At 63.1% G+C, this 111,347-nt stretch carries 114 protein-coding genes, 1 tRNA gene and 1 riboswitch (2 of these 116 cut by a window edge); of the genes, 55 read left to right on the forward strand and 60 right to left on the reverse strand.

Features of this window, described 5'->3' with window-relative positions; genetic code table 11:
* The 10 genes from coxB to BW975_RS05430 form a co-directional block, all read left to right on the forward strand.
* Positions 1-827, forward strand: partial view of a cytochrome c oxidase subunit II gene (coxB, locus tag BW975_RS05390; RefSeq protein ID WP_076531657.1) — the 3' portion only. 49 nt of this gene lie to the left of the window's left edge; the window shows 827 of its 876 coding nt (coding positions 50-876); the start codon falls outside the window, past its left edge; the stop codon is at positions 825-827.
* A gap of 112 nt (positions 828-939) precedes the next feature.
* Positions 940-1,929 (forward strand): heme o synthase, encoded by a 990-nt coding sequence (locus tag BW975_RS05395; protein ID WP_076531659.1) that lies wholly within the window; start codon positions 940-942, stop codon positions 1,927-1,929.
* Complete coding sequence (locus BW975_RS18030) at positions 1,929-2,105, forward strand: hypothetical protein (RefSeq protein WP_170846543.1); 177 nt, start codon at positions 1,929-1,931, stop codon at positions 2,103-2,105. The genes BW975_RS05395 and BW975_RS18030 overlap by 1 nt, the downstream gene beginning before the upstream one ends.
* Positions 2,106-2,163: 58 nt before the next feature.
* Positions 2,164-2,730 (forward strand): cytochrome c oxidase assembly protein, encoded by a 567-nt coding sequence (locus BW975_RS05400; protein ID WP_092746230.1) that lies wholly within the window; start codon positions 2,164-2,166, stop codon positions 2,728-2,730.
* 71 nt (positions 2,731-2,801) lie between these two features.
* Entirely contained in the window at positions 2,802-3,614 is an 813-nt protein-coding gene (locus tag BW975_RS05405; protein WP_076531661.1) for a cytochrome c oxidase subunit 3, read from the forward strand.
* Positions 3,615-3,734: 120 nt separating this feature from the next.
* Positions 3,735-4,424, forward strand: a complete 690-nt coding sequence (locus BW975_RS05410) for an SURF1 family protein (RefSeq protein ID WP_076531663.1) — start codon at positions 3,735-3,737, stop codon at positions 4,422-4,424.
* A gap of 3 nt (positions 4,425-4,427) precedes the next feature.
* Positions 4,428-5,816: a threonine synthase gene (gene thrC / locus BW975_RS05415; protein WP_076531665.1), complete on the forward strand. Its 1,389-nt coding sequence runs from the start codon at positions 4,428-4,430 to the stop codon at positions 5,814-5,816.
* On the forward strand, positions 5,813-7,075 hold the full coding sequence (locus BW975_RS05420) for a M16 family metallopeptidase (protein ID WP_076531666.1): 1,263 nt from the start codon (positions 5,813-5,815) through the stop codon (positions 7,073-7,075). The genes thrC and BW975_RS05420 overlap by 4 nt, the downstream gene beginning before the upstream one ends.
* Positions 7,075-7,662, forward strand: a complete 588-nt coding sequence (locus BW975_RS05425) for a GNAT family N-acetyltransferase (RefSeq protein ID WP_170846576.1) — start codon at positions 7,075-7,077, stop codon at positions 7,660-7,662. The genes BW975_RS05420 and BW975_RS05425 overlap by 1 nt, the downstream gene beginning before the upstream one ends.
* A gap of 48 nt (positions 7,663-7,710) precedes the next feature.
* On the forward strand, positions 7,711-9,120 hold the full coding sequence (locus BW975_RS05430) for an FAD-binding oxidoreductase (protein ID WP_076531669.1): 1,410 nt from the start codon (positions 7,711-7,713) through the stop codon (positions 9,118-9,120).
* A 63-nt stretch (positions 9,121-9,183) separates the two neighbouring features.
* Here the strand turns inward: BW975_RS05430 and BW975_RS05435 are convergent, their stop codons facing one another.
* Positions 9,184-10,206: an extracellular solute-binding protein gene (locus BW975_RS05435; RefSeq protein WP_076531671.1), complete on the reverse strand. Its 1,023-nt coding sequence runs from the start codon at positions 10,204-10,206 to the stop codon at positions 9,184-9,186.
* A gap of 161 nt (positions 10,207-10,367) precedes the next feature.
* Here BW975_RS05435 and BW975_RS05440 point away from each other — a divergent pair, with 161 nt between their 5' ends.
* Together BW975_RS05440 and BW975_RS05445 are read left to right on the forward strand one after the other, a co-directional pair.
* Complete coding sequence (locus tag BW975_RS05440) at positions 10,368-12,278, forward strand: acyl-CoA synthetase (protein ID WP_076533418.1); 1,911 nt, start codon at positions 10,368-10,370, stop codon at positions 12,276-12,278.
* Positions 12,275-12,628, forward strand: coding sequence for a cupin domain-containing protein (locus BW975_RS05445; protein ID WP_076531673.1), 354 nt, complete (start codon positions 12,275-12,277; stop codon positions 12,626-12,628). Before BW975_RS05440 ends, BW975_RS05445 begins: the two co-directional genes overlap by 4 nt.
* Before the next feature lie 64 nt (positions 12,629-12,692).
* Here the strand turns inward: BW975_RS05445 and BW975_RS05450 are convergent, their stop codons facing one another.
* On the reverse strand, positions 12,693-14,258 hold the full coding sequence (locus tag BW975_RS05450; protein WP_076531674.1) for a 2-isopropylmalate synthase: 1,566 nt from the start codon (positions 14,256-14,258) through the stop codon (positions 12,693-12,695).
* A 15-nt stretch (positions 14,259-14,273) separates the two neighbouring features.
* Complete coding sequence (locus BW975_RS05455) at positions 14,274-14,630, reverse strand: cupin domain-containing protein (RefSeq protein WP_076531676.1); 357 nt, start codon at positions 14,628-14,630, stop codon at positions 14,274-14,276.
* Positions 14,631-14,895: 265 nt separating this feature from the next.
* On the opposite strand from BW975_RS05455, the gene BW975_RS05460 reads away from it, so the two are divergent.
* Both BW975_RS05460 and BW975_RS05465 read left to right on the forward strand, forming a co-directional pair.
* Positions 14,896-15,564, forward strand: coding sequence for an SDR family oxidoreductase (locus BW975_RS05460; RefSeq protein ID WP_076533420.1), 669 nt, complete (start codon positions 14,896-14,898; stop codon positions 15,562-15,564).
* Positions 15,558-17,090, forward strand: coding sequence for a cryptochrome/photolyase family protein (locus BW975_RS05465; protein WP_076531677.1), 1,533 nt, complete (start codon positions 15,558-15,560; stop codon positions 17,088-17,090). The genes BW975_RS05460 and BW975_RS05465 overlap by 7 nt, the downstream gene beginning before the upstream one ends.
* Before the next feature lie 174 nt (positions 17,091-17,264).
* On the opposite strand, the gene BW975_RS05470 is transcribed toward BW975_RS05465, so the two are convergent.
* Positions 17,265-18,479: a TIGR03862 family flavoprotein gene (locus tag BW975_RS05470; protein ID WP_076531679.1), complete on the reverse strand. Its 1,215-nt coding sequence runs from the start codon at positions 18,477-18,479 to the stop codon at positions 17,265-17,267.
* A 20-nt stretch (positions 18,480-18,499) separates the two neighbouring features.
* Here BW975_RS05470 and BW975_RS05475 point away from each other — a divergent pair, with 20 nt between their 5' ends.
* A complete protein-coding gene (locus BW975_RS05475; RefSeq protein WP_335743490.1) occupies positions 18,500-18,844 on the forward strand; it encodes an HNH endonuclease family protein in 345 nt (114 codons plus the stop codon).
* Here BW975_RS05475 and hemE read toward each other — a convergent pair whose 3' ends face one another.
* Complete coding sequence (gene hemE, locus BW975_RS05480) at positions 18,845-19,900, reverse strand: uroporphyrinogen decarboxylase (RefSeq protein ID WP_076531682.1); 1,056 nt, start codon at positions 19,898-19,900, stop codon at positions 18,845-18,847.
* A gap of 99 nt (positions 19,901-19,999) precedes the next feature.
* Between hemE and hemC the strand changes: the two genes are divergently transcribed.
* The gene (gene hemC / locus BW975_RS05485; RefSeq protein ID WP_076531684.1) at positions 20,000-20,947 is read left to right on the forward strand and encodes a hydroxymethylbilane synthase; all 948 of its coding nucleotides are present in this window, start codon (positions 20,000-20,002) and stop codon (positions 20,945-20,947) included.
* Here the strand turns inward: hemC and BW975_RS05490 are convergent, their stop codons facing one another.
* The 4 genes from BW975_RS05490 to BW975_RS05505 form a co-directional block, all read right to left on the reverse strand.
* Complete coding sequence (locus tag BW975_RS05490; protein ID WP_076531686.1) at positions 20,948-21,574, reverse strand: LysE family translocator; 627 nt, start codon at positions 21,572-21,574, stop codon at positions 20,948-20,950.
* A gap of 19 nt (positions 21,575-21,593) precedes the next feature.
* Positions 21,594-21,932: a DUF2794 domain-containing protein gene (locus tag BW975_RS05495; protein WP_076531688.1), complete on the reverse strand. Its 339-nt coding sequence runs from the start codon at positions 21,930-21,932 to the stop codon at positions 21,594-21,596.
* Positions 21,933-21,981: 49 nt separating this feature from the next.
* Positions 21,982-23,652: a Y-family DNA polymerase gene (locus BW975_RS05500; protein WP_076531690.1), complete on the reverse strand. Its 1,671-nt coding sequence runs from the start codon at positions 23,650-23,652 to the stop codon at positions 21,982-21,984.
* Positions 23,653-23,772: 120 nt separating this feature from the next.
* Positions 23,773-24,081: an I78 family peptidase inhibitor gene (locus BW975_RS05505; protein WP_083686988.1), complete on the reverse strand. Its 309-nt coding sequence runs from the start codon at positions 24,079-24,081 to the stop codon at positions 23,773-23,775.
* Positions 24,082-24,217: 136 nt separating this feature from the next.
* Here BW975_RS05505 and BW975_RS05510 point away from each other — a divergent pair, with 136 nt between their 5' ends.
* A complete protein-coding gene (locus tag BW975_RS05510; protein ID WP_076531692.1) occupies positions 24,218-25,330 on the forward strand; it encodes an S-(hydroxymethyl)glutathione dehydrogenase/class III alcohol dehydrogenase in 1,113 nt (370 codons plus the stop codon).
* Positions 25,331-25,485: 155 nt separating this feature from the next.
* Here BW975_RS05510 and BW975_RS05515 read toward each other — a convergent pair whose 3' ends face one another.
* Together BW975_RS05515 and BW975_RS05520 are read right to left on the reverse strand one after the other, a co-directional pair.
* Positions 25,486-25,737, reverse strand: coding sequence for a DUF6552 family protein (locus BW975_RS05515; RefSeq protein ID WP_335743491.1), 252 nt, complete (start codon positions 25,735-25,737; stop codon positions 25,486-25,488).
* Positions 25,727-26,431, reverse strand: a complete 705-nt coding sequence (locus tag BW975_RS05520; protein WP_076531694.1) for an SDR family oxidoreductase — start codon at positions 26,429-26,431, stop codon at positions 25,727-25,729. The genes BW975_RS05515 and BW975_RS05520 overlap by 11 nt, the downstream gene beginning before the upstream one ends.
* Positions 26,432-26,529: 98 nt before the next feature.
* Here BW975_RS05520 and BW975_RS05525 point away from each other — a divergent pair, with 98 nt between their 5' ends.
* A complete protein-coding gene (locus BW975_RS05525; RefSeq protein WP_076531696.1) occupies positions 26,530-27,417 on the forward strand; it encodes a LysR substrate-binding domain-containing protein in 888 nt (295 codons plus the stop codon).
* 249 nt (positions 27,418-27,666) lie between these two features.
* Positions 27,667-28,539: a glutathione-dependent disulfide-bond oxidoreductase gene (gene yghU / locus BW975_RS05530; protein ID WP_076531698.1), complete on the forward strand. Its 873-nt coding sequence runs from the start codon at positions 27,667-27,669 to the stop codon at positions 28,537-28,539.
* Positions 28,540-28,542: 3 nt separating this feature from the next.
* Here the strand turns inward: yghU and BW975_RS05535 are convergent, their stop codons facing one another.
* A complete protein-coding gene (locus BW975_RS05535; RefSeq protein WP_076531700.1) occupies positions 28,543-29,118 on the reverse strand; it encodes a hypothetical protein in 576 nt (191 codons plus the stop codon).
* A 155-nt stretch (positions 29,119-29,273) separates the two neighbouring features.
* Here BW975_RS05535 and parA point away from each other — a divergent pair, with 155 nt between their 5' ends.
* The 3 genes from parA to gltX all read left to right on the forward strand — a co-directional run bounded on the left by parA (position 29,274) and on the right by gltX (position 32,114).
* Positions 29,274-29,909, forward strand: coding sequence for a ParA family partition ATPase (parA, locus tag BW975_RS05540; RefSeq protein ID WP_076531702.1), 636 nt, complete (start codon positions 29,274-29,276; stop codon positions 29,907-29,909).
* Between the two features lie 101 nt (positions 29,910-30,010).
* The gene (locus tag BW975_RS05545) at positions 30,011-30,709 is read left to right on the forward strand and encodes an NYN domain-containing protein (RefSeq protein ID WP_076531704.1); all 699 of its coding nucleotides are present in this window, start codon (positions 30,011-30,013) and stop codon (positions 30,707-30,709) included.
* A 79-nt stretch (positions 30,710-30,788) separates the two neighbouring features.
* A complete protein-coding gene (gene gltX, locus BW975_RS05550; protein WP_076531705.1) occupies positions 30,789-32,114 on the forward strand; it encodes a glutamate--tRNA ligase in 1,326 nt (441 codons plus the stop codon).
* 239 nt (positions 32,115-32,353) lie between these two features.
* Here the strand turns inward: gltX and BW975_RS05555 are convergent, their stop codons facing one another.
* The gene (locus BW975_RS05555) at positions 32,354-32,935 is read right to left on the reverse strand and encodes a gamma-glutamylcyclotransferase family protein (RefSeq protein WP_076531707.1); all 582 of its coding nucleotides are present in this window, start codon (positions 32,933-32,935) and stop codon (positions 32,354-32,356) included.
* Positions 32,936-33,042: 107 nt separating this feature from the next.
* A riboswitch (glycine riboswitch) is annotated at positions 33,043-33,129 on the forward strand.
* A 180-nt stretch (positions 33,130-33,309) separates the two neighbouring features.
* Between BW975_RS05555 and gcvT the strand changes: the two genes are divergently transcribed.
* The 3 genes from gcvT to gcvP all read left to right on the forward strand — a co-directional run bounded on the left by gcvT (position 33,310) and on the right by gcvP (position 37,776).
* Entirely contained in the window at positions 33,310-34,434 is a 1,125-nt protein-coding gene (gene gcvT / locus BW975_RS05560; protein WP_076531708.1) for a glycine cleavage system aminomethyltransferase GcvT, read from the forward strand.
* Between the two features lie 22 nt (positions 34,435-34,456).
* Positions 34,457-34,816: a glycine cleavage system protein GcvH gene (gene gcvH / locus BW975_RS05565; RefSeq protein WP_076531710.1), complete on the forward strand. Its 360-nt coding sequence runs from the start codon at positions 34,457-34,459 to the stop codon at positions 34,814-34,816.
* Between the two features lie 110 nt (positions 34,817-34,926).
* Complete coding sequence (gcvP, locus tag BW975_RS05570; RefSeq protein ID WP_076531712.1) at positions 34,927-37,776, forward strand: aminomethyl-transferring glycine dehydrogenase; 2,850 nt, start codon at positions 34,927-34,929, stop codon at positions 37,774-37,776.
* A gap of 60 nt (positions 37,777-37,836) precedes the next feature.
* On the opposite strand, the gene BW975_RS05575 is transcribed toward gcvP, so the two are convergent.
* Both BW975_RS05575 and BW975_RS05580 read right to left on the reverse strand, forming a co-directional pair.
* Positions 37,837-40,347, reverse strand: a complete 2,511-nt coding sequence (locus tag BW975_RS05575) for an ABC transporter permease (RefSeq protein WP_076531715.1) — start codon at positions 40,345-40,347, stop codon at positions 37,837-37,839.
* Positions 40,344-41,012 (reverse strand): ABC transporter ATP-binding protein, encoded by a 669-nt coding sequence (locus BW975_RS05580; protein WP_076531716.1) that lies wholly within the window; start codon positions 41,010-41,012, stop codon positions 40,344-40,346. The genes BW975_RS05575 and BW975_RS05580 overlap by 4 nt, the downstream gene beginning before the upstream one ends.
* Here BW975_RS05580 and BW975_RS05585 point away from each other — a divergent pair.
* A complete protein-coding gene (locus tag BW975_RS05585) occupies positions 41,011-41,760 on the forward strand; it encodes an arylesterase (RefSeq protein WP_244512511.1) in 750 nt (249 codons plus the stop codon). The two genes, BW975_RS05580 and BW975_RS05585, sit on opposite strands and share 2 nt — an antisense overlap.
* Positions 41,761-41,837: 77 nt before the next feature.
* Here the strand turns inward: BW975_RS05585 and BW975_RS05590 are convergent, their stop codons facing one another.
* The 4 genes from BW975_RS05590 to BW975_RS05605 all read right to left on the reverse strand — a co-directional run bounded on the left by BW975_RS05590 (position 41,838) and on the right by BW975_RS05605 (position 47,269).
* A complete protein-coding gene (locus tag BW975_RS05590) occupies positions 41,838-42,044 on the reverse strand; it encodes a cold-shock protein (RefSeq protein ID WP_076531718.1) in 207 nt (68 codons plus the stop codon).
* 121 nt (positions 42,045-42,165) lie between these two features.
* Positions 42,166-43,398 (reverse strand): geranylgeranyl reductase family protein, encoded by a 1,233-nt coding sequence (locus BW975_RS05595; protein ID WP_076531720.1) that lies wholly within the window; start codon positions 43,396-43,398, stop codon positions 42,166-42,168.
* A gap of 93 nt (positions 43,399-43,491) precedes the next feature.
* The gene (gene ettA, locus BW975_RS05600) at positions 43,492-45,141 is read right to left on the reverse strand and encodes an energy-dependent translational throttle protein EttA (RefSeq protein WP_076531721.1); all 1,650 of its coding nucleotides are present in this window, start codon (positions 45,139-45,141) and stop codon (positions 43,492-43,494) included.
* 163 nt (positions 45,142-45,304) lie between these two features.
* The gene (locus BW975_RS05605; RefSeq protein ID WP_170846542.1) at positions 45,305-47,269 is read right to left on the reverse strand and encodes a putative bifunctional diguanylate cyclase/phosphodiesterase; all 1,965 of its coding nucleotides are present in this window, start codon (positions 47,267-47,269) and stop codon (positions 45,305-45,307) included.
* Between the two features lie 116 nt (positions 47,270-47,385).
* Here BW975_RS05605 and BW975_RS05610 point away from each other — a divergent pair, with 116 nt between their 5' ends.
* From BW975_RS05610 to BW975_RS05620, 3 genes are all read left to right on the forward strand, one after another.
* Positions 47,386-47,997: a nicotinate-nucleotide adenylyltransferase gene (locus tag BW975_RS05610; RefSeq protein ID WP_076531725.1), complete on the forward strand. Its 612-nt coding sequence runs from the start codon at positions 47,386-47,388 to the stop codon at positions 47,995-47,997.
* 96 nt (positions 47,998-48,093) lie between these two features.
* The gene (gene dacB, locus BW975_RS05615; RefSeq protein WP_076533429.1) at positions 48,094-49,578 is read left to right on the forward strand and encodes a D-alanyl-D-alanine carboxypeptidase/D-alanyl-D-alanine endopeptidase; all 1,485 of its coding nucleotides are present in this window, start codon (positions 48,094-48,096) and stop codon (positions 49,576-49,578) included.
* A gap of 139 nt (positions 49,579-49,717) precedes the next feature.
* A tRNA-Cys gene (locus BW975_RS05620) sits at positions 49,718-49,791 on the forward strand.
* 68 nt (positions 49,792-49,859) lie between these two features.
* On the opposite strand, the gene BW975_RS05625 is transcribed toward BW975_RS05620, so the two are convergent.
* From BW975_RS05625 to BW975_RS05635, 3 genes are all read right to left on the reverse strand, one after another.
* The gene (locus BW975_RS05625) at positions 49,860-50,888 is read right to left on the reverse strand and encodes a site-specific integrase (protein ID WP_076531727.1); all 1,029 of its coding nucleotides are present in this window, start codon (positions 50,886-50,888) and stop codon (positions 49,860-49,862) included.
* Entirely contained in the window at positions 50,888-51,076 is a 189-nt protein-coding gene (locus BW975_RS05630) for a hypothetical protein (protein WP_076531728.1), read from the reverse strand. The genes BW975_RS05625 and BW975_RS05630 overlap by 1 nt, the downstream gene beginning before the upstream one ends.
* Before the next feature lie 104 nt (positions 51,077-51,180).
* Positions 51,181-51,396 (reverse strand): helix-turn-helix domain-containing protein, encoded by a 216-nt coding sequence (locus BW975_RS05635; RefSeq protein ID WP_212634883.1) that lies wholly within the window; start codon positions 51,394-51,396, stop codon positions 51,181-51,183.
* Between the two features lie 91 nt (positions 51,397-51,487).
* On the opposite strand from BW975_RS05635, the gene BW975_RS05640 reads away from it, so the two are divergent.
* The 6 genes from BW975_RS05640 to BW975_RS05665 all read left to right on the forward strand — a co-directional run bounded on the left by BW975_RS05640 (position 51,488) and on the right by BW975_RS05665 (position 58,245).
* Positions 51,488-51,913 carry a helix-turn-helix domain-containing protein gene (locus BW975_RS05640; RefSeq protein WP_076531730.1) on the forward strand — a complete coding sequence of 142 codons (426 nt, stop codon included), beginning with the start codon at positions 51,488-51,490 and terminating at the stop codon, positions 51,911-51,913.
* Positions 51,914-52,296: 383 nt separating this feature from the next.
* Entirely contained in the window at positions 52,297-53,460 is a 1,164-nt protein-coding gene (locus tag BW975_RS05645; RefSeq protein ID WP_170846541.1) for a DNA cytosine methyltransferase, read from the forward strand.
* Positions 53,457-54,407, forward strand: coding sequence for a phosphoribosyltransferase-like protein (locus tag BW975_RS05650; RefSeq protein ID WP_139194219.1), 951 nt, complete (start codon positions 53,457-53,459; stop codon positions 54,405-54,407). Before BW975_RS05645 ends, BW975_RS05650 begins: the two co-directional genes overlap by 4 nt.
* The gene (locus BW975_RS05655) at positions 54,407-56,395 is read left to right on the forward strand and encodes an ORC-CDC6 family AAA ATPase (protein WP_076531736.1); all 1,989 of its coding nucleotides are present in this window, start codon (positions 54,407-54,409) and stop codon (positions 56,393-56,395) included. Before BW975_RS05650 ends, BW975_RS05655 begins: the two co-directional genes overlap by 1 nt.
* A gap of 3 nt (positions 56,396-56,398) precedes the next feature.
* Positions 56,399-57,436: a hypothetical protein gene (locus BW975_RS05660; RefSeq protein WP_139194218.1), complete on the forward strand. Its 1,038-nt coding sequence runs from the start codon at positions 56,399-56,401 to the stop codon at positions 57,434-57,436.
* A gap of 620 nt (positions 57,437-58,056) precedes the next feature.
* Positions 58,057-58,245 (forward strand): hypothetical protein, encoded by a 189-nt coding sequence (locus tag BW975_RS05665; protein WP_076531740.1) that lies wholly within the window; start codon positions 58,057-58,059, stop codon positions 58,243-58,245.
* Between the two features lie 189 nt (positions 58,246-58,434).
* Here the strand turns inward: BW975_RS05665 and BW975_RS05670 are convergent, their stop codons facing one another.
* The 9 genes from BW975_RS05670 to BW975_RS05705 form a co-directional block, all read right to left on the reverse strand.
* Entirely contained in the window at positions 58,435-59,493 is a 1,059-nt protein-coding gene (locus BW975_RS05670; protein ID WP_076531742.1) for a TrbL/VirB6 family protein, read from the reverse strand.
* A complete protein-coding gene (locus tag BW975_RS05675; protein WP_076531744.1) occupies positions 59,493-59,903 on the reverse strand; it encodes a hypothetical protein in 411 nt (136 codons plus the stop codon). The genes BW975_RS05670 and BW975_RS05675 overlap by 1 nt, the downstream gene beginning before the upstream one ends.
* A 15-nt stretch (positions 59,904-59,918) precedes the next feature.
* Positions 59,919-60,233: a hypothetical protein gene (locus BW975_RS05680; RefSeq protein ID WP_076531747.1), complete on the reverse strand. Its 315-nt coding sequence runs from the start codon at positions 60,231-60,233 to the stop codon at positions 59,919-59,921.
* 21 nt (positions 60,234-60,254) lie between these two features.
* Entirely contained in the window at positions 60,255-60,521 is a 267-nt protein-coding gene (locus BW975_RS18210) for a hypothetical protein (RefSeq protein ID WP_244512573.1), read from the reverse strand.
* 3 nt (positions 60,522-60,524) lie between these two features.
* The gene (locus BW975_RS18215; RefSeq protein ID WP_244512572.1) at positions 60,525-60,986 is read right to left on the reverse strand and encodes a hypothetical protein; all 462 of its coding nucleotides are present in this window, start codon (positions 60,984-60,986) and stop codon (positions 60,525-60,527) included.
* 744 nt (positions 60,987-61,730) lie between these two features.
* A complete protein-coding gene (locus BW975_RS17795; RefSeq protein WP_335743492.1) occupies positions 61,731-62,219 on the reverse strand; it encodes a plasmid mobilization protein in 489 nt (162 codons plus the stop codon).
* On the reverse strand, positions 62,213-63,082 hold the full coding sequence (locus BW975_RS05695; protein ID WP_076531751.1) for a hypothetical protein: 870 nt from the start codon (positions 63,080-63,082) through the stop codon (positions 62,213-62,215). The genes BW975_RS17795 and BW975_RS05695 overlap by 7 nt, the downstream gene beginning before the upstream one ends.
* Before the next feature lie 293 nt (positions 63,083-63,375).
* Positions 63,376-64,344, reverse strand: a complete 969-nt coding sequence (locus BW975_RS05700) for a DNA topoisomerase IB (RefSeq protein ID WP_076531752.1) — start codon at positions 64,342-64,344, stop codon at positions 63,376-63,378.
* Between the two features lie 446 nt (positions 64,345-64,790).
* Entirely contained in the window at positions 64,791-66,002 is a 1,212-nt protein-coding gene (locus BW975_RS05705; protein WP_076531753.1) for a lytic murein transglycosylase, read from the reverse strand.
* A gap of 231 nt (positions 66,003-66,233) precedes the next feature.
* On the opposite strand from BW975_RS05705, the gene BW975_RS05710 reads away from it, so the two are divergent.
* The 3 genes from BW975_RS05710 to BW975_RS05720 all read left to right on the forward strand — a co-directional run bounded on the left by BW975_RS05710 (position 66,234) and on the right by BW975_RS05720 (position 69,616).
* Complete coding sequence (locus tag BW975_RS05710) at positions 66,234-66,887, forward strand: protein-L-isoaspartate O-methyltransferase family protein (protein WP_076531755.1); 654 nt, start codon at positions 66,234-66,236, stop codon at positions 66,885-66,887.
* A gap of 95 nt (positions 66,888-66,982) precedes the next feature.
* Positions 66,983-68,464: a TolC family outer membrane protein gene (locus tag BW975_RS05715; RefSeq protein ID WP_244512509.1), complete on the forward strand. Its 1,482-nt coding sequence runs from the start codon at positions 66,983-66,985 to the stop codon at positions 68,462-68,464.
* 78 nt (positions 68,465-68,542) lie between these two features.
* Positions 68,543-69,616: a hypothetical protein gene (locus tag BW975_RS05720; protein WP_139194217.1), complete on the forward strand. Its 1,074-nt coding sequence runs from the start codon at positions 68,543-68,545 to the stop codon at positions 69,614-69,616.
* Here BW975_RS05720 and BW975_RS05725 read toward each other — a convergent pair whose 3' ends face one another.
* Both BW975_RS05725 and BW975_RS05730 read right to left on the reverse strand, forming a co-directional pair.
* Complete coding sequence (locus BW975_RS05725) at positions 69,617-71,068, reverse strand: cobyric acid synthase (RefSeq protein WP_076531759.1); 1,452 nt, start codon at positions 71,066-71,068, stop codon at positions 69,617-69,619.
* 120 nt (positions 71,069-71,188) lie between these two features.
* Complete coding sequence (locus tag BW975_RS05730) at positions 71,189-71,512, reverse strand: DUF6280 family protein (protein ID WP_076531761.1); 324 nt, start codon at positions 71,510-71,512, stop codon at positions 71,189-71,191.
* 215 nt (positions 71,513-71,727) lie between these two features.
* Between BW975_RS05730 and efp the strand changes: the two genes are divergently transcribed.
* Entirely contained in the window at positions 71,728-72,291 is a 564-nt protein-coding gene (efp, locus tag BW975_RS05735; protein WP_076531763.1) for an elongation factor P, read from the forward strand.
* A gap of 86 nt (positions 72,292-72,377) precedes the next feature.
* Here the strand turns inward: efp and BW975_RS05740 are convergent, their stop codons facing one another.
* From BW975_RS05740 to BW975_RS05750, 3 genes are all read right to left on the reverse strand, one after another.
* Complete coding sequence (locus tag BW975_RS05740; protein WP_076531765.1) at positions 72,378-74,402, reverse strand: capsular polysaccharide biosynthesis protein; 2,025 nt, start codon at positions 74,400-74,402, stop codon at positions 72,378-72,380.
* Entirely contained in the window at positions 74,402-75,550 is a 1,149-nt protein-coding gene (locus tag BW975_RS05745) for a polysaccharide biosynthesis/export family protein (RefSeq protein WP_076531767.1), read from the reverse strand. The genes BW975_RS05740 and BW975_RS05745 overlap by 1 nt, the downstream gene beginning before the upstream one ends.
* A 122-nt stretch (positions 75,551-75,672) precedes the next feature.
* Positions 75,673-76,965: a capsule biosynthesis protein gene (locus BW975_RS05750; RefSeq protein ID WP_076531770.1), complete on the reverse strand. Its 1,293-nt coding sequence runs from the start codon at positions 76,963-76,965 to the stop codon at positions 75,673-75,675.
* 157 nt (positions 76,966-77,122) lie between these two features.
* Between BW975_RS05750 and BW975_RS05755 the strand changes: the two genes are divergently transcribed.
* A complete protein-coding gene (locus BW975_RS05755; protein ID WP_076531772.1) occupies positions 77,123-77,710 on the forward strand; it encodes a riboflavin synthase in 588 nt (195 codons plus the stop codon).
* Between the two features lie 90 nt (positions 77,711-77,800).
* Here the strand turns inward: BW975_RS05755 and BW975_RS05760 are convergent, their stop codons facing one another.
* The 6 genes from BW975_RS05760 to BW975_RS05785 all read right to left on the reverse strand — a co-directional run bounded on the left by BW975_RS05760 (position 77,801) and on the right by BW975_RS05785 (position 85,341).
* Positions 77,801-78,442 carry a DUF3726 domain-containing protein gene (locus BW975_RS05760; RefSeq protein WP_076531774.1) on the reverse strand — a complete coding sequence of 214 codons (642 nt, stop codon included), beginning with the start codon at positions 78,440-78,442 and terminating at the stop codon, positions 77,801-77,803.
* Positions 78,439-80,130: a hypothetical protein gene (locus BW975_RS05765; RefSeq protein WP_076531776.1), complete on the reverse strand. Its 1,692-nt coding sequence runs from the start codon at positions 80,128-80,130 to the stop codon at positions 78,439-78,441. Before BW975_RS05765 ends, BW975_RS05760 begins: the two co-directional genes overlap by 4 nt.
* Before the next feature lie 60 nt (positions 80,131-80,190).
* Positions 80,191-81,744, reverse strand: a complete 1,554-nt coding sequence (locus BW975_RS05770) for a BCCT family transporter (RefSeq protein WP_076531778.1) — start codon at positions 81,742-81,744, stop codon at positions 80,191-80,193.
* A gap of 56 nt (positions 81,745-81,800) precedes the next feature.
* Entirely contained in the window at positions 81,801-82,814 is a 1,014-nt protein-coding gene (locus BW975_RS05775) for a membrane dipeptidase (protein WP_076531780.1), read from the reverse strand.
* A 61-nt stretch (positions 82,815-82,875) separates the two neighbouring features.
* Complete coding sequence (locus BW975_RS05780) at positions 82,876-84,327, reverse strand: aldehyde dehydrogenase family protein (RefSeq protein WP_076531782.1); 1,452 nt, start codon at positions 84,325-84,327, stop codon at positions 82,876-82,878.
* A gap of 135 nt (positions 84,328-84,462) precedes the next feature.
* Entirely contained in the window at positions 84,463-85,341 is an 879-nt protein-coding gene (locus tag BW975_RS05785; protein WP_076533435.1) for a LysR family transcriptional regulator, read from the reverse strand.
* Positions 85,342-85,512: 171 nt separating this feature from the next.
* Here BW975_RS05785 and BW975_RS05790 point away from each other — a divergent pair, with 171 nt between their 5' ends.
* Both BW975_RS05790 and BW975_RS05795 read left to right on the forward strand, forming a co-directional pair.
* Positions 85,513-85,824 (forward strand): ETC complex I subunit, encoded by a 312-nt coding sequence (locus BW975_RS05790; RefSeq protein WP_076531784.1) that lies wholly within the window; start codon positions 85,513-85,515, stop codon positions 85,822-85,824.
* 112 nt (positions 85,825-85,936) lie between these two features.
* Complete coding sequence (locus BW975_RS05795; RefSeq protein WP_076531786.1) at positions 85,937-87,292, forward strand: MATE family efflux transporter; 1,356 nt, start codon at positions 85,937-85,939, stop codon at positions 87,290-87,292.
* Between the two features lie 2 nt (positions 87,293-87,294).
* Here the strand turns inward: BW975_RS05795 and BW975_RS05800 are convergent, their stop codons facing one another.
* The gene (locus tag BW975_RS05800) at positions 87,295-87,699 is read right to left on the reverse strand and encodes a hypothetical protein (RefSeq protein ID WP_076531787.1); all 405 of its coding nucleotides are present in this window, start codon (positions 87,697-87,699) and stop codon (positions 87,295-87,297) included.
* Between the two features lie 20 nt (positions 87,700-87,719).
* Positions 87,720-88,922 (reverse strand): pyridoxal phosphate-dependent aminotransferase, encoded by a 1,203-nt coding sequence (locus BW975_RS05805; protein ID WP_076531789.1) that lies wholly within the window; start codon positions 88,920-88,922, stop codon positions 87,720-87,722.
* Between the two features lie 96 nt (positions 88,923-89,018).
* Here BW975_RS05805 and BW975_RS05810 point away from each other — a divergent pair, with 96 nt between their 5' ends.
* The 3 genes from BW975_RS05810 (at position 89,019) to BW975_RS05820 (ending at position 90,335) form a co-directional block, all read left to right on the forward strand.
* Positions 89,019-89,420: a helix-turn-helix domain-containing protein gene (locus BW975_RS05810; RefSeq protein WP_076531790.1), complete on the forward strand. Its 402-nt coding sequence runs from the start codon at positions 89,019-89,021 to the stop codon at positions 89,418-89,420.
* On the forward strand, positions 89,413-89,700 hold the full coding sequence (locus tag BW975_RS05815) for a succinate dehydrogenase assembly factor 2 (RefSeq protein WP_076531792.1): 288 nt from the start codon (positions 89,413-89,415) through the stop codon (positions 89,698-89,700). The genes BW975_RS05810 and BW975_RS05815 overlap by 8 nt, the downstream gene beginning before the upstream one ends.
* Before the next feature lie 134 nt (positions 89,701-89,834).
* Complete coding sequence (locus BW975_RS05820; RefSeq protein ID WP_076531793.1) at positions 89,835-90,335, forward strand: MarR family winged helix-turn-helix transcriptional regulator; 501 nt, start codon at positions 89,835-89,837, stop codon at positions 90,333-90,335.
* Here the strand turns inward: BW975_RS05820 and BW975_RS05825 are convergent.
* Genes BW975_RS05825 through BW975_RS05835 form a run of 3 tightly spaced genes read right to left on the reverse strand, consistent with a single transcriptional unit; the run spans position 90,329 to position 92,182 of the window.
* Positions 90,329-91,078 carry a DUF1194 domain-containing protein gene (locus BW975_RS05825; RefSeq protein ID WP_244512507.1) on the reverse strand — a complete coding sequence of 250 codons (750 nt, stop codon included), beginning with the start codon at positions 91,076-91,078 and terminating at the stop codon, positions 90,329-90,331. The genes BW975_RS05820 and BW975_RS05825 overlap by 7 nt on opposite strands.
* Entirely contained in the window at positions 91,050-91,736 is a 687-nt protein-coding gene (locus BW975_RS05830; protein WP_076531795.1) for a DUF1194 domain-containing protein, read from the reverse strand. Before BW975_RS05830 ends, BW975_RS05825 begins: the two co-directional genes overlap by 29 nt.
* Positions 91,737-91,753: 17 nt before the next feature.
* A complete protein-coding gene (locus tag BW975_RS05835; protein WP_076531797.1) occupies positions 91,754-92,182 on the reverse strand; it encodes a VOC family protein in 429 nt (142 codons plus the stop codon).
* A 162-nt stretch (positions 92,183-92,344) separates the two neighbouring features.
* Here BW975_RS05835 and thyX point away from each other — a divergent pair, with 162 nt between their 5' ends.
* Together thyX and BW975_RS05845 are read left to right on the forward strand one after the other, a co-directional pair.
* A complete protein-coding gene (gene thyX, locus BW975_RS05840; protein ID WP_076531799.1) occupies positions 92,345-93,259 on the forward strand; it encodes an FAD-dependent thymidylate synthase in 915 nt (304 codons plus the stop codon).
* Positions 93,260-93,370: 111 nt separating this feature from the next.
* Positions 93,371-94,216, forward strand: a complete 846-nt coding sequence (locus BW975_RS05845; protein ID WP_170846540.1) for an alpha-1,2-fucosyltransferase — start codon at positions 93,371-93,373, stop codon at positions 94,214-94,216.
* Between the two features lie 97 nt (positions 94,217-94,313).
* Here BW975_RS05845 and BW975_RS17885 read toward each other — a convergent pair whose 3' ends face one another.
* Both BW975_RS17885 and BW975_RS05850 read right to left on the reverse strand, forming a co-directional pair.
* Entirely contained in the window at positions 94,314-94,880 is a 567-nt protein-coding gene (locus BW975_RS17885; RefSeq protein ID WP_139194216.1) for a thermonuclease family protein, read from the reverse strand.
* A gap of 63 nt (positions 94,881-94,943) precedes the next feature.
* Complete coding sequence (locus BW975_RS05850; RefSeq protein ID WP_076531803.1) at positions 94,944-95,705, reverse strand: alpha/beta fold hydrolase; 762 nt, start codon at positions 95,703-95,705, stop codon at positions 94,944-94,946.
* Between the two features lie 96 nt (positions 95,706-95,801).
* Here BW975_RS05850 and BW975_RS05855 point away from each other — a divergent pair, with 96 nt between their 5' ends.
* A complete protein-coding gene (locus BW975_RS05855; protein ID WP_076531805.1) occupies positions 95,802-96,176 on the forward strand; it encodes a hypothetical protein in 375 nt (124 codons plus the stop codon).
* 61 nt (positions 96,177-96,237) lie between these two features.
* Here BW975_RS05855 and glyA read toward each other — a convergent pair whose 3' ends face one another.
* Positions 96,238-97,521, reverse strand: coding sequence for a serine hydroxymethyltransferase (gene glyA, locus BW975_RS05860; RefSeq protein WP_076531807.1), 1,284 nt, complete (start codon positions 97,519-97,521; stop codon positions 96,238-96,240).
* A 187-nt stretch (positions 97,522-97,708) separates the two neighbouring features.
* Between glyA and BW975_RS05865 the strand changes: the two genes are divergently transcribed.
* The 4 genes from BW975_RS05865 (at position 97,709) to BW975_RS05880 (ending at position 100,360) form a co-directional block, all read left to right on the forward strand.
* Positions 97,709-98,470, forward strand: coding sequence for an NAD kinase (locus tag BW975_RS05865; protein WP_076533439.1), 762 nt, complete (start codon positions 97,709-97,711; stop codon positions 98,468-98,470).
* 105 nt (positions 98,471-98,575) lie between these two features.
* The gene (locus BW975_RS05870; protein WP_076531808.1) at positions 98,576-98,773 is read left to right on the forward strand and encodes a CsbD family protein; all 198 of its coding nucleotides are present in this window, start codon (positions 98,576-98,578) and stop codon (positions 98,771-98,773) included.
* A 137-nt stretch (positions 98,774-98,910) separates the two neighbouring features.
* Positions 98,911-99,573, forward strand: a complete 663-nt coding sequence (locus BW975_RS05875; protein WP_076531810.1) for a sulfotransferase family 2 domain-containing protein — start codon at positions 98,911-98,913, stop codon at positions 99,571-99,573.
* Positions 99,574-99,709: 136 nt separating this feature from the next.
* A complete protein-coding gene (locus tag BW975_RS05880) occupies positions 99,710-100,360 on the forward strand; it encodes a Hint domain-containing protein (RefSeq protein WP_076531811.1) in 651 nt (216 codons plus the stop codon).
* Here BW975_RS05880 and BW975_RS05885 read toward each other — a convergent pair.
* The 3 genes from BW975_RS05885 to BW975_RS05895 form a co-directional block, all read right to left on the reverse strand.
* On the reverse strand, positions 100,321-100,956 hold the full coding sequence (locus BW975_RS05885) for a glutathione S-transferase family protein (protein ID WP_076531812.1): 636 nt from the start codon (positions 100,954-100,956) through the stop codon (positions 100,321-100,323). The two genes, BW975_RS05880 and BW975_RS05885, sit on opposite strands and share 40 nt — an antisense overlap.
* Before the next feature lie 119 nt (positions 100,957-101,075).
* Entirely contained in the window at positions 101,076-101,288 is a 213-nt protein-coding gene (locus BW975_RS05890; RefSeq protein WP_076531814.1) for a hypothetical protein, read from the reverse strand.
* A gap of 124 nt (positions 101,289-101,412) precedes the next feature.
* On the reverse strand, positions 101,413-101,817 hold the full coding sequence (locus BW975_RS05895; protein WP_076531816.1) for a MerR family transcriptional regulator: 405 nt from the start codon (positions 101,815-101,817) through the stop codon (positions 101,413-101,415).
* A gap of 170 nt (positions 101,818-101,987) precedes the next feature.
* On the opposite strand from BW975_RS05895, the gene BW975_RS05900 reads away from it, so the two are divergent.
* Positions 101,988-103,307 carry an MATE family efflux transporter gene (locus tag BW975_RS05900; RefSeq protein WP_076531818.1) on the forward strand — a complete coding sequence of 440 codons (1,320 nt, stop codon included), beginning with the start codon at positions 101,988-101,990 and terminating at the stop codon, positions 103,305-103,307.
* Here the strand turns inward: BW975_RS05900 and BW975_RS05905 are convergent.
* Genes BW975_RS05905 through BW975_RS05920 form a run of 4 tightly spaced genes read right to left on the reverse strand, consistent with a single transcriptional unit; the run spans position 103,304 to position 106,662 of the window.
* Positions 103,304-104,923 (reverse strand): MFS transporter, encoded by a 1,620-nt coding sequence (locus BW975_RS05905; protein WP_076531820.1) that lies wholly within the window; start codon positions 104,921-104,923, stop codon positions 103,304-103,306. The two genes, BW975_RS05900 and BW975_RS05905, sit on opposite strands and share 4 nt — an antisense overlap.
* Positions 104,924-104,930: 7 nt before the next feature.
* Entirely contained in the window at positions 104,931-105,272 is a 342-nt protein-coding gene (locus tag BW975_RS05910) for an arsenate reductase family protein (protein WP_076531821.1), read from the reverse strand.
* A complete protein-coding gene (locus BW975_RS05915; protein WP_076531823.1) occupies positions 105,269-106,327 on the reverse strand; it encodes a quinone-dependent dihydroorotate dehydrogenase in 1,059 nt (352 codons plus the stop codon). Before BW975_RS05915 ends, BW975_RS05910 begins: the two co-directional genes overlap by 4 nt.
* The gene (locus BW975_RS05920; protein ID WP_076533441.1) at positions 106,324-106,662 is read right to left on the reverse strand and encodes a DUF952 domain-containing protein; all 339 of its coding nucleotides are present in this window, start codon (positions 106,660-106,662) and stop codon (positions 106,324-106,326) included. The genes BW975_RS05915 and BW975_RS05920 overlap by 4 nt, the downstream gene beginning before the upstream one ends.
* A gap of 165 nt (positions 106,663-106,827) precedes the next feature.
* On the opposite strand from BW975_RS05920, the gene BW975_RS05925 reads away from it, so the two are divergent.
* Positions 106,828-108,036, forward strand: a complete 1,209-nt coding sequence (locus BW975_RS05925; protein ID WP_076531824.1) for a class I SAM-dependent methyltransferase — start codon at positions 106,828-106,830, stop codon at positions 108,034-108,036.
* Positions 108,037-108,043: 7 nt separating this feature from the next.
* Here the strand turns inward: BW975_RS05925 and BW975_RS05930 are convergent, their stop codons facing one another.
* Genes BW975_RS05930 through BW975_RS05940 form a run of 3 tightly spaced genes read right to left on the reverse strand, consistent with a single transcriptional unit; the run spans position 108,044 to position 110,127 of the window.
* Positions 108,044-108,595: an adenine phosphoribosyltransferase gene (locus BW975_RS05930; RefSeq protein ID WP_076531826.1), complete on the reverse strand. Its 552-nt coding sequence runs from the start codon at positions 108,593-108,595 to the stop codon at positions 108,044-108,046.
* Positions 108,592-109,221, reverse strand: a complete 630-nt coding sequence (locus tag BW975_RS05935) for a LysE family translocator (RefSeq protein ID WP_076531828.1) — start codon at positions 109,219-109,221, stop codon at positions 108,592-108,594. The genes BW975_RS05930 and BW975_RS05935 overlap by 4 nt, the downstream gene beginning before the upstream one ends.
* A 21-nt stretch (positions 109,222-109,242) precedes the next feature.
* The gene (locus tag BW975_RS05940) at positions 109,243-110,127 is read right to left on the reverse strand and encodes an S-methyl-5'-thioadenosine phosphorylase (RefSeq protein WP_076531829.1); all 885 of its coding nucleotides are present in this window, start codon (positions 110,125-110,127) and stop codon (positions 109,243-109,245) included.
* A gap of 246 nt (positions 110,128-110,373) precedes the next feature.
* On the opposite strand from BW975_RS05940, the gene BW975_RS05945 reads away from it, so the two are divergent.
* Positions 110,374-111,347, forward strand: partial view of a SulP family inorganic anion transporter gene (locus tag BW975_RS05945; protein WP_076533442.1) — the 5' portion only. 649 nt of this gene lie beyond the right edge of the window; only the first 974 of its 1,623 coding nucleotides appear in the window; it begins with the start codon at positions 110,374-110,376; its stop codon lies off the right edge, out of view.

The following is a 111,347-nucleotide window of genomic DNA, read 5'->3' on the forward strand; positions in this document are numbered from 1 at the left end:
TTCCCGCGCTGGCGCAGGACAATCTCGAGATCGTGGGCAAGCCGACGCAGGGCGGTATCGGTTTTCAGCCCGCCGCAACCGAGCTGGCAAGCGATCTGCAGTGGCTGGACGGGATGGTCCTGGTCATCATCACGGCCATCACGGTCCTGGTGACCGGCCTGATGCTCTATGCGATCGTGCGTTTCAACCGCAAGGCCAACCCCAACCCGGCCAAGTTCACGCACAATTCGCCGGTCGAGGTCGCCTGGACCGTGGTCCCGATCATGATCCTGGTCTTCATCGGGGCCTTTTCGCTGCCCGTCCTGTTCAAGCAGCAGGAAATTCCCGAGGCGGATATCAACATCAAGGTGACCGGCTACCAGTGGTACTGGGGCTATGAGTACACCGATCACGATTTCGGCTTCCAAAGCTTCATGATCGGCAGCGGCAAGATCCTGAATGACGAAGTCATCGCAGAGCTGCAGGAGGCAGGCTACTCGAAGGATGAGTTCAAGCTGGCCACCGACACCGCCGTTGTCGTGCCCGTGGGCAAGACCGTGGTGATGCAGGTCACCGGCGCGGACGTGATCCACAGCTGGACCATTCCTGCCTTTGGGGTGAAGCAGGACGCCGTTCCCGGCCGCCTTGCGCAGCTTTGGTTCAAGGCCGAGCGCGAAGGCGTCTATTTCGGCCAGTGCAGCGAGCTGTGCGGCGCCGATCACGCCTATATGCCGATCACGGTCAAGGTCGTCAGCCAGGAGGCCTATGACCAGTGGCTTGAAGGCGCGATCGAAGAGTTCGCAGGCCTGCCCGTGCAGGAGAGCTACAAGGTCGCGTCGGCGCAATAATTGCCCTAGCGGCACCGCATTTCGCCCGTCCCGCGCAATCGGGGCGGGCGGATGTCATACGATCCCATCCTGAAGGGCCGCGCGGTTGCGCCGCCCGCGACCGGAGTTCGACATGAGCGACGCAAGCCTCAACGCAAGCCAATCGCAGACGGGCACCGCCCAGCCGCAGGATGCCGGATTTTCTGACTTCGTCGCGCTGCTGAAGCCGCGCGTGATGTCGCTGGTCGTCTTTACCGCATTGGTTGGCCTTCTGGCCGCGCCCGTGGGCGTGCATCCGGTGGTCGGGTTTACCGCGATCCTCTTTATCGCCATCGGCGGCGGGGCATCGGGCGCGCTGAATATGTGGTGGGACGCTGACATCGACCGCATCATGAAGCGCACGCGCAAGCGGCCCATCCCCTCGGGGCGCATCACCGAAGGCGAGGCGTTCGGCTTTGGCATCGCGCTGTCGGCGATTTCGGTCATCATGCTGGGCCTCGCGACCAACATGGTTGCGGCGGGCCTTTTGGCCTTCACCATCTTTTTCTACGTCGTGATCTATTCGATGTGGCTCAAGCGGTGGACACCGCAGAACATCGTCATCGGCGGTGCCGCAGGCGCCTTTCCCCCGATGATCGGCTGGGCCGCGGCAACTGGCGGTGTCAGCATCGAATCGGTCCTGATGTTCGCGCTGATCTTCATGTGGACGCCGCCGCATTTCTGGGCTCTCGCGCTCTTCATGAAGTCGGATTACGACGAGGCGGGCGTGCCCATGCTGACCTCGACCCATGGTCGCCGCGTTACACGCAACCATATCCTGGCCTATACGGTGCTACTGGTGCCGGTGTCCTTCGCGCTGCTGGCAACGTCTATCGGTGGTCCGGCCTATCTGATCGCGGCGGTAGCTCTGAATGCGCTCTTCCTGCGCGGGGCTTGGCGTATCTGGCGCCGGGACGAAACGGCGGCCGAGGCCGATCACTACCGCGTCGAAAAGAAGGTCTTCAAGCATTCGCTTTACTATCTCTTTGGCCTCTTCACCGCGATTCTCATTGACGCGTCCCTGCGCGGCATGGGCGTTATCGTCGACGGCGGCCTGATGCCGCTGGCAGGTTGGGGCATCTGATGGCATTTTTCCGCAAAAGCCACGAGATGCACAGCCGCAGGTTCAGTCGCAACCTCGGTCTTGGCGTTGTTCTGGCAGCATTTGTCGCATTGGTTTTCGGCCTGACCGTTGCCAAGGTAAGCCAAGATGAGTTCGTGATCCCCGATACCGCGAAGGGAGCTGGATATGGCGACTGACAACGAAAACGAAAAGGGCGCGGACATGCCCAGAACGCGCGGTGAGCGCCCCAAAAGCATGCGCAAGACCGTGTTGCAGCTGGTGGGCGTGGTCGTCACCATGGGCGCGCTGGCATGGGCCTCTGTGCCGTTCTACGACTGGTTCTGCCGCGTCACCGGCTTTGGCGGTGTGACTGGCGTCGCGCAGGGCGACTCGGATGTCATTCTGGACGAGACGATCAAGGTGCGCTTCGACGGCAGCCTGTCGCGCGACATGGCATGGTCGTTCAAGCCTATGCAGGTCGAGATGGAAGTCCGCATCGGCGAGACCGGGCTGGCCTTCTACGAGGCCTATAATCCGACGGACCGCCCGATCGCCGGTCAGGCGTCGTATAACGTGACGCCTTACGAGGCCGGCGGCTTTTTCGAAAAGATCGAGTGCTTTTGCTTTACCGAGCAGGTGTTGCAGCCAGGCGAACGGGTCGAGATGCCCGTAACCTTCTTTGTCGACCCCGAGATCGTCAATGACCGCGACGCAAAGTACACGCACACCATCACCCTGTCGTACACATTCTACGAGATCGACCTGCCCGAGCAGCAGGCGGCACTTGCGAATGACGCGGAAACCGGTAGAACCGTGAACTGACACGGCCCGCCCGGCGCCCGCACGGGGCAAGGCGCCGCCCAATGACAAGCCCGACCACGAGGGAGCCCGATATGGCACATGAAAAGAACCACGACTACCACATCCTGACTCCCTCTATATGGCCCTTTCTAGGCGCGGTCGCGGGCTTCATCATGCTGTTCGGCGCAGTGCTTTGGATGTCGCCTGCCGTCGAGAACAACCAGCCTTGGGTGTTCTTGATCGGCTTTGTCGGCGTTCTTTACGTCATGTATGGCTGGTGGGCTGAAACGGTGGCCGAAAACCAGGCTGGCGATCATACGCCGGTCGTGCGCATCGGCCTGCGGTATGGCTTCATCATGTTCATCATGTCCGAAGTCATGTTCTTCGCCGCGTGGTTCTGGAGCTTTTTCAAGCACGCCATGTATCCGATGGGCGAGCTGTCGCCCGGCATTGATGGCGTCTGGCCACCCGCTGGTATCGAGACGTTCGATCCTTGGCACCTGCCGCTGATCAACACGCTGATCCTCCTGTGCTCGGGTGCTGCCGCGACATGGGCGCACCACGCGCTGGTCCATGAGAACAACCGCGAGGACATGAAAAAGGGACTGCTTCTGGCCGTGGCCCTGGGCCTCATCTTCACCGGTTTCCAGGCTTATGAATACAGCCACGCCGCCTTTGGCTTCTCCGGCAATATCTACGGCGCCAACTTCTTCATGGCGACAGGCTTTCACGGCGCGCATGTCATCATCGGCACGATTTTCCTCTTCATCTGCTACCTGCGCACGGTCAAGGGTCACTTCACCCCCGAAAACCATGTCGGCTTCGAGGCGGCGGCCTGGTACTGGCACTTCGTCGACGTCGTCTGGCTCTTCCTCTTTGCCGCGGTTTACATCTGGGGACAGTAAAAGCAGGGCGATATGCGGATTTTTGAGTAAAAATCCGACGCCTTCGGCGAGAGTATTTTTGGAACAGTGAAAATGCGGGGGGATGGACCTCCCGCATTTTGCCTTTTGAAGCGGGGTGTCATGCGGCGGATTCTGGTGCCTTTGTTGATTGGTGTGGTCGGTGCCGGCATCCTGATCGGCCTCGGCGTCTGGCAGGTGCAGCGCCTGGCCTGGAAAGAAAATATTCTTGCGACGATCGACGCGCGCCTGTCGGCGGCGCCGGTCGATCTGCCCGAAACCCTTGATCCTGAAGATGACAAATATTTGCCAGTAAGGGTGTCCGGCACGTTGGAGCCGGACGCTCTGCACGTTCTAGTGGGGGCCAAAGATCTTGGCGCAGGCTATCGCCTGATCCAGCCACTGGTCCTGGACGGCGGACGCCGGATCATGGTGGACCGGGGTCTGATTCCGCTCGACGCCAAAGCGGCGGTGCGTGAAACCGGTGAGGTGGGTCTTGTCGGCAATCTGCACTGGCCGGACGAGATCGACGGGTACACGCCCGAGCCGGACATCGCGCGCGGCATATGGTTTGCCCGCGACGTGCCTGCCATGGCAAATGCGCTGGGGACCGAGCCGGTACTCGTAGTGGTGCGCCGGCAGGAGGCGGGACCGCAAAGCGACGAGATTACCGCATTGCCGGTGGACACCGCTGCAATTTCGAACAATCACCTGCAATATGCGATCACCTGGTTTTCCCTTGCCGCGATCTGGCTGACGATGACCGGGTATCTGATCTGGCGCGTGACGCGCCGGCAAGAGACGGAAGGCTGAGCGATGAAATACGTATCCACGCGGGGACAGGCCCCGATCCTGAGCTTCGAGGAAGCGATGCTGACGGGCCTCGCACGCGATGGCGGGCTGTATCTGCCCGAGAGCATTCCGCAGATGAGCCATGCGGATATCGCCGCGCTGGCGGGCCTCAGTTATGAGGAGGTCGCGTTTCGCGTGATGCGCCCCTTCATCGGCGATGCCTTCACCGATACCGAATTTCAGGACATCATCGCGCGCAGTTACGCGGGCTTTGCCCATGCGGCGCGCGCGCCGTTGGTGCAGCTGGCGCCGGGCCATCACCTGTTAGAGCTGTTCCACGGCCCCACGCTCGCGTTCAAGGATTTCGCGATGCAGCTGATCGGCCAGCTGTTCGAGGCGTCGCTTACGCGCAGCGGCAGCCGCGTTTGTATCGTTGGCGCGACAAGCGGCGATACGGGTTCGGCCGCGATCGACGCGTTTCGTGGGCTCGAGGCGGTCGACGTCTTTATCCTTTACCCGCATGGCCGCGTCAGCGAAGTGCAGCGCCGCCAGATGAGCACGCCCTCCGAGGCCAATGTGCATGCGCTGGCGATGGAGGGGCATTTCGACGATTGCCAAGCCCGCGTGAAGGACATGTTCAACGATTTCGAGTTCCGCGATGCGGTCGGTCTTGCGGGTGTCAACTCGATCAACTGGGCGCGGGTGCTGGCGCAAGTGGTTTATTACTTCACTTCCGCCGTTGCGCTCGGCGCGCCGCACCGCAAGGTCAGCTTCACCGTGCCGACTGGCAATTTCGGCGATATCTTTGCGGGATACATTGCCAAGCGGATGGGCCTGCCTATCGACAAGTTGGTGGTGGCGACGAACCAGAACGACATCCTGCATCGCTGCCTCAGTCAGGGTGACTACACCCCCGATGGCGTTATCCCCTCGATCAGCCCGTCGATGGATATTCAGGTATCCTCGAATTTCGAGCGCGCCCTCTTCGAGGCCTATGGCCGCGATGGCGCCGCCGTCGCGCAGTTGATGGACGAGCTGAAATCGGGCGGCTTTACCGTCAGCCAGGGCGCGCTCGAGGCGCTGCGCGAGAGCTTCTCGTCCGGCCGCTGCGACGAGGATCAGACCCGCGCCGCGATCAAGCGGACATGGGACGAAACAGGCGAGCTTCTCTGCCCGCACAGCGCCATCGGCGTGCATGTGGCCGAGGCGCATCTTGACCCCGACGTACCGATAATCACGCTGGCCACGGCGCATCCTGCCAAGTTCCCGGCGGCGGTCGAGGAGGCCAGCGGCCAGCACCCCCCCTTGCCGAGCCATATGGCGGACCTTTATGACCGCGAGGAACGCATTACCGAGGTGCCCAACGATCTGGGTGCCATCGAATCCCTGATCAAAGAACGGACCGCGCATTGAGCGTCAATCTCACCACACTTCCTAACGGCTTTCGCATCGTGACCGAGAACATGCCGGGGCTGCAATCGGCGGCCATCGGCGTCTGGGTTCTGGCCGGCGCGCGAAATGAGCTGCCGCAGCAGAACGGCATCGCCCATTTCCTCGAGCATATGGCCTTCAAGGGCACCGGGCGCCGTAACGCGCTGCAGATCGCCGAGGCGATCGAGGATGTGGGCGGCTATATCAACGCCTATACCAGCCGCGAAGTGACCGCCTATTACGCGCGGGTGCTGAAAGAGGACGTCCCGCTGGCGCTGGACGTCGTGGGGGATATCCTGCGCAATTCGGTCTTTGACGTGGCCGAGATCGAGACGGAGCGCGGCGTTATCCTGCAGGAGATCGGACAGGCGCTGGATACGCCGGACGACATCATCTTCGACTGGCTGCAGGAGAAAGCCTATCCCGATCACCCCCTTGGCCGCGCCATTTTGGGCCAGCACGAGGGTGTTGCGCGGTTCAGCCGTGATGATCTGACCGGCTTTGTCGATCAGCATTACAACCCTGGCCAGATGGTGCTGTCTGCGGCGGGCGCGGTGAATCACGACGCGCTGGTCAAGGCAGCCGAGGCGATGTTCGGCGACATGACCCCCAAGGAAGTGCAGGTCGCGCCCCGCGCGCAGTTCCGCGGCGGCGAGAGCCGGACCGTCAAGGTGCTGGAGCAGGCGCATATGGCGCTGGCCTTCGAATCGCCCGACTACGGCGATCCGGCCATTCACGCGGCGCAGATCTATTCCACCGCGCTGGGCGGCAGCATGTCCTCACGCCTTTTTCAGGAGATCCGCGAGAAGCGGGGCCTGTGCTACACCATCTACGCGCAGGCGGGCGCCTATGCCGATACGGGCATGATGACGATCTATGCGGGCACCTCGGGCGATTCGATGGCGGGCCTCGCCGAGATCACCATCGACGAGATGAAGCGCGCCGCAAGCGACATGCGCCCCGACGAGATCGAGCGCGCGCGCGCCCAGATGAAGGCGGGACTTCTGATGGGTCTGGAAAGCCCGTCGAACCGGGCCGAGCGTCTGGCGCGGATGATCCAGATATGGGGCCGCGTGCCCGGCGTCGAGGAGGTGGTCGAGAAGATTGACGCCGTGACGCTGGCCGACGTGCGCGCCATTGCCGAGCAGACGGCGTCCCGTGCGCCTGCTGCGCTGGCCCTTTATGGCCCGGTCGAGGATGCGCCGTCGCTGGAGACCCTGCAAACCCGGCGCGCCGCGTGATGCTGCTGACGCGGCGCAAAATCCGGATCGAGACCGAGCGGATGAGCCTGCGCCAGCCGGTGATGACCGACTTTCGCGACTGGTCGCATCTGCGCCGCAACAGTGCCGACTTCCTCACCCCGTGGGAGCCGACTTGGGCCGCCGACCATCTGTCGCGCAAGGGGTTTACCAATCGCGTCTACTGGGCGCAGCGCAGCATTGCCGGGGGCACCGCACTGCCGCTCTTTTTGATCCGCCGCGAGGATGAACGCCTGATCGGCGCGATCACGCTGGACAATATCCGGCGCGGGCCCAGCCAGTCAGGGACGCTGGGCTATTGGATCGGCGAGGATTACGCGCGCCAAGGCTATATGCGCGAGGCGATTCCGGCGGTTGTGCATTATGCTTTCGACCGGCTGGACCTCAGCCGGATCGAGGCGGCGTGCCTGCCCTCCAACACCGCCTCGCGCGGTCTTTTGGAAAAATCCGGCTTCAAATACGAGGGCGTCGCGCAAAGCTATCTGCAGATCGGCGGGCGCTGGCGCACCCATGTGCTTTATGCCGCGCTGCGTAGCGACAGGCGCGGGCGTAGCGACGCAGGTCTCTAAGCGGCTTTTGCCATTTCCGGCGCGCTCCCCCGGCGCTAGATTACCCGCATGACTGATCCTGACGAATTTCTCACCCGTCTTTCCGCCGCTTTGCCAGCGCCCGCGCTGCGCGAGGTGGCCCCGCATTACCTGGCTGAGCCGCGAGGCCGCTGGCAGGGGCGGGCGCTGGCCGTGGTGGTACCGGGTAGCGCCGAGGAAGCCGCAATTGCGGTCCGTCTGGCATCGGAGGCGAGCGTGCCGGTTATTCCCTATGGGGGCGGCACGGGTCTTGTCGGCGGGCAATTGGCCGAAGGCGGCGCCGCGCCGCTGCTGATCAGCCTCGAGCGGATGACGCGCATCCGCGAGGTCTATCCAGACGAAAACGTGATGATCGTCGAGGCGGGGGCAATCCTGTCGGATGTGCATGACGCGGCCGAGAAGGTTCAGCGCCTGTTTCCGCTCAGCATCGCGGCCAAAGGCAGCGCGCGGATCGGCGGGCTATTGGCCACCAATGCGGGCGGCGTCAACGTGCTGCGCTACGGCAACGCGCGCGATCTGTGCCTCGGGCTGGAGGCGGTGATGCCCTCGGGCGACATCTGGCACGGGCTGAAACGGTTGCGCAAGGACAACACGGGCTACGATCTGCGCAATCTTCTGATCGGGTCCGAAGGCACGCTGGGCCTGATCACCGCCGCCACGCTGAAGCTCGCCCCGAGGCCGGCGGGCGAGGGCACGGCGCTGATGGTGGTGCACGGGCCGGGGGCGGCGCTGCGCCTTTTGTCCATGGCGCGCGACCATATGGGCGAGGGCGTCAGCGCGTTCGAGTTGATGCACCGCGAGGGCCTTAATTTTCTGGTCGAGACGATGCCGCAGGTGCGTCAGCCCTGGCCCGAGCCGCCCGAGTGGTTCGTTCTGATCCACGTGGGGCTCGCCCGCGGCCTGGATCCGGCGGGCGCGCTGGAGGCTCTGTTCGAGGCGGCGCTGGACGAGGGGCTGGTCAGCGACGGCATGATCGCCCAATCCGAAGCGCAGCGCAGCGAGTTCTGGAACATTCGCGAGACAATTCCCGAGGCGAACCGCCATATCGGGGCCATCTGCTCGCATGACGTGTCGCTGCCCTTGGGCGCGGTGGCGGATTTCGTGGCGGCGGCGCCGGGCGCATTGGCGCGCATCGGCCAGTTCCGCATCAACTGCTTCGGCCATCTGGGCGATGGCAATCTGCATTACAACGTCTTCCCTATGCCGGGCGGGAATCGCGCCGATCATGCGGGCCAGCGAGAGGCGGTCACCGCCTGCGTCCATGATCTGGTCCACGCGATGGACGGCTCGGTCAGTGCCGAGCACGGGATCGGGCGGCTGAAGGTGGCCGATCTGGAGCGTTATGGCGATCCGGCCAAGCTGTCGGCGATGCGCGCCATCAAGGCAGCACTGGACCCGAAGGGCATCATGAATCCCGGTGCCGTCCTGCGGGCGGAGTAGGACGCGCATGAAAAAAGCGGGCCCGAAGGCCCGCCTTGATATCGTTTCGATCAGCGCGATCGCTTACTGCCAGTCGACCTCGTTGAAGATCGCCTGCGCCTCCTTGGCATTGGCCGAGAAGGCTGCCGTAGGCGTCGTGCTGTCGGCCTTGAATTCGCCCAGACGCTCGGTCACCTCATTGGCGGGCACGCCCTCGACCGCAGGGTATTCGTTGTTCTGGTTGGCGAAATGCGCCTGTGCGAAATCGCTGACCAGGAATTCCAGCAGCGCCTTGGCCTCTTCGGGGTTGGGCGCCGCTGCGGCCATCGCCGCGGCGGTCAGGTTGACATGCGTGCCGCGCCCGTCCTGATTGGGCCAGACCCAGCCGATGCTGTCGATGTCCGAGGACAGGCCTTCGACATCCTCCTGATAGGCGCGCAGGAAATAGTAATGGTTGGCGACCGCGATGTCGCACTCGCCCGAGACAAGGCCGCGCAGCTGATCGGTGTCGCCGCCCTGCGGCGCACGCGCCAGGTTGCCGACGACGCCCGCCGCCCATTCCTTGGCCGCCTCGGCGCCATCCGCCTCGATGATCGAGGCCAGCAGCGATTGGTTATAGACGTTTGAGGAGGAGCGGATGCAGATCTGCCCCTCATAGGCAGGATCGGCCAGCGCCTCGTAGGTCTGAGGCGGGTTTTCGACGCGCTCCTTGTCGTAGAAGATGATGCGCGCGCGCTGGCTGACGCCGAACCACAGATCGTCCGGGTGGCGCAGATACTCGGGCACCGCGCCGTTGATGGTGTCCGAGGCGTAAGGCTGCAGGATGCCGGTTTCTTCGGCGCGGGCCATGCGGCCTGCATCCACGGTGATGAACACATCCGCCGGGCTGTTGTTGCCCTCGGCCTCGAGGCGCGCGATCAGCTCGTCGGCCTTGCCCTCGATGCGGTTTACGGTGATGCCGGTCTCTTCGGTGAACTTGTCATAGAGCGCATCGTCGCTGTCATAGTGGCGCGAAGAATAGACATTGACCTCGGCCGCCATGGCGGTTCCGGCGATGGCGATCAACGATGTTGCGGCGGCAAGCCGCGCTGCGAATCTGGGTGTCATGGACGAGGGATCCTTTTATCCGACAAAAATGATAGGTTACCTTTGAATATCCCGACTAAATTAGTCAAGTGGTGATCTGGGGCTGCTTCGCCTTGCACGATCCGTCATTCGCGCCCATCCTGCCCGCGGTGCCGGGCTCGGCACGGGCGAGGGAGGCCAAGATGACATTTGCCGTGCGTCAGGACGCGCTTGATATCCAGGAGGAAATGCCGTGGTCGGCGCGGGACGTGCCAAAAACGATCCACGCCATGCTGGCTGCGACCGCGCGGGCGCATCCCGAACGGCCCGCCATCAGCTATCAGTTGACCGCAGGCGCGCGCGACCCGGCCAAGACACTTAGCTGGGCTGAATTCCATGCGGATGTCTGCCGTGCTGCGAATCTTTTTCGCAGTCTTGGCGTGCGTGAAAGCGACGCCGTGGCGCTGGTTTTGCCCAACAGCCTCGAGACGGCGTCGGCCACGCTGGGCGCCATGATCGCGGGCATCGTCGCGCCGATCAATCCGCTGCTCGAGCCCGAGCAGATCGCGGCCCTCCTGCGCGAGACAGGCGCGCGCGTGGTCGTGACGCTGAAGGCGTTTCCCAAGACCGATATCAGCGCCAAGACGGCCGAGGCGGTGCGACATGCGCCCAAGGTGGGCACGGTGCTGGAGATCGACCTCAATCGCTATCTGAGCTTTCCGAAAAGCTGGATCGTGCCGTTCATTCGCCCGCGCGACACGAGCACCCACCGCGCCGATGTGCTGGATTACGCGGCCGAGACGGCCCGCCAGCCCTCGGAGTTGAATTTCGAAGAGACGGCCGAGGACCGCGTCGCGGCCTATTTCCACACGGGCGGCACCACCGGCATGCCCAAAATGGCGCAGCACCGCTATTCAGGCATGGTCTATAACGGCTGGCTGGGCGCCACGCTGCTCTTCGATGAGACGGACGTGCTGATGTGTCCGCTACCGCTTTTCCATGTGTTCGCCTGTCATGTTGTGCTGATGTCCGCGCTGAAATCCGGCGCGCACGTGATCCTGCCCACCCCTGCCGGCTATCGCGGCGAGGGTGTGGTCGCCAATTTCTGGAAGCTGTGCGAGCGTTGGGGCGTGACCTTCGTCATCACTGTGCCCACCGCCGTCGCCGCGCTGATGCAGCGCAAGGTGGACGCGGATATCAGCCGGGTGAAAAACGCGTTCTCCGGCAGCGCGCCCATGCCGCTTGAGCTTTTCAAGCGGTTCGAGAGTGCGACGGGCATGAAGGTGATCGAGGGATATGGCCTGACCGAGGTGACGTGCCTCGTGTCCTGCAATCCGCCGGAAGGGGCCAAGAAAGTCGGCTCGGTCGGCATTCCCCTGCCTTACACGGATGTGCGCATCATCCACGCCACCGACGATGGCCCGATGACCTGCGGGCCGGACGAGGTGGGCGAGATCTGCATCAGCAATCCGGGCGTGGCGGTGGGTGCGACCTATACCGATCCGGCCCGCAACGCGCAGCTCTTTCATGGCGACTACCTGCGCACCGGTGATCTGGGCCGGATCGACGCCGATGGCTATCTTTGGATCACCGGCCGCGCCAAGGATCTGATCATTCGCGGCGGTCACAACATCGACCCCGCTGATATCGAGGAGGCACTGATGGCCCATCCCGCTGTCGCCGGCGCGGGCGCCATCGGGCAGCCCGACGCCCATGCGGGCGAGCTGCCTTGCGCCTATGTCGAACTGGTCGAGGGCGGCGAGGCGAGCGCCGAGGAGCTGCTGGAGCATTGCCGCCAGCGCGTGCGCGAGCGGGCCGCGATCCCGAAGCATATCGAGGTTCTGGAGGAACTGCCCAAAACCGCCGTGGGCAAGGTGTTCAAGCCGGATCTTCGCAAACGTGCGATCACCCGCGTTTACGATGCCGCGCTCGAGACGGCAGGCAGCAGCGCGCGTGTGGCGCAGGTGGTCGATGACAAGAAACGTGGATTGGTCGCGCAGATCGACGGGGACAGGAAAGATGCCAAGGTCGCAAAGACATTGGGCGAATTTACCCGGCCATGGGAGTGGGCAGACGGCGCGCAAGAAACATCTGGCAAGGAAACCCGAGAATGACCCAAACGACATTCCGCATTGATCCCGATCCCGCCATGGAGCCATCGGCCCTGACGGGCGAAGGCGCCTTCACGACCGGCGATCATTCCGAGGGAAACCACACGCATTTTGAGGCGCCGGACGAGAGCATATCCGTCGGCACCTGGGAATGCGCGCCCTGCCGCGAGGTGGTGCCGTCCTGGCCCGTGCATGAGATGATGACGGTGGTCGAGGGCGCCGTGACCCTCACCCACAACGATGGCCGCAGCGAGAGTTTCGGCCCCGGCGATACATTCTACATCGCCAAGGGCCAGCATGTCGTGTGGGAGATCACCGAGAAACTGCGCAAGATGTACATGATCGTCGGTTAGGTGCGACCCAAGGGTTTCAACCAAAACCCTTGGGCAGATTTTTCATCGAAAAATCTCGAGCGGCCTAGCTTACGTCCTTGTAGCTTACTTCGGGCGTGTCCTTGCCGGCCTTCTCGCGCCGCACGATCAGGCGGCTCAGTGCGTGGACATAGGCTTTGGCCGAGGCGACCACGGTGTCGGTATCCGCAGATTGGCCGGTCACGATCCGCCCGCCTTCCTCCATGCGCACGGATACGGTGGCCTGTGCGTCGGTGCCTTCGGTCACGGCATGCACCTGATAGAGTTGCAGGCGCGCCTCATGCGGGAAAAGCGCCTTGACCGCGTTGAAGCTGGCATCGACCGGGCCGTCTCCGGTGGCCTCGGTGCTGTGCTCGGCCCCGTCGATCAAAAGCGTCAGCGCGGCGGATTGCGGCCCTTCGGTGCCGCAAACGACGCGCAGGGATTTGATCACAAGACGGTTTTCATCTTCTGCGGCGTCCGTGGTGGCCAGTGCGATGAGGTCTTCGTCATAGACCTCCTTCTTGCGATCGGCGAGTTCCTTGAACCGCACGAACACATCGTTCAGCTGGTTCTCGGCCAACTCATAGCCCAGATCCTTCAGCTTCGAGCGCAACGCGGCGCGGCCCGAATGCTTGCCCATCACGATATTCGTCTCGGCAAGGCCCACATCGGCGGGGCGCATGATCTCGAAGGTCTCGGCGTTTTTCAGCATGCCGTCCTGGTGGATGCCGCTCTCGTGGGCAAAGGCGTTCTTGCCGACGATCGCCTTGTTGAATTGAACGGCAAAGCCGCTGACCGTCGCCACGCGGCGCGAGATGTTCATGATCTTGGTCGTGTCGATGCCGGTCTGATAGGGCATGATATCGCCGCGCACCTTCATGGCCATCACGACCTCTTCCAGCGCGGTATTGCCCGCGCGCTCGCCGAGGCCGTTGATCGTGCATTCGATCTGCCGTGCGCCGCCCTCGACGGCGGCAAGGCTGTTGGCCGTCGCCATGCCCAGATCGTTATGGCAATGCGTGGCAAAGATGATCTCATCCGCGCCCGGCACCTCGGCGATGAGACGGCGGATCAGATCGGCCGATTCCACGGGCGCGGTATAGCCCACCGTGTCGGGGATGTTGACCGTGGTCGCGCCCGCCTTGATGGCGATCTCGACAACGCGGCGCAGGTAGTCCGATTCGGTCCGGGTCGCATCCATCGGCGACCATTGCACATTGTCGCAAAGGTTGCGCGCGTGGGTGACCGTTTCGTGGATGCGCTCGGCCATCTCGTCCTGTGTGAGGTTCGGGATGGCGCGGTGCAGGGGTGAGGTGCCGATGAAGGTGTGGATGCGCGGCTGGCGCGCGTGTTTCACCGCCTCCCAACAGCGGTCAATGTCCTTGAGGTTCGCCCGCGCGAGGCCGCAGATCACTGCGTCCTGGCTGCGCTTGGCAATCTCGCTGACGGCGCGGAAATCGCCCTCGGAGGCGATGGGAAAGCCCGCCTCGATGATGTCGACGCCCATCTCGTCCAGAAGCTGCGCGATCTCCAGCTTTTCGGCATGGGTCATGGTGGCGCCCGGCGACTGCTCGCCGTCGCGCAAAGTGGTGTCGAAGATATAGACGCGGTCTTTGGTGCTATCTGTCATGTCAGTTGTTCCGTCTCAAATATGGTCTTTGGCGGCCGCAGGTGCGCCGCTATTGCCGGTGTTGGGCTCGCCCTTGGGCTCGATCAGCAGGACATGCGCCTCGTCCTCGGCGCGGGGGCGATGCACGGTCCCCGCGGGCACGATCACCAATTCGCCGGGGCCGAAGGTCACGCTTTCGGCGCCCTCGTAATCCATGGTCACGTCACCTGCGAGCACGAGAAAGAAATCGTCCGTGTCCGCGTGGCTGTGATAGGGAAATGCGCCCTGAAATTTGACGACCATCACGTCATTGCCATTGTAGCTGGCCACGACCTTGGGATCCCAATGGGTGTCAAATTGCGCCAGCTTGGCGGCAAGATTGATCTTTTGCATGGTCTTCGGTCCTGATGCTAATCCGGGTGAAATTTCCGGCGCGCTATGGCACATCCCCTGAGCGTTCGCGCCGGACCGGCACGCTCAGAGGCGGCTTAGCAACAGGCGTGCAGCAACCGGCGCATGGCGGGGGCCATGTGCGAAGGGGGTGATATGCTGCGTCATCGTCATGTGCGGCACGTTACGCAAAGCGCGGCGCGATGAAAAGGCGCTTTTTTGCCTTGGCGCCGTTGAAGGCGGGGGCGCGGCCTCTACCATCCAACCCATGACACATAGATCCCTCATCATCGGCGCCTCGGGCGGCATCGGCAGCGCGATCACCGCGCGGCTTAAGGAAAACGGCAGTGACGTGACCACGATCTCGCGCAGCGAGGATGGCCTCGACGTGACTGACGAGGCCAGCGTTGCCGAGTGTATGAAGAAGGCAGAGGGCGAATTTCAGCTGATCTTCGTCGCCACCGGGGCGCTGGAAATCGACGGCGCCGAGCCTGAAAAGGCGCTGAAGGACGTCAGCGCCAAGGCGCTAGCCGATCAGTTCGCGGTCAATTGCATCGGACCGTCACTGATCATGAAGCACGCGCTGCCGATGCTGCCGCGCAAGGGGCCTTCGTGCTTTGCCGCGCTTTCGGCGCGTGTCGGCTCGATCGGTGACAACCAGATCGGCGGTTGGTACTCCTACCGCACCGCCAAGGCGGCGCTGAATCAGATGGTCCACGGCGCCGCGATCGAGTTGAAACGGACCCACAAGGAGGCCGTCTGCGTCGCGCTGCACCCCGGCACCGTCGCCACGGATTTCACCGCGAAATACGCGGGCCGCCACAAAACGGTCGAGCCGAGCGAGGCCGCGCACAACCTGCTGTCCGTGCTCGAAGGTCTGGGCCCGGATGACACCGGCCTCTTCTTTGACTGGCAGGGCGAGCGCGTCGCGTGGTAGCGCCGCGCCTCATCTTGGTGCTGGGCGATCAGCTGAGCGAGGGTCTGTCGGCGCTGCGCAAGGCCGACAAGGACCGCGATGTCGTCGTCATGGCCGAGGTCACGGACGAGACCGGTTATGTCCCGCACCACCCCAAGAAGATCGCGCTGATCCTGTCGGCCATGCGCCATTTCGCAGAGCAATTGAGCGGCGATGGCTGGACCGTCGAGTATTCCAAGCTGGACGCCGAAGATAACAGCGGCTCGATCCCCGGCGAGCTTCTGCGCCGCGCGGATGCGCACGGCGCCAGCGAAGTGATCTGCACCCGACCCGGCGAATGGCGCCTGATCGAGGCGCTGAATGACATGCCGCTGGACCTGACGACGCTGGCCGATGACCGCTTTATCGCGTCGCTTGACGAGTTCAACGACTGGGCAGAGGGCCGCAAAGAGCTGCGAATGGAGTATTTCTACCGCGACATGCGGCGCAAGACCGGCCTCATGATGGAGGATGGCGAGCCGGCGGGCGGCAAGTGGAACTACGATCACGACAATCGCAAACCCGCGCAATCCGACATGCTGCGCAGCGCGCCGATGTCCTTCACGCCCGACGAGATCACCGAAGAGGTGCTCGACCTCGTGGAGCGCCGGTTCGACAACAATTTCGGCACGCTGCGCCCGTTCAATTTCGCCGTCACGCGGGGGCAGGCGCTTCGTGCGCTCGATCACTTCGTGAAATACCTGCTCGAAGGCTTCGGCGACTATCAGGACGCGATGCTGACGGGCGAGCCTTTTCTCAATCACTCGCTCCTCTCGCCCTACATCAATCTCGGCCTCCTCGGCCCGCTTGAGGTATGTCAGCGGGTCGCAGAGGCGTGGCAGGACGGCGACGCGCCGATCAACGCTGCCGAGGGGTATATCCGCCAGATCATCGGCTGGCGCGAGTACATGCGCGGGATCTACTTCCGCGAGGGGCCGGACTACACGTCGCGCAACATCCTGAGGCACGACCGCAAACTGCCGTGGATGTATTGGGGCGGCGACACCAAGCTGGCCTGCATGGAGGCCGCCATCGGCCAGACGCGGGATGAGGGATATGCCCACCATATCCAGCGTCTGATGGTCACCGGGAATTTCGCCCTTCTGGCCGGGATCGCGCCCGAAGAGGTGCACGAGTGGTATCTGTCGGTCTATGTCGACGCTTACGAGTGGGTCGAGGCGCCCAATGTCATAGGGATGAGCCAATGGGCCGACGGCGGCATCATCGCGTCTAAGCCTTACGTGAGTTCCGGCAATTACATCAACAAGATGTCCGATTATTGCAAAGGCTGTCACTACTCGGTGACGCAAAAGACGGGCGAGGGATCGTGCCCGTTCAACACGCTCTACTGGCAGTTTCTGGATCGGCACCGCCAACGGTTCGAGGGCAATCACCGCATGGGCATGGTGTTTCGAACGTGGGACAAGATGGATGCCGAAAAGCGCCGCGATGTTCTGGACACCGCCGAGGCGTTCCTCAAGCGGATGGATGAGGGCGAGGTGGTTTAGAGGTTTTGCTGGGGGCACAGCGATCGCTGGATGAGCGGCTGCCCGTGGGGCGGCGCTGCAACGGCTGAACGGCGCAGTTTATACCTGCAATGCAACTACAATATTTGCGGCGCACATCCTTGCCAAAGCGCCAGCCCGCCCGAACGGGCAGGCGCTCGTCCGGCGCGTTCGGCGCTATTCGGACGACAAACAGCCTTCTGCCTTGCCATCGTTGCGCGCCTCCAGCCACGCTGCTGCACCGCGCCCGGCATGCAGGCCCGTCGCAAGGCAGGCGGTGATCAGATAGCCGCCTGTCGGCGCCTCCCAGTCCAGCATCTCGCCCGCGGCGAAGGTGCCGGGGCGATCCCTCAGCATCAACGTGCCGTCCAGCGCATCGAGGCGCAGACCGCCCGCCGTGGAGATCGCCTGATCCATCGGCAGCGGGCCTTGATGCGTGACGGGCAGGGCCTTGATCAAAGGCGCCAGATCGGCGGGCAGGGGGCGCACGAACTCCATCAGCAGGGCTTGCTTTTCCGGCGTCCATTTCAGCGCCTTTCGCAGGTGGTTCGCCATGCTTTGCTTGCCCCGCTTGCGGGTGAGGCGCTGGCGAATCTCCTCGGTGGTCAGATCCGGCATGAGGTCCAGCGTCAGCGGCGCGCCGCCCCGCACAGCGCGCGAGACCTCATAAATGCCGCCGCCCTCGATGCCCGCGCGGCTGATCACGATCTCGCCGCGCGAGGCCGTGTCTTTGGCGTGCAGCGCGATGCCCTTCACGGGCTGGCCGATATGCCGCTCCATATGGGCCGACCAATCCACCGCAAAACCCATATTCGCCGGCTGAAACGGCACCACCTTGTCCAGCAGATGCGCGGCCCAGGCGCCGTCCGATCCCAGCCGCGCCCAACTGGCCCCGCCGCAGGCCAGCACCGTCGCGCGTGGCGTCAGGCGCCGCAGCCCCTCGGGCGTTTCCATCAGCACCGCATCGCCGTCCCAACCCTGCCAGCGCCAGCGCCGCATGATGCGCACGCCCAAACCGTCCAGCCGCGCGAGCCATGCGCGCAAAAGGGGCGATGCCTTCATGGCTTCGGGGAAAACGCGGCCCGTCGAGCCGGTAAAAAGCGGCTGGCCCAGACCGCGGGCCCAGTTTTGGACGTCTTCGGAATCGAATGCGCGCAAGACCTCCTCAAGAGGCGCCGCGCAATCGCCATAAGCGGTTAGAAAAGCCTCAATCCCTTCGGCCTTCGTCAGGTTCAGGCCCGACTTGCCAGCCATTAGGAATTTGCGGGCGGGCGAGGGCTTGGCCTCGGCCACCAGCACCGAATGGCCCGCGCCTGCCAGCGCCTCGGCGGCCATCAGCCCGGCGGGGCCCGCGCCGATCACCAGCGCGTCGGGTGCGTTTTCAGCTGTCATATCCTTGCCTCCGCGCGGCGTTGCGCCACCCTCTTGGACCGGAGCCGCCAGAGGAGCAAGCGATAGAGGACACCATCCCAATATGCCCGATCTGCCTGCGGCCCATCCCGCCGGACGCCAAGCAGAGCCTGCATCACCTGACGCCCAAGTTGAAGGGCGGCAAGGGCGGGCCGGTCGTGCTGGTCCATCAGATCTGCCATAACGAGATCCACGCGACACTCAGCGAGGCGGAATTGGCGCGCGAGTACAATACGCCCGAAGCACTGCGCGCGCATCCGCGTCTTGCGAAATTCATCGCCTGGGTGCGCAAGCGCCCGCCGACGTTTCATTCAAAGACGCCCAAGCGGCTGCGCAAGCGCAAGTGATCAATCGCCGCGCGCGCCTTCCCGGACGGTGTCGATCATCAGCTGCACATTCGCAGGATCCGCATCCGGCGTGATGCCATGCCCGAGGTTGAAGATATGCGGGCCGCCCCGAAGGGCGCGGGTGATGGCCCGCGTCTCGCGCACCAGATCGTCGCCGCCCGTGACCATGTGCCGCGAGGCCAGATTGCCCTGCACACAGCCGCCGGTCTGCACATTTTCGGCCACCCACGCCGCATCGACCGAGTCGTCGACCGCAACGCAATCGGCGCCCGTGGCCGCATGAAAGCCGATGTAGTTGTCCCCTGCCTGACGCGGGAAGGCGATGATGGGTGTATCCGGATGACGGGCCTTGAGCGCCGCGATGATCTCGCGCGTCGGCTCCAGCGCATAGCGTTGGAAATCGGGGCCTTTCAGCGATCCCGCCCAGCTGTCGAAAATCTTGACGACTTCGGCGCCTGCTTCGATCTGCGCACTCAGATATTCGATCGTTGCCGCCGTGATCCGCGTCATCAGTTCATCGAACACCTCGGGGTGCGTGCCCTTCAGCGCGTGCGCCGGACCTTGATCGGGCGTGCCCTTGCCCGCGATCATGTAGGTGGCCACGGTCCAGGGCGCGCCGGCAAAGCCGATCAGCGTCGTCTCCTTCGGCAGGGCCGAGGCCAGGTTGCGCACCGTCTGGTAGATGGGCGAGAGCGTCTCGTGGATGTCTTCCACCGGGCGCAGCTGTGCCAGCTCGGCCTCGCCGGTGATCGTGCTCAGGCGCGGGCCCTCGCCGGTGACGAACCACAGATCCGCACCCAAAGCCTGCGGCACCAGAAGGATATCGGCAAAGAGGATCGCGGCATCAAAGCCATAGCGCCGGATCGGTTGCAGCGTCACTTCGGTTGCCAGATCCGGGTTGTAGCAAAGCGACAGGAAATCCCCGGCCTCGGCGCGTGTCGCCTTGTATTCGGGCAGGTAGCGGCCCGCCTGCCGCATCATCCAGATCGGCGGCGTCGGCAGTGTCTCGCCCGCCAGGGCGCGCAGAATCGTCTTGGTAGGTTTGGGGCTGGCCATGATACGTCCTCTTCTTTGCAAGTTTGGTCGCGTCCGAGGCCGCAGAAGTCAAGCGCGGCGTCTATTGCCCTGCGCGAAAAGCCTGATTACACGTGGCTTATGACATTGCAATTGCCCACTCCGATGGCCCCGCTGAAACTGGGCACGCGCGGCTCGCCGCTCGCGCTTGCCCAAGCCAATGAGACGCGCGCGCGTCTTGCTGGTGCTTTCGATCTGCCCTTCGAGGCGTTCGAGATCGTGGTGATCAAGACGACCGGGGATCGCATCATCGACCGCCCGCTGAAAGAGATTGGCGGCAAGGGCCTTTTCACCCGCGAGATCGAGGACGCGCTTCTGTCCGGTGGGATCGACATTGCGATCCATTCGATGAAGGACATGCCGACGCTGCAGCCCGAGGGGCTGCTGCTGGACACCTACCTGCCGCGCGAGGATGTGCGCGACGGGTTCGTCTCGCCCGGCTATGCCACGCTGGCCGACCTGCCCGAAGGGTCAAAGGTGGGCACTTCTTCCTTGCGGCGCCGCGCGCAGGTGCTGGTGGCCTATCCGCATCTGGAAGTCGTTGAATTTCGCGGCAATGTGCAGACCCGCCTGAAGAAACTGGAAGAGGGTGTGGCCACCTGCACCTTCCTCGCCATGGCGGGGCTCAATCGACTGGACCGCGCGGATGTGGCGCAAAGCGCGCTCGACCCGTCGGTGATGCTGCCCGCCATCGCGCAGGGCGCCATCGGGATCGAGCGGCGCAGCGATGACAGTCGCGCCGCCGAGATGCTGAGCGCGCTGCATCACAAGGAGACGGGCCAGCGCCTTGCGGCGGAGCGCGCGTTTCTGGCCGCGCTCGATGGCTCGTGCGAGACGCCCATCGCGGGCCTCGCCGAGCTGGACGGCGGCACGCTGCACCTGCGCGGCGAAGTGCTGCGCCCCGACGGCTCGCAATCCATCAAGGACGCGCGCAGCGCGCCCATCGAGGATCGCGCCGAGCTGGGCCGTGCGATGGCGGCGGACATGCTGCGCGAGGCCGGGCCGGGGTTCTTCGACTGGCGTGAGTAGCTACTGGGCTGGCCGCATGTCCTTGAGCGCGAGTAGCGCCGCGGCGGCCAGCATCAGGGTGCCGCAAATCTTGTTCACCAGACCGAAACGCGCGCCGCGCAATGCGCCCGCCGACCGCGCGCCCAGCCAGCCCCAGAGCATCAGTATCACGCCATCCACGACCAGATAGGTCGCGCCGAGAATGGCCAGCTGTGGCAGCACCTGCGCGGCGGGGTCGATGAATTGCGGGAAAAGCGCGCCGAAGAACACGACGGCAAACGGGTTGGCCATCGAGGTGAGGAAGCCTTGGCGGTAGAGCCGCGCGGCGCTGTTCTTTGCTGGTTTCGCATCCATCGAGCTCTCTTTCGACAGGATCAGTTGCAGCCCGATCCACGCCAGATAGGCGACGCCCAGCCATTTGATCAGGGCAAAGGCCGTGGCCGAGGTGGCGATGATTGCGGCAAGACCGAAGGCTGCCGCGGTCATCTGGATCGCATTCGCGCTCAGATCGCCGAATACCGTCCAGAGGCTGCGCCGCACCCCGTGCCGGATGGAATTCGAGATGATCAAGAGCTGGCTCGTGTCAGGCGGCGTGGCAAAGAAAACGGCGACGGCAGCGAGATAGAGCAGGTAGGTCTCGAGGCTCATCGCAGATATCCTTTCCGGATCACTCCACCGCGCGGATCAGCTTGCGCTCCAATACCCGCAGCACCTGGCGCAGATCGGCGCCGCGCTTCAATATCTGCCCGTCCATGCCGATCACGGCGTATTGGCCCTGTTTGCAACGCAGCTTGGGGCGCTTTTCGATGCGGTAAAGCGGGTGCTCGGCGGTGCGGCGGAACACGGAAAAGACCGCGACCTCGCGCAGGCTGGAGATGCCGTAGTCGCGCCATTCGCCCGCCGCCACCATGCGCCCGTAGAGCGACAGGATCACGCCCAGCTCGGTGCGGTGAAACGCGACCTGATCGGGCGCGGCAAAGCTGGGGGAGGGCGATTGGTAACTCATACTTTCAGAGTTGCGCCGAAATCAGTCCAGATCAAGCCTTAAGCCCGGATCATGCGAATTGCCCCTGGCAGAACCAGCCCGAGCTGAGCGCCGCGCCATGCGCGTAAAAGAGCCACAGCCGCGCGCCACCTTGCGTCACCACATGCCAATAGTCGCGCACGCCGCTGCGCCATTCGGGATCATCGAGCCACCATTCGGGCGCGATCCGCTCGGGGCCTGTCGCATCCGCCAGCGCGTGATCCTGCCCGCGCCAGCGAAACGTGGCAGGCGGGCGGGGCGTGTCGGGCGCCGTGACCAGCTCGGGCCGCCACAGCAGCAGGGGGCGCGGGCCGGGGGGCAGGGGCCAGGCGCCTGCCGCGGCAGGCTCGGACCAGGCGGCGGGCTGCACCGTGCTGCATTTCTCGGGGATATGGCTGCTGGCAGGATGGCGCCGTGTGATGGCATCAAGACCCACACGCGCGCCGATCCGCCCAATCAGATCCTCGAGCGCGGTGTCGCGGCCCGCCCGCTCGCGCGCGGCGCGGCCCGCGTCCAGATGCCCAGCGGGGCGGGCCGCATAGATCGGCTCGACCTGCGTGGCCTCCAATCGCAGGATGTCGATGCCGTATCCTGCGTCCAGATCGTCCAGTTTCATCGCCAAGAGGGGCGTGATGCGGTCCGGCTGATCGGCGGGGCGCGCAAGGCCGATCTGCACCCAGCCTGCCGTGCCGTCCGCGCGGTATGCCTCCAGCCGGATGGCGCGCGCGCCTTGCCCCTTGGCGCGCAAGAGATCGCACAGGCGCGGGATGAGGCGCGCCAGCGCCGCCTCGACATCCTCGCGCAGGCCGATCGGGTCCGGCAGGCTGAGCCGCGTGGCAAAGCGCGGCGGCGCGGCCTGGGGCGAGACAGGCTCGGGCACCGCGCCCAGGGCCTGATCCATCCGCATCAGCAGACCCTTGCCAAAGCGCCGCGCCAGCGGCCCGCGCGGTTGGCCCGTCAGATCGCCGATGCGGCGCAGGCCAAGCCGCGCCAGCGCCGCCGCCGTATCGCCATCGAGGCGCAGCGCGGTGACGGGCAGGGGGGCCAGCGCCTGCCGCGTCATGCCGGGCGCGGCGATGCGCGGCGCGCTGCCTTGGCCCTGCGTGCCCGGGGAATTGCCGGGCGCGGTGCCGCCCCGCTCCCAATGGCGGCGCTTGGCGGCGCGGGACCGGGTCGCGCGCGCCTCCTGGTCGATCGCATCGCCCGAGCGGTCATGCACCACGCCGCGCCCGGCATAGCGCGCCAGCGCCCAGGCCGCGCCGGGCGTATCGGCCAGGCCGCATTCCGCATGCACGCCCAGATCGGCGGCATCCTGCAGCACCGTAGCCATCAGCGCCGCCTCGCCGCCGAAAAGATGTGTGCAGCCGGTGACATCCAGCATCAGCGCATCGGGCGGCTGCGCGGCGACCCAGGGGCTGTAGCGCCCGGCCCAGCGGGTCAGCGCATTCAGAAACGACGCCTCGGCATGCGGGTTCTGTACCCGCGTGATCAGCCCCGCGCACATCGCATGCGCATCGCGCGCGGGCTGTCCCACCCTCAGCCCCGCCGCCGTGGCCAGCGGGCAGAGCGATGAGATCACCTGCATCTGCCCCGTCTCCTCCAGCACGGCAAAAGGCGCGCCGTGCTGGTCGCCAAGACGGCGCAGCAGGCGGTCGGCCCCGAGGCGGGGAAACCAGACGGAGAGGATTCGGCGGGCGGGCATGGCAGTGCTTTGTTCGCTATTTGTTCACTTTTCTATAGCGAGGGAAAAGCCGAGTCGAGTCCGCGCAGCGCCCATTGCCACGTCACCATGTCACGACATCACATCACGGACGCGCTGAACTCACCCGCACCAGATGCGCGTGATCCGGCCTCGGCCATCCGTATCCACGTTCAGCCGGGCGGGATTGTAATCCATCGTCATCGCCATATCCGGCCCGATGATGCGCACCGCGCGCCCCGGTGCGCTGAAATCGAACGCGCTCTGCGCCTTGCCGATGCGGTCCGAATAGCCCGTCGCGCCGCAGCTGTCGGAGGCCGCCGGTGTAAAGACCGCCTGCGCGCCGCGCGGCCCGTCCGGCGCACCGCCGCCGCATGCGGCCAGTGCCAGCGCAGCGGGCAGGATAAAGGTGGAAAGATTCGGGCGAGGCATGGCATCCTCCTGAGATTGCGAAGCCCAGCGTCGCCTACTGGCCCCAAGGTTTCAAGCCCCTTGCCTTTGGCGCATTGAAACACCCGGCCATTTCGCCCAAACTCTGCACAACCGACAAAACAGCAAGGACAGCATCATGCGCACCACAGCCGCCGTGGCCCTCGAGGCCGGAAAACCCATGGAAATCATGGAAGTGAACCTCGATGGCCCGAAAAAGGGCGAGGTTCTGGTCGAGATAAAGGCGACCGGCCTGTGTCACACCGATGATTTCACCCTCTCGGGCGCCGACCCCGAGGGCGCGTTCCCGGCGATCCTCGGCCATGAGGGCGCGGGCGTCGTCGTCGAGGTGGGCGAGGGTGTCACCTCGCTGGATGTGGGCGATCATGTCATCCCGCTCTACACGCCCGAATGCCGCGAGTGCGAGTATTGCCTTAACCCCAAGACGAACCTCTGCCAGTCGATCCGTTCGACCCAAGGGCAGGGCGTCATGCCCGACGGGACCAGCCGCTTTTCCATGCTCGATGGCACGCCGATCCTGCATTACATGGGCTGCTCGACCTTCTCGAACCATACCGTCCTGCCCGAGATCGCGCTGGCCAAGGTCCGCAAGGACGCGCCTTTTGACAAGATCTGCTATATCGGCTGCGGCGTGACCACCGGCATCGGCGCCGTCATCAACACCGCCAAGGTGGAACTCGGCAGCCGCGCCATCGTCTTCGGCCTTGGCGGCATCGGCCTCAACGTCATCCAGGGCCTGCGCATGGCGGGTGCGAGCCAGATCGTCGGCGTCGATATCGACCCGCAAAAGGTCGAGATGGCCAAGCGGTTCGGCATGACCGATTTCGTCAACCCGAACGAAGTGAAGGGCGATTTGGTCGGCCACCTGGTCGAGCTGACGGGCGGCGGCGGCGACTACACGTTCGACGCCACCGGCAACGTGGGCGTGATGCGCACAGCTTTGGAGGCGTCGCACAAGGGCTGGGGCGAAAGCGTCATCATCGGCGTCGCCCCTGCGGGCGCCGAGATCGCCACGCGCCCCTTCCAGCTGGTCACGGGCCGCACATGGAAAGGCACGGCCTTCGGCGGCGCGCGGGGCCGGACGGATGTGCCCAAGATCGTCGACTGGTACATGGACGGCAAAATCGAGATCGACCCCATGATCACCCACATCCTCAAGCTGGAAGAGATCAACAAGGGCTTCGATATGATGCACGCGGGCGAAAGCATCCGGAGTGTGGTGGTTTACTAAAGCTCCGCCCGAATTGCTCTGATTTCAGGGGCGGCCCGCAATGGCCGCCCTTGGTGTTTCAAAGCGCAGGAGGATGAAGGAAAAATACGGGTCAATCTCCGCTTTCAGCCCTTGATGCCAGAGCGGCGCCTTGCGCAACGGCCCGCTCTCACGGGTCAGCCGCTTACCATGCCAGCAATCATTGCACCGAGCGCAACGAGATGGACCAGCATCAGGGCCTTGTCGTTCCACATGGCGCCGACGGCAAACCATCCCAACACGCCGATGATGAACAGGTACAGGTTCCACGGCGTCCATCCGAACCCTGTCGCCGTGTAGCCCATGATCTGGATGATCGATGCGCCCCATTTGACCAAGAAAACCATGCGGTCAAATTGAGGGCGTGCGACGATCGCATCACACGGCACGGGTCAATCCCCCGTCAATACGCAGGTTTTGGCCCGTGATGTAGCCGCCACCGTCTGAGGCCAGAAGTGAAATCACCGACGACACTTCCTGCGCGCGCCCATACCGTCCCAACGGAATGCGCGCGCGGCGATCTTCGGTTTCGGGGAGGCTGTCGATAAATCCCGGCAAGACGTTGTTCATGCGGATGTTGTCAGCCGCGTATTTATCGGAATAAAGCTTGGTGAATGCGGCAAGACCCGCCCGGAAGACGCCCGAAGTCGGGAAGAGCGGATCAGGCTCAAACGCGGCAAAAGTCGAGATATTGATGATCGTGCCGCCGCCCTGCGCCTGCATGAGAGCGGTGACAAGCCGCGTCGGCCGGATGACGTTGAGCAGGTAGACTTCCATGCCCGCATGCCAATCTTCATCCGAGATTTCGAGCACCGGCCCTTTGGGTCCATGGCCTGCGGAGTTGACCAGAACGTCGACACGGCCCCAGCGGTCAACGGCGCCCTGAACCAATGCGGACACGTCATCGGGGTTGGTGTTGGACCCGGTGACGCCAAAGCCGCCTAACTCAACGCCGAGCGCTTCGCCTTTGCCCGACGAAGAGAGGATGCCCACAGCGAATCCGTCGGCGGCCAGCTGGCGGGCGGCCTCTGCGCCCATTCCACTGCCGCCTGCGGTAATTAGTGCTACTTTTTCTACTGACATTTTTCTCTCCATCTCTACTTTGATCTATTATTACCAGAAATAATCGGATCCATCTCCTGAGAATTCATGCTTCATGCCTGTAGGAAATCTATCGCCAAATGTCACAACTCCCTCCCCTCAACGGTCTGCGCGCATTTGATGTGGCTGGCAGGTTCCTGAATTTTCAAGCTGCTGCCGATGAACTGGGTGTCACCCAAGGTGCCGTCGCACAACAGGTGCGCCAGCTTGAGGCGCATTTGGGAGTGCCCTTGTTCGAAAGACTGCCCAAGGGATTGGCGTTCACGTCGGCGGGGCGGAGCTATCACATGAATGTCGCAACCGCGTTCGAGGCGCTTCGCAGTGCAACAAGCCAACTCAAGCCAGAACATGGCAAAGTCCTTGTCAGTGTCACCCCGACATTCGCCGCAAAATGGCTGATTCCCAATTTGCCTGACTTCTCTGCCAGGCACCCCGAGATCGACCTGCGCATTCTGGCAACCGAAAAGGTTTCAAGCTTTCACGGTGACGGGATTGACTTGGCGGTAAGGCAGGGAAAGCCACCCTTTGGTGCCTCCCTCGACGCCCACCTTCTGTTTCGTCAGGAGGTGATCGCAGTGGCGTCGCCAAGGTTTGTGGACGGGCACAGTTTACCCGTCAGCCCAGAGGTTTTGTCATCCGTTCTCAAGCTGCACGATTCGCATGATCTGTGGCCAGACTTTCTGAGACTGCTGAACATCGAGGATAAGGCAGGTCGTGGACTGCGCCTAAGCCAAACGTCCCTGGCTGTGGATGCGGCCCTATTTGGTCAAGGCGTGGCGCTGGTAAGCCGCTTTCTTGTTGCTGCGGAACTCGAAGCCGGGCGATTGGTCCAGGTTACTCCGCAAATCCTGCCCGGCGAACAGAATTTCTACCTGCTTGCCGGGCGCAAATCCAGGCAGAACCCCGCGATCGATGCAGTGGTGGCGTGGTTTCTGGAGCGAGCTGAAAAAGCGCCCTGTCCTGACTGAGCCGACGCAAGGCCACCGATGGCGACCGACGGGGCAATTGCTATCAAGATGCCTTTTGTCACGCAGAGCCGATGTCCCCACCTCGCAGTATCAACGCCAAGCACTTCGTCCCGACGCGGCATTATGCCGTCTCCCTGACTGCGCAAGGCGTGTCCTCGTTCAACTCTGCGTCCGAGTCGATCATCCCTTGTGCCACGCCCGGAAAGGCATAGTTTCCCAGCCAAGCGCATCGCAAAAGGAGCGACCGACATGACCGACGATACCTACACGCCGCCGAAAGTCTGGACATGGGACGCCGAGAGCGGCGGAAAATTTGCCTCGACGAACCGCCCCATCGCGGGCGCCACCCATGACAAGGAACTGCCAGTGGGCAAGCATCCTTTTCAGCTTTATTCGCTGGCGACCCCGAATGGCGTCAAGGTCACGGTGATGTTCGAAGAGCTGCTCGAGGCCGGCCATGACGCCGAATATGACGCGTGGCTCATCGACATCGGCGAGGGCGACCAATTCGGCAGCGGCTTTACCGAGATCAACCCGAACTCCAAGATCCCCGCGCTGCTCGACCGCTCGCGCGAGACGCCCGTGCGGGTGTTTGAATCGGGTTCGATCCTGATGCACCTGGCCGAGCGCTACGGCGCCTTCCTGCCCGCGTCAGGCGCGGCGCGCACCGAAGTGCTCAACTGGCTTTTCTGGCAGATGGGTAGCGCGCCCTATCTGGGCGGCGGATTTGGCCATTTCTACCACTACGCGCCTGAAAAATGGGAATACCCCATCAACCGCTTCGCGATGGAGACCAAGCGCCAGCTCGACGTGCTGGACCGCCAACTGGCCACGCGCGAGCATATTGCCGGCGACGCCTACAGTATCGCCGACATCGCCATCTGGCCTTGGTACGGCAATCTCGCGCTTGGTCGGCAATATGGCGATGCCGGGACGTTTCTGGATGTCGAAAGCTACGAGAACGTCCAGCGATGGGCCAAGGCGATCGACGCGCGCGCCGCCGTTCAGCGGGGCCGCATGGTCAACCGCAGCTTTGGCGAGCCGGAGAGCCAGCTGCACGAGCGGCACAGCGCCGCCGATTTCGAGACGCAGACTCAGGACAAGATCGGCAAGAGTGGCTGATCGTCAGCCATCGGCGCGGGTCAATGTCACGCCCGCGCCGCGCTTGCGTACGGGCACATCGGCCCGCAGCTTCCAATTATACTTGGTATCGCTGCGCACGTGGTCCCAATGCAGCGTGCCGCCCGTGCGCCACGGATCCAGCACGATGCCCGTGCGCCAATCGGCGCCGCGCGCGTAAACGACGGCGGTCGAGTGCTCCAGAAGGAATGGATTGTCGGCATTGGCCACCAGCCGATTGAACTGCAGCGTGGCGAAACGGGCGTGGGTCATGCGGGTCTGGATATCGCGTGCCCAGTGATAGCAGAGGCCGCGCTCTTTCAAACCGACATTGACCTTGGCGTTATGCACGAGCGGGGGATCGACGATCTCGTATTCGCGCGCCAGATCCGATGACACCGAATAGGCCAGGCGCGCGGCCCGCGCCGCCTCGGCCGGGTCCACATTCGGCCCCAGTGCCATAAGAGCGGCCTCCAGACTCTCGGGTCCGTTTTGGGTGCCGATCCGCGCGGGGGCGCCGCCGCAAGCGGACAGGAGCGTCGTCGCGCCCAGCCCCAGGATCATTGCCCGACGTGTCGTCATCGCTGCCTCGCTCGTTTGCGCCGTCTCTTTTGCGGTGAAAATAGCGGTGGCGCATGGTCATGGCCAGCCCCCGCTTTCGGCCTTCGCACATCCCCTAGTGCGTTCGGCGCATTTTCGCGATATGCTGCGACGCAGCGACAATCGCGGAGGCAGGTATGACCGGCACGGTACTTACGGTGGCACAGCAAAAGGGCGGCAGCGGCAAGACAACGCTGACGGCAAACCTGGCGGTCGAATTGGTGGCGCGCGGCTACAAGGTGGCGATTATCGACACCGACCCGCAAGGCAGCCTTGGGCGCTGGTTCATGACCCGGCGCGAGGCATCGGGCGATGCGGGACTGGAATTCTCGACCTCCTCCGCCTGGGGGGTCGATTACGAGGCGGGCAAACTCGCCGATGCGCATGACTTCGTGCTGGTCGACACGCCCCCCAAGGCCGACAGCGATTTGCGCCCGGCGCTGCGCAAGGCTGATCTGGTGCTGGTGCCCGTTGCCACCAGCCATGTCGATCTCTGGGCCACCGAAAGCGTGCTGGACCTTGCGCGCCGCGCCGATACACCCGCGATGATCGTCCTCAACCGCACCCGCGCGGGCACCCGTCTTGGCGCCGAAATCGCCGAGGAAGCGGCCAAGGTCGATGCCGCGCTCGCAACCGCCGTTCTGGCCAATCGCATCGCCTATGCCGAGACGCTGGGCCGCGGGCAGGGCGTGCGCGACACCGCGCCCAAAGGTCCCGCCGCCGCCGAGGTGGCGGCGCTTACCGCCGAAATCCTTGCGCATCTTGGCCGCTAGGCGCCGCGCGCGGCTTTCATTGTTCTAAAAATACTCAATCCTGCCGTGCCGCTTTCGCCGCGCCCGCGGATAGGGCATGTAAGGCGACAAAGGAGACACCCATGCGCGACAGCACCCCTCTTCTCGCCGTCCTCATCGACGCGGACAACACATCGCCCAAATGGACCAAGGCGATCTTCGACGAGATCGCCGGTATCGGCGAGGCCTCGGTGCGCCGCTGCTACGGCGATTTTTCGTCCCAGCAGATGAGCGGCTGGAACAAGGTGCAGGCCGAGTTCGGCCTCGTGCCGCATCACCAGCCGGCCAATACCGTGGGCAAGAACGCCAGCGACATCGCGCTGGTCATCGATGCGATGGACCTGATGCATTCGGGCCGCTTCGACGGCTTTGTGCTGGTCTCGTCGGACAGCGATTTCACCCGTCTGGCTAGCCGCATCCGCGAACAGGGGCTGGATGTGTTCGGCATCGGCGCCAAGAAGACGCCCGAGGCGTTCCGGCAGGCATGCAAGCGGTTCATCTACCTCGAAAACCTCGGCGGCGCGCCCGAGGATGCGCCCAGCAAGCCATCTGGGCAGAACATCAACGAGGCCCGCGACCTGCTGTTCAAGGCGATGGACAGCATCGATCAGGACAGCGACTGGTATGCGCTGGGCCGTCTGGGTCAGCAGATCACTACCGCCAACCCCGATTTCGACACGCGCAGCTACGGCCACAAGAAGCTGAGCGATCTCATTGCCGCCATCAAGGTGCTGGAAACGCGGCGCGAGGGCAATCAGCTGATGGTGCGCCGGATGGATTGAGGCGCGCCGCCCGGCCGGCCCAATCTGGACAAGCGCCGCCCCCTGTGACACATCCTGCGCCACCCAAGGAGCGCCGCCAATGACCATCACCCGTTTCGCCCCATCGCCCACCGGCTATATCCATGTCGGCAATCTGCGCACCGCGCTGATGAACTGGCTTATCGCGCGCAAGGCGGGCGGCACCTTCATCCTGCGCATCGACGATACCGATCCCGTGCGCTCCAAAGAGGAATATGTCGACGGTCTGAAATACGACCTCGAATGGCTGGGCCTGACCTGGGACCGGGTCGAGCGCCAGTCCGAGCGCCTGGACCGCTATCACGAGGCCGCAGACAAACTGCGCGAGATGGGACGGTTCTACGAGGCGTTCGAGACTCCGACCGAACTCGATCTCAAGCGCAAAAAGCAGCTGAACATGGGCCGCCCGCCGGTTTACGACCGCGCGGCGCTGGCGCTGGACGAGGCCGAGAAGGACCGTCTGCGCGCCGAGCGCGGCCCCGGCGTCTGGCGTTTCAAGCTGCATCAGGAGCGGATTGAGTGGGCCGACGGCATCCTTGGGCCGATCAGCATCGACGCGGCGTCGGTCAGTGATCCGGTTCTGATCCGCGGCGACGGTCAGGTGCTCTATACGCTCGCCTCGGTCGTCGACGATACCGAGATGGGCGTGACGGATATCGTGCGCGGCTCGGACCATGTGACCAACACCGCGACCCAGATCCAGATCATCGAGGCGCTGGGCGGTCATGTCCCGAACTTTGCGCATCACTCGCTGCTGACCGGCCCGCAGGGCGAATCGCTATCGAAACGCCTCGGCACGCTCAGCTTGCGCGATTTGCGCGCGGCGGGCATCCAGCCCGCAGCGCTGCTGAGCCTCATGGCGCGTCTCGGCTCGGCTGACCCGATCGAGCTGCGCACGGATATGCAAAGCCTGCTCGATGGCTTCGACATCTCGCGCTTCGGCTCGGCGCCGACGAAATTCGACGTGAATGATCTCTACCCGCTGACCGCGCATTACCTGCAAGGGCTCGATTATGCGTCGGTCAAGGACCGCATCGCCGAGCTGGGTGTGCCCGAGGATGTGGCGCCGCTCTTCTGGCAGGTGACGCGCGACAACATCACCACTCTGGGCGATCTCGATGCCTGGTGGACGATGTTCCGCGACGGGGCCGAGCCTGTGATCGACGATGAGGATGCCGAGTTCATCGCCGTTGCGATGACCCTGCTGCCCGAAGGCCCGTTGGACGAGACCAGCTGGGGCACCTGGACCACCGCCGTCAAGGAAGAGACCGGGCGCAAGGGCAAGGGCCTCTTCATGCCGCTGCGCAAGGCGCTGACAGGTCAGGCGCACGGGCCGGAGATGGCACAGGTTCTGCCACTTTTGCAAGTGATCCGCGCGCGGGGGTGAGGGGCGATCAAACCCGAAACCGGAGCCGGACGAGCGCCTGCCCGTGGGATGGCGCCGCACCACAGCTTCCGAGCGATTCATGCTGGCAAGGTCATTGCGTCAGTCCCGTGGTTGCGCTCCCTTGCCAAAGCGCCAGCCCGCCGGGACGGGCAGGCGCTCGTCCGGCGCCTTCGGCGCTATTCGGACGAAAGCATCACCACGCGAATAGCTTGGTCTGGCGAGATTGACGCCAAAACCCTCTAAGCCCGCTTCATCCGCACCGGCAAGCTCGCCAGCCCCGCATCGACCACATCCGTCTCGCCTTGCGTCAACGTGCAGGCGCGCGGATACCGTGGCGCGGCGCGGTCGTCGATGACGTCCACCTCCCAGCCATCGGTCGTGTCGAAGAAATGCTGCGCGCCGGCAGGGCCGAATTCGCGCAAATAGCCTTGGATCACGACGTCGATATAGCTCAGCAGCAGGTGATACCCGCGCTCCTCCACTGCCGCGCGCGTGCCGTACCCGGGTACCGCATAGACGGCGATCTGCGGGCGGTGGGGCAGGGGATGCTCGACCATATGCTCGGCCGGAACGCGGTCATAGGCCCCCTCGCGCAGATCGAGCGCATGCCAATCCGCATCGGGCACCGGCGCGATCAGACCGTCGATAATGGTGCCGGTGTCCTCGACGACCGACAGGAACGCCACCTCGCGCAGATTGGTGGGCCGCCAGCGCCGCCGCCAGCCTTTCAGCCGAGCGGGATGCGCCGCCGTGAAGTCATGCGTGCCCCGATTGACGAGGCTGCCATACCCAAAGAAATAAGCGTGCGGTGCGGTCTCCATACCGCTTTTCTGCCTCAGGCCGACGCCGAGCGCAACGGGCGGAGATGTCCCCGCGCAGCACGCGCAAAAACCCTTGCCGCGCGAGGGCCGGTATACTACCGTCCACCTTGATTGAATCGGGAGAACTGGCAGCAGCCGGTGCCGAAGGAGCAACCGCCCCGGAAACTCTCAGGCGACAGGACCTTTTCGATCGACAGACTCTGGAGAGATCCGCGTTCGGGCCCGCCCCGGACAAGGGCGCCGAAGGGATAGCGATCTCAGGCGAAAGGACAGAGGGGGCATCGTGGCGCATCCTGTTTTTCAGGTATTTGCGCCTTTGCGATGCCGCAGTTGATTTCCCGAATCGACCCGGCAGCCATGGCAGGAGGGCCGGTATGAGCGATCTGAAGGTGACGGTGCTGAACGCGCTGCATCGCGAGTTGGGGGCCAAGATGGTGCCTTTTGCGGGCTATGAGATGCCCGTGCAATATCCGATGGGCGTGATGAAGGAGCATCTGCACTGCCGCGCGCATGCCGGTCTGTTTGATGTCAGTCATATGGGCCAGGTCATCATCCGTGCGCCGGGCGGTTATGCCGAGGTGGCGGGCGCGATGGAGCGCCTTGTGCCCGTTGATGTGGCGGGCCTTGCCGATGGGCGCCAACGATATGCGATGTTCACCAACGATCAGGGCGGGATCGAGGACGATCTGATGGTGGCGCGCCGGGGGGAGGATCTCTTCGTCGTCGTCAACGCCGCCTGCAAGGAGGCCGATATAGAGCGCATGACCAAGGGCATGCCCGGATGCGACGTGCTGCCAGTGGCCGAGCGCGCACTCCTGGCGCTGCAGGGACCGGCGGCGGCGCTGGCGCTCGAGGCTGTCGCGCCGGGCGCCGCGGGCATGCGCTTCATGGACATCGCCAAGCTGGACTCGGACTGGGGCGAGCTGTGGCTCTCGCGCTCGGGCTACACGGGCGAGGATGGCTACGAGATTTCGGTCGAGGAAGGCCAAGCCGAGGCCTTCGCCCGCGCGCTGCTCGATCAGGAGGCGGTCGAGCCTATCGGCCTGGGCGCGCGCGACAGCTTGCGTCTCGAGGCGGGGCTTTGCCTTTATGGCCATGACATCGACAGCGGCACCACCCCTGTCGAGGCCAGCCTCGGCTGGGCTATTCAGAAGGTGCGCCGCAGCGGCGGGGACCGCGAGGGCGGATTTCCCGGCGCGGACGTAATCCTGCCGCAACTGCGGGATGGCGCGGCGCGGCGCCGCGTCGGCCTGCGCCCCGAAGGCCGCGCGCCGATGCGCGAGGGTACCGCGCTGTACGAAAGTGAAGAAGGCGGTGAGGCGATCGGCCAGATCACATCGGGCGCCTTCGGACCGACGATCGAAGGACCGATGTCGATGGGCTACGTGCCGACCAATCTGGCAGGCTCGGGGACGACGGTATATGGAGACGTCCGGGGCAAGCGCATGGCCGCGACTGTCACGGCGCTGCCTTTCACACCCGCCAATTTCAAACGCTGACTTCCAAGGGAGAGATCCGAACATGAAATACACCGAAGAACATGAATGGCTGCGCGTCGAGGATGACGGCATTGTGGTCGGCATCACCGAGCATGCGGCCGAGCAGCTGGGCGATATCGTCTTTATCGAACTGCCCGAGGTTGGCACCGAAGTGGCCAAGGATGACGAGGTGGTCGTGATCGAAAGCGTCAAGGCCGCAAGTGACATCCTCGCGCCCATCGATGGCGAGATTATCGAGGTGAACGAAACGCTCGCCGACGCGCCCAGCACCGTGAACGACGACGCCATCGGCGACGGCTGGTTCTTCAAGATCAAGACGGACGACATGAGCCAGCTCGATGACATGATGGACGAGGCCGCCTACAAGAAATTCATCGGCTAGGCGCCCTTGGCCCGCTGGGGGACGCCTCCGGCGGGAGTATTTGCGGAACAATGAAAGACGGGCGGGGCGCGCGGTTGCCCTGCCTGGCATCCTCAATGATGGAGTGTGACATGGCGTTCGAGCCCACCGACTATCTGCCCTATGATTTCGCCAACCGGCGCCATATCGGCCCCTCGCCCGAGGAAATGGCCGAGATGCTGAAGGTGCTGGGGGCGGATAGCCTCGATGCGCTGATCGACGAGACGGTGCCGAAGGCGATCCGCCAGAAGGAGCCGCTGGATTTCGGCAAGGCCAAGTCCGAGCGCGAGCTTCTCCATCACATGCGGCGCGTGGCGGGCAAGAACAAGGTTCTGGTGAGCCTGATCGGGCAGGGCTATCATGGCACGGTCACGCCGCCCGCGATCCAGCGCAACATCTTTGAGAACCCCGCCTGGTACACGGCCTACACGCCCTATCAGCCCGAGATTTCGCAGGGTCGCCTTGAGGCGCTCTTGAACTTCCAGACGATGATTTCCGACCTGACCGGCCTCGAGATCGCGAACGCCTCGCTGCTGGACGAGGCGACGGCCTGCGCCGAGGCGATGACCACTGCGCAGCGCGTGGCCAAATCGAAGGCCAAGGCGTTTTTCGTCGATCGCGACTGCCATCCACAGAACATCGCGCTGGTCCAGACCCGCGCGGCGCCGCTGGGGATCGAGGTGATCGTCGGTAATCCGGACAAGATGGAGGCGGACAAGGTCTTTGGCGCGCTCTTCCAGTATCCTGGCACTTACGGTCATGTGCGCGATTTCACCGATCACATCGCCGAGCTGCACAAGCATGGCGCGATCGGCATCGTCTCGGCCGATCCGCTGGCCCTGACCCTGCTGAAAGAGCCGGGCGCGATGGATGCCGATATCGCCGTAGGCTCGACCCAGCGCTTCGGTGTACCTTTGGGTTATGGCGGCCCGCACGCGGCCTACATGGCCTGCCGCGACGATTACAAGCGCGCGATGCCGGGCCGGATCGTGGGCGTCTCGATCGACAGCCACGGCAACCGCGCCTATCGCCTGTCGCTCCAGACGCGCGAACAGCATATTCGCCGTGAGAAAGCCACCAGCAACGTCTGCACGGCGCAGGCGCTGCTCGCTGTCATGGCGTCGATGTATGCGGTGTTCCACGGGCCGAAGGGCCTCAAGGCCATCGCGCAGCGCATCCACCGCAAGACGGTTCGCCTTGCCAAGGGGCTGGAGGCGGCGGGCTTTGCCGTCGATCCCAAGGCGTTTTTCGACACGATCACCGTGGATGTGGGACCGCTGCAATCGGCGGTGATGAAGTCGGCGGTCGATGAGGGCATCAACCTGCGCCGTGTGGGCGAGACGCGTGTGGGCATCTCCTTGGACGAATGCACGCGCCCCGAGAATATCGAGAGCGTCTGGCGCGCCTTTGGTATCACCGATCATGACGACGATTTCACGCCCGAATACCGTGTGCCCGACAACATGCATCGCACGTCCGATTACCTGACGCACCCGGTCTTTCACATGAACCGGGCCGAGACGGAAATGATGCGTTACATGCGTCGCCTTGCGGACCGCGATCTGGCATTGGACCGCGCGATGATCCCGCTGGGGTCCTGCACGATGAAGTTGAACTCGGCGGCCGAGATGATGCCGGTCAGCTGGCGCGAATTCAGCCGTATCCATCCGTTTGTCCCCAAGGATCAGGCGGAAGGCTATCATGAGCTGATCGACGATCTGAGCGCCAAGCTGTGCGACATCACCGGCTATGACGCGATCTCGATGCAGCCCAACTCGGGCGCGCAGGGGGAATATGCAGGCCTTTTGAGCATTGCCGCCTATCACCGCGCGAATGGCGATAACGATCGCAACGTGTGCCTCATCCCGAACAACGCACATGGCACCAATCCCGCCAGCGCGCAGATGGTCGGCTGGAAGGTTGTGCCCGTCAAATGCGACGATCGCGGCGATATCGATCTGGAGGATTTCCGCGCCAAGGCCGACAAGTATAGCGAGACGCTGGCCGGCTGCATGATCACCTATCCCAGCACGCATGGCGTGTTCGAGGAGACGGTGATCGAGGTCTGCCGCATCACGCACGAGCATGGTGGTCAGGTCTATATCGACGGGGCCAACATGAACGCTATGGTGGGCCTGTCGCGCCCCGGCGATCTGGGCGGCGACGTGAGCCACCTCAACTTGCACAAGACGTTCTGCATCCCGCATGGCGGCGGTGGTCCCGGCATGGGGCCGATCGGCGTCAAGGAACACCTGATCCCCCATCTGCCCGGCCATCCGCATACCGGCGGCACCGAGGGGCCGGTGTCTGCGGCGCCCTTCGGCTCGCCCTCGCTTTTGCCGATCAGCTGGGCCTATATCCTGATGATGGGCGGTGAGGGTCTGACGCAGGCGACGCGGGTGGCAATCCTCAACGCCAACTACATAGCTAAGCGGCTGGAGGGCGCGTATGACGTGCTCTACAAGGGTCAAAATGGGCGCGTGGCGCATGAATGCATCCTCGACACGCGGCCCTTTGCCGAAGGTGCGCATGTAACGGTGGACGATATCGCCAAGCGCCTCATCGATTGTGGCTTCCACGCCCCGACGATGAGCTGGCCGGTCGCCGGCACGCTGATGGTCGAGCCGACCGAGAGCGAGACCAAGGCCGAACTGGACCGCTTCTGCGACGCGATGCTGGCGATCCGCGACGAGATCCGCGACATCGAGGACGGCAAGATCGACGGCGAGAATAACCCGCTCAAGAACGCGCCGCATACGATGGAAGACCTCGTGCGCGACTGGGATCGCCCCTACAGCCGCGAGCAGGGCTGCTTCCCGGCGGGGGCGTTCCGGGTCGACAAGTACTGGCCGTCGGTCAACCGCGTCGACAACGTCTATGGCGACCGGAACCTCGTCTGCACCTGCCCGCCGATGGAGGAATATGCCGAAGCCGCCGAATAGGCAGCATCGGAAATGAGAGGGAAAAGCGGGCCGATTGCGGCCCGCTTTTTTCATGACCGCCTATTCGCGGGCGCGCAGCACCTGGGCCGGACGCGCGCCCAGGGGGCGCAGCGCAAAGGCCAGCGCCGTGAGCAGCGTCACCAAAACACCCGCGCCGATGATGATCAGCGCCGATGGCCAGAGGATGCGGTACTCCACTTCCATCACGAAATGGCTGACGGCCCACCCACCCAGCGCACCGGCGCCAAGGGCCACGGCCCCCGCAGCGGCGCCCAGGAGGATCGCGCGCAGCGCAAGGCTGGCCAGGATGCGCGTCCGCGAGGCACCCAGCGTTTTCAGAACCGCCGCCTCGAAGACGCGGGCGTTCTGATCCGCCGCCGCCGCGCCGATCAGCACCAGAAACCCGGTCAGAAGCGTTGCGGACGCGCCCCACGAGGTGGCCGCCGCAAGCCCCTTGAGCAGTTCGGCCACCCGGTCGATTGCCTCCTTGACGGGGATGCCGGTGACGTTGGGATAGGTGTTCGACACCTCGCGCAACAGACGGGCCTCGGCGCCTGCGTCGGCATAGACCGTGGCGATCACGCTATGGGGCGCGCCCATCAGGGCGCCGGGGTTCATCACCATGATGAAGCCGATGCCAGCGGTCGAAAAATCGACCTCGCGCAGGCTGGTGATGGGGGCGGTGATGTCGCGGCCGAGGATGTTGACGGTGATCTCGTCGCCCAGATCAAGGCCCAGCTCCATCGCCTCTTCTTCGGCAAAGCTGATCTGAGGCGGTCCGTTGTAATCCTCGGGCCAGAAGGTGCCTTTGGTGACGGGATCGGGGGAGGCGGCGGCATAGCTGAGGCCGCGATCCCCATCCAGCACCCAGTGCGACTCGCTGACCTCGCTGGGATCGCGGCCATTGATGGCCGTGATCATCCCGCGCAGCATCGGCGCGCTGTCGACACGGCTGACATCGGGATCGGCTTCGGTCAAATCCCGAAAGCCCTCCATCTGGTCGGCCTGCAGATCGACAAAGAAGAAGGACGGCGCGCGGTCCGGCAGATTGCCGGTGATTGCGCCGCGCAGCGTGCCGTCGATCTGCCCGACAGCGGCGAGTACCGTGAGGCCAAGGCCCAGCGCGAGCATTGTCGGTGCTGCCGTGCTGCGCGGCCCGCCTATCGCGGCAAGTGCCCAGCCGACGGCCGGGCGCCCCCGTCCGAGGGGCCGCGCGAGGCGCGCCAGCGCCTGTACACCCCAGGCCGCCAGCCACAGCAGGGTCAGCGCACCAAGGATGCCGCCCGCCGTCCAGAGCGTCAGGCGCAGATCGCCCGAAAATGCAGCCGCCGCCAGCATGAGAAGCGCCGTCAGCGCGCCGATCACTGCCAGCATCGGCCAGCGGGGCAGGCGGCGCCCATCGCTGCCCCCGTCCCGGAAGAGGCTGGCCGCGCGGATCTCCTCGATCCGCGACAGCGGCGCGATGGTGAAGATCAGCACCGCGAGCGCGCCGTAGATTGCCGCCTCGGCCATGGGGCGCGCGTAGAAGGCAAACTGGGCCGGCACCGGCAGGCGCGCCTCGATGATGGGCGAGAGGGCCACGGGCACGCCCGCGCCCAGCAGGATCCCAAGAACAAGGCCAAGCCCGCCCAGAGCGCCGATTTGCAGAAAATACGTGGCCATCACCGTGCCGCGATCCGCGCCCAAAGTGCGCAGGGTTGCGATGGTGGCCGTCTTGCGCGCCAGATAGGCCCGCACGGCCGAGGATATGCCGACACCGCCCACCGCAAGGCCACTCAGCCCGACCAGCACCAGGAACGCCCCCAGCCGGTTCACGAATTCAGAGATGCCCGGCGCGCCCTCGCGCGCGTCCCGCCACTCGATTCCGCTGGTGCCCAGCGCCTCTTCGGCCTCGGATTTGAGCGCGGCCAGATCGGCGCCCTCTGGTAGATTCAGCCGGTAGTCAGTGGAAAAGAGCGTTCCCTCCTGCAAGAGGCCCGACGCCTGCAGCGCCGTGGTACGCACCAATGTGCGCGGGCCAAGCGCGAAGCCTGCGGCGGCGCCGTCAGGCTCGTCCACCAGCGCAGCCATCAGCACGAAGTCCTGCGTGCCAAGGCGAACCACATCCCCCGGCTCAAGCGCAAGGCGCGCGATCAGGGCAGGCGCCATGACGGCGCCCGGCAGTTCCCCCTCGCCGTCAAGCGCCGCACCGAGCGGCATGGCCGGATCGAGGCCAACATCGCCCAGAAGGGGATAGGCGCCATCGACCGCCTTGACCTGCGTCAGTGCCCGCTCGTCCCGGACCACGGCCATGGAGCGAAAGTCGACGACCTCGGACACCGTATCCGCCTGCGCGTCCATCCAAGCGCGCTCGTCCTCGGTGGCAAAACGGTAGGTCAGGCCGATCTCGGCATCGCCGCCCAAAAGCTCGGCGCCTTTTTCGCTCAGCCCCGCCTCGATACTGGCGCGGATCGTGCCTACGGCGGCGATGGCGGCGACACCCAGAATGATACAGCCCAACAGAATACGAAATCCGGCCAGACCGCCGCGCAATTCGCGCCCGGCCAGACGTGCGGCAACTTTGAAATTCATGCGATACGCCCGTCCGAGAGGGATACTGTCCGGTCGCAGCGCGCGGCGAGGTCGTGGTCATGTGTGACCATGATCAACGTCGCGCCATGTTGCGCACGCAGATCAAAGAGCAGATCCATGATCGCGCCGCCGCTGGCGCTGTCCAGATTGCCCGTCGGCTCATCGGCGAGGATGAGACGCGGAGCGGGCGCGGTGGCGCGGGCCAGCGCGGTGCGCTGCTGCTCGCCGCCAGACATCTGCGAGGGGTAATGCCCGGTCCGGTGCGCAAGACCGACAGCCTTCATTTGAGCCTCGGCCCGCTCGGCCGCATCGGGCACGCCCGATAGCTCCAGGGGAACGGCGACATTTTCCAGCGCGGTCAGGGTTGGAATGAGGTGGAAGGATTGAAACACCACGCCCATATGCCCGCGCCGCAGCCGCGCCAGCGCATCCTCGCCCAGCGCGCCCAGATCCTCGCCCAATGCAGTCACCGTGCCGGAGGTCGCGCGCTCAAGCCCGCCCATCAGCATCAAGAGGGACGATTTGCCCGAACCGGACGGGCCGACCAATGCGAGGGTTTCGCCCTCGGCGACATCCAGCGAGATTTCGTGAAGGATGTCGACGTCGCCGGTGCCGGATCTAAGTGTTAGACCAGCATTCTTGAGCGACACTATGGGAGATGACATGAATATGCGCCTGCTTTTTGGAACTTGCCTGCAATATGGGGCCGCGCGCGCCCGGAGCAAGCCGATGATTGCCGCCCTCGGCGCCATCGCCCTGCTGTTGGCCGCGCCCAACCCCGCCATGACGCAAGAGGCGCAGCCCGGCGAGGTCCGTGTCATGCTTTTCGGCGACAGCCTGACAGCCGGATACGGTCTCAAGCGTGAAAACGGGTTTGCGGCGCAGATGTCGACGTGGCTACAGCAGAACGGCACGCCGGAGGGCGTACCTGTGCGGATTCTGAATTCCTCTGTCTCGGGCAGCACTACGGCGGGTGGTGTGCGGCGCCTTGACTGGGCGCTGGGCGATGCGCCCGACGCGATGGTTCTGGAGCTTGGCGGGAATGACTTGCTGCGCGGGACGGATCCATCCGAAACGCGCGCCAATCTGGATACCATTCTGGCCCGCGCGACCGACGAAGAGATTGAGGTGCTGCTGGTCGGCCTCGTCGCCAAGGATAATTACGGGCCCGAATACCGCGAGGCGTTCAACGCCATCTACCCGGAACTTGCCGAGAAGTACGGCACGCTGCTGCAGGTGGATTTCTTTGGCGCCTTGCCCGAGAAAAATGCCGATCAGGTGCCCTACCTGCAAAGCGACGGAACGCATCCCAACGCCGAGGGCATTGCAAAGGTCGTGGCCGATATGGGCCCGCGCGTGCAAGCATTGATCGAGCGAGTGCTGGAGGATCGCGCGGAAGCGGTGCAGAACTGATCGCCGCGCGCAACATGCTCTGCTGAAACGAAAAAGGGGCCCCGCGGGGCCCCGATTTACCACATGTCTCGAAAGGCTTACGCCAGAACGATGTTCGATGCCGACTCGCGGCCGTCACGGCCTGCTTCGATGTCGAAAGTCACTTTCTGGTCGTCTGCCAGGCCGGTCAGGCCAGCGCGCTCAACAGCGGAAATGTGGACGAAAACGTCCTTGCCGCCGCCATCGGGTGCGATAAAGCCGTAGCCTTTTGTCGAGTTGAACCATTTCACGGTGCCAGTGGCCATACCGTAGTCTCCTTGTCTTATGCTGCCCGCGTCAGTGCGGCAGCTCGGCTAGTCAGTGCAAGATCGAGTGCCTGAGCCGTAAGGAGCAGTTGGTCGATAGTGGTAACGTCGCGCGAGTCGTTTACCCCGGTTTGCGCCTTTTTGCAAGTGTCTTGCCGGATTCTGCCTGCGTCTCGGCGCCGCGCCTGTGCCGCCAAAGCGCACCGGGCATGCGCCAAAGCGCCCGCCTGCAGAGCGCGGGATATTCGGCCCGCCCGGCCAAAAGGTCCAGATACATCGCCTTGAGAACCGATGACGCGGCAAAGGCGCGCAGGACGGGCGCGCGTGTGCGCCGCCCGTAAAGGAGGGGGCGCAGCCAGCGCGCGAGGCGCAATGATCGGTGCAGGGGCCGCAGCGCGCGCCGGTAGGCGGGCAGCGCAGCGGCGGTGTTGCCGCGCGCCAGTGCCGCGCTTGCGGCATCTGCGGCGGCGGCGCCCGATTGCATGGCATGGGCGATGCCCTCGCCAGTGATCGGATCGACTAGGCCCGCGGCATCGCCCACCAGCAGGATCGCGCCGCGCCCCGGCACGTGTCGCACCTCCCCGAACGGCAGGTGATGGCCTTTGACCGGCACTACGCTCTGCTCGTCCAAGACGCGGCGATAGTCGGTGAGACGCGCCCGCATATCAGGGTTTGCGCATGCGATGCCGCCGACGCCGATGGTCGTGCTGGACGCCTTTGGAAATTGCCAGCCATAGCCCCAGTCAGCGGCGCCCAGATCGATGCGGATCGTGGTGCGCTCGGCCTTGGGCAGGGGCGGGGCCTCAACCTCCATCGCAAAGCCAACGCGCGCCGGGTTGTAGGCCCGCCCATAGAGCGCACGCGCCACCATGCTGTTGACGCCGTCGGCGCCAATCAGGATCCGGCCCATGACGCACCTGCCATCGGCAAGTCGCGCGGACGGGATGCCCTCAAGCTCGAGCGCCTCGATCCGATGGCCGGTCAGATCGACCGCCCCGGCGGCAATGGCCAGTGACAACAGATGCGCGTCCAGATCGCAGCGCATCGACAGGAACATTTCCGGACTTTCTACTGCTGAGCCCAGAGGCGCGCCGCCTGCGTGAAAAGAAATCCGCGTGCGCGGCTCAAAAAGGTTTGGGTCCAGTGCGCCGCCGAAAATCTGAGCGTAGAGCGTGGCGGCGCGTCCGCTGATCAGTCCGCCGCAGAGTTTGGAACGGGGAAAGCGCGCCTTGTCGATGATCGCTGTGCTGAGGCCCGCGCGCGCAGCTGTTATCGCGGCGGCGGTTCCAGCGGGACCGGCGCCGATGATGAGAATATCGAAGATGTGACGTTCAGGGCATGTGGGCGTCGGCATGTGGTCCGTCTACGCGCTTTGCGATCCCTGCAAAAGAAAAACGCGCAGCCGGGCCGGGCTGCGCGTCTTTTTTCCGCATCACAATCCGGCGCGTCAGCGCGCGAACTTCTTGTGCTTGGATTTCGACGGCTCGATATCGCCCATGCGGCGGATCTTGTCCTCTTCGTAGTCCTCGAAGTTGCCCTCGAACCATTCGACATGCGCGTCGCCCTCGAAGGCCAGCATATGCGTGCAGATCCTGTCGAGGAAGAAGCGGTCGTGGCTGATGACGACGGCGCAGCCCGCGAAATCGACCAGCGCATCCTCGAGCGCGCGCAGCGTCTCGACGTCCAGATCGTTCGTCGGCTCGTCAAGGAGCAGAACGTTGCCGCCGGACCTCAGCAAACGGGCCATATGCACGCGGTTCCGCTCACCGCCCGACAAGAGAGAGACCTTCTTTTGCTGGTCGCTGCCCTTGAAGTTGAAGGCGCCGCAATAGGCGCGCGCGTTCACTTCGGCGTCGCCCAGCTTGATGATGTCCTGACCGTCGGCGATGGCTTCCCAGACGTTCTCGTCGGGTTTCAGATCATCGCGCGACTGGTCGACATAGCTGAGATCGACGGTGGTCCCCAGCTCGATCGTGCCCTCGTCGGGCTGCTCCTGCCCGGTGATCATCTTGAAAAGCGTCGATTTGCCCGCACCGTTTGGGCCGATCACGCCCACGATGCCGCCGGGCGGCAGCGAGAAGCTGAGATTGTCGATCAGCTTGCGCCCGCCATAGGATTTGCTGAGGTTCTCGACCTCGATCACCTTCGAGCCGAGCCGCTGACCGTTCGGGATGACGATCTGCGCCTTGGTCAGTTTCTCGCGCTCGGACTGGTCCGCCAGTTCGTTATAGGATTTGATCCGGGCCTTGGATTTGGCCTGACGGGCCTTGGCGCCTTGGCGCATCCATTCGAGTTCGCGCTCAAGCGTCTTTTGCTTGGACTTGTCCTCGCGCGCTTCCTGCAGCAGGCGCTTGGCCTTCTGCTCGACCCAGCTGGAATAGTTGCCCTCGTAGGGAATGCCGCGGCCACGGTCCAGCTCGAGGATCCAGCCGGTGATGCTGTCGAGGAAATAGCGGTCGTGCGTGACGATCAGGATAGTGCCCTTGTAGTCGATCAGGTGCTGTTGCAGCCATGCAATCGTTTCGGCGTCGAGGTGGTTGGTCGGCTCGTCCAGCAGCAGCATGTCGGGCGCTTCCAGCAGCAGCTTGCAGAGCGCGACGCGGCGACGCTCACCGCCCGACAGGCCGTCGATGGTCGACTCGCCCGGAGGGCAGCCGAGCGCTTCCATGCTGACCTCGACCTGGCTGTCCAGATCCCACAGGTTGTCGCTGTCGATCTCGTCCTGCAGCGCCGCCATCTCGTCGGCGGTGTCGTCGGAATAGTTCATCGCCAGCTCGTTGAAGCGATCCAGCTTGGCCTTCTTGGCCGCGACGCCCAGCATGACGTTTTCCCGCACGGTCAGGTTTTCGTCCAGATGCGGCTCCTGCGGCAGGTATCCGACGGTGGCGTCCTTGGCGGCCCATGCCTCGCCCGAGTAATCCTTGTCGAGGCCTGCCATGATCTTCATCAGGGTCGACTTACCCGAGCCGTTGACGCCGACGACGCCGATCTTGACGCCGGGCAAGAAGCTGAGATGAATGTTTTCAAAGCATTTCTTGCCGCCGGGATAGGCTTTGGAGACGCCTTGCATGTGATAGACGTATTTATTGGCTGACATGATGCTATTCTTTCCTGTGACCGGGTGCGGGCGTGCGAGATTTGGCGCCGGTACGGGCTCCGGCTATGCGTTCAAGGGCCATGTAACCGCCCGGCGCGCCGAATTCAATTGGATCTGTGGGAAGGACATGCCAGCGCCGGACCCGATGCCGGGGTCACGCGGGCTAGGCCCGGCTGATGCCGTCCACATCCGTGTTGCCAGCAGGGTCGTCGACATCTGTGTCGGCTCCGTTTGGCGTGTCGGGCAGGACCAGCGGCCCGTCCAACGATGCCCTTGCGCGCAGCCATTCCACCATCGCGGACGGGTCCATGGGCCGCGCGAGGCCAAAGCCCTGAACCTGAGGACATTTCGCACGGCGCAGTACCTCCACCTGGGTCTGTGTTTCGACCCCTGACGCAATCACATCCATCCCGAGCACGGCGCAAAGACGAATGATTGCGCGCGTGACGACCCGCGCCCGCGGGTCGCGTCCGAGCCGGCAGACCATGGTGCGGTCCAGCTTGATCGCGTCGATCTCGACCGAGGACATATGCGTAAGTCCGGCATAGCCCGACCCGAAATCATCCAGCGCCACGCGGACGCCCAGCGCGCGCAGGCGGGTGATGGCGCCCGTCACATCCAGCGCGCCGCCCATCATCATCGCCGTCTCCAGTACCTCTATGCAGATGGCGTGCGCAGGCAGATCGCGCGACTGAAGCGCCCAATCGAGCAGCGCGGGGTAATCCGCATCGACCAGGATCGAGCTGGACACGTTGAGCGACATGCCCAGATCCGCAAAGCCCTGCGCGTGCAGATCGGCCAGCGCATCCAGCGCGGCGTTCATCGCCAGATAATCGATCTCGCTCAAAAGCTGGGTCTGATGCGCGGCCGGCAAAAATGTGGCCGGGTGCAGCAAACCGCGCGTGGGATGGCGCCAGCGCAGCAACGCTTCGCATCCGGTGATGCGGTTCGTGCCCAGATGCGCGATGGGCTGAAGGTGGACACAAAGCTGCTCGTGCTCGACCGCTGCGCTCAGATCGCGGCTGATCTGCTGTTCGTCCCGGTGCCGCCGCCCCAATTCGGGCGTGTAGAGGATGGCGCGCCCCCGGCCTGCCTCCTTGGCGCTGTAGAGGGCCTGATCGGCCTGCCGGATCAAGGTCTCCCCATCCAGCGTTGCGGGCGTTTCCATTCCATCGGTGCTGGATCCGGACCCCTCGTGGCCAGGCATGCTGGCGCCGATCGAGATACCCGGCATGATGGTCTGGTCGCGCCAGCGCAGCGGGCGGCTGGCCCCCGTCAGAATCGCCTCGGCGCGGCGCACAAGGCTGCTGCGACTGCCAATATCGGGACAGATCAGCACAAACTCGTCGCCACCCATCCGGCAGGCCAGATCGTCTTCGCCCGCCGCCTCGCGAAGGGCGGCAGCGACATGGCGCAGCACCGCATCGCCTGCGTCATGGCCCAGCGTGTCGTTGATCTCCTTGAAGCGGTCCATGTCCAGTTGCAGCACGCCCATGCAGCCCCTGCGCAGGCTGTCGCGTGCGGTACCCGAGGCCAGGAACTGCGACAGTTTCTTGCGGTTGCCGAGGCCGGTCAGGTCGTCGTGATGGGCCGCATGCTCCAGATCGTCCTTCACCCTGCGCAAATCCGTCTGCACCTCGATCTCGGTCGAGATGTCGCGGCAAGTGACCACCACCATCTTTTCCGAGTCGGAGGGGCCCAGATCTATCAGTGCGTGGCTTTGCTGATTCCAAAAGCGGCTGCCGTCGCGCCGCATGTGTCGCGTGACGCGGTACGTGTCGAATATCGGGCTGCCGGGCGCATAGCGAAACCGTGCCAGCGCCTCGGGCGCGGGGCGCGTCTCGGGCGGCATGATCATCTCGGACGGATTGCGCCCGCGCATCTCGGCCAGGCTCCAGCCCAGCATCCGCTCCAGCGCCGGGTTCATCCAGCGCATCCGCCCGGCCATGTCCAGCACCGCAATTCCGTCGCGCGCGTGGTCAAGGATGAGCTGGCTCAGCCATGGCTCGGACCAGCGGCCGGCCTCCTCGTGCGCAGCCCCGCCACCCCGCGCGTCCGCGTGGCCCGACACCGCAGCGCGGCAAGATTGGCCGCGCGCATCATCATGGTCCTGTCTGCCGGGGCTCACGCCGTCACCTACCTGTTGCATCCGCGGATGACCTTGCCCTCAGCGCCGTTAATATCCGGTGGCCTTCACCACGCTTTCTCGTTAGAAAAATCAGCGAATTTTAGGAGAACTTGGGGATGGCCAACGCCGCGCGCCAACTGGTCCTGCCGCCCGCGCGGCCGGGCCGCGTGATCGGGCTGCTGGGCGGGTCGTTCGATCCGCCGCATATGGGTCATGTGCATATTACGCGCGAGGCGCTCAAGCTCTTTGGCCTTGATGCGGTCTGGTGGCTGGTCAGCCCCGGCAATCCCCTGAAGGCGCGCGGCCCCGCGCAGCTGGAGCGGCGCATGGCGGCGGCGCGCGAGATCATGCAGCATCCGCGCGTTCATATCAGCGACGCCGAGGCGCAGATCGGGGCGCGCTACACCGCACGGACGCTGGCGGCGCTGCAAACGGCGCGGCCGGACGTGCATTTCGTCTGGCTGATGGGCGCGGATAACATGGTGCAATTCCACCTCTGGCAGGACTGGCGCCAGATCATGCAAACCGTGCCCATTGGCATTCTGGCCCGTCCGGGTGCCCGTCTGGCCGCGCGGGCCTCGGTCGCGGCGCGCGTCTATGAGCATGCGCGCGTTCCATTGGGCAAGGCGCGCATGCTGGGCCGGATGGAGGCGCCGGCCTGGTGTTTCGCAAATGTGCCAATGATGGCCCTGTCGTCGACCCGTCTGCGCGCATCGGGCGCCTGGTAGCACGCCCACCTCCTGCGCCGCGCCCCCACGCATATGTCATCGCTGCGCCCGCAGAAGGCGATTGCGGCGCGCGCTCCGCTGCGGTTAAATCCGCGCATGATACATTCTTTCTCGCGCCGCTTTTTCCTTGGCTCCGGCATTGCCGCCCTCGCGGGCTGTGCGCAGGCCGGTGCGCCTGCCGTATCGCTGCGTCCGCAACTGCGCCCTGGCGATCTGGGCCAGCTGCCAGATGCCAGCAAACTGATCGAGGCGGCCCGCCTCGGCGGGGATGTGGGCTTTGCGGTGATCGACATGACCACCGGCCAGGTGCTGGAGGCCCGCGAGGGGACCCGCGGGTTCCCCCCCGCCAGCGTGACCAAGGCGATCACGGCGCTTTATGCGCTGGATGCGCTGGGGCCGACCTATCGGTTCCGCACGCAACTGGTGGCCACGGGCCCTGTGTCGAACGGGATCATCCAAGGCGATCTGGTGCTGGTTGGCGGAGGCGATCCAGTGCTGGATACGGATGCGCTGGGCGATATGGCGGCCAATCTGCGGGCCGCAGGTGTGCGCGGCGTCACGGGCGCCTTCCGCGTCTATGGAGGCGCGCTGCCCTATGAGCGGGTGATCGACCGCAGCCAGCCCGATCAGGTGGGCTATAATCCGGCGCTGTCTGGCCTCAGCCTCAATTTCAATCGGGTGCATTTTCAGTGGGAGCGCGGATCAGGCGGTTACGCGGTAACGATGGATGCCCGCTCGTCCCGCTTCCGCCCCGAAGTGCAGGTGGCGCGGATGAGGATCGCGGACCGCGCGGCGCCGCTTTATACCTACACTGATGGCGGAGATCACGATCAATGGAGTGTGGCGCGCGGGGCGCTGGGCAAGTCCGGCTCACGTTGGCTGCCCGTGCGCCGCCCCGCGAATTACGCGGGCGAGGTCTTTGCCAGCCTTGCACGGGCGCAGGGCATCACTCTGGGACCGGCACTGACGCAGCAGGGCGCCCCCGGCGGCACGGCTCTGGTCAGCCATTTCAGCGATCCGCTGCCTCAGCTGCTGACCGGCATGCTGAAATTCTCCAACAACCTCACGGCCGAGCTGATCGGGATGACGGCCACACGCGCCCGCATGGGCGGCGTGGCATCGCTCGCCGCATCCGCGCGCGAGATGACGGGCTGGGCGCAACGCGATCTGGGGCTTGAGGGCGCGCGTCTGGTCGATCATTCGGGGCTGGGCGACGCCTCGCGCGTCTCGGCGCTTTCGCTGGCGAAGGTGCTGACCCTTGCGCATCGCAGCGCGGCGCTGCGCCCAATGCTCAAGCCGTTTCGCATGCGTGGATCGAACGGCAGCTTTGATGACAAACACCCCGTCCGGGTCGAGGCCAAGACAGGCACGCTGCATTTCGTCAGCGCGCTTGCGGGCTACGCGACCGGCCCGTCGGGCCGCCCGCTGGCCTTTGCCATCTTCACCCAAGAGCCTGCGCGCCGCGCCGCCATCGCTGGCATGCAGAGCGACTCGCCCCCTGGTGGGGCTGACTGGAACCGGCGCGCAAAGGGTTTGCAGCAAGCCTTGATCGAACGCTGGAGTGCGGCATACGGCGGATAGGACGCAAGCGTTTTCATGCACTGGATAAACGTCGTTATGACCGGGGACATCCCTAAGCTGCGAGCATTCTGACACGCCCCGCGAAACCACCCTTGCACCGCGCCGCGCCATCCACTAATTGAACTCTACCACCACGGCAGGCGAGTTGGCGGAGTGGTGACGCAACGGATTGCAAATCCGTGTACACCGGTTCGATTCCGGTACTCGCCTCCAATACTTTCAAGCACTTGCGTCACCCTGCTTGTCCTTTCCCTTGAAATTTGAAACAGCCGTTGAAACTTTCACGTTCTGGGCTTGTTCTGTTCCGTGCGGTCTCTAGCTTCCTGTGCGCGCGTCGCGAGCACTTTTTGGCGTACACGTCCACCATATTTCTTAAGCATTTCGACACCAGAGTGCCCCGTTACCGCCTTAACCATTTCGTCGTCGCAGCCCGCTAAGTAGAGCTCAATCGTAGCGTTTTTGCGCAGGCCGTGCGTCACGTACGTTGGTGCTTCCGGATGTTGCATTGCCGCCTTCACCTTGCGCATTTCCTGCGAAATTGCACGGTAGCTTGCTGGGCGTCCTCCAGCTGCTGTGACCACGGTGAGGCCCTTTTTTTCTAGCGTCGCAAGATAGGTGGTGAGACGCGCGGTGAGCGGGATCCACATTGGCTTTTGACCTTTGCCCTGCGTCATATCCCAGTAGCCATCCTTAAAGTGGTCCCATCGCATGGTGATAACGTCACCGATCCGCTGCCCGGTCCCCACACACAGTTCATAAACGAGTCTGGCTCGAGCAGGCGCGATCAACTCGAACTCCCTCCGCACTTCCTCTGGCCAAGGTTCCCAGCCATCGCCGGGTTGCTTGAAGAGAGGTATGCCCCGCGCAGGGTTGCCGTCCTCTTTCTTGAGGAACCCAATCAGGCGCGCGTGGTTCATGAGTACTACCATGACCTGCACTAGGTAGTTCGCGCGGCGCCAGCTGTCAGCATTCGCTCGGTGTAGTTGATAAATATGCTGCGTCTCGATCTTAGCTGGGTCTTTCTCCCCCCAAATCTTCCGAATGTGCTCCATGTACCTGCGATAGTCTGCCTTGGTGCGCGGCTTCTTAGCGCGATAGGCATCGCTCTCGTAGTAGCTAAGTATCAACGTTTCGAAGGTACGTTTTCCGGGCTGTCCCTGCCGGACCTTAAGAAGCCGGTGATAGTGCTCCCAGAATTCTGCAGTGCCAAACTCTTCCTTAATCATCACAGACTGCCCTCTGGAGCGCCTGATGAAACGAAGATAACCGCGGTCCTCGTAGACATACTTTGGCAGATGTTTTCGCGTCATCAGCGCATCCGTAGATCGTTTTCAAGGAAATCGTCCAAGGGCTCGGCGTCGCTCATCGCGGCATCTATGGTCACGCTACCGTCCGGCTTGATCTCAAATTTGGCTCTCACCCAACCAGCTTCACGAGTTTCGCGAAGAAGGGCGGCAACTGCACGCTTAGCTGCTGTTTGTGGTCGCGGTTCGGGCATGGGCTCCACCTTAACTAATTCGCGCCAGCCTGATCCTAGCACTGGGGTAGGTTACCGGCGGCAGTAGACACTGCCGTCGTGAGTTCTTGCATCGGGTCGCGAGCTCAATCTGGCCCCTCCACTTGCTCCTGGTCCCGGCCGTCGGGAACCACCATGTTGCGCTCGACAAAGTCCGCTATGGCGTCTTCCGGCAGATAGAACGTGCCGCCTATCTTCAGATGCTTGATCTGCTTGGCAGCAATCAAGCTTCGGATCCGTCGCTCCGGCCAGCCACTGCGCTCTGCCAGCTCCCTAGGAGAAAAAAGGGCACAATCGGACATCATTCTTCCCTTATCCGTTCAAATAGGTAACAATGCAGCAAGAAGCGGCACAAGTGCTCGTTTGTTACCAGATTGAGGCACATTCGTTACCATGTCAAGCCAAGTCGCCTATGTTGGTCAAAGAATGCGTGAGGTTCGCGAAGAACTCGGCCATTCGCAGGCGAAACTTGCCGCGATGCTTGAGCTATCGGACCGGGCCTACAAAAACTACGAACTCGGGAAGCGCGAGGCACCCTTATCAGTCATCGCTGAATTTTCTTCGAAATTTAATGTCGATCTGCGCTGGTTGGTCTTCGGCTCTGATAGGCAGTCTTTTGATACCGCATTGGTGGAGCTTGCCTGCGAAACGAGCGCCATAACGTTTTCCATGGCCATATCAGAATCCAAGGCAATTCTGACTGATAAAAAATACGATAAATTTTATCGATACGTTTTGGATCAATGTATGATCAAGGGAACATCACCCGAGCATGAAGCTAAAGCGGTCTTTGATCTTATGAGAGGTGACGATGAATAGAGTCCCCAATAGGCCCTCATTCTGCCCGGAACATCGGGAAAGCCTTGATCGACACCTTGGTCAACTAGCGAACAGAATTCGGTTGGCTGGCTTTGTTGTGGCATCTATTGCAGTAGCCGCCAAAATCGGAACGCTGGCTTCGCCAGAGGTTCTCGGCGGAGCTCTCTCATGGTTCTTTCCGATTATCGCATCAGCTGGCTTCGGTGCTGCGATAGCGGGTGAAATATTCTGGCGCACACTCTTGCGACTCACTTCGGTTGACTCTTCGGACTTCTGAAGTTCCCAGAACTCAACGCCCATAAACACACCATGGCGATCATAGCGCTGTGAGGAGAATCGAAAGTCAGAACGTGAGTAAGTTTGGAAAGTCTAAGCATACTGTGGTGAGTCTGTTCTCTGGCTGCGGAGGGTTAGACCATGGCTTTCAAGAGACTGGTTTTGACATACTTGGCGCCTTTGATAGCAACTCCGCCGCCATGGACTGCTATCGCAGTAACAACAAAACACCGACAAAGATCGCCTTGATTTCCGAACAATTCGAGATCCCTGGCAATGTCGACGTCATCCTGGCTGGCCCTCCATGCCAGGGCTTTTCCACTGGCGGTGGATATAAAGAAAATGACGAACGAAATGACTTGCTGTTGGTGACATGCCGATTGATAGCCAAGTACCGACCGAAGCTGGCTGTTATCGAAAACGTGGCTGCCTTGACCAACAAAAAGAATGTGTCCTATTTTAGGGCTGCGCTCTCCATCCTGTCGGAGGCGGGTTATTATTGCACGGCCAAGGTATATTCCGCCGATGAATTTGGAGTCCCGCAGCGTCGAAAGCGGACAGTGATAGTCGCGAGATCAAATGGAGCACTAATCACTGATCTAAGCCCGCAATCCCTAGGGCGTGCAACTGTCCGAACCGCTCTTGAAGGTATCAATTTTGACGCTCAAGCTCATTCTCCAACTTATCCAGAGCAAGGTGGCAAACACGATATTATTGCTAAGAAAATCAAGCCAGGTCAAAAACTCTGCAATGTGCGCGCTAGCGCTGCCAGCGTCGCTACATGGGAAATTCCTGAATGGTTCGGCGCAGTGAGCGCTGCCGAACGAGTAACGCTAGAAACCATTAGGACGCTGCGAAGAAGAAATCGCAAGCGCAGCTTTGGGGATGCCGATCCGGTTTCGCTTGATGAGATAAATCAGCAGAATTCGAGTATAACTTCGGAATGCCTTAGCTCCCTCCAAAAAAAGGGATATCTAAGGAAAGTTGGCGACCTCTACGACCTTCGAGATACCTTCAACGGAAAGTATCGACGTCTTTCGCTCGATGATGTGTCGCCCACCGTAGACACGAGATTTGGAGATGTGCAGCTGTTCTTGCACCCTTTGGAGAATCGTGGACTAACCATACGAGAGGCCGCGAGGCTACAAGGATTTCCTGATGAGTATTCATTCCCCGAGCGAATGAAGGATGCATTTCGTATGATAGGGAATGCTGTTCCGCCGCCGATGTCCAGACAAATAGCAGAGTACTGCAGGGAAATTCTCGCATGACGCGTATAAAGAGTATTCCAGAAGGCTGGGATTTTCCCTACGACGGAAGCCCGCTGCCATCTCAATCGGTCTCTATGATCGACTTCCTGAGTAAGAAGGTCTTTAACGACTACGAGCCGTCACAGTTTCAGCCATTTAGGCTCCGATTGATTGACTGGCTGAACAACGTTGATACGGAAGAGGAGCAACATCACCTCCTAGCACTTCTTCTGAGTGTCTTCTTTGTTGGTAGAAGGGAGTTTGAGGCTCTCTACAGGACCGCCTACCACGGAAACATATTCCGCTGGGTTTTGGCTGATGAAGACCTCGATGTCTTTTCAGATGAGCTGGAAAGCACTGTGACAGGGAGAATCAATAAATCTTGGATTTGTCCGATTTCGGATAGCCTTAGAGTAAATTCGTTCCTCAAGGTTAATGGCCTGAAAAGCTTAGATAAGCGCCCCGATTGGAGGTCACTTAAGCAATTTGGCGACCTTGAGAAGATAAGATCCTACGTGGAGAAAAAGAAGATTTCGGACCTTGTTCTTCTTGAGGATTTTGTGGGATCTGGCACGCAGGCGAAGGCCGCTATAAAATTCGCAGCAACCACGCTCCCCAACACTAGAATTCTGCTGTGCCCATTGATTGTATGCCCAGTTGGGGACAAAACGCTCGCGGAAGAAGCTGAAAAGTTCGAGAACGTGACCTACGACCCTGTTTTGGTGCTGCCCGAAACTGCGTTCCATACATATTCTGATGATGCAGCGGAGAATGAAACGCCTATTCATAAATTTCTGTGCGGCCTCAACGAAAAGCTCGAAGGAGACACGGAGAAGTTTATGTTCGGCTTTATGAATACGGGAGCAAAGGTTGTGATGTACTCTAATTGCCCGAACAACACCTTGCCCATTTTTCATCATGAAACTGAAAACTGGAAACCCCTTTTTCCTAGAGTGAACAGACAGTAATGAAAGCGAATCCATTCTTCGAGCTCTATGTTGGCGATCGTATCAGTTCTAGCGAATTCGTTACGATCTTTAGCCCCTTGCTCGTACCGCATACAGAGCCGCTCTTCCTCCCTGGGAACATCGTAGTGACTGGCATCCAGGGTTGTGGCAAGAGTATGTTGCTCAAGCTATTAAAGCCTCAAACGCGCATTGAGTACGAAAAAGCCAGAGAGCCATTCCCAGTACCTTCGACGTTAAGAAAGTTCGTCTGCGGTTCAGTGAACCTTGCTCATAGCAGCGTGATCGATTTCGGTTATCGAGACTCCATCGATGAGGACGTCCAGAAAACCGAGATAATGTTCGCAGATTTCCTGAATTACTTGGTGTGCGACAGCCTCCTGGAAGCGCTATCCATTTATGGAAACGCATCTCAGGACATCAGAGATGAAGTTGGCTTGCGGTTTAGCTTGGAACAAATGAACGCCTTGGCGCGTGAGGTATCCAACCTCGAAGTTTGGGAAGGATGGGTGGGCGAATGCAACTCCATTTCGGAGCTCCGCGCTAGGCTCCAACGGAGAACAAAGCTCTACAGAAGGTACGTTCATGGGAAGGATTCAGAGCTTTCTCCCGACGTATTTGATACCGCGACCCCAGTTGGAGCCCCGCAAGCTGCAATCGCAGAGCTCCTTCACACGAGTGGTGCTATTGATTCCGATACCCACGTATTTGTGGATATTGATCAGTACGAAGAACTTGGAAATATCTCATCTAGGGATACGCCCGGGCAGAGCGTTGACTATCGGTCGGTCATAAATAAGGCTCTTGCATCTAGGAATCCGGAAATATCGTATAGAATTGGCACGCGCGGCTATTCTTGGCGTAGTCACGGAAGGATACACGGCACGAACGGCAACTTGGAGTTCATGCGCGACTACAAGTATATTGAGCTGGACCAGATATTGAAGAAAGATGAATCTGATAGTGCTCGCGCCGATAACGTATTTGATAGTTTTGCGCGAGACGTCTTCGAAAGACGTTTAAGGTACGCCCAGTTTGCCGTTTCCCCAGATGAAGGGGGTGATCTACTCGAGAGGGTGTATGGAACGCACCTTACTCCACAGAAGAAAATCAACCTTATGAGCCTCCGGGACCCGGAGAAGTATATTGTTGTCGATCAAGCCTGGTCTGAGAGTACGAAGGTAGCGCTCAAGAGCCTTGCTAAGAGGGACCTATTCTCGGCAAAACTTGGGGAATTCTACACACGGCAAAAAGGTGACAGAGAGTCCTTAGAGGTTAAGGACGACCAACTTCCGTGGATGCGGAACTCTAATAGATGGTGGAGGAAGGAGAGGTCGAATGTTCTCTCTATCATTCTCGCATCGCAAAGTCGGCAAAAGTCGATATGGGGCGGAGCTGATGAAGTCCTTGAGCTATCGGGCGGTAGTATCCTTGTGTTCCTCGGGCTAAACCAGTTTATTTGGAGCACTTGGCTTCAAAAATCTGGAACGGAACATTCAAGAACGGCAATCCCGGAAATTTCGGTTACAGTTCAGTCAACTGCGATCATGCGGACTAGCCATGCATGGTTTGACATGATTTATCAGCAATCCGGGCGCAGCGCGGAAAGGGCTCGTTTTGTGAAGCAAGCCGCAACCGACCTTCGACAAAAGCTGCTCAAAGATGATAAATTGAGCTATCCGGGCGCGAATGGATTCTCACTCACTATTGAGGACTTGGATAACTTCCCTAGCATTCGAGGCTTTCTCGAGCAACTTGCAGACTACGGAAATATGCTAATGCTCGACCATACCACCAAGAATGTTGGCGGGGGGCAGCGGAAGAAATTTTATTTTCATCCAATTCTTTGCCCAAGTCTTGGCCTGCCGTATGTCCGCACGAAAGAGCCGCACTACTCGAAGGTAAAAGAAGTTGCAGACTGGATTCAGAAGTCTGGTTTTGAAGTTTCATTGGCGCACGACGGCGGTCCGCAACAAGAAGAGCTGTTCTAAGATATGCAAGGCTTCAAATTTCGGCCATGGGGCCGTCCAAGCTGGCTTCGGACCAAGTTTGGCAATCAAAGCTGGTGTGTTTTGGCATGCCAAGGCACAGAAAAGCGTAGCGTGAAATCTGCGGTGGATATCGCTAAAGCTGAAGATTTCGTCTTCTTGGTCCGGATTGACGATCCGAACATCGGGCCGGAACAAGAGTACAATGAGCGAGTCCAAGTTCTTTCCGACAACCTAAAGTATTTCCAGGAAAATTGTGAATGCGGTTATGAGGTTCGAAGCGGCGACCTCAAGGCCTCGATCGATCTAATTCGGAAAATTTGTGACGAGGCCATAGACAAATCAGATAGCATAATTTTGGATATCACCTCGTTTCCAAAGCGCTGGTTCTTCCCTATGGTTCGCCACTTGGTCAGCAATGGGCGAGTGAAGAACCTCCAGGTAGTCTACACTAAAGGGAATGGTCACGCCGAATCTCTTTCAGAGAATCCGGAAATTCTTCGTGTTCTGCCGACTTTCGTCGATGACGATGATCGTAGCGACCATGATTTTGCGTTTGTTGGGGTTGGCTTCCACACCCACGGCATGCTTCAACTGTTCGGTGCTGACAAGACTATGTCACTGCAGCTGCTATTTCCTTTTCCTCCAGGTCCACCAGGCATCCAACGCAATTGGAAGTTCGTGCAGGAGGTGGAAATGAAGGTGCACAAGGAGGACGGGCACACATCTAGCCCCGATCCAATAGCTTACCTTCACCTCGACTCAATTGATGTTTCGCAAGCCTTTGATGCTATGAAGATTGTAACTGAGGCAGGCGAGAGGACGTCAGTCATGGCTCCTTATGGCCCAAAGACGTTTTCTCTAGCTATGTGCCTTTTCGCTCTTGCTTGTGAGCGCGCGGGGAAAGGAGACGTCCCCGTCTACTACTCGCAGCCGCAGAAATACACGATCGAGTACACGAAAGATGTATGCCTCCGCAACGGCACATTGGACAATTGGGCGTACGCCATCAAAAGAGCAGGAACCTATGTCTACGAAATGTAACGGCGACAGCTATAGAAGCTGCCGCCGTTCAATTTCGTCCAACCGCTACTCTCTGGAGCAAGTAAACGTGCTCCAGATGTCTGCTGCAACTCTCCGTTGCAACGCCCGCGGCCTCGCCTCTTAGCTGGTTTCGCGGATTGGATGTTCTTCAGGTAGCGAGGTACTTCTCGCCGGTCAAGTCGGCCGGCGCTCGCCTCTAGAATAGGAAACGGAAAGCTTTGTCTGTACGCGTGTGCAATGACACAACGTCTTGCATGTCGAGGGGAGGTAGGTAGCTATGCCTTGTAGGTTGTTGTTCAGTGAGCAGCGATGACCTGAGATAGATAAATTTTTAGTGTCGCGTGCATCTTGGGAGTGGGACAGGACACGAAGGGCCTCTCTGGAGCTTCGGGCCAGTCGTTCGAGCGGTATGATTCGACACTTATATTCAGTGGCTATCTTCGACTAGCCTAGGGCAAACCGCAGTTCGCGAGGTGGTTCAGTCGCTTGATCGGACCGAGCGTAGTAGCTGTTGCGCAAGTGACAAGTCAGTACCGGCCCTTATTAATAGGGAACCACATAACAGGTCCAGATGCTAGGATCGCGGTCTATTCTTCCCCGAAGAGACGCTCCTCAAGTGCATGAATTATAAGCGCTTCTATCTCGGCAACGGACAGGAGTTTCTCTTCTGCGAGGCGGCGGACGAGGTGCTCGATACGATTGTTCTTAGGGCCGAAGAGATACCAATCGTGGAGCTGTTGAGCATCTGGGTGACGGACGGGCGCAGCAAGAGTGCCGTCTTCCAGCAGCATTCGGCGAATTTTAGCTAGTCGCAGTGCTAGCGACTTTTTTGTAGGCACGAGGGCGCCCTCCATGCTCTGGCCTCGTGACCGCTCGGAGAGGTGAGCTCGCCCGGAGCAGGTCGGCCACTGTGCGTGATTGCAGCTCGCAGAGGGCGTTTCGGCTCACGGACACACTAGTGCCGAGCCAAGAGCCCCCAAATCATCGGTTGAAGAATGCTACGATTTCATTTTTGATCTAACTCGTTCGCCGCGCTCAATCCTACGTTGTAGTTTAACTCCGGTACCGGTGCTTGCTGAAGGGCGTCCGCCCGCCATCGCATGTTCCGTTTGAGAGGAGGGCGCTCCAGCATTGCGCGAAGAGTTTGCATTGGCTGATGCTGTGGGGAAAGCACGACTGGTTTGTGGCAACCGGCTTGAGGGCAAGAACCTCTGGATACTGCCTCCGACTGTAGCGGCGGCCCAGCCAGCTTGCAGATTCCCTGAGATCATTGGAACGATGAATGGGATGGCGACAACCATCACGAGGGACAAGATCACGACGCCAAGGAAAGGCACCATCTTGCCTGCCTTGTCGGCAGTATCGATAGACCCGAGATCACTGACCAGAAGCGTTGTTAGACCGAAGACCATAGAGAACACGCCGGCTATCACCACCGGGTAAAGCGCGAAGCTTGCCAGAGAGGAAACCCAGCGGTGGAAATAGTCCTTAGTCACGTCAAACATCGAGCAGAGGATCATGATCGGCGCCAAACCAACCAGTAGCGTGATCATCATTTTCGCAAGAACCAAAACAGCTCCGGCCAGCCCGCCCACTATGGCAATCAGGGCCATGAAGAAAACGCCCATCAGCGCCTTGCTGACCCTCGACATATGGGAGGCGGCTTCATTCCCGTATTCCGCCAGCCGGTCCATTTGCAGATCAAACCGCGCCGCGAAGTAGGCCGACCCAATCGCATCCTCGCCGGTCGCTGAGCCAATCAGGCTGCCAGCGAGCTCGTCTAGCCCGTCAATCAGGTGCTGGCTGACGAAGTTGAAGTTCGCCCAGTTCAGCGCGAACGCCTTGATCAAGCTGATCTTGAAGAGCAGCACCAGCATCTCTCGCCCGTCCATGGGCCGAATTTGCCATGCCATGTTGATGAAGAGCGCAATGATCGCAACGGTCGCGGCCCCCATGATGATCGTGCCGGAGATCTCTGCTACGGCGGCGAACTGCGAAGTTGCGACGGTATCGAGGCCCTTGTCGGCTGCTTCTACGATGAATGTAACGATCCCCATCAATCAGCCTCCTGACATTGTTCCCGCAGTGCTGCGCGAAGGTTCGAAATGACAGGGAAATACTCGGCGTTGGCCCAGGTTAGATGAAGGCTGTCCGTTGCCTGCGGATCAGCGAAGTCAAGCGCGTCGAACTCCTCTTCGATGCTGGACCAGTCAGGCCAGAGTGCGTCGCAGGCACATGAGCCCGCCTCCAGCGCCGCCTGGTGTCTTCGCAGGGAATAGAGGTCATCTGCGGCGGTATTGCGCCATGCATCGCGGAATCCGCTGTAGGTCAATCCATCCGGGCGCTGTCTGACCGTGCAGCCGTAGCGATCTGTTCGGGCAGAGCTGGCGGAAAGTAAAGGCGTGACCGTGTCTGCGTAGACGGGGCCAGCTGAGGCGATCAGGATGAGCGTGGTGAGCAATTTCATGTCGGTTTTCTCCGGTCAGTCGGCGCTTCGAGGTGATTGGTCGATGTGTGTGAAGTCGCAGCTCGGCGCCGCGCTCAGCCAACCTTGGATCGCGGCGAGATTGCCGTGTTCGCTGAGCACGATTTCCAGCCCTTGGCGAAAGCCCTTCGGGCATTGGTTTGCGTAGCGGCGGGCCTGCGCGCCCAGCTCAAAGGCATAGCTGTCGTCCCAGCTTGCCCCGCTGCGGATCAGCACCCCGATACGTTCCAAGGCGTCGAACGCGCGATCACTGCCTGGACGCCATGCCAACCATGGGTTCACCGGGAAGCGCGGATTAGTGTCGGAGCGCATGGGCATCCTCCCTGTCGTCGCTCAGCGCGTCTCGAGGAGCTTCTTCGCCCTCTGCGCCTGTTCCATGCTGTCGTTGAGCTGCGCGGAATCCGGCATCCAGGCGCTCAACGCTGCGGCCAAGGAGAGCTGTGATCTGAGCAACACGATCACGGAGCTGCGTAACCCAGCCAGTTCCGTGCGCGTCTCCTCGCCGGAGCTGGTCAATTCCCGCGCGGATTCCTTCGAGGCTTCCGTCAACCGCTCGACGCAGCTCAGCAATTCGCGCTCTAACGCTGTCAGGCCATGCATCGCTCACTCCTTCGGCAGAACGAGACAGTCCACCGGCTCCCCCGCCAAGTGGCAGCGGTCCAGTTTCGCCCGGCCATCGCGTGGGATCAGGTATGTCGCCTCGGGACGGTCGATCACTCGCAGCCCCATCGTGTTCAGGTTCGGCATCAGCCAGGTCATGACCGACCATGTCGAAATCCCAGTGCTGATCATCAGGCAGCAAGCTACCAATGTCGGCCACATCAGGGCTTTCCACTCTGGCCGTGCTGCGTTCGCGCTCTGCCGCATGAGGTGCTTCCTCACGCGCAGCTGGTAGCCTTCCGTATCGGTCTTGATTGTAGCCAGCGCGTTTTCGGCAATGCCCTTCAAATCGGTCCTGAAGCTCTGCAACTGTGCGTCGATCGAGGCGGCGTTCTCGGTCCTGATCCGCTCCATGTCCGCGTTCAGCTTCTCGCTCAGCCGTTGTTTCGGCTCTCCAGTTTTCATGAAAACACGTCCCTTTAAGTCTGAAATTTTCTTTTGAGATTGGATCGACGACCGAGACAGTGTTGCCTCGCTGCCGATTGACCTCGTACCCCGCGTCCTGAAATGCGGCGATCAAGGTCGCACGATCCGTGATGAGCCCGACCGAGATATGATCACGTAACCAGTCATGGATTTCTGCCCGGGCCTGCTTCCGCTCCGCTGACTCCCTGACTTCTTTGAAGTCGAGCCTGCGTGTTGCATCCAGAGGATCGGCCCATCCATAGGTTCCGTTCATCAAGTCGCGCAGGCTGTCGAAGGCGCGTTCGTAGCCGGGCGGAGCGATGTTGAGGCTGCGTCCGCTATAAAGCTCCATCCGGGGGGTGCAGAAATGCAGCTCGACGCGGTCCTCATGGGTGTGGCGCACCCACAGGCAAGCGTACCGGTCAACATCGAGCCCGGCGAAGGCGATCTCCTCGAAGCGGTCGATGACCTCCTGCTGCTGGTCTTCGGAGGGGGCATCCTCGTAGGCGAAGCTGACGACACCGGCTCGATAGGTCCACTTGTGTGGGCAGGCATCGATCAGGTCGATCATGCCCTGGGGATCGCCGCGCACGATCTCTGGCAGCGGCTCGCGCGTTACACTCATGGGCTGGCCGGACGCATCGCGGCTCAGATCGCGGTTGTCGTCATAGGCAAGCACGGTGCGGGCGGTCAGGTATTCGACCGGCCCCGCACCGCCGCCTTTGCCGTTGGGGAAGAATTTGATCAGCATCCGGGCGGCCTCCGATGCTGTGCAAGGACTTCCATCAACCGCCGCTCGATGCCCACCAGCGCCGCCGCCACGCGCAGGGCTTCGACCTCGCTGGACCGGCCCGCGCGGGTCGCCGTATTCAGCCAACGCGCGATCTGATTGAGGTTCCCGCCGTAGCGCGCCACAGCCAGAACGAGAGAAGGGTCAACGCGAGGCGCGGGTTTGCGCCGCCGCGACTGCGTGGCCCACAGGGCCTCCCGCAGAAGCTCGGCGGCAGACAAACCCGCCGCTTCGGCTTTCGCTCGAAGCGCGGCTTTCTCTTGCGCCGAGCATCGGAAAACGAAGGTTTCCGTGCGCGGCTCCTTTGCGCGGCCTAAGGCCGCGCCGGTGGGGTTCGAAGGGGAGGCTTGCCTCCCCTCGCAAGGCCCCGTGTCAGAAGCGCCAGCGTATGACATGGGTCGCCTTGCTCCTTGCTCAGACTGCTTGATGTTCGAGGTCACCATGCCACCTCCGCACGGCGAAGCTCCGGTTCAGAAACCAGACCGCGCGACAGCAGCTCACCAGCCTGATTGCGCGAGATGTGCTGGCACATCCAATTGCGCTCGCGGACCCACCCGGCAAGCTGACGAAAATGCTTTGCCTCAAGTTCAGCGGCGTCGATCTGCGCTGCACGGGCCTCCTCGACAAATCGTTGCCAACGGCTTTCTCGGAACCAGTTGTCGGAGAAGCAAACCTTCGAGCGAGTGTAGCCTTCGGTCTCTGTCGCGTAGGCATTGACTGCGCGGATAAATTCCTCGGTGGTGGTGCCGTCCTTGATGGCCCGCTCGAATTGCTGCCGGCAGGTGATCTTGTTCCGACGCCGATCCGGCGGATAGGTGGCCCATGCTTTCTCGAAATCCTGATCCTCCGCCTCGCGCGTGTCCGCCCGCGTAGGTGGTTTCTGGATGGTTTTAGGATGGTTTGGGGTCCGCTCTGGACCCGGTACCCCGACCGCTGCGGACCCCGTTCTGGGGTCATGCGGAACCCCGTCCGCTGTGGGCCCCGTCGAAAATTCGGGTTCGTCGTCCGGTTCGGAGATCGCCTCCAGGCCGTTCACCACGCCCAGAACGATCCTGTAGATCACCGTATAACCGTTCTTGCAGGGGCGCCGTCCGGTCTCGACCAGAATACCCTCGCGCAAGAATTCGGTGATCGTCCGCTTGACCGTCGACTCGCCTAGCTCGGTATGGCGCTGGACGGTCCCTTTCGAACACCAGATACCAGACCCATCGTCGCTAGCCTTGTCGGCCAGGAACATGATGATCTGCTTGCGCACGGGACTACCGAAGCGCCTCTCGGCGCAAAGGTTTGCGACCTTCCAGCTCATACGCCGTCTCCAGCGTTTGCAGAGACATCGGCTTGCGTGGTATGGATGAAGGGAAGCTGACCGGCTTCTTTTATTTGGACCCTGCTCGCAGTTGCCGCTGCGACAGGGTCTTTTAGCTTCTGGACACGATGAGATCGCAGAGAAGCGGTTGAAACTTTCTCGCTAAGTTCACTGTCTGTCCGGGGGAGGTTTGAAACACAACCCCATTGATTTCTTTCAATTTCTTGACGGATTGCAAATCCGTGTACACCGGTTCGATTCCGGTACTCGCCTCCATTTATCCCCCTTTAGACTCAGCCTAAAAACGCCTCCAGGCGTTGCTCGGCCACCGTCAGATCACGTGTTCCACTTGGCTCGGGCAAGGGACGCGGCGAACGGGCGAGGTCGAGGACGTCGGGATGGACATAGCTGTTTCGCGCGATGGCGGGCGTGTTGTGCAAACGCTCGGCGGCGGCTTCGGCCATCGCCTTGATCGTTGGCGTTTCCAAATCCATCGCAACACCGAAGGCCGCGACCGTGCCGGACCATGTGCGGAAGGTTTTGGCGGTCAGGTTCTCGATGCCGCCCGCCTCCGAAAGATAGGTGTTCAGGCTGGCCGAGGTGACGCGCCGGGGTTCGCCGTCGTCGCCCAGCCAAGTCAGAAGCTCGGCCCCCGGCAGGTCGCGGATCCGCTCAAGTGCTTTCATCAGGCGCGAATCGGCCAGTTGGCGGCGGATCTTTTTTCCGCCTTTGCCAGTGTACGAGATTCGCAGCCGTCCTTCGGAAAACCGCACGTGCCGGCCCTTGAGCGTCAGTGCGCCATATGTTCCGTTCTCGCGCGTGTACTCGGGATTGCCGACACGCAGCGACAGCCGGTCGATCATCGCGGCGGCAGCGGCCACCGCGAAAGCTTCCTCGCCGGGCTCTTCGGCCAGATCGCGGCGGATGCGGCGGCGGATACGGGGCAGGGCTTGCGCGAACTCGGGCAGCTGAGAGAATTTCTGAGCCGCCTGCAACGCGGTCCATTCGGGGTGATATCTGTATTGCTTGCGCGCGCGGGCGTCCTGTCCGGTGGCCACGAGGTGTCCATCCTTGAACGGCGATATCCACACCTCTTCCCACGCGGGCGGGACTGCCAACGCCTTGAGGCGTGCGCGTTCGGCGGCATCGTCGATCCGGCTGCCATCCATCGCCAAATAGCTGAATCCCCGCCCGCAGCGCCTGCGCCGAATGCCCGGGCGGTCGTCAGGGTAATAGCGCAGAGACGGGGGCAGATCGGTCATTGCGGGCTTTCTTCGGCAAAGATGTCTCGGGTGTGCGGCGCGCCTGTTGCGCGTGTCACCCCTCCGAAACGGGGCGCGCACCCGGCGGGTTCCCGCGATAGGGGTTCATCGCGCGCGCCTTCCGGGAACCGCGGTGCGCTGCGGCGGGTTTTGACCGTAGCAGATGCGCAGGATGGCGCATCGTCCGTTCAGGAGGCTTTTATGACACAGATCCCTTCAAACCCCTTGCCCACCGGGCCCACGCCTGGGCCGCGACCCGGCGCTGGGCGCCCGCCAAACCCTGGCCCTGCCAATCCCGGCCGTCCGGATCCACAGCGCCCGCCTTCGGAAATCCCCAACGATCTGCCGCCGGAAGATGTGCCGCAGCCCCCGTCCGAGGCGCCTAACGATCTGCCAAACGAGGTGCCGCCTGGCGCGCCGGACGAGGTGCCGGCGCGCTAGCCGTTTTAACGCAAGCGGCGCAGCAATTCAGGCGAAGGATCCCCGGTAGCAGGAAGACCCTGACTGGATTGATAAGCGCTGATGGCCGCGCGCGTGTTGGGGCCAACCACACCGTCCGTGCCGCCGGTATCGAACCCGCGGGCCGTCAGACGTTGCTGCAAGGCGATGCGGTCATCCTTGGTCAGGCCCGTTTCGTCCGGCGGAAATGCACTGCGCAGAGGCCCGGCGCCGCCGATCCTGTCGGCAAGATGGCCCACGCCGATCGCATATGAATCGGAATTGTTGTAGCGTTTGATCGCGCGGAAGTTGCCGGTCACCGCAAAGCGCGGGCCGCCCGCTTGGGGCTGAATGATCGTGCCGGATGCGCTCTCGCCCGGCAAAACCTCCCGGCCCCACGATGTCCCGCGGCTCCAACCGTTCTTGGCAAGGTAAGCCGCGGTCGAAGCCAGCGCGTCCGAGGGGTCCTCGGACCAGATGTCGCGCCGCCCGTCGCCGGTGAAATCGACGGCGAAAAGTTCGTAGGACGTCGGGATGAATTGGGTATGTCCCATCGCGCCTGCCCAGCTACCGGTCATGCGATCGGCACTGATATCGCCGTTCTGGATGATCTTGAGTGCCGCGACGAGCTGCTTTTCGAAAAACGCGCCGCGCCGCCCGTCAAAGGCCAGTGTGGAGGTGGCCGAAATGACGGGCACATCCCCGCGCCGTTCGCCGTAAAAGCTCTCAAGCCCCCAAATCGCCGTGATGATCCGCGCATCGACGCCGTAGCGCGATTCGAGCGCATTCAGCGTGGCGCGGTGCTTCTGGAAAGCAGCCCGGCCCTTGGTTACACGTTCGTCCGAGGCAGCGATTGAGAGGTAATCCTCCAAGGTGCGGTTGAATTCGGTCTGATTGCGGTCCCGCTTGACCACGCCCGGCAGGTAGCCAGTGCCGCGGAACGCCGCCGACAATGTGCTGCCCGAGATACCGTAGCCACCCGCGCGGGCGCGAAACGACGCGACCCAGGCGTCGTAGGCGGCATTTGGGACGGGACGCAGATCATCCGCCAAGGCACTGGACGCGCGGGCTTCGGACGCGCCGGCCATGCCCAATCCGCGCATGTCACCGCAGGCCGAGAGCCCCAAGGCCCCAAGGCCGATGGTGAAACTGCGTCGCGACAGGCAGGGCGTGCTTGCCCGCCGAGCCTGAAATGGGGTGGTTTTGTGAAAAATCGTCATGCCTGCCTCGCTTTGATGCTGTTTTGCGGCCAATCCTAGGGCAGTATCGGCCGAGGCAAAAGTGGCTGCGCGATGCGGCAGAGGATTATCGCCGCCGCGCCCTGTTGCGGCTGCCGTTTTGGGCCGGTGCGGCGATGCACCGCGTATCCGCGCCAAGGGTCACAGCGCCGTTGCCCATGCACGGGTTCTGTGGCAAACCTGACGCAACAATTCGAACGGAAGAGTTTAGCCATGACCGACTACGCCGCGCGCCGCACCATGATGGTCGACACGCAGGTTCGCCCTGCAGACGTCACCAAGTTTCCGATCATCGACGCGATGCTGAGCGTGCCCCGTGAAGCCTTTGTGCCGCGCGACATGCGCGAAGCGGCCTATATGGGCGAGAACGTCAATCTGGGCGGCGGACGTGTGGTGCTGGAGCCGCGGACATTGGCCAAGATGTTGGACGCGCTCGACATTCGCGGTGACGAGCTGGTTCTCGATGTGGGCAGCGCGCTGGGTTACTCGTCGGCTGTGATGGCCCGCATGGCCGAGGCGGTCGTCGCTCTGGAAGAGGATGAGGCGATGAGCCAGGAAGCGCAGACGCTGCTGCTGGAGCATGGCGCCGACAACGTGATCGCGCACACTGCGCCACTGGCCGAGGGCGCGCCCGAACATGGCCCCTATGATGTGATCGTCGTCGAGGGCGCGGTTCAGCATCTGCCCGACGCGCTGACCGCCCAGCTCAAGGAAGGGGGACGTATCGCGTGCCTTTTCATGGAAGGGGCCTTGGGGGCAGTACGCATCGGCTATAAACTGGGCGACCAGATGACGTGGCGTTTTGCCTTCAACGCAGGCGCGCCGGTACTTCGCGGCTTTGAAAAACACGCCGCCTTTACGCTTTGAGCGCGCGCGCGCGCCGCATAACCCAATCCGGCGCGATAATCGCGCCTCACATGACGCCACGCACAGAAACCAGCATGGCCAGAAGGACGACAGCGATGATGGTGCGATCCACGAAGGCGCAAGGCAACGACCAGTGCAGCGATCCGTTGGCCAGGCGCGCGCGGCGCAGCTGGCTGGGCCGCGGGATCATTGCCGCCTTGGCACTGACCGTGATGGTGCCCGCCGCGCAGGCCGATACATTGGCCGACGCGCTGGCTGGCGCCTATAACACCAGCGGTCTTTTGGAGCAGAACCGGGCGCTGCTGCGCGCCGCAGACGAGGATGTAGCGACAGCCGTCTCGGCCCTTCGCCCTGTCATTTCGTGGACGACCGACGTCACCAGCACCTACAGCCGGACGCGCGGCAACACCGGCGCGGCTGCGGCATTGGCAAATGGCAGCTCGCGGGCGACCAGTCTCAACGCCGGCATCACTGCCGAGTGGCTGCTGTATGATTTTGGCGGCACGTCGCTCCGGATCGACTCGGCCAAGGAGCTGGTTCTGGCGACACGCCAGTCGCTGATCGGAATTGAACAGCAAGTCCTGTTGCGCGCGGTGCAGGCCTATATGAACGTCGTTCGCAACACGCGCTTCGTCGCGCTGCGCCGCAATAATGTTCGTGTCATTGGCGAATCGCTGCGCGCCGCGCAGGACCGGTTCGAAGTGGGCGAGGTGACGCGTACGGACGTCGCGCAGGCCGAGGCGCGCCTGGCGCTGGCCCGTAGCGATCTGGCGCTTGCGGAGGGCGATCTGGAGCAGTCGATCGAGGAATACGTCGCCGTCACCGGCAGACGTCCCGGCGCGCTGTCGCAGCCGCCCAGCCCGCCGCGCCTGACCCGGAGCGAAGAGACAGCCAAGCAAGTGGCGCTTCGCACGCATCCCGACATGCTTGCCGCACAATTCAACGTCTCGGCGGCCAAGCTGAACGTCCTTGTGGCCGAGGCCGCGATGCAGCCCCGGGTCACCTTCGGTGCCAGCGTCGGCGTCAGCGAGCGTCTTAACGGGGGCGCCGAAACCGACACCAATCGTCTGAGCCTCGGCCTGAGCGGACCAATCTATCAGGGCGGCGCGCTCTCGTCGGCCAAGCGCCGCGCCTTCGCGCAGCGTGATGCGCAACTGGGCATCTTGCATCAGACCCGCGACCGGATCCGCCAGAACGTGGGGGTCGCCTATGCCATTCTCGAATCTGCCCGCGCGTCTGCCGCGGCCTCGGCCGAGCAGGTGAGGGCGGGCCGCATCGCATTTGAGGGCGTCAACGAGGAGGCCAATCTGGGCGCGCGGACCACGCTTGACGTGCTGGATGCCGAGCAGGAATTCCTCGACGCGCAGGCCAATCAGATCTCGGCCGAGGCCGATCTGGTGATCGCCGCCTATGCCGTGCTGGAATCCACCGGCGAATTGACCGTGCGTGATCTGAACCTTGCGGTGCAGACCTACGATCCCTCGGCCTATTACAACCTCGTCGAGGGTGCCCCGGCGGCGCTGAGCGAGCGGGGACAGGCCCTGGACCGCGTGCTGCGCAAGATCGGAAACCAGTAAAACTGCGCCTATCTGTTGTGCGAAAGCCGCGGCGTCGGTAAACTGACAGGCGAGGCAAGCAGCAAGGGCGATAAAAATATGTCCGATCCCGTAACGAATGTGGAAATCGAAAATGTGCTGTCCTCGATCAGGCGGCTCGTTTCGAGTGACGCACGCCCGGCAAATGGCGCCTCCGCCGGGATGACAGCGCAGACCGATAGGCGGACTGCGCAGACATTCGCCGCCGAGAAGGCCGGGAACGCCGCGCCCGATGCGTCGGCTGAACCCGAAAAGCTGGTTTTGACCCCATCGCTGCGCGTCGACGATGCAGCGCCGGCGCCGGGTGATGCACCGGTGACCCTTTCTGATGATCTGCGCGTCGATCTTGGCGGTGACGCGCCTGCGGATACTTCGGATCAGGACATGGCCGATGCGGGCGATGATTGGGACGATCATGTCGACGCGCCCCAGCCCGAGGAGGAGGCGATGCAAGCCCGCCTTGCCAGGCAGGACAGCGCGCCCGACGAGATGGCCGAGCTGGACCGAACAGAAGAGACGGGCGACGGTTCTCCGGCGGGTGACACCGAAGGCTGGCGCCCCGAAAAGCTGAAGCTGCGCGTTGCCGAGCTGGAAGAGGTAGTCGCGCGCCAAGCCGACCAGTGGGAGCCGGACGGCCCCGGCGAGGATGCCAATTCCGGCGGTCCCGTCGCCCCCCTCCCGTGGGAAGATTACATGCCTGACGGCGAAGACGCGCCCGGCGAGCCGGGCAGCGATAACGCAAAAGAGCGCCAAGCCGAGAGCAAGGCCGGGAGCGCACCTGAAAAAGCCATTGAGGACGCGATTGCCAAGGCCGCGATGCCGAAGCCGGCCGAGGCCGAAGAGCCGTCCAAGGCAAAGGCCGCCACTACCCCGGAAGATGAGCACATCCCGGATAATTTCGTCGCCGAAGAGGCGGGGGACACCTCCGCTGCGGCGCGCGCCACCGATGATGACGAGACCGACTTTCTCTCGGGCAATGACGAGTTTCTGGACGAGGATGCGTTGCGCGATCTGGTGGCCGATATCGTCCGGCAGGAATTGCAGGGCGCGCTGGGCGAGCGGATCACGCGCAACGTGCGAAAGTTGGTACGCCGCGAGATCCACCGCGCGCTGGCCAGCCAGGAACTCCAGTGATCAGATGATCGGCGCCGCCAGCGACAGCAGGCGGTCCACGTCCAGATGCGCCTCCAGATGATCTGCCAGCGCGTCCAGCGCCGCTTCAACCCCGTCTTCGAATCCCAGCTGCGAGACAGTGCCCATCTCGGCCATGTAGGCACTGCGAAAGCCGTCTGAGGCCAAAAGCCCGTGGATGTACGATCCGCGCACCAAGCCATTCGCGCTGCAGGCGCCCTCGGGCGCGCCGGCCATGCTCAGCCAGGCGCGCGCCGTATCGGGGCCGGTGGTGTGGCCCATATGGATCTCGTACCCGGTGATCGCGGCGCCGCTGGCCGGATGATGTCCGGCGGCAAGCGCGAGACGCTTTTGAGGCTGCATGACCGTCTCGACATCCAGATGGCCAAGGCCAGGCACAGTGCAAGCGGGCCCCTCGACACCGCCCGGATCCGACACAGCGCGCCCCAGCATCTGATACCCTCCGCACAGACCCAGCACAGGGCGCCCGCGCCGGATATGCGCGGCCAGATCGATATCCCAGCCCTCGGCGCGGAACGCGGCCAGATCAGCGATGGTCGATTTGGTGCCGGGGATCAGGATCAGATCGGCCTCGGCGGGTAGGGGGCGGCCCGGTTCGATCATGCGCACCGTTACGCCCGGCTCGGCGCTGAGCGGGTCGAGATCGTCGAAATTGGCAATCCGTCCCAGCCGCGGCACGGCCACGATGAAATCACCGCCGGGGCGCTCGACGATGTCCAGCGCATCCTCGGCGGGCAGGCGCCAGGCATCGGCGAACCACGGCACCACGCCGAGGGATGGCCAGCCGGTCCGCTCCTCAATAGCCGTGAGCCCGTCGTCAAAAAGGCGCGGATCGCCCCGGAACTTGTTGATGGCAAAGGCTTTGATCAGCGCGGCATCGGCAGGTGCCAGCACCGCCTGAGTGCCGACGATCTGCGCGATGACGCCGCCCCGGTCGATATCGCCGACAAGGACCACGGGCACGCCCGCCGCCTCGGCAAAGCCCATATTGGCGATGTCCCCGGCGCGCAAATTGATCTCGGCGGGGCTGCCCGCGCCCTCGACCAGGATGAGATCGGCGGTGGTGGCAAGGCGCCCGAAGCTTTCCAGCACCGCGCGCATCAGGCTGGCCTTTCGCTCGGGGTAGGCGCGCGCCTGCCAGCTGCCGATCGCCCGGCCCTGCACGACGATTTGCGCGCCTGTCTCGCTCTCGGGTTTCAAAAGAACCGGGTTCATATCGGTATGAGGGGCGCGCCCGGCGGCGCGGGCCTGAAGCGCCTGCGCGCGGCCGATTTCGCCGCCGTCTGTCGTCACGGCGGCATTGTTGGACATGTTCTGCGGCTTGAAGGGCGCCACGCTTAGGCCGCGCCGCGCGCAGGCGCGCGCGAGGCCGGCCACCAGCATCGACTTGCCCACGTTCGAGCCCGCTCCCTGGATCATGATCGCGCGGGCCATCTGCCTCTCCTTGTGCCGCCTTGCCAAGAGCTATCCCACCCGCAGAACAGGAAAAAGCCCTGCCGCGACGGGCAGGGCTTTTTCATGCAGGCTGGCAGATGGATCGTTACGCGCGCGTGATCAGGCCGCTTCGGCCTGGGCCGCAGCGGCGTTGCGGCGCTCACTCTCTTCGCGCGACAGCGCGACGGAAGTGCGCACGCCCTTGGAAACAAAGTCCATCAGGCCCGAAACGACACGCTCGTTCGGGTCGATCCCGGCGCAAGACAGCACTTCACGGCCGTCGCGCGAACGCGCCCAGCGAGCGATCTGATCCGGGCCGTTTCCATATTTCTTGTCATCGGAAATGGCATCATCAAGTGCAGCCAGTACGACAGCTGCGAAAAGTTTGCGTGCGCGATTGCCTTGCTCATTATTGAAGGCGGCACCGTCAACGAAATCCTTCATGGTTCGTCCTTGTATTATTGCTCTTGTGCTTTGAGGTTGTCGCCGTTTATGGCTGACTTAATGCGATTCGGATAGAGCAGATATGCATACCTCTTATGCGTAATTTGCATGGCTCATGTGGAGGGCACACGATATACGCCGACTTGCCCCATCGTTCAGCGCGATATATAGGGTTTGGCAGAATTCTATCAACCTTTTGTCAGGATTTTGACACAATGCCCAAGATCAACGGAAACGAGATCCGCCCCGGAAATGTGCTGGAACATAACGGGGGTCTGTGGTCCGCCGTGAAGGTCGATCACGTAAAACCCGGCAAGGGTGGCGCATTTGCACAGGTCGAAATGCGCAACCTGCGCAACGGCTCCAAGCTGAACGAGCGGTTTCGCTCGGCGGACAAGGTCGAGCGCGTGCGCCTTGAGCAAAAAGACCAGCAATTCCTTTACGAACAAGAGGGTATGCTGGTCTTCATGGACAGTGAAACCTACGAGCAGATCGAACTGCCCGCCGAGATTTTGGGCGAGCGCCGCCCCTTTCTGCAGGACGGCATGACCGTGCATATCGAATACCACGAGAACGAGGCGCTGAATGCCACACTGCCGCAGAAGGTGACGTGCACCGTGGTCGAGACCGAGCCGGTGGTAAAGGGTCAGACCGCGGCTAACAGCTTTAAGCCTGCGGTGCTGGATAACGGCGTCAAGGTGATGGTGCCGCCTTTCGTCGGGCAGGATGAGGCGATCATCGTCAACACAGAGACCATGGAATATTCCGAGCGCGCCTGAGCTGCGGTTCTGCCGCCTTCGGCGAGAGTATTTTGGAACAATGAAAGCGCCGCGATGTCCATTATGGGCGCGCGGCGTTTTGCGTTCTAACGCCAGAGCGCGGCGCGAGACGCGAAGAGACCCTGCAATTTCGACAGCAAGCGATTGGCCCGACCGGGATGCGGCACGGCGCCGGTGGAAAGGCGCTCCAGCACCACTTCCGGCGGGCAGGGCAGGCCGAACTTTGGATCGAAGTAGCGCGGGTAATCGATCAGCGCGGCGTGAACGAGGCCCGGAAGGCCGGGCCGTGCCTGCCTGCGGGCCGGAATGGTGCCCAGATCGGTCGTCAGTCCCCAGCCGGCATAAAAGGGCGCGCCGGTCGTGGTCACCGTCAGGCCGCGCATCAGCGCCTCGAAGCCGAGCAAAGAGGTCATGGTCCAGACTTCATCCACCTCGTGCAAAAGGGCGGCGGGATCGGCGCGGGTCAGGACGCGGTCGGCAAGGCGGAGCGCCGCCTCAGGGGGAAGGGCACCGGCGCGCAGGCCCGCCTCGACATCGGGATGCGGCTTGTAGAGCAGTACGGCGTCGGGATTGGCCGTCCGCGCCGCTTGAAGCAGTTGCAGGTTGGTATGTACGGTGCCCGCGCCCGTGCGGATCGAGGCGTCATCCTCGACTTGGCCGGGGATGAGGATACGGCGCCCCTCGGGCAGCCCCTCCAGATCGGGACGTGCGCCGCCGAGATTGTATTTCGTCAGGCCCAGACGGGTGATGCGGTCCATCAGCGCCTCGGCGCGGTGGATCTGATCGGGGCGCATCGATGTGCGGCGGGCGATGAGCTGTTCAAGATCGCTGGGCCTTGTCGGGTCATAATAAATGCCGCGCGTGTCGAGCACGAGGCTGAGCGGCGGAACAAGCTCGGCCCCCAGCCCGCGTGAACGCAAGAAGCCGTCCTCGACGCGCACCGCGCCGTCGGGTGCGCCCTCGGCCTTGCCTGCCCAGACCATATCGCGCGCATCGCCCGGCTTGCCGGGAAAGGCAATGGCGGCATGGCGGCCAAAGACGGCGCGTAGCGGCGCGCGCTTCCACAGGCGCATGCCGTGGGCGCGCCAGCCGAAGCGGTCGTCGCGCCATTCGCGCGCCGCCGCTTCGAGCGTGCCGATCACCTCTTCCAGAGTGCAGAGCCGGTCCGCGAAGGGATCGTACCATCTGGGATAAAGGATCATCGCGGCCGCAAACAGCTGCGCGCGGCTCAGCTTGCGGGTGCGGCGCGCGAGGGGCAGGGGGCTGCGATCTTCGGTCAGGTCCCAGCCGGCATAGAAAGGACGACCGAATACCTGGGGGCGGTGCCCGGCAAAGATCGCCTCGAAGCCCAGCTGGCTTGAGACGGTGTAGACCGCTGTCGCGCCATCGAGCAGATGCCACGGGCTGACGGGGTCATCCAGCAGCGTGATCCGGTCACTGGTTTCGTCGGGGCCGAAATATCCGGCGCGATGGCCGCCCGCCGTTTCGGGATGGGACTTGATGACGATGCGCGCGCCGGGGTTCTCCTCCTGCGCGTAATAGAGCATCTCGCGGAAGGTATTGGCGTCGGCGGCGCCCACCCGCACGGCCGCATCGCCGCGCGTCTGGTCGATGACCAGAACATAGCCCGGCGCGGGGCTGGGGGCGGCCGGATCGTGAGCGTTGTATTTGCTTAGATGCGCCTCTTGCAGCCGGGCGATGGCGGCGCGGGCGCGGTCCATCAGCGCGGTATCGTCCAGCGGGTGCGTGGCCAGCAAATGTTCAAGGTCCGAGGGCTGGGCAGGGTCGAAATGCGCGCCGTGCGTGTCGATCAAAAGGCCCAGGGGCGGCTCGCCACCGCGCCCCGGATGGACCGAGCGCAGCCAGGCATCCTCGAGCCGGATCAGGCTGGCGCCGGTGCGCTTTGCAACCGCCTCGCCGCGGCGGGCATAGGGGCTGTGGCCCCAGACGGCGATACTGTCCTCGGCGCTCGGCCAACCAAGGCGCATGTCATATCCCGAAAGCTGCATGATCCGGCGCAGGCGGGGTTGGCGCAGAAACCCGCCGTTGAAATAGAAAACCCGCCGGCGCCCCTCGGCTCCGGCGGGATTCGTGCCGCAATCGGGCTTCATTAACTGCCGCCGAAAGCCGAGGATGCGGAATCGACTGTGGCAACGACACCCAACGTGCCGGTAAGCGCCCCGATGACCTTGCTCCACTGGGCGAAGGGCGCTTCGGTCACATAGAGGGTGTCCTGATCGCGGACCGAGAAATCGCGCGCCATGAACATCCCGTTGGGCTTGGTCAGGTCCAGCACGTAAACAAGGCGCTGATCGCCGACCAGATCGTTGCGGCCGAGCACCTGATTGGCGATCTCCGCAGGCTCGTTGCGCAGGATGAAGACGCCCGTGGGGTCTGCTGCCGCCGCCTGCAGGCCGCCGACCGTGGCGATCGCCTCGATCGCGCTCAGGGTTTGCGTCTCGAAGGTCACGCGCGACTGCGCGCCGGTGGCGCCCAACGCCGTGAACGAGCGTGTGTCCTGCTCGACCAGGATACGGTCGCCGCCGCGCAGGGCGATGTCGAATTCCGGATGCTTGTAGAGGTCCTGGAACCACACCTTGCTACGCTCGCCGCCGCGCAGGACGGTGATCTGCGCCACCTCGGCGGGAATGACGATACCGCCCGCCGCCGACAGCATGGCCGAGAGTGTGCGCGTCGGGCGCTCGATGGGATAGACGCCTTGCGCGCCGACCGATCCGACCAGCGACACGGTGGCGCCATCACCTGCGAGGCGGCGCACCTGCACCTGCGGGTCGGGCGTCTGCTCGTCCAGCTTGGAGGTGATGATGCGGCGGATCGCTTCGGGCGTGTTGCCCGCGGCGCGGATGCGGCCCGCATAGGGCACAAAGATGAAACCGCTGCCGTCGACCTGCACCTCTTCGAGGATGGTCTGATTTGTTGCCTCGCCGGCCAGAAGGCCGTCATCGACGTTTTCCCAGATCGTGAGGCCCAGCGTGTCGCCCGGCCGGATCGTGTCAGAACCAAGCTGGCCCGCATTGCGGAAACTGTCGCTGAAGCCGAGGGCAGGCTGCACGGCTGTGGCGCGCGTCACGCGGTCATTGACCGACACGACAAACGCGTCGCCTGATTGCTGCACGGAGCCGGAATAAATCTGGCGCTTGTTGGGGCCAACCTGCGGTAGCACACCACATGATGCGACCACCACGGAGATGGCCAAGGCGGCGATGGACCGCGCCCACCGGCTTGTCTGGATGTTCACTGCACGGTCTCCTCGACCTGAAATTCTGCCTCGGTCTTCTTTATTCGCCGTCTGCGCGGCGCGTATCGCTTTGAACCGTAAACGAACTTGATCTGAAAATAAAGCGTCACGGGCCGCAGCCCTTAAGTCACGACGCGCAACTGTTGCCGCGGTGCCGCGGTCCCGCTGTGCAGAGCATCATAGGGGTCGTCGTCGCTCAGCATCATGTCGACAGCTTGGCGCAAAAGCTGCCGTCGCCCACGCGACGAGTAAAAACCGCCGGCAATCTGGCTGGTTTCCAGCAAATATCGCCGATAGTCGGTATAGGCGCGTCGGTCGGGCCGTTCGGGTCCGGCGAAAAAATCGGCCAGCGGCTTGGTCGAGACGAATTCAGGCTTGGCGTAGACGGCGGCGCCGAATGTCTTGAGCGGAATTCCGCGCCAGAGCACTTGCTGCGCGGCGGTGGAATTCACCGTCACCGCGCTGCGCGCCTCGTCCAGCAGCTGTGCCAGTTTGCCGCCGCGCACGTAATGCACCCGGTCCGCCACGCCATGCGCGCGGGCCAGGCGGCGCAGATCGCGGCGCACGGGCACGCGGCCATCTTCCAGTGGATGCGCCTTGACCACGAGGTGATGATGCTTGGGCGCGCCCTGGGCGAACCCGGTGATGACCGTTTCCAGGAAATCCGCCATCGTATCGAAGGGGGAGTGCATCTGGAAACTGCTGTCATGCTCCAGCTGCAAAAGCGCGAGGTGATAAGGAAACCCGCCATGGCGGATGCGCCATGTGGCGATGCGCCGCTCCAGCGCTTGGAACGGCATTAGGAGCAGGCGTTTGATATAAAGGCCGAATTCCTTGCGCACACTCAGGCTGCGGTGCGGGCGAAACGCTCGGTAGCGCCAGTTCAGAGCCAGCACGCAGAAATGATAGAGCGCCCCGTAGAAAATATGGTGGCGCATGTCGCCCCAACTGGCCGGGGGCAGGGCGCTGTCCATGTCCGACTGCTCCAGATCGGCGCGCATCTGGTCGACGCTCAGCTCCATCAGGCGCGAATGCCCGTTGGCGCCGCCACGCTCATACGTCACCCAGTAGGGTCGCATGTAGCCTTCCTCGAACACGTGAACGCGGATGCCGCGTGACTGCGCCTGGCGCACGGCCTCGGCGTGGATGGGGCGGGTATCGCCATACAGCACGATATCGGTCACGCCTTTGTTCGTCAGGATGCTGTCCAAAGCGGCGCCCCAATCCTCGGGCCGGCCGCGATAGGGCAGGTAGCGCGCCCGATCGCGCCAGAACGCACTGTCGCCCGCGTTGAACCCGACGCGCCACACATCCGCCCCGGCCCGGCCCAGCATGCGCGCCAGTCTGGCAAAGAATGGCCCGTGCGGTCCTTGCAGGAACAAAAAGACGTGGCGGTCGCCGGCGATGGTACTCATGAACCTGTCTTAAACTGAAAAAATTGCCAAAGTCTCACTCTTCGAGCCAGAATAGGAGGCAAAATAGGCGAAAGTAAGACAAATACACAGCTGCTGCCTTGCCCGAACCGCCTCGCCCGGCTACCTGCATCAGCGCACCGGCCAAAGGATCCCACGCATGTTTACCGGCATCATCACCGACCAGGGCACCATCCGCGCGCTTGAGCAGCGCGGCGATTTGCGCGCACGCATCGCTTGCGGCTACGACTTGAGCAGCGTGGCGCTGGGTGCATCCATCGCCTGCGATGGCGTTTGCCTGACGGTGATAGAGACCGGTGATGATTGGTTCGACGTCGAGATCTCGGCCGAGACGGTCTCCAAGACGAACCTTCCGGACTGGGCAGAGGGCCGCACCGTCAATCTCGAGCGGGCGCTCAAGGTCGGGGACGAATTGGGCGGGCATATCGTATCCGGCCACGTGGACGGCATCGCGCGCATCACCAAGATGGAGGATGACGGCGACAGCACGCGTGTGACGCTTGCCGCGCCAGAGGCGCTGGCCAGATTCATCGCGCCGAAGGGATCAGTTGCGCTGAACGGGACGTCGTTGACCGTCAACGAGGTCGATGGCCGCAATTTCGGCATCAATTTCATTCCGCACACCAAAGAAGTGACGACATGGGGCCGCGCTGCGGTGGGCGACGCCGTCAATCTCGAAATTGACACGATGGCCCGCTACGTCGCCCGTCTGCGCGAGTTCGACTAGGCGCCACGGACGCGTGGCGTACTGCCGGTGTTGACCCGCGCAGCGGCACCGATGGCATCCGTGCTTTGACGGCGACGCCCAAGTGATCCTTCAGTCGTTGTCGCTCAGCCCCGCACCGGCCCCGGAAGTGCGGCTTTGCTCGGTGTCGGGCGCATAGGTGCGCGCGGCGAAAGCGGCCAGCCGTTCTGCCGGTCCTTCGGCCAGATCATAGCGCAACTGGCAGTCCGGAAGCGGTAGCGCGGCATTCTCGCCATGCTCTACCCGCGCGTCAGACAGCGCAAGCTCCGGCGTATGCGCCGCACCCCTGACATCGGCCGCAAAGGCGAACTCGCCCCCTTGCCAAATCAGTCGTTCAGCCTGTTCGCCATCCTCTGCAGCCGCCCGCACAAACGGCAAGAGAAGCAGGGGATAGGCGCAGGCGATGATATCGATATCGCGGCTGGGCGCGTCGTTCTGCGCCAGATCACACAAGGCGGCGCCCGCCGAGATGGGGCAGATCACGCCGCCCGAGGCCCTCCAGGTATCCTGGCTGGTATCTGTGGGGCGCATCTGCGCATGGGGCGTGCGGTCATACGCCTCAAGATAATTGGCCAGAACCTCGGGGCCGGGCAGGCCGATTCCGGCCAGCCAGCGCACGGCCTTGCCGGCCTCTTCGGCCATGCCCCAGCTGAAGCCTGATCCGCGGGCGGCCTTGCGCGCAAGGCCTTCGATCTCGCTCAGGGACCAGCTCATGAGGCTGCAAGGGGTGGATAGGTCCAGTCATCGGCATCGCCAGCGGCCAATTCGCCAGGGTACGGGGCGTTCTGGTACATGGTGATGCGCACCCAGCGATCCGAGCGTGGATCGAAATGACAGGCGCCAAAGAAGCTGAGCTTGGCGCGCAGCATGTCGATGGGCAAAAGGCCGGCGCCGATGGTGTTGCCGCGGATCTCGGCATAGGGAAGGCGCGCGGCGATCTGCGCGCGGCGCACAATATGCCGGTGCTCGGGATGCGCCAGAAGGAAGGCTGCGGTCGTTTGCCCGTCGAACCGCGCCAGATCGGCCATCATGCGGGCGGCATCCCGGCCGGGGCAGAGGGGCTGCTCGTAGGGTTCGACCGGCTCGAGGCGGCGCTCGCCCAGGCGCGGCTCCAGCTTGGCCTCCGACACATACCAGACGCGAGCCTGCGCCTCGGGCGCATCCCAGTCGATATCGAGTGCCCAGCCGTAGATGTCCTGAACGATGGCCGACAGCCGCTCGCAGGTCATGCTGCCCTGGATGCGCCAGTGGCGATCCTCGTCGCAGGCCATCTGCTCGGCCAGATCGTCCACCAGATCGCCATAAGGCTCCAGCATCAGGGATACGAGCTGTTCCTGACCCTCGAGTGTGAGCGCGCCTTCGGCCCAGCGCCAAAGCGCGTCCCACGGGTGTGCGCCGCCCAGATCAATGGCCTTCAGATGCGCAGTCAACTTGTCCAGATCACTGCGCAAGTCGGCCAGTTTCGCGATCTGCGCGGGATGCTCGCTGTGCCATGCCTGGGCATGGAGGACGGCGCGATCCACCATCTGAAGGAAGGTTTCGGCGTGCTGCGGCGCGGCCTTGGACAGCGCGCGGACCCGCGCCAGGGCCGTCTCGCGCGAGGCAATCCAGCTGTGCAGAAGGGCGGGGTGATTGAGCAGATAAGGCGCCATACCGAGGCCGGTGGAATTGCCGATGCCAAAGCGGCGGCGCAAGGCCGGCTCCATCGGGACGGCGGTGGCGGGCGCCTTTTGGCGGGCCATGTCCTCGACCAGATCCGCCACAAAAGTCCGAGTAAGGTATACCGACAGCATCTCGATCTGGTAGGGCGCCTGAAATTCGGGCCGGCCAGAGGTGGCGGCCCGGTCTGCCGCGCCGAACTTGCCCGAGCCATAGACGGCCGTGGTGCGCATCAGATAGCCAACATCGTCGATCATGGCCGGATCAGGCTGGCGGCCAGCGGCCAAAGCCTCCACCACGTGATCCCAGAGGCGCACCGAGCGGTTGGCGCGGCTCAGAGACAGCTCGCTTTCGGAAATGCGCCCGGCCTCCTGCAAGGGGACATTCGCGCGCAGGCGGGTGATGTCGGCCTCGGTCGGGATGCCGTCGAAAAGGGTGAAGGTCGCGTCCCATTCGGTCGCGATCACGCGATCGGATCGTTTGGCCGGGTCGAGATCGTTGGCAAACGCGACAAGGCTGTAGCTGTTTTGCGGGCCGTGCGCGGTATAGACCGCCGTGCCCGTGCCGCGCGCGTCGATATCGAACATGCGTCGTTCGATCCGCCAATTTTCCGATTTGAGGCGGCGCAGAAGAATGCGCATGAAAGACAGACGACTTTGGTGAAAGGAGCCCAATCGTTCCAGCCGCATGACCTGGCCTGGTTGGCGCAAGGTGGCGGTGGCAGCTGTCATATCGATCTGCATCTGTGGATCCTCCTTTCAAATAAATAGGGCGGCCCGTTCGGGCCGCCCAGTGTTTTCATATCAATCCGTACCACGACCCTTTGCGAGGGTGATGCGGAAGGCGTCCCAGAGGGATGGCAGCAGGATCAGCGAGACGGGAACCGCGGTGACCACGATGAAGCTTTGCAGCTTGCCGATGCCGCCCGAGCCGGTCCAGATCAGGATGAGGGCCATGATGCCCATCGTGACACCCCAAAAGACGCGCACGCCGGTCGAGCTGCGGTCCTCGTCCGACATCGCGACCGAGATCACGTACGTCATCGAGTCGCCCGTCGTGGCGACGAAGATCGTCGTCAGGATCAGGAAGAGAACCGACACGAGGAAGCCCAGAGGCATCTGCTGCGTGATTGCCAGAAGAGCGGCGGGCAGGTTGAAGCCACCTTCGCTTTCAAATGGGCCAGAGACCGCGCCGGGATTGCTGAGCTCGAACGCGATGCCCGAGCCGCCGACGATCGAGAACCAGAAAGTGGTCACGATGGGGGCGACGATCGACAGCATGATGATGATCGAGCGGATCGACCGGCCGCGGCTGACGCGGGCGATGAACATTGCCATCAGCGGACCATAGCCCATGAACCAGCCCCAGAAGAACACGGTCCACCAGCCCAGCCAGCCCGGCTCGCCGAAGACTTCTGCCTCGCCGCGATAGAGCGCCATGCCGAAGAAGTCGGTGATGTAGGTGCTGAAACCCTCCGCAAAGCTGGAGAAGATAAAGGTCGTCGGACCGGCGATCAGCATGTAGGCCAGAAGGACGCCGGCAAGGATCACGTTGATCCGGCTGAGGATCTGAATGCCTTTTGACAGACCCGTGATCGCCGAGATCGTGTAGATCGTGACGAGGCCGCCGATGACGATGGCTTGGGTTGTGAAGGTGTCGGGAATGCCGAAGAGGGCGTTCAGGCCATAGCTGACCTGCAATCCGAGAAAGCCGACCGGGCCGACAGTGCCGGCGACAACGGCGATAATGCACGCCGCGTCCGCAATCCAGCCGATGGGGCCGTTGATGGCTGCATCACCGAACACCGGATAGAGCAACGTGCGGGGCGCCATCGGCAGGCCCTTCTCGTAGTGGTAATGCATCAGCATGATGCTGCTGAGCGCGCCCAGAATGGCCCATGCAAGGAAACCCCAATGCATGAAGCTTTGCGCCATTGCGGGGCCGACCGCGTCGGCTGTTCCGGATTCGGCGCCGAAATAGGGCGGCGAGGACAGGAAATGCGCCATCGGCTCGCCCGCGGCCCAAAAAACGCCGCCGCCTGCCAGGAGGGTACACATGATCATCGCGCCCCACTGGAACGCGGGAAATTCAGGCACGCTCACGTTGCCCATGATTGCGCGCCCGCCGGGCATCACGACCAGAACGAGGCCGATCAGAAATGTCGCCAGCAACAAGACCTGCCAGTAGAGGCCAAAATACTTGGCCGAAAAAGCAAAGGTCGTATCGACGATACTCGACAGCAATTCGAGGTCGACCAGCGCGACAATGCAGAAGAGGGCGATGAACCCCCCGGTGATCGCAAATAGCGGTTTGTTGATATGCGCGCGGGGTTTGCCCGACGCCGTTGAGTCGCTCATGTTACACCCTCCCTGAGTGTGTGGATCTTTTGTGCCGGGTGATCCCCCGGCAATTCTTAATTGCCCGCGGATTCGGCTGTGAAACCGCGGGGGATGAAGTTTTCTTCAAAGAAACGCAACCAGTTGCCGCCCATTAGGCCGGCAATCTCGGCCTGGTCGAAGCCGATGTCACGCAGACCGGCCTCGAAATTCGGAAAATCCCTGTTATCCTTGAACCAGTCCGGCTGAGGCGGGAAGCCGGGCGCCGCGGCGCTGCCTTCGCCGTAGTCGATCTCTTTGGTCCAGCGTCCCACGCGCATCCATTCGACGACGCTGTCGGGCTGATCCTGGCAAAGATCGGTGCCGATACCAAAATGCTCGGCCCCGAACTGCTCTGCCGCGCGCGCGATCATCTCGCAGAAATCGCGCAATGTGCAGTCGGACTTGCCCTTCAGGTGATGCGGATAGGCCGAAAAGCCCATCATGCCGCCGTTTTGCGTGACCGCGCGGATCACGTCATCGCGCTTGTTGCGCAGGGCGGGCTGCCATGAATGCAGGTTGGCGTGGGTGATGGTAATGGGCCGCTGGCTGAGATCGGCGGCCTCGATGGTCGAGCGGTCGGCCGAATGGCTCATGTCGACGACGAGGCCCACGCGGTTCATCTCCTTGATGACTTCGCGGCCCATGCGTGTGATGCCGGGATCCTCGGCCTCGTAGCAGCCTGTCGCAAGCAGCGACTGGTTGTTGTAGCTGAGCTGCATGAAGCGCGCGCCCAGATCGTGCAGCACCTCGACAAGGCCGATATCGTCCTCGATGGGGCTGGGATTCTGGAAGCCGAAGAAGATGGCCGTGCGTCCGGACTCGCGCGCTGCGCGCACATCGCCCGCCCACCGGCCCTTCATGATCAGATCCGGGAATTGCTCGAACCAGCGGTTCCAGCGTTCGATATTCAGAACCGTCTCGCGGAAATTTTCGTGGTAGGCGATGGTGACATGCACCGCATCGAGCCCGCCTGCGCGCATTTCGCGGAAGATCTTCTCCGACCAGTTGGCGTATTGCAGGCAATCGATGCGGGGGGCGAAAGAGGTCATGCCGCCGCTCCGGTCGAGAGGCCGGATTTGAGTATTTTTGCCAAGATGAAACCGCGGCGGGTCATGTCGGTGTGCCGCTGGAGATGTAGGCCGTTTTGACGATCGTGTAGAACTCGCGCGCGGTCTGGCCTTGCTCGCGCGGGCCGTAGGAGCTGTCGCCGCGCCCGCCGAAGGGGACGTGATAGTCTGTTCCGGCCGTGGGCAGGTTGACCGTGACGACGCCGGTGCGCGCGTTGCGGCGGAAATGCGTGGCGCGGGCGAGCGAGCGCGTGACGATGCCGGAGGTGAGGCCGAAATTCGTGTCGTTGACCACTGCGAGGCCGTCCTCATAGCTTGATACCTTGATGACGCAAGCCAGCGGGGCGAACATTTCCTCACGGTTGATGCTCATGTCATTGGTCGTGCCGGTGAAGACGCCGGGAGACATGAAGTAGCCTTCAGTGCCCAGGTCGAGGCGCTCACCGCCGCAGGCGAGGGTCGCGCCCTCGTTCTTGCCTTTTTCGACCCAGGCGAGGTTTTCTTTCAACTGATCTTCGCTGACGACGGGGCCGATCTGGGTGCCTTCGCCGAGGGCGGGGCCGACCTTCATCGCCTTTGCGCCTGCGACCAGCTTTTCCACGAAGGCGTCATGCACGGCGTCCATCACCACGAGGCGCGAGGAGGCTGTGCATTTCTGGCCGGTGCCGCCGAAAGCGCCCCCAAGCGCGAGCGTGACGGCCAGGTCGATATCGGCGTCGTCGCAGACGAGCAGCGCGTTTTTCGAGCCCATCTCCATCTGTACACGTGTGAAATTCTGCACCGCAGCGGCGGCAATGCCGCGACCGACCGGGACCGAGCCGGTGAAGGAAATGGCGTCAACTTTGGGGCTTTCGACAAGGCGCTGGCCTACATCGCGGCCCGCGCCCATCACGAGGTTGAAGAGCCCCTTGGGAATGTCCTGCCGCGAGATGATTTCGGTCAGCGCATGGGCGGAGGCGGGGGTCACATTGGCGGGCTTCCAGATCACCGCGTTGCCATAGGCGAGTGCCGGGGCGATCTTCCAGCTGGCAGTGGCGGTCGGGAAATTCCAGGGGCTGATGATGGCGACAGTGCCCACAGGCTCGCGGCGCACGTCGATCTCGACGCCGGGGCGGACGCTGTCTGCGGTCTCGCCCAGCTGGCGCAAGATCTCGGCGGCATAGTAGGTAAAGAATTGACCGGCGCGATAGACCTCGCCCTTGCCTTCGGCGAAGGGTTTGCCTTCTTCGCGGCTGAGAAGCGTGCCCAGCTCTTCGGCGCGGGCCATCATCTCGGTGCCGATGGCGTTCAGCACGGCCTGCTTGCGCTCGAGCCCGTAGGCGGCCCATTCCGCCTGCGCCGATTTTGCCGCGTCGAGCGCATGGTCCAGCTGCTCGGCGCTGGCTTGCGCATAGGTGCCGATGACGTCCGAGAGATCGGAAGGGTTGATATTGTCGATCTGGCCGGGGCCAGTGACCCATTCGCCTGCGATGTAGTTCTTGCGAATCTCGGTCATGGTGGAACTCCCAGCTTGCGTGCGGCGCGGCAGCGCGCCCAATCAGGGACAAAGTGTTGAAGGGTTCGCTGATTCAGGGCAATCGCAAAATAGTGAATATTAATTCAGAATATCTGAATTTGAAGCCTTGGGGCTTCAATCTGCCGGGCTGATACGCGCGGAACGAATGGCCTCGGCCAAGGCCTCGGCAGCGGGCGTCATGTCGGCGGCGGAGGGCAGGACCATGAAGACCTCGCGGCGGACCGCGCTGCCTGCCAGCGGCAAAAATGCGAGGTCGCGGAATTCGGGCGGCAGGGCCAGTTCCGGCAGGATGGTAACGCCGGCGCCCGCGCGTACCATGCTGAGGATAGACGCGGTATTGCGCACCATCAGGCGCGAGGCTTCGAGGATGGGTTGGAAATCTGCATCATGGATCTGGGTGCAGAGCCCGTTGGCGATGAACTCCGTGCTCGCCAGGTCCGCCCAGCTCAGGCTGTCCCAGCGCGCCGTCAAGGGATGCCCGGCGGGGCAGATCACGCCGAACGCATCGGAGAAGAGCAGCTCGCGGCGAAAGCCGGGCAGCGGCGGCAGTGTGGCGATGCCGATATCGGCGCGCCCCTCGATCAGATCGCGCTGGACCGTGCCGCTATCGGTGTCGCGCAGATCAATGCGCAGGCCGGGACGCGCGGCAATGAAATCACGCAGGATATTCGGCATGACCGAACCTGCGACCGAGGGTGTGCAAGAGAGGCGCACATTGCCCGCCTGCGCGCGCGACAGCGCCTCGATCGCCTCGATCGTGTGGGCGTAATGGGTCAGCTCGCGAGCGGCCTCGATGCGGATCAGCGCGCCCAATGGGGTCAGGCGGGACTTGCGGGCGCTCTCGAAGAGAGGCGCGCCCACATGGTCCTCGAACTGGCGCAGCATCATCGAGATGGCCGACGGCGTGCGCCCCAGCACCTCGGCCGCGCCCGTCAGGCTGCCATGGTCGGCAACGGCCTGAAAGCAGCGGAGCATTTCGATCTTGATCGCCATTGGGACGCCTTTGCGGGACTGGCCGATCGGGCCGTTGCCGTGCAGCCTACCCCAGCCACCGCGCGGCGTCACGCGGGCGCGCACGTGATTGACATTCCGGGCGCGCATGGTGCATTTGAACCCGACCAAGAGATGCCAAAGACTGGCCGAAGTCCTGCCGAGGAGATGCCCATGCCTGCCCGTATCTATCGCCCCGCCCGCACCGCCATGTCGTCCGGCACTGCCAAGACACATCATTGGGTGCTGGAGCATGTGGCGGGTGAGCCGCGCGAGGTCGATCCGCTGATGGGCTGGACCTCGTCCAATGACACACAGGCCCAGGTGCGTCTCTCCTTTCCGACCAAGGAGGCCGCTCTGGAATACGCGCAGGAGCATGGCATCGACGTGATTGTGCAGGACCCGCAGGTGCGCAAGCCGAATATCCGCCCCGGCGGCTATGGCGAGAACTTCGCGACCAACCGCAAGGGCGTCTGGACGCATTGACGCGGCAGGGCGCGGCCCGCACGCCGCTGTCCCTGTGACACATCTTTGAACGACAGGCAGTCCGGAAACCGGCCTCAATACTGGTCCGCCCAGAAATGGAACGAGGCCTGCCATGACGCACACAACCACTTCTTACCGACGCGATGCGCGGTCTTTGCTTGCTCTTGGCCTGCCTCTGATCGGCAGCCACCTGGCGCAGATGGCGATCCATCTGACCGATTCCGTCATGCTGGGCTGGTACGGTGTCGAGGCGCTGGCGGCGCAGGTTCTGGCGCATACGTTTTTCTTTATCTTCTTCATCATGGGGTCCGGCTTTGCCTTTGCGGTGATGCCCATGGTCGCCACCGCCGTCGCCGAAGGGGACGAGCGGCAGGTCAGGCGCGTCACCCGAATGGGGGCTTGGGCCTCGCTGGGGTTTGCCGCGCTGGTGTTGCCTTTCATGCTCGGGTCCGAAGCGATTTTCCTCAAGCTGGATCAGAACCCGCAGACCTCGGCGCTGGCGGGCGAGTATCTGGCGATTGCGGGCGCGTCGATCATTCCGGCGCTGATGGTGATGGTGCTGAAATCCTATCTTGCCGCGCTAGAGCGCACGCAGGTGGTGCTGTGGCTGACGCTGGCGGGGGTCGCGCTCAATGCGTTGATCAATTACGCGCTGATTTTCGGCAATCTGGGCATGCCCGAGATGGGCGTGCGCGGGGCCGCCATCGCATCGCTGGGCGTGACGAGTGCGACGCTGATCGCGCTAGGCGTCTATGTGGCATGGGCAACGCCCGAACATGCCATTTTCGTGCGGGTCTGGCGCCCCGACTGGGAGGCCCTGCGTGAGGTCTTTCGCCTAGGCTGGCCGATCGGCATCACCAATCTGGCCGAGACGGGTCTTTTCGCCGCCTCCTCGGTGATGATGGGCTGGCTGGGAACGGTGGCCCTGGCGGCGCACGGTATCGCGCTTCAACTGGTCTCCGTCGCTTTCATGATCCATCTGGGCCTGTCGAATGCCGCGACAGTCCGCGCAGGACAAGCGTATGGGCGGCGCGACAAGGGGGCGCTGCGTTCGGGCGCAGTGGTGGCCGTGGGGCTGTCCGGGGCCTTCGCGCTGCTGACGGTTCTGGCCTTCATCGGCATGCCAGAGGTCCTCATGGCAGGCTTTCTCGGACCCGAGGATCCGGACCGTGCGGCGGTGATGGCCATGGGCACGGGCCTTTTGGTTGCGGCGGCGCTCTTTCAGTTGGCCGATGCGGGACAGGTCATGGCGCTGGGCCTTTTGCGCGCGGTGCGCGACACGCGGGCGCCCATGGTCATCGCCGCGGTCAGCTATTGGGGGATCGGCATCCCGGCCAGCTATGTGCTGGGTTTTCCCATGGGGCTGGGCGGGGTCGGCGTCTGGGTGGGGCTTGTGATCGGACTTGCCGCAGCATCGATGTTGCTTGGCATCCGGTTCTGGCGATGGACCGGCCGCTGGCTGGTGTGACGCTACTCCTCGGCCAGCAGGCGGTCGGCCTTCTTGCGCACAAGAACGCTACGCAAATCGTGCATCGCCAGCAGCAGATCGTCCGTCACTGCCTCCAGTTGGTCATCCGTTGCCTTCGACTGCGCCCATTGCGCGGTGGTGTTCAGATAGTCGACAGCGCGGTGGATATCGTCGATATCGCGGTATTCCAGCAGCTCAAGTCTCTCGGCCATCCAGTCGCGAATGACGGTTATATCTTCTTCCGTCAGTTCGCGCTCGCCATGGGGCTTGATCTCGCCCTTGCGAATGTTGACGACCGCGATCTGATCAAGCTCGATCCGGCGTTGCCGGTTCTCGGTATCGACGCGGAACACGAAGGCGCCGTTTTCGCGCACCCGGAAATAGTAATCAGGCAGCTCTCCGGACATGTTCCGCGCCCTCCCGTCGTCTAGCTTAGGCTCTTGCAGAAGTCCTGGATGCGCGTGCAGGCCTCTTTCAGCGCCTCGTCAGAGGTAGCGTAGCTGACGCGGAAGTAAGGCGACAGGCCAAATGCCGCGCCAAAGACGACTGCAACGCCCTTGTCCTCCAGAAGTTCAGTGGCAAACACCTCGTCATCGGTGATCTTGGTGCCGCTGGGCGCTGTCTTGCCGATGCAGCCTTTGATCGACGGATAGACGTAGAACGCGCCCTCGGGCATCGGGCACTCGATGCCCTCCGCCTCGTTCAGCATCGAGACGACAAGATCGCGGCGGCGCTGGAAGATCTCGTTATGCTTGGGGATGAAATCCTGCGTGCCGTTCAGCGCCTCGACCGCGGCCCATTGACTGATCGAGCAGGGGTTCGACGTGCTCTGGCTCTGGATCTTGCCCATGGCCTTGATGATCTGCTCGGGGCCGGCCGCATAGCCGATGCGCCAGCCGGTCATGGCGTAGGCCTTGCTCACGCCATTGCAGGTGAGGGTGCGGTCATAAAGCTTGGGCTCGACCTGCGCAGGGGTGCAGAACTTATAATCGCCAAAGACCAGATGCTCGTACATGTCGTCGGTCATGATCAGAACCTGCGGATGGCGCAGCAGCACATCGGTCAGTGCCTTCAGCTCGTCCCAGGTATAGCCGGCACCGGTGGGGTTCGAGGGCGAGTTGAAAATGAACCATTTGGTCTTGTCGGTGATCGCCGCGTCCAACTGGTCCGCCGTGATCTTATAGCCCGTGTCCATGCCCGCCTCGACAAAGACAGGCTCGCCGCCCGCCAAGAGCACCATGTCGGGATAGCTGACCCAGTAGGGCGCGGGGATGACCACCTCGTCGCCAGGATTCAGCGTGGCCATGAGCGCGTTATAGAGGATCTGCTTGCCGCCCGTGCCGACGCTGATCTGGCTCGGTGCGTAGTCCAGCCCGTTGTCGCGCTTGAACTTGGCGCAGATCGCCTTTTTCAGCTCGGGGATACCATCGGGCGCGGTGTAGCGTGTCTTGCCCTCGTCGATGGCGCGCTTGCCGGCCTCGCGGATATTTTCGGGCGTGTCGAAATCCGGCTCGCCTGCGCCGAGGCCGATCACGTCGCGCCCGGCCTCCTTCAGCTCGCGCGCCTTGGTGCTGACGGCGATCGTGGGCGAGGGTTTAACGCGCGACAATGTCGCGGACAGGGTGATCATGTCGGTCTCCGGATTTGAAAGTTGCGCGTCGCTGTTCTAGGTTGCGCAGGAACGCGGATCAAGCGTCATGACGGTATATCCAGGGAGAGAGCACAGATGAACGACGATAGCGCCGAAAAATGGTTCGACCCGGACGCGACGACTTTCGGCGATCGTCTGGCAGGCGCGCGTGAAATGGCGGGCATGACGCAAGCGCAGCTGGCCAAACGCCTGGGCGTCAAGAAAAAGACGTTGGAGGAATGGGAAAACGATGTGCGTGGCCCACGGGCGATGCGCCTGTCGATGCTTGCCGGTCTGCTCAACGTGTCGCTATTGTGGCTTCTGACCGGCGAGGGCGACGGCCCCGGCGAGCCGGGCGAGGCGACGTCCTATGTGCGTGGCGGCGAGCAGCTCTTGGACGAGATCCGCGCTATTTCGGCGCAGATGACCCTGAATGCCGAACGGCTGGTGCGGGTCGAGGGCGAGTTGAAGGCGCTGCTGAAAGCCAGTGATGCTTGAGGGGCAGGGCACGCGGCCCGTTGATGAGCCGCGCGATATCCGTCTGCGGCGACTGACCATGCGCTCGATGCGGCGTGGCATCCGCGAGATGGACATCCTGCTCATGCGCTTCGCGCGCGCGCGCCTCGATGCGCTCTCGGACGCCGAGCTGGATGTCTATGATGCGCTCTTGGAGGAGAATGATCAGGACCTTTATCAATGGGTCAGCGGCCAGGTTGCGCCGCCCGCGCAATATGGGGCCTTGATCGAAGACATTGCCTCGGTGCCCGATACCGCGTGATCAGCGCGTTCGGTCCAGTCGCGCGAAATAGTTCGCATTTTACCTGAAAAAGCGTTTTGCGGACGCAGTTTAACCGATTATTCGGCAATTTGGTCCAGTTTCTCTCCTCGAGCAGGTTATGCACGGAGAGAGAAATGAGCATGCACAAACACATGGGGCCCATTGCCCATGACCAGGGCTTCATGGCCGGATACCTCGACGCGTTGTCGCTCGTCGAACGGTTGCACCGGCTGCTGCTGGACGTGATCAAGGATGAGTTCGAGCGCGTCGGCGTTCTGGACATCAACGCGGTGCAGGCACTGCTGCTGTTCAACATCGGCGATCACGAGGTGACGGCGGGCGAACTCAAGTCGCGCGGTTACTATCAGGGCAGCAATGTCAGCTACAATCTCAAGAAACTGGTCGAGATGGAGTATATGCACCATCAGCGCTGCGAGATCGACCGCCGGTCCGTCCGGGTGCGCCTGACGGCGAAAGGGCGCGAGATCCGCGACGTTGTCACCGATCTTTTTGGACGGCATGCCGAGGGTCTGCAGTCGAACGGTGTGCTTGGTGCCGACGGGATCGACCAGATCGCCGCGTCCTTGCGGCGGGTCGAGCGCTATTGGACCGATCAGATCCGCTATATCTACTGAACGGGCGGGGCCAGCGACAGAGCCGCCGGGCGCAACTCTCGCAAGAGCTTGCGGGTCATGGCGGCTTTAAAATCATCGAAGTCGCGGGCCGTCTCGGCAAAGGCGCCCGGGCCTCGCAACACGTGGGTGCGGTAATGCTCCAGCAGGGTCTTGGTGTAGGTCAGATCCTTGGTCACGTTGTCGCGGCTACCCGGATTGATCACCAGCGCGTTGACGGTGATGCGGCTTTGCGGGTCCGTCAGCGCATCTTGCGGCGCCGGGCCGGCATTGGACGGCCCGTCGCCCGAAATATCCAGCGTGTGCTGCCAGCATTCCGGCCGCTCTCGCAACAGCGCGGCGCCATAGCGCATCGCGGCGCCAAGGGCCGTGTAGGGATCGCGGAAACGCGCCTCATACGCAACAAGGCTTTCGGTGACGCGTGTCACATCCTCACGGCTTTTCAGATCGGTCCAGCCGATCAGCAGGTTTTGTTGGTCCTCGGCGCCCCATTGATAGACCGCGAGGCTGACATGCGCGCCCGGCATCGCGAACATCGCCGCCTGTACCTCACTGGCCATCAACGCATCAGCCACACCGCCCAGCTGCAATCGATACTCGACGTCGTCCACAGACCCCGACACGTCTAGCCCAAGCGCCAAGGCAAGGCGGCACGCCGCATTCGCAGGTGCGGCGGCAAGGCAAATGGCAAGGGCGAGCCCTGCCAGGCCCGTGACCCTAGCCATGCGGCGATAAGCGCGGCGCATCCGCATATCCGAGCATCATGTCATTGATCTCGCGGAAAAGTTTGCGCGTCATCGCTGCGCGGAATCCTTCGAACCCCGCCGACAATTCGACGAAGGCGCCGGGGCCGCGGATCACTTCGCGGCGGTAGAATGCCTCGACCTCGGCATCATCGCCCAAAATCACAAGGCCGTTCACTTGCACATCCCGAAGCGGAAAGTGCCGATAAGCCTCGGCGGGGCCGTAGCCGTAATTGTTGATGCCGTCGCCGGACATATCAATCACGCGGCGATCACATGCCGGCCCGCGCTTTAACAGCGAGGCGGCATAGCCAAGCGCCTGTCCGACAGATGTTGGATACCCCTCGAAACTGCGGCTGATATTGCCGAGCGCCAGAACCGCGCGGTCAATGTCCGCATGGCTTTGCAACAGCGTCCAGTCCAGATGCAAATCCTGCTGGAACCGCCCGGACCATTCAAACACCGCCAGGGCCACCGATCCGTTCTGGCCGCGCAGGATTGCATCTCGCACATCAGGAGCATCCAGCGCCGCAGCAAGGCCGAGGCGCTGCAAGTCGTATTCTTCGGCATCGACCGACGCCGAGACGTCGAGCGCCAGAACCAGAGCAAGCCGGCACTGAGCCTGAGCGGTCAGGGGAGCGCCCCAAAGAAGCGCCGCCATTAAAAGGGCCGCGCGCCCTACCAATGGCCGGTGTTTTCCATGCTGGCCCAGGGCTCTGCCGGCTCCAGCGCGTCACCGGCCTGCAAAAGCTCGACCGAGATATTGTCGGGGCTGCGCACGAAGGCCATATGCCCGTCGCGCGGCGGGCGGTTGATGGTCACGCCATTGTCCATGAGGTGCTGGCACATGTCGTAGATATTGTCGACGCGGTAGGCCAGATGACCGAAATGGCGACTGTCATCGGGTAGCTTGTCGTCGCCATCCCAGTTGTAGGTCAGCTCGACCGGGCATTCCTCCTGCCCCTCGGGTGCCATGAAAACAAGGGTGAAACGGCCGCCTTCATTCTCCATCCGGCGCGTCTCGCTGAGGCCCAGCAGCTGGAAAAAGGCCATCGTCTTGTCCAGATCCTTCACCCGGACCATCGTGTGCAAATAGCGTGTCGTCATCGTGGTCTCCTCGATTGTCTTGGCCTTAGCTTAGAAGGAAACGCCGCGCAGTCTAGGGCGCTGCACTTTGCTGGCCTTTTGCGGTTGGGTCCGGCTAGATATGCATCAGACCGATTCACGCCCGCCAGTTTAGGCCTCCACGCGCCGCGAAGGACCATGCCCATGCCCCTCACCCCCGAGCAGACAGCCGAAATCGAGGCGCAGCGCGCCGAGCCGCAGACGACGCTTCGCGCCACCGCGCACGGGATGGAGGCGCGTCTTTATACCGCCTACCCGGTGCTGGATCACGGCTTTGTCCGGGTGATCGATTATATGGGCGACGATGCCGCGATCACGCAGGCAGCGCGGGTCAGCTATGGCAAGGGGACGAAATCGGTGCAGAACGACGAGGGGCTGATCCGCTATCTCATGCGGCACTGGCACTCGACCCCGTTCGAGATGTGCGAGATCAAGCTGCACGTGAAATTGCCCGTCTTCGTCGCGCGCCAGTGGATCCGCCACCGCACCGCCAACGTCAATGAATACTCGGCCCGCTATTCGATCCTTGACCGCGAATTCTATATCCCCGCGCCCGAGCATCTAAATGCCCAATCGGTCATCAACAATCAGGGCCGCGGCGATGTTCTGGAGGGCGAGGAGGCGCAGCGCGTGCTGCGCTATCTGCGCGATGACGCGATGCGCGCCTATGACCATTACGAAGAGATGATCTCGGACGAGGGGCAGCAGGGCCTTGCGCGCGAGCTGGCGCGCATGAATCTGCCCGCCAATATCTATACGCAATGGTATTGGAAGGTGGACCTGCACAACCTGCTGCACTTCCTGCGCCTGCGCGCCGACAGCCACGCCCAGTACGAGATCCGCGTCTATGCCGAGGAGATCTGCAAGATCGTCGCCGACTGGGTGCCCTTCGCCTACCGCGCCTTCGAGGATTATCGCATGGGCGGCGCGCAAATGTCCGCAACCGCTCTGGACTGCGTCCGCCGGATGCTGAAGGGCGAGACGGTGACGCAGGAGAATTCCGGCATGAGCAAGGGCGAATGGCGGGAGTTCGAGGGGATCATCGGGCAAAGCGCCTGACCGACATGCGCAATACGTCCGAGTTGCCTTGTGCTGTGGGCAAAAAACTTGGTTTGTCAGGGTCTTATGACACACGCTAATCGACATATCTTGAAAGCGCTCCGTGTCTTCTTGGGCGAGGACAATCTGGTCGTCATTAGAAATGAAGGCGGCCTGGCAAGTCAGATCGCGTTCTGGGCGCTGGGGCATGAGTTCACCCAATTAGGGTTCAACGTCAAATTCGATAACTCGTGGTTCAAGTCACACGGGCTGGATATAAACGGCCGTTTCGCACGGAATTTGGACTTTCCAAAAGCGTTTCCGGACCTTGAGCTTCCCGAGGCATCCCGCCTTCAAAGCTTTGTTTTGCGAAAGCTCAACAATGTGCGCGAGGGAAATTTGGACGATATCGCCACACCAGTGTATCTTGGCGGTTTTTACGACGGCGGGTCCTATGACCGCTGGAACCTGGTTCAGAAATACCAAAGCTACCTATTCGAAAAATTCGCGCCGGGTGAGGAGTATTTCACAGAGCGCGACATCGAGATTCTGGAGAAAATAGAACGGGACGAAAATGCCTGTGGCGTGCACGTTCGGCGAGGAGATCTTGCCAACGATCACCGGGACTACGGAAAGTCCGTGGGCCAGGAATATTTCCTGCAAGCCGTTGAAAAGATGAGGTCCCTGAACGAAAACACCTGCTTTTATTTCTTCTCGGATGAGCCGGACTGGATCAAGGCGAACATCGCCAATCGCTTGGGGCCCGACGTCCCTCATGTCGTCGTCGATGACAATGGCTCGGATCGGGGGTTCATGGACTTGTATCTCATGTCCCGGTGCCGATCATTTATCAGCTCTCAAGGTGCATTTGCGAAATATGCTCGGATCTTGGGTGATCCTACTCGGCTCATTATCGAGCCAAGCTCTCGTGCGCTGTTTGACGAGAAGGATAAGAATGTGATCGTGTTGCCGGTCTAGGTTGCAGGGTTTCGCAGCCTATTATCCTGGCTGGCGGGCCTGAGATCGAATTGGAATACGCAGCTCATTGGGTATTGGTGGGCGTGATACTGGGCGGCTAATGTAAACTGCAACCGATTTGGGCAGCCATAACCCGGCCAAAATCGCGCCCGTCAGCTAGGCTGCATATTCCGATCAGCCGATCATAGGATGTCTGTGAGTTGTGACGGCAGGTCACCGTCCGCCCCTGCACGAGATCGCGGGCGCGTCGTGTGGCCTTGTCTCCGAGCATGGTTCCGGCCTCTGGGCAGTCGAGATTGGCAATGCGCACAGGTGTTGAGCCGACAATAAATGTGTCGCCGTCGCGCACGTAACTGACCCGTCCGGTGATCGCCCCAGGCAAGGATCCAGCAAAACTGGGAGGCGCGTTGTTCCACGCGTTTCCGCCGATGAGGCTGCGCGGTTTGGCTGCGTTAGGCGCGTTTGTCTTGGTGCCATGATCCTGAAGCCCGGTCCCTGTGACCACGGCCACGGCGAACACCATCGACAGCAGCAAGGACTGCCGCGCTCCAAAGACGCGCCCTTTGCTCCACGGTTTCGGGCGAAACATATCAAGCACGCTTCGGCGGTGTTTACTCGCTGGCACCCGCCGCGCGGCTGGCTTGAATGAAACGATCTTGGTCATTGTCGCAGAGTGGCCCGCAAATCTGACCGAATTTTGGCTGCAGCGCGGCCTGTTTCGCAGATTTCAGGTCCGTTCCAGCCACCCGCCCACAACATCCACAAACGCCCGCGGCTCTTCCGCGTGAAGCCAATGTCCCGCGCCTTTCAGCGTCATGAAGCGGGCGTTCGGGAAGCGCGGTTTGATCACCTCGCGGTGCTCGGGCAGCACATAGTCCGATGTCTCGCCCGACAGGAACAAAGTCGGAGCGCCGAATTCTCCCGGCACCTCCGGAAAGCTCATGATCTTTGGCATCTCGGCGGCGAGGACATCCAAGTTCAAACGCCAGCGGCGCTGGGCGACGTCCAGCGATTGCAGGAAGAACGGCACCAGCGTTGGGTTGTCCACCGCTGCTTCCAATAGCGGTGCGGCATTGCTGCGGCGCTCGACCCCCGACAGATCCACCGATTTCATCGCCTCGATATATGGCAGCTGGCTGTGGCTGTACGTGACGGGCGCGATATCCGCGACGATCAGCCGATTGACCAATTCGGCCCGCGTCAAGGCCAGCGTCATCGCCGCCTTGCCGCCCATGGAATGGCCCAGAAGGTCCACCGGCCCGCCGATCGCCTCGATCACGTCGGCCAGATCGGAGGCCATGTCGGGGTAGCTATGCGTCTCGAACCATGCGCTTTCCCCGTGGTTGCGCATATCCACGGCCACAACGCGGCGCGCCTCGCCCAGACGCTTGGCGATGACGCCCCAGTTGCGCGCCGAACCGTAGAGGCCATGCGCAATCAGAAGGGTAGGGGCGTCCGTGGTGCTGCCGTGTTCTATCATGTTCAACATGGCATCCGTTTTAGACCCGTCGGGCAAGGCGTGCCAGCCCCCATTGAGCCCCCGCCCGCGCGCCTGTAGGGTCGCGCGCGACAAAAGGAGCCGGGCATGGTCGACCCCAAGACATTCCAAGCCGATATCGATGCGCTTTCGCAAAAGCTGCGCAGCCGCGTCGGTGCGCGGGGCCGGAGCCTGGAGGCGCAACTGCGCCGCGCGGGCCGGGCCTTGCCCAAGGCTGCCCGGCAGGGCGGCAGCCGTCTGGTCAAACTGGAAAAGATGATGGCCCATCCGCGCCTGCGCAGGCTGGTGCGCGCGGAGGACGTGGCCGCGGCATTGGGCGCGGTCAGCGCGCCGCTGGATCAGATCGACGTCAAGGAACGGCGCAAGGATCGCGCGCTGCGCCTTGCCGGCAGTACGGTGGGCAACCTCCTGATTTTGGGCGCGCTGATCGTGATCTTGCTGCGCTGGCGCGGGCTGGTCTAAGCCGGCAACGCGAAACGGCGCCGCAGTTTCCCGCGGCGCCGCCTTTGTCCAAGTATTAGCCTCAGAGGTTGGGATAAAGCGGGAAGCGTTCGCAGATTTGTGCAACCTCTTTGCGCACCTTCTCCTCGACGGCCTCGTTGCCATCCGCACCATTGGCCGCCAGCCCGTCAACCACCTCGACGATGAGATCGGCGATCTTGCGGAATTCGGCCTCCTTGAAGCCGCGGGTCGTGCCTGCCGGGCTGCCAAGGCGCAGGCCGCTCGTCACGGTCGGCTTTTCCGGATCGAAGGGCACGCCGTTCTTGTTGCAGGTGATATGCGCGCGGCCCAAAGCGGCGTCCGCGACGTTGCCCTTGACGCCCTTGGGGCGCAGATCGACCAGCATGACATGCGTGTCGGTGCCGCCGGTGACGATGTCCAGACCGCCCTTCATCAGCTGGTCGGCCATCGCTTGCGCGTTTTTGATGACTTGCTGAATGTAGCCCTTGAAGGAGGGGTCCAGCGCCTCGCCGAAGGCAACGGCCTTGCCCGCGATCACGTGCATCAGCGGGCCGCCCTGGATACCAGGGAAGATGGCTGAGTTGAACTTCTTGGCCAGTGCCTCGTCATCGGTCAGGATCATGCCGCCGCGCGGGCCGCGCAGCGTTTTGTGCGTGGTTGTGGTCGCCACATGCGCGTGCGGGAAGGGCGAGGGATATTCGCCCGCCGCGATGAGACCCGCAAAATGCGCGACATCGGCCAACACCCAGGCGCCGACCGTGTCGGCGATCTCGCGGATGCGGGCGAAATCGAGGTGGCGGGGGATGGCGCTGCCGCCCGCGATGATCATCTTGGGCTTATGCTCTTTGGCGAGCGCTTCCATCTGGTCGTAATCGACGTTCAGCGTATCGCGGCGCACGCCGTACTGGATGGCGTTGAACCACTTGCCCGACTGGTTGGGTGCCGCGCCATGCGTCAGGTGACCGCCCGCATCGAGGCTCATGCCAAGGATCGTGTCGCCCGGCTGCAAAAGCGCGGTGAAAACGCCCTGGTTTGCCTGGCTGCCCGAATTGGGCTGCACGTTGGCGAAACCGCAGTTGAAGAGTTTGCAGGCCCGCTCGATCGCGAGGTTCTCGGCCACGTCGACATGCTGGCAGCCGCCATAATAGCGCCGTCCCGGATAGCCCTCGGCGTATTTGTTGGTCATGACGGACCCTTGGGCCTCCATCACCGCAGCCGAGACGATGTTCTCGGACGCGATCAGCTCGATCTCGCTGCGCTGGCGGCCCAGTTCGTTCGTGATCGAGGCGTAAAGCTCGGGGTCGCGGTCTGAAAGGGACTGTGTGAAGAAACCGGAATCGGACATGACGGGGAGGCTCCCTTGATTTGAAAGGCATTGGCGAATGGCGTAGCGGAACTGAGGCATCATTGTAAGCTGCGAATGCGACAATTCCATGCGGCAGTGCGGCAGTGCTGGCGGCGCAGGGCGATCTGTGCTGTCATGCCGCACGCGGATCAAATCGGAGACATTTCAATATGACAGGGCGCCGTTCATGACGCGCAGGATCGCTTTCGTCGCCAGTAGGGCACCTTTGGCCATTGCCGCGCGTGCAGCACTGGTGGCGCGATACGGTGACGCACCCGAGGATGCGGCAGACGTGATCGTGGCCCTGGGCGGTGATGGTTTCATGCTGCACACGCTGCACAGCACCCAGGAATTGGACGTGCCGGTCTACGGCATGAATCGCGGCACCGTCGGCTTTTTGATGAACGAATACGCCGAGGACGATCTGATAGAGAGGCTTGAGGCCGCCGGCGAAGAGGTCATCAATCCGTTGTCGATGCGCGCCGAGTCCGCGGATGGCCAAATGCACCACGCCCTTGCGATCAACGAGGTGTCGCTCTTGCGTGGCGGCCCGCAGGCGGCGGCGCTGCGCATCTCGGTCGATGGTCTCGTGCGGCTCGAAGAGCTGATCTGCGACGGTGCGCTGGTCTCAACGCCCGCAGGCTCCACCGCCTACAATTATAGCGCACACGGCCCCATCCTGCCCATCGGCGCGGATGTTCTGGCGCTGACGGCCGTTGCCGCGTTCCGCCCCCGGCGCTGGCGCGGCGCATTGCTGCCCAAGGCCGCCGTTGTGCGCTTTGATACCTGCGAGCCCGAGAAGAGGCCCGTGATGGCCGTCGCGGATGCCAACTCGGTCGACAACGTGCTCTGGGTCGAGATCCGGTCCGAGCCCAGCATCGGGCACCGCATCCTCTTTGATCCCGGTCACGGCCTCGAGGAGCGACTTTTGCGTGAGCAGTTCGTCTGAAATAGCCGCGCCCGGACGGAACCTTTCTCGGTGCATTCCGTTGAGGGATCAGAACCGGCGCTGACGATGCGCCGGGTATGAGAACAGACCAGAAGGAGCGCAGACATGAACTGGGACACCATCAAAGGCAACTGGAACCAACTGACCGGCGAAGCCAAATCGCAATGGGGCAAGTTGACCGATGACGACGTTCAGGAAGCTGCCGGCGATCGCGAAAAGCTGGTCGGCAAAATTCAGGAACGCTACGGCATCGCCAAAGACGAGGCCGAGCGCCAAGTGGACGAATTCGCTGCCAAACAGTGATAGGTTCACTCCTAAGATCAGTGTCATGATCGAAAAAGGTGGTCCCACACGGGGCCACCTTTTTTAATGTCGGGTGCTTGCTGTCTGGCCCTCATTCCCTGCTTTTGCGGCGACCGCGCAACGCTTAGGCTGAATGCATGATCATTTCGCCCGGCCGTAACTACGTCTTCGTGCATATCCCCAAGACAGGAGGCTCGTCGTTGGCCACTGCGCTGGAGGGGCGGGCAATGCGCGACGATATCCTCATCGGCGACACGCCCAAGGCGCGCAAACGGCGCGGGCGGCTCAAGGATCTGGCCCCGGCCGGGCGCCTATGGAAGCATTCGACCCTCGCGGATATCGACGGCATCATGCCGTCCGACTGGATGCAGAACGCGCTGGTCTTTACCTTGGTGCGCAATCCTTGGGACAGGCTGGTCAGCTATTATCACTGGCTGCGTGCGCAGAGCTTCGATCATCCAGCGGTCACAGCGGCGCGCGATGTCGGCTTTGACGCGTTTCTTGCGCGCCCTGACATCCAGGCTTCGATCCGCGCCAACCCCTACACGCGGTATGTGTACCAGCCGCCGCCCGCGCGTGCGCCGCTTTTCATCCGGCTGGAGCAATTCTCCAAGGACGCAGCCCCCCTTTGGGAGCATCTGGGATTCGAACTGGACCTGCCGCGCGTGAATACGTCAGAGCGTGCGGCGGATTATACGCAGTATTACGATGACACGACACGCGGCATCGTCGAATCGATCTGCGCCGAGGATATCGCGCGTTTCGGGTACCGATACGGAAGCTCATTGCGGAAGCAATGATTCAGATAATGGCTGACTGTCTCATTCTCGGAAACAATACCTTGCCTTTGCCCCGATCCGGGCGGCAATGGGCCCGAAATACCACGTTAACCTTGGATCGTCCGCGCGGAACCTCTGCGCGTGGTATGCTTTGGGAATGACGATGTTCGGATGGCTGGGCAGTGATGAGGCACCGGAGGCCGCCCCCCAAGTGGGCGCGGCCTCTGGCATGGGGCAGGTCGGCCTTGCCGGATCGGTGCGCGTTGCGGGGCCCGGCGGGTGGCGCGCGGTGCGCAGTGTTGCGCCCGGTGACATGCTTCTGACATTCGATGGCGGTCTCCAGCGCGTCGAGGCCACTATGAGCGAGCCTGCCTCACCGGCCTGCGGTGTATGCCCCAACGCGCTCTGGCCCATCGAGGTGCCACCCGGGGCACTGGGTAACCGCGACTTGATGCACCTGGCCGCCGATCAGCCCATCCTGATCGAAAGCGATCTGGCCGAAACACTGACCGGCGATCCCTTTGCCATCGTGCCCGCGCGTAGCCTGATGGGCGTGCGCGGCATACACCGCGCGCCGCCTTCGGCCAATGAGGTGGTCGTGACGCTCAGCTTTGCGGAGGAGCAGATCGTCTTTGCGGCGGGCGGCGCCGCGCTCCATTGTCCCGTCGCCGCCGATCTTCTGGCCGCAACCGGCGCGCCGGCGCGTTACCCGCTTTTGCCTTTGGAGACCGCGCTGCGCGTCGTGTCGCAACTGGCGCCAGCCACCCTTCAGGCCCGGTCTGCCGGGCTGCCCGGCATCAGATCATAGGGGTGGCGCCATCCCGGCAGCAGCTCGATCCGGCTCAGCCAGCTGTCGATCGCAGGCCAATCGGCGCGCTCGAACCCGAAAGGCTCGGGATAGAACAGATAGCCACAGCAGCTGAAATCCGCGTTACTCGGCGTGTCTCCCACGATCCAGTCACGCCCGTCCAGATGTGCGTCCAGCACCCCGTACGCCGCTGCAAGGCGGCCTTGGGCGAAGGCGATCACATCGGCATTACGCTTTTCGGCGGGCAGGAAGTTCATCAAGAAGCGCGTCATGCCCGCCTGGCTGCTGAGCTTGTGATTGTCCCACAGCACCCAGCGCAAGATATCGCGTGCCTCGGACGGGTTCGCGCCGCCAAATTTGCCGGATTTTTCGGTGATATGCATCTGGATGAGGCCCGATTGCGTGATCACCTGGTCGCCATCGACCAGCACCGGCACTTCGCCCATCGGGTTCAGCTTGCGAAACGCCTTGCTGCGCGTTTCACCGTTGAAGAAATCGACATAGACTGGCTCCCACTCGAGACCGCTCAGCGCCAAGGGCAGGGCAGCCTTGTAGGCATTGCCCGACTCGCCCATGCAATACAGTTTCAGGCTCATGCGCTTCCTTTCGCCGTGGCGCCCGGTTGGACTTTCGGGCCCTGAGTATTTTCAGAACAGTGAAACAAGGGCTCTGAGAGCTTTCATTGTCCTCCAAATACTCTCGCCGAAGGCTAGCGCTATTTCTTGCGCGCATCCAGTTCCGAGTTGAAGAGCCTCAGCCGGTGGCCGAACGTGTCCTCGTCGATAACGCTGTCGAAATTTTCAAAGAGAAACGACAGCGCCTCACCCTCGTCGAGGCCCGCCTCCTGGGCGAGGCGGCGCAGCCGGCGATAGCCATCTTCTGTCATGGCGACGTTGAAGCGGCGGGTCATGCGAAAGCGTTTGGGCAAGGTCGGCTCCTGCGGGGCGACGGGCGCCGAGTGGCGTGACCGGATTGCAAAAAGGCCGCGCAATGCTGCGCGGCCTGCCCATCATAAGCGCCGGCCCGGCGGGCGTCACCCCCGGAGAAAGGCCTTACTCCGCTGCGTGCGCCGAGCTTCCATCGCGTTCGGCAAGCATCCGGGCAACCCAGTCCATCTGAGTGCGCAAATCGTTGATTGCGCCGTCAAGCTCGTCGCGCTGGCGCATCATGTCCTCCAGCCGCTCAGCGGCCAATTCCTGCGTGCGCAGCATCTGGCTGTATTGCTGATCGCCGGCATCGTAGAGATCAAGAAGTTGGCGGATCTGCTCGAGAGAGAAGCCGAAGCGCTTGCCGCGCAAAATCAGCTTCAGCCGTGCGCGATCACGTTTGGTGAAAAGGCGCTTCTGCCCTTGGCGGATTGGTGCCAGCAGCTCTTTCGCCTCATAAAATCTGAGTGTGCGCGGGGTCACCTCATAGGTGTCGCACATCTCGCGGATGGTCATGGTATCGCTGCTCATGCGTTTTGGTCCGTCTCGTTATGGTCCCGTTTGGCGGCGAGATAATGTACCCAGCGCAAGATGCAACCGGGTTGACGCCTTACGCGGCCCTCTTGTTACGTCACTTTTGCGTGTGGACCTCGCAGGCAAGGGGGGTTGCGCGCAGGCGAGGGCCCACCAATAACGGGCGGATGAGCCAATCCGCCCATATCCGCCTGACGCATCGCCGGGTTCTGCGCATTGCCTGGCCTATCGTGCTATCGAACGCCACCGTTCCGCTGCTGGGCATCGTCGACACCGGGGTGATCGGTCAGCTCGGCGCGGCGGCTCCCATCGGGGCCGTCGGCGTCGGGGCGGTGATCCTGACCGCGATCTACTGGATGTTCGGGTTTCTGCGGATGGGCACCAGTGGCCTCACCGCGCAGGCGCGCGGCGCCGGCGACACCAGCGAGGTGGCGGCCATGTTGACGCGGTCGCTCTTGATCGGGGGTGCGGGAGGGGCACTGGTTCTCTTGTTGCATGTGCCGCTCTTTGCCGGGGCCTTTGCAATCGCGCCCGCCAGCGCCGAGGTCGAAGGCCTGGCGCAAGACTACATGCGTATCCGTGTTTGGAGCGCGCCCGCGATGATTGCCCTCTTCGGCATGACGGGCTGGCTGATCGCCATGGAGCGGACGGGCGCGGTCCTGATCATCCAACTGGTGATGAACGGGCTGAACATCGTGTTGAATTTCTGGTTCGTGCTGGGCCTTGATTGGGGCGTGGGCGGTGTGGCCTGGGCCAGTTTCGTCGCTGAATGGGCAGGTCTGGTTGTGGCCTTCGCGCTCTGCCGGGACGCGTTTCGCGTGCCGGCCTGGCGCGACTGGCCGCGCGTCTTTGATGCCGTGCGGCTGCGGCGCATGGCCTCGGTCAACAGCGATATCCTCTTGCGCTCGGCCATGCTGGAGGTGGTGATGCTGTCCTTCATCTTCCTCGGCAGCGATCTGGGAGATGTGACGTTGGCGGCCAATCAGGTGCTGGTGCAGTTTCTCCATGTCTCCAGCTACATCATGGACGGCTTCGCCTTTGCCGCCGAGGCGCTCGTGGGGCAGGCGGTGGGCGCGCGGGCCAAAGGCGCGGTGCGGCGGGCGTCCATCCTGACCGGCCAGTGGGGGCTGGGCGCAGGTGTGCTGCTGGCTGCGTGTTTCGCGCTTTTTGGCGCGTTGGCCATCGACGCACTGGCCACCGACGAAGCTGTGCGCGCGGCAGCTCGCAGCTATCTGCCCTGGATGGTGGCGGCGCCGCTTTTCGGTGCGGCGGCCTGGATGCTGGACGGCATCTTCATCGGGGCGACGCGCACACGCGACATGCGCAACATGATGGCGCTGTCGCTGATCATCTACGGCGCATCCCTTTTGGCGCTGGTGCCGCTATTTGGCAATCACGGGCTCTGGATCGGCCTTCTGGTCAGCTATGTCGCGCGAGGGCTGACCCTCGGCGCGCGGTATCCGGCGCTGGAGCGTGCGTCTGCCTAGTCGCTGGTGCGCAGGCGCGAGCCTTGGACCAGCCAGATGGTGAGCAATGGCAGCGCCACCGTGAGTGCGCCCACAACGATCAGCAGCACCCCCAGTTGGCTGTAATCGGCGGGCACGGTGACGGTGCCCGTCGCCGGATCCGTGACCTCGCGCGTGACCAGAAACACCTGATTCAGATATTTCGTCCCCAGTGACGACGCAGAAAGCGCAAGATTGGTGAAGGACGCCATGACCGCAAAGAACGTCGCCTTGAGGTGACCGGGCGCATTGCGCGCGATCCAGGCCAGCATCGGGATGAGGGCGATCTGGCTCAGCGGGCTTTCGGCGGCGGTATCCAGCACAGCGATAAAGCGTGCATCGACGATGCCGAAGGTGAGCGGCGCCGTGATGTTCTGGATCCCGTAGTATAGCGCGATGTTGGGCAGCGCGAGAATACCGGCGATAATCGTCAGCACCAGATAGACGCGCGTCAAACGGCGCTCGGCCATATAGGGGCGCAGCACCAGCATCGCGGCCAGTGTCAGCAGGGCGGCGATCAGGCCCAGCACCGACAGGAACTGCGCGTCAAAGCCAAGCCCGTCGATCACGAACCACGTCGCGCCGGGGCCGGGCAGGGGCACCGCACGAAAGACGAAGACGATCAGCGCGGTTCCGATCAGCATGCGCGCCTGGCCCGGCTCCAGCGCCTGAACCAGCTGGCGCATCAGAAAGATCACGATGGCCATCGAGCCGGCAAAGACGATCTCCTGCGCGAAAGGCACGTTCAAAAGGCCGACCGCCAGCGACAGCGCCACGAACGCGCCGCCGCCGATAAAGTACCACGGGTTCACCTCGGTCGGCGGGCCGGGGCGCTTCTCCAGATGGGCGGTATCGATGCCGCGCGCACGGGCATCGGCCAGGGCGCGGCGCCGTTGCCACGCGGCCAGCGCCACGCCCGAGACAGATATCAGCGGCACGATCATGGCGATGGCGTAGATGCGGGCATAGATTTCGGCCTTGGCGACCTGAGGCAGATCCTCGACCCCTGCGAAGACGGTAATGTTGATGGCCGAGACGATCAGCGTGCCGCCGATCAGCGCGATGCGGCCCAGCGTTTGCATCGTCGTGTGCAGCGCGCGGGAGGTATGCGCATCCAGCTCGTTGCCATCTACGTCATGGGTTGGCACCGCCTCGACGGACATGGCGTCCGCCACAGCATCCTGCAAAACCAGCCCGCAAGGCATCAAGAGAGTCGCGGCAATGAACCATGCCTCAACCGGCATGACGGCGGCCATGCTATCGGGCGCGGCCACCAGCAGATACATCGTCCCCAGGCTGCACGCGACAAGGCCCGCGCCCAGCCAGACAAGCGCGCCTTTCCATTTCCAGATGATGTCCACCAGATGCCCCAGCGGCATCTTCAGCGCCCAGGGCAGCCCCGCCCAGAAGGCAAGCCCTGCTAGGAACGCCGCCGAAAGGCCCAGATACTCCTTGACGAAAAACGTGCCGACGATGCCGGTGATTGTCGAAATACCGTAGGCAAGGTAGACCATCAGCGGCGGCAGATAGGACCAGCGCATCTGCCGCGCGAGGTCGAAGACGGTCGCATCGATCCATCTGGCGACGGGGGCGATCATGCCTGCCTCACCGTGCCAGCAGCGTCAGCACCGCCTCCGGCGGGCGGCCTATCACGGCGCGGTTTCCGCTCAGCGCAAGTGGCCGCTCGATCAGGATCGGGTGCGCGGCCATGGCGGCGAAGAGCGCGTCGTCGCTGCTGCCTCGCGTCAGGCCTGCCTCCCTGAAGGCCGCCTCATTGGGGCGCATCATGTCGATTACCTGCCCGCCCAGCAGCGCGTGCGCCGCGCGCAATTCCGCCTCGCCGGGAGCGTCCTTGAGGTAAAGGCGCAGGGTCACATCCTGACCCTCCAGCAGCGCCTGCGCGGCACGCGATTTTGCGCAGCGCGGGTTGTGCCATAGCGTGATCACAGCCACTCCTCCCGCCCGGTGCCGACAGCGTCCGCGACCGAAGCGAACCCGTCCGCTTCCAAGAGCCGGTCGAGGCCGCGCGCAATGCGCGGTACCAGGCTCAGCCCCTCGTAGACCAGCGCCGAATAGAGTTGCACCATTGACGCACCGGCGCGGATCTTGGCGTAGGCGTCTTCTGCCGAGCCGATGCCGCCGACGCCGATCAGGGGCATCTGGCCTTTCGTCAGCTGCGACAGCCGCGCCAGAACGCGCGTCGACTGCCCGAAAAGGGGCGCGCCCGACAGGCCGCCCGCCTCTGCGCGGTGCGCGTTCCTCAGCCCGCTGCGATCCAGCGTGGTGTTCGTGGCGATGATCCCCGCCAGCCCGGCGGCCTGTGCAACCTCGGCGATTTCGGCCAAGCCTGCGTCATCCAGATCCGGCGCGATCTTGAGAAAGACGGGTATGGGCCGCTCCAGCCAGTTGCGCGCCTCCATCACCCCTGCCAGCAGCGCGCTCAGCGCGGCGCCCCCCTGCAGATCGCGCAGCTTCTCGGTATTCGGGCTCGACACGTTGACCGTCGCAAAATCCAGATGCCGTCCACAATGGGCCAGCACGCGGGCAAAATCCTCGGCCCGGTCGTCACTGTCCTTGTTGGCGCCAAGGTTGAGGCCGATCACGGCATCCTTGGGCCGCTGGGCCAGCCGATGCGCCGCCGCTTCCATACCCAGATTGTTGAAACCGAAGCGGTTGATCACCGCGCGGTCCTCCGGCAGGCGAAAAAGGCGGGGGCGCGCGTTGCCCGGCTGCGGCCGGGGCGTCACGGCGCCAACCTCAATCATGCCGAACCCCGCGCGCGCCAAAGGCGTCAGCGCCTCCGCGTTCTTGTCAAACCCCGCGGCCAGCCCTACCGGATTGTCCAGTCTCAGCCCGGCCACCTCGCAGGCCAGGCGCGGCGAGGTCACGCGCCCCGGCAGCGGCATCAGCCCTGCGCGCAGCCCCCTCAGCGCCAGCCCATGCGCGCGCTCGGGATCGAACTGGCTCAATATGCCAAGGCCGATCCGCTCGACCGCGCTCATGCCACGCCTGCCGGAAACTGATGCATGCCGCCCTCCAGCGGCAGGGGCTGCGCCCAGGCGACGTCCGAAAGGCGCAGCTCACGGTAGAGATGCGGAAAAAGTGCGCCGCCCCGCGACGGCTCCCATTTCAGGGCGTCGCCCAGCCGCTCCGTGTCGATCCCCAGGAGGAAGAGGCCCTCTTCCCCCGCGAAATGCTTGGCCGCCGTCTCGGCTGCCTGCACGGGCGTCGACAGATGCACATAGCCATCGGCCAGATCCACGGGCGCGCCCGCGCTCGTGCCTTCGCGGCGCAGCGCCGCCCATTCATCCGATCGGAAAATCTTGTAAACTATCATGGTCTCTCTGATGCCGCGCGCCGCCTCCCCGGTCAAGCGATAGAAGGGCCGCTTGGCCGTCTTCATCTTGGCAAAAATACTCAAGCCCGGCCGGCCACGCGCGCGGGCTTTGCTTATGCGCGGTGATGCGACATACCCGTTTCAGACATCTTGCAAGGCAGCCCCATGAGCCAGGTCAAATCGCAATACGAGGCTTACCCTTATCCGGCCCGCGATCCCGCGGATGAGGCGAGGCGGCTGATCACCGGATCGCCCTCGCACCCGCTCGAGATCGACCATTTCCTGTTTTCGGGCGCGCGTGACTGGTCGCGCCCCTTGCGGGTCCTGGTTGCGGGTGGCGGCACCGGTGACGGGCTGATCCAGCTGGCGCAAATGATGGCGCAGATGCAACGGCCGTGCGAGATCACCTATGTCGATCTCAGCACCGCCTCGCGCCGCATCGCCGAGGCGCGGGCCAAGGCGCGGGGGCTAAGTGGCATCCGCTTTGTCACCGGATCGCTGATGGATGCGGCCGATCTGGGCGCGTTTGACTACATTGATTGCTGCGGCGTGCTGCATCACCTGCCGGATCCGGCGGCCGGGTTCGCGGCGCTGCAGGCGGCGCTGGCGCCCGAGGTGGCAACGCAGGGCGGTGGGCTGGGCTTCATGGTCTATGCGCCTTACGGACGGGCCGGTGTCTATCCGCTGCAAGCCGCCTTCGGTGTGCTCTTTGAGGGCATGGCGCCCGAGGCGCGTCTGACTGCGGCGCGCGAGATCGTGGGCGCACTGCCCGAAGGGCATCCGTTCGCCCGCAATCCCAACCTTGGCGATCACAAGGACAGCGACGCCGGGTTCTATGATCTTCTGCTGCATTCGCAGGATCGCGCCTTCGACGTGCCCGAGCTGTTGGAGGTGCTCGATCATGGCGGCTGGGCGCTCGACGGCTTTACCATGCCCGCGCTTTATGACCTCGCGCGTATCGCCCCGGTGCCGCCGCATCTGACGCCTGTGCAATGCATGGCGGTGGCCGAACAGCTGCGCGGCACGATCAAGACCCATGTCGCCTATGCCGTGCCCAAAGGATCGCATCACGCGCCGCCGACCGGACAGAACCGCGCCGCTGTGCCGCATCTCAAGGGGGTGCAAGCGGCACCATTGGCACAGGCCATTGCGCGTGGTGCGGCGCCCAAGCTGACCTTCGCGGGCATCGACGCCGTTTTGAAGCTGCCCAAGGAGGCCGCGCCCCTGATTGCCGCCATCGACGGGCGGCGCAGCATCGCGCAGATCATCGCGTCTGTGCGGATGGATCCCATAAGCGCGGGCGCGCTTTGGGCGAAGCTCCACAAGGAGCTCGGTGATTGGGGATTGCTGCTCTATTCCCGCGCGCTTCTCTGACGCAGGCCTAGTCGCCGTCGAAAGCGACCAGTGTGTGCACATCCATGCCGAGTGCTCTCAGCCGCGCGGCGCCCCCCAGATCGGGCAGATCCACGACAAAGCTGCAGCCCGCGATGCAGGCGCCCAGGCGCTCGAGCAAAGTAATGCCCGCCTCGGCGGTGCCGCCGGTGGCCAGAAGGTCATCCACGATCAGCACCGTCTCGCCCGGCGCGATACTGTCCTCGTGCAGCTCGAAGGTGGCGCTGCCATATTCCAGTGCGTAGTCCTGCGTCACCACCTTGCCGGGCAGCTTGCCCGCCTTGCGCACAGGGACAAATCCCGCGCCCAGATGGTAGGCGACCGCACCGCCGAGGATGAAGCCGCGCGCCTCCAGCCCGATCACCTTGTCGATGCCTTTGTCCTCCCATGGCGCGGCCATCCGCGCCACGGTGGCGCGCAGGCCCGCCGCGTCGGCCAGCAGGCTGGTCACATCGCGGAACATGATCCCCGGTTTCGGGAAATCGGGGATGGTGCGGATCAGCGCGCGCAAATCTTCGTTCTGATCGCTTGCGCCCTTCATGCCGCCCCGCGCCGCAACAGGGCGGTGGCAAGCCCCATCGCGATCAGCGCGCCGCCGCCCGCGCGCGTCAGCCACGCAATGACGCCGGGCCGCGCAATGCGCGCGCGCATCCGGTCTGCCAAAAGCGCATAGGCCAGCGCGTTCAGCGCGGCGAGGGTGACAAAGGTGCCGATGAGAAGGGAGAATTGCGGCGCCAGAGGCGCGTTTAGCGTCACGAATTGCGGCACGAAGGCGATGAAGAAGGCGATGGATTTGGGGTTGAGCGCGGTCACGGCGGCGGCGTGCCAGAAGACGCCGCGCCCGGTTATTGTCGCGCTTTGCGGCATCTCCAGCCCGGCGCCCGGCGCGCTGCGGATCAGCTTGATCCCGAGCCAGACCAGATAGACGGCGCCGATCCATTTGAGTGCCGTAAAGAGCGTGGCCGAGGCCAAGACCAGCGCGCCGAGCCCCATCAGCGACGCGGTCATGGCCACCAGATCACCCAAGGCCACACCCCCGGCCGAGGCCACTGCCACGCCGCGCCCTTTGCTCAGCGCGTAGCTGAGCACCAAAAGGACCGTGGGGCCGGGGATCAGTAACAACGCGGTCGAGGCGGCGACGAACGCTAGCCAGAGTTCAAAGGTCATGTCCGCTCCTGCGGCGTCATATCAATCGGCTTTATTGAGCACGCGGCCCGCCACGGCGTCCAGCTTTTCCAGCATGGCCGCGTCGCGCGCTTCGGGCGCTGTCAGGATGGCGTATTCAAGCGCGCGTTCACAGCCATGCGGACAGGGCGCGGCGCCGCCTTCCAGATGGCCCGGCAGCGCGCGCAGCATGTCCTTGGCGCGGGCGGCATTGCCCATCAGCGTCGCGATGATCGCGGTCACGTCCACCTCGCCATGATCCGGGTGCCAGCTGTCGTAATCGGTGATCATGGCCACGCTGGCGTAGCACAGCTCGGCCTCGCGGGCGAGTTTCGCCTCTGGCATGCCGGTCATGCCGATCACGTCGCAGTTCCACACCTCGCGGTAAAGCTTTGATTCGGCCAGAGTCGAGAATTGCGGGCCTTCCATGGCAAGGTACGTGCCGCCCCGGTGCACCCGGCTGCCGGCGCCTTCGGCAGCCTCGGCGCAGGCGGCGCCAAGGCGCGCGCAGGTCGGATGCGCCACGCTGACATGGGCGACGCAGCCGGGGCCGAAGAAAGACTTTTCGCGCTGAAACGTGCGGTCGACATACTGGTCGAGGATCACGAAATCGCCCGGTGCCATATCCTCGCGGAACGACCCGCACGCCGAGGCGCTGACCACATCGGTCACTCCCAGACGTTTGAGCGCGTCGATATTGGCGCGGTAGGGCACCGAGGACGGGCTGTGCACATGCCCGCGCCCGTGCCGGGGCAGGAAGGCCATGGGCATCCCCGCCAGCGTGCCGGTCAGGATCGCGTCAGAGGGCGCGCCGAAAGGCGTGTCGACCTCGCGCCATTCGGCGCCTTCCAATCCGTCGATGTCATAGACACCCGAGCCGCCGATCACCCCGATCATCCGTTTGGTCATGCCACTCTCCCGTGATGTGCGCCGCCCAGTGGTAGGCGCGCGGGCGCCAAAAGAAAAGCGGGGCGTGGGTGTGGCACAGGCGCGCCGGGCGACGCCCCGCGCCGACAAAACGGTGGTCAATCCCGGCCGGGACGGGTAAGGGGGCCACTTGCTTCCGCTCGCACCGTCGACGGCCAGCCAGACAGTCAGACAGACAGGACCGATCTTTTGAGAACATCGCTCGCCGCCTTTGCCAAGACCATCACCATGCCCGACCTCAGCGTCATGCAGGACGAGACGTTCAGCGCGTCGCGCATCCGCATCGAGCTTCTCTCGGGCCTCACCGTCGCGCTGGCGCTGGTGCCCGAGGCGGTGGCCTTTGCCTTCGTCGCGGGGGTGCATCCGCTGGTCGGCCTTTATGCTGCCTTCCTCGTCGGGCTCGTCACCGCACTGATTGGCGGGCGTCCCGGCATGATATCGGGCGCGACGGGCGCCTTGGCGGTCGTCATGGTGGCGCTGGTGGCGCAGCATGGCGTCGAATACCTCTTTGCGACCGTGGTGCTGATGGGCATCCTTCAGGTCACGGCAGGCGCGCTGCGCTGGGGCAAATTCATACGCCTTGTGCCGCATCCGGTGATGCTGGGCTTCGTCAACGGCCTTGCCATTGTGATCTTTCTTGCGCAGCTGGGCCAGTTCAAGGTGCCGGGCACGATGGAGAATACCGGCCACGGGATGAGCGGCGGTGTCTGGCTGTCGGGCCAGCCCCTCCTCATCATGCTGGCCCTCGTCGCGCTGACCATGGGCATCATCTATATCATGCCGCGCATCACCAAGATCATTCCCGCGCCTCTGGCCGGCATCGGGGTGGTGGCCGGTTTGGTCATAGCCTTCGGGCTGGACGTGCCGCGCGTGGGCGATCTGTCATCCATCCAGGGCGGTCTGCCCAGCTTTCACAACCCGTTCGGCGAGGGGCTGGGCCTTTACGGCACGCCGCTGGCCCCGCTCAATCTGAATACGCTTGAGATCATTTTGCCCTATGCGATCATCCTGGCGGCTATTGGCCTGATTGAGAGCCTTCTGACGCTTAACCTCGTGGGCGAGATGACCGGCAAGCGCGGCGGCGCCAGTCAGGAATGCATCGCGCAAGGCATGGCCAACACGCTGACCGGCTTTTTCGGCGGCATGGGTGGCTGCGCCATGATCGGCCAGTCGATGATCAACGTGAAATCCGGGGGACGCAC

The organism is Roseovarius nanhaiticus (assembly GCF_900156535.1).
Lineage (GTDB): Bacteria > Pseudomonadota > Alphaproteobacteria > Rhodobacterales > Rhodobacteraceae > Roseovarius > Roseovarius nanhaiticus.

Coding starts and splice junctions, on each gene's coding strand:
- hemC (WP_076531684.1), top strand. CDS start 20,000: ATGACATTGCAATTGCCCACTCCGATGGCCCCGCTGAAACTGGGCACG.
- BW975_RS05880 (WP_076531811.1), top strand. CDS start 99,710: ATGACGATGTTCGGATGGCTGGGCAGTGATGAGGCACCGGAGGCCGCC.
- BW975_RS05670 (WP_076531742.1), bottom strand. CDS start 59,493: ATGGGGATCGTTACATTCATCGTAGAAGCAGCCGACAAGGGCCTCGAT.
- BW975_RS05510 (WP_076531692.1), top strand. CDS start 24,218: ATGCGCACCACAGCCGCCGTGGCCCTCGAGGCCGGAAAACCCATGGAA.
- gltX (WP_076531705.1), top strand. CDS start 30,789: ATGACCATCACCCGTTTCGCCCCATCGCCCACCGGCTATATCCATGTC.
- BW975_RS05495 (WP_076531688.1), bottom strand. CDS start 21,932: ATGAGTTACCAATCGCCCTCCCCCAGCTTTGCCGCGCCCGATCAGGTC.
- BW975_RS05875 (WP_076531810.1), top strand. CDS start 98,911: ATGATCATTTCGCCCGGCCGTAACTACGTCTTCGTGCATATCCCCAAG.
- BW975_RS05795 (WP_076531786.1), top strand. CDS start 85,937: ATGACGCACACAACCACTTCTTACCGACGCGATGCGCGGTCTTTGCTT.
- BW975_RS05590 (WP_076531718.1), bottom strand. CDS start 42,044: ATGGCCACTGGCACCGTGAAATGGTTCAACTCGACAAAAGGCTACGGC.
- BW975_RS05915 (WP_076531823.1), bottom strand. CDS start 106,327: ATGAGCGCGGTCGAGCGGATCGGCCTTGGCATATTGAGCCAGTTCGAT.
- BW975_RS05900 (WP_076531818.1), top strand. CDS start 101,988: ATGAGCCAATCCGCCCATATCCGCCTGACGCATCGCCGGGTTCTGCGC.
- BW975_RS05940 (WP_076531829.1), bottom strand. CDS start 110,127: ATGACCAAACGGATGATCGGGGTGATCGGCGGCTCGGGTGTCTATGAC.
- BW975_RS05450 (WP_076531674.1), bottom strand. CDS start 14,258: ATGACAGATAGCACCAAAGACCGCGTCTATATCTTCGACACCACTTTG.
- BW975_RS05800 (WP_076531787.1), bottom strand. CDS start 87,699: ATGTCCGGAGAGCTGCCTGATTACTATTTCCGGGTGCGCGAAAACGGC.
- BW975_RS05935 (WP_076531828.1), bottom strand. CDS start 109,221: ATGACCTTTGAACTCTGGCTAGCGTTCGTCGCCGCCTCGACCGCGTTG.
- BW975_RS05585 (WP_244512511.1), top strand. CDS start 41,011: ATGAATATGCGCCTGCTTTTTGGAACTTGCCTGCAATATGGGGCCGCG.
- BW975_RS05695 (WP_076531751.1), bottom strand. CDS start 63,082: ATGAGCTGGAAGGTCGCAAACCTTTGCGCCGAGAGGCGCTTCGGTAGT.
- BW975_RS05770 (WP_076531778.1), bottom strand. CDS start 81,744: ATGAGCGACTCAACGGCGTCGGGCAAACCCCGCGCGCATATCAACAAA.
- BW975_RS05520 (WP_076531694.1), bottom strand. CDS start 26,431: ATGTCAGTAGAAAAAGTAGCACTAATTACCGCAGGCGGCAGTGGAATG.
- BW975_RS05545 (WP_076531704.1), top strand. CDS start 30,011: ATGCGCGACAGCACCCCTCTTCTCGCCGTCCTCATCGACGCGGACAAC.
- gcvH (WP_076531710.1), top strand. CDS start 34,457: ATGAAATACACCGAAGAACATGAATGGCTGCGCGTCGAGGATGACGGC.
- BW975_RS05400 (WP_092746230.1), top strand. CDS start 2,164: ATGCGCAAGACCGTGTTGCAGCTGGTGGGCGTGGTCGTCACCATGGGC.
- BW975_RS05435 (WP_076531671.1), bottom strand. CDS start 10,206: ATGACACCCAGATTCGCAGCGCGGCTTGCCGCCGCAACATCGTTGATC.
- BW975_RS05655 (WP_076531736.1), top strand. CDS start 54,407: ATGAAAGCGAATCCATTCTTCGAGCTCTATGTTGGCGATCGTATCAGT.
- BW975_RS05785 (WP_076533435.1), bottom strand. CDS start 85,341: ATGGCGATCAAGATCGAAATGCTCCGCTGCTTTCAGGCCGTTGCCGAC.
- BW975_RS05780 (WP_076531782.1), bottom strand. CDS start 84,327: ATGACCGAGATTCGCAAGAACTACATCGCAGGCGAATGGGTCACTGGC.
- BW975_RS05455 (WP_076531676.1), bottom strand. CDS start 14,630: ATGCAAAAGATCAATCTTGCCGCCAAGCTGGCGCAATTTGACACCCAT.
- BW975_RS05490 (WP_076531686.1), bottom strand. CDS start 21,574: ATGAGCCTCGAGACCTACCTGCTCTATCTCGCTGCCGTCGCCGTTTTC.
- BW975_RS05725 (WP_076531759.1), bottom strand. CDS start 71,068: ATGGCCCGCGCGATCATGATCCAGGGAGCGGGCTCGAACGTGGGCAAG.
- BW975_RS05835 (WP_076531797.1), bottom strand. CDS start 92,182: ATGACGACACGCTATTTGCACACGATGGTCCGGGTGAAGGATCTGGAC.
- dacB (WP_076533429.1), top strand. CDS start 48,094: ATGATACATTCTTTCTCGCGCCGCTTTTTCCTTGGCTCCGGCATTGCC.
- BW975_RS05580 (WP_076531716.1), bottom strand. CDS start 41,012: ATGTCATCTCCCATAGTGTCGCTCAAGAATGCTGGTCTAACACTTAGA.
- BW975_RS05675 (WP_076531744.1), bottom strand. CDS start 59,903: ATGAAATTGCTCACCACGCTCATCCTGATCGCCTCAGCTGGCCCCGTC.
- BW975_RS18030 (WP_170846543.1), top strand. CDS start 1,929: ATGGCATTTTTCCGCAAAAGCCACGAGATGCACAGCCGCAGGTTCAGT.
- BW975_RS05470 (WP_076531679.1), bottom strand. CDS start 18,479: ATGACAGCTGAAAACGCACCCGACGCGCTGGTGATCGGCGCGGGCCCC.
- BW975_RS05710 (WP_076531755.1), top strand. CDS start 66,234: ATGACCGACTACGCCGCGCGCCGCACCATGATGGTCGACACGCAGGTT.
- BW975_RS05680 (WP_076531747.1), bottom strand. CDS start 60,233: ATGCGCTCCGACACTAATCCGCGCTTCCCGGTGAACCCATGGTTGGCA.
- efp (WP_076531763.1), top strand. CDS start 71,728: ATGCCCAAGATCAACGGAAACGAGATCCGCCCCGGAAATGTGCTGGAA.
- yghU (WP_076531698.1), top strand. CDS start 27,667: ATGACCGACGATACCTACACGCCGCCGAAAGTCTGGACATGGGACGCC.
- BW975_RS05930 (WP_076531826.1), bottom strand. CDS start 108,595: ATGAAGGGCGCAAGCGATCAGAACGAAGATTTGCGCGCGCTGATCCGC.
- BW975_RS05790 (WP_076531784.1), top strand. CDS start 85,513: ATGCCTGCCCGTATCTATCGCCCCGCCCGCACCGCCATGTCGTCCGGC.
- BW975_RS05395 (WP_076531659.1), top strand. CDS start 940: ATGAGCGACGCAAGCCTCAACGCAAGCCAATCGCAGACGGGCACCGCC.
- BW975_RS05555 (WP_076531707.1), bottom strand. CDS start 32,935: ATGGAGACCGCACCGCACGCTTATTTCTTTGGGTATGGCAGCCTCGTC.
- BW975_RS05500 (WP_076531690.1), bottom strand. CDS start 23,652: ATGCCCGCCCGCCGAATCCTCTCCGTCTGGTTTCCCCGCCTCGGGGCC.
- BW975_RS05410 (WP_076531663.1), top strand. CDS start 3,735: ATGCGGCGGATTCTGGTGCCTTTGTTGATTGGTGTGGTCGGTGCCGGC.
- BW975_RS05855 (WP_076531805.1), top strand. CDS start 95,802: ATGGTCGACCCCAAGACATTCCAAGCCGATATCGATGCGCTTTCGCAA.
- BW975_RS05425 (WP_170846576.1), top strand. CDS start 7,075: ATGCTGCTGACGCGGCGCAAAATCCGGATCGAGACCGAGCGGATGAGC.
- BW975_RS05440 (WP_076533418.1), top strand. CDS start 10,368: ATGACATTTGCCGTGCGTCAGGACGCGCTTGATATCCAGGAGGAAATG.
- BW975_RS05750 (WP_076531770.1), bottom strand. CDS start 76,965: ATGAGTACCATCGCCGGCGACCGCCACGTCTTTTTGTTCCTGCAAGGA.
- BW975_RS05635 (WP_212634883.1), bottom strand. CDS start 51,396: ATGTCCGATTGTGCCCTTTTTTCTCCTAGGGAGCTGGCAGAGCGCAGT.
- BW975_RS05925 (WP_076531824.1), top strand. CDS start 106,828: ATGAGCCAGGTCAAATCGCAATACGAGGCTTACCCTTATCCGGCCCGC.
- gcvP (WP_076531712.1), top strand. CDS start 34,927: ATGGCGTTCGAGCCCACCGACTATCTGCCCTATGATTTCGCCAACCGG.
- BW975_RS05810 (WP_076531790.1), top strand. CDS start 89,019: ATGAACGACGATAGCGCCGAAAAATGGTTCGACCCGGACGCGACGACT.
- thyX (WP_076531799.1), top strand. CDS start 92,345: ATGCCCCTCACCCCCGAGCAGACAGCCGAAATCGAGGCGCAGCGCGCC.
- BW975_RS05815 (WP_076531792.1), top strand. CDS start 89,413: ATGCTTGAGGGGCAGGGCACGCGGCCCGTTGATGAGCCGCGCGATATC.
- BW975_RS05760 (WP_076531774.1), bottom strand. CDS start 78,442: ATGAGCTGGTCCCTGAGCGAGATCGAAGGCCTTGCGCGCAAGGCCGCC.
- BW975_RS05825 (WP_244512507.1), bottom strand. CDS start 91,078: ATGCGCCGCGCTTATCGCCGCATGGCTAGGGTCACGGGCCTGGCAGGG.
- hemE (WP_076531682.1), bottom strand. CDS start 19,900: ATGGCCAGCCCCAAACCTACCAAGACGATTCTGCGCGCCCTGGCGGGC.
- BW975_RS05755 (WP_076531772.1), top strand. CDS start 77,123: ATGTTTACCGGCATCATCACCGACCAGGGCACCATCCGCGCGCTTGAG.
- BW975_RS18215 (WP_244512572.1), bottom strand. CDS start 60,986: ATGAAAACTGGAGAGCCGAAACAACGGCTGAGCGAGAAGCTGAACGCG.
- BW975_RS05575 (WP_076531715.1), bottom strand. CDS start 40,347: ATGAATTTCAAAGTTGCCGCACGTCTGGCCGGGCGCGAATTGCGCGGC.
- BW975_RS05720 (WP_139194217.1), top strand. CDS start 68,543: ATGTCCGATCCCGTAACGAATGTGGAAATCGAAAATGTGCTGTCCTCG.
- BW975_RS17795 (WP_335743492.1), bottom strand. CDS start 62,219: ATGGTGACCTCGAACATCAAGCAGTCTGAGCAAGGAGCAAGGCGACCC.
- BW975_RS05850 (WP_076531803.1), bottom strand. CDS start 95,705: ATGTTGAACATGATAGAACACGGCAGCACCACGGACGCCCCTACCCTT.
- gcvT (WP_076531708.1), top strand. CDS start 33,310: ATGAGCGATCTGAAGGTGACGGTGCTGAACGCGCTGCATCGCGAGTTG.
- BW975_RS05640 (WP_076531730.1), top strand. CDS start 51,488: ATGTCAAGCCAAGTCGCCTATGTTGGTCAAAGAATGCGTGAGGTTCGC.
- BW975_RS05920 (WP_076533441.1), bottom strand. CDS start 106,662: ATGATAGTTTACAAGATTTTCCGATCGGATGAATGGGCGGCGCTGCGC.
- BW975_RS05700 (WP_076531752.1), bottom strand. CDS start 64,344: ATGACCGATCTGCCCCCGTCTCTGCGCTATTACCCTGACGACCGCCCG.
- BW975_RS05775 (WP_076531780.1), bottom strand. CDS start 82,814: ATGACCTCTTTCGCCCCCCGCATCGATTGCCTGCAATACGCCAACTGG.
- BW975_RS05630 (WP_076531728.1), bottom strand. CDS start 51,076: ATGCCCGAACCGCGACCACAAACAGCAGCTAAGCGTGCAGTTGCCGCC.
- BW975_RS05895 (WP_076531816.1), bottom strand. CDS start 101,817: ATGAGCAGCGATACCATGACCATCCGCGAGATGTGCGACACCTATGAG.
- BW975_RS18210 (WP_244512573.1), bottom strand. CDS start 60,521: ATGCATGGCCTGACAGCGTTAGAGCGCGAATTGCTGAGCTGCGTCGAG.
- BW975_RS05730 (WP_076531761.1), bottom strand. CDS start 71,512: ATGAAGGATTTCGTTGACGGTGCCGCCTTCAATAATGAGCAAGGCAAT.
- BW975_RS05445 (WP_076531673.1), top strand. CDS start 12,275: ATGACCCAAACGACATTCCGCATTGATCCCGATCCCGCCATGGAGCCA.
- BW975_RS05740 (WP_076531765.1), bottom strand. CDS start 74,402: ATGAAGCCCGATTGCGGCACGAATCCCGCCGGAGCCGAGGGGCGCCGG.
- BW975_RS05535 (WP_076531700.1), bottom strand. CDS start 29,118: ATGACGACACGTCGGGCAATGATCCTGGGGCTGGGCGCGACGACGCTC.
- thrC (WP_076531665.1), top strand. CDS start 4,428: ATGAAATACGTATCCACGCGGGGACAGGCCCCGATCCTGAGCTTCGAG.
- BW975_RS05665 (WP_076531740.1), top strand. CDS start 58,057: ATGAATTATAAGCGCTTCTATCTCGGCAACGGACAGGAGTTTCTCTTC.
- BW975_RS05525 (WP_076531696.1), top strand. CDS start 26,530: ATGTCACAACTCCCTCCCCTCAACGGTCTGCGCGCATTTGATGTGGCT.
- BW975_RS05905 (WP_076531820.1), bottom strand. CDS start 104,923: ATGATCGCCCCCGTCGCCAGATGGATCGATGCGACCGTCTTCGACCTC.
- BW975_RS05765 (WP_076531776.1), bottom strand. CDS start 80,130: ATGCAGATCGATATGACAGCTGCCACCGCCACCTTGCGCCAACCAGGC.
- BW975_RS05870 (WP_076531808.1), top strand. CDS start 98,576: ATGAACTGGGACACCATCAAAGGCAACTGGAACCAACTGACCGGCGAA.
- BW975_RS05430 (WP_076531669.1), top strand. CDS start 7,711: ATGACTGATCCTGACGAATTTCTCACCCGTCTTTCCGCCGCTTTGCCA.
- BW975_RS05660 (WP_139194218.1), top strand. CDS start 56,399: ATGCAAGGCTTCAAATTTCGGCCATGGGGCCGTCCAAGCTGGCTTCGG.
- BW975_RS05595 (WP_076531720.1), bottom strand. CDS start 43,398: ATGCCGACGCCCACATGCCCTGAACGTCACATCTTCGATATTCTCATC.
- BW975_RS05650 (WP_139194219.1), top strand. CDS start 53,457: ATGACGCGTATAAAGAGTATTCCAGAAGGCTGGGATTTTCCCTACGAC.
- BW975_RS05460 (WP_076533420.1), top strand. CDS start 14,896: ATGACACATAGATCCCTCATCATCGGCGCCTCGGGCGGCATCGGCAGC.
- BW975_RS17885 (WP_139194216.1), bottom strand. CDS start 94,880: ATGACCAAGATCGTTTCATTCAAGCCAGCCGCGCGGCGGGTGCCAGCG.
- glyA (WP_076531807.1), bottom strand. CDS start 97,521: ATGTCCGATTCCGGTTTCTTCACACAGTCCCTTTCAGACCGCGACCCC.
- BW975_RS05820 (WP_076531793.1), top strand. CDS start 89,835: ATGAGCATGCACAAACACATGGGGCCCATTGCCCATGACCAGGGCTTC.
- BW975_RS05705 (WP_076531753.1), bottom strand. CDS start 66,002: ATGACGATTTTTCACAAAACCACCCCATTTCAGGCTCGGCGGGCAAGC.
- BW975_RS05505 (WP_083686988.1), bottom strand. CDS start 24,081: ATGCCTCGCCCGAATCTTTCCACCTTTATCCTGCCCGCTGCGCTGGCA.
- BW975_RS05865 (WP_076533439.1), top strand. CDS start 97,709: ATGACGCGCAGGATCGCTTTCGTCGCCAGTAGGGCACCTTTGGCCATT.
- BW975_RS05715 (WP_244512509.1), top strand. CDS start 66,983: ATGATGGTGCGATCCACGAAGGCGCAAGGCAACGACCAGTGCAGCGAT.
- ettA (WP_076531721.1), bottom strand. CDS start 45,141: ATGTCAGCCAATAAATACGTCTATCACATGCAAGGCGTCTCCAAAGCC.
- BW975_RS05805 (WP_076531789.1), bottom strand. CDS start 88,922: ATGATCACCCTGTCCGCGACATTGTCGCGCGTTAAACCCTCGCCCACG.
- BW975_RS05830 (WP_076531795.1), bottom strand. CDS start 91,736: ATGGCGGCGCTTCTTTGGGGCGCTCCCCTGACCGCTCAGGCTCAGTGC.
- BW975_RS05610 (WP_076531725.1), top strand. CDS start 47,386: ATGGCCAACGCCGCGCGCCAACTGGTCCTGCCGCCCGCGCGGCCGGGC.
- BW975_RS05885 (WP_076531812.1), bottom strand. CDS start 100,956: ATGAGCCTGAAACTGTATTGCATGGGCGAGTCGGGCAATGCCTACAAG.
- parA (WP_076531702.1), top strand. CDS start 29,274: ATGACCGGCACGGTACTTACGGTGGCACAGCAAAAGGGCGGCAGCGGC.
- BW975_RS05405 (WP_076531661.1), top strand. CDS start 2,802: ATGGCACATGAAAAGAACCACGACTACCACATCCTGACTCCCTCTATA.
- BW975_RS05625 (WP_076531727.1), bottom strand. CDS start 50,888: ATGACGCGAAAACATCTGCCAAAGTATGTCTACGAGGACCGCGGTTAT.